An 82,152-nucleotide genomic window follows, 5' to 3' on the forward strand; every position below is an offset into this window, starting at 1 on the left:
GGCGGCGGGGGCGTGGACGCCCGGGCCGAAGGCCGTGTGGGCCAGGGTCAGGAGGCCGGGCGGGAGGACCGAGGGGTCCACTGTGCCGCGCGGGATGACGACCGCCTCGGGGCGGACGACGTAGGAGACGCTCGCGGCGATGTTGTCCTTCACCGTCGACTCGCTGGTGCTGTCGTGCGGGACGCCCCCGAAGGGGTGGTTGCCGGCCGTGAGGAGCTGGTAAATGAGCACCGCCAGCGCGAAGTTGTCGCTCTCCGGGGTGGCCGCCGCGCCCGACTGGCGTTCCGGCGACGAGTAGTCGGTGGTGTGCATCAGGCACGGGAAGTGCTCGCCGGTGACCGGGTCGGTGAAGGCGATGGAGTCGCAGTCGAGGAACGTGACGAAGCCGTTGGCGTCGACGACGACGTTGCTCGACGAGAAGTCGCCGATGACGAGGTTGTCGTAGTGCATGCGGGCCGTCATGAAGGCGAGGTTCCAGGCGACGCCGAGCAGGAAGCGCCAGTCCGCGCGGTCGCCGAACAGGCGCAGACGCTGGGCGCGGGTGAACAGGCCGACCAGCTGGACGTGTCGGGGTTCGCCGAAGCGGCGCATGGCGTAGCCGAGGAAGGTGTCGTCGGGGCCGCGGGCGATGGCGGTGGGCCAGGCGAGTTCGGGGGGCTGGTTGGCGTCGGTGGGGCGCGCGGCCAGCGGGGACATGGTCAGCATGCGGGCCAGGCGGCGCTCCAGGTCGGGTCCTGGGCGGTCGCGGTAGAGCTTGACGACGATCGTGTCGTCGCCCTCGACGGGGAAGACGGCCGCCTGGCCGCCGCCCTTGAGCGGGAGTTCGGCGAGGGTGACCTGCTTGCCGTCCAGGTGGACGGTGCGGCCGGTCACGGTGCCACCGCGCGCACGGCCCGCAGCAGGGTCTTGTCGTCGCCGTTGAGGCTGGTCAGCCGGTCGGAGCGCAGCAGCGCGGCGATGTTCTCGCTCGCGCTGTCGGTCACCGGCCCCGGGGTGTCCAGGGAGCGCAACACGGCTTCCACGAAAGAGGTGTTGGGTTGCGGCGGGCCGCCGCCGGGGGTGGAGAGCGCGGCCTGGGCGAGGCCGTCGGTGGACAGCAGCACGCCGTCGACGCGCGGGTCCGCCACGCAGTCGGTGCGCAGTCGGCGGGGCGCGTCGGGTGAGGTGAGGAAGACGGTCTCGTTGCTGTACTCGCTGACGGCGGGCGGCTGCGGGAGCAGGTGGAACTGCCGTTGGCCGTCCTCGGTTCCGGCGCGTACGACGACGAAGCCGTCGCCGACGCTGAGATGGCCGAGCCAGCCGGGGGTGAGGACGACGACGGTGAGGGTGGTGGCGTAGTCGGGGGCGGTGGCGCCGTAGGTGTCGAGGAAGATCTTGGCCACGTCGTGGAAGGCGTCGGCGAGCAGGTCGTGGACCTCGGTGCCGGGCGGGCAGCCGGACGCGGCGGCGGCCCGGCGGCGGAAGTGTTCGGCCGCCAACTCGACGGCGTGCAGGGCCCCTTGGTCGGAGTGCGGGCGGCTGCCCGCGCCGTCCGCGACGGCGAGCACGGTCACCGGCGCGGACGCCACATAGGTGCAGGCGTCCTGGCAGGGGGTGCCGGTGCGGCGGTGGCGGTAGCCCTCGACGCTCAGGCCGTGGATGCGCCAGGGCGACGCGGCCACCGCTCAGCTCTCCCAGGCCGGGCGCTGGGTCTTGAACTGGCTGAAGATCTTCTCGAAGACCTCGTCGCCCGCGCCCTTCTGCTCGGCGTTGGCGCTGGCCGACATCATCTGGAGCAGCTCGCGGAACGGGAAACCCTGGATGCGGGCGTTGAACTTCGGCGCGAACGCCTGCAACACCTGCTCCCCTCGATCCGTGATGCCGCCGACGCCGATCGCGTAGAGCCGGAAGCGGCGGGCCTGTTGCTCCTCGGCGAGGACAGGCAGCAGGCGGTGCCAGGAGTCGGTCATATGCCCGGTGCCGTCGGTGGGAAGACCGTCGGTGACCAGGCAGATCTGCGGGCGGTAGTACTGGAGTCCGGAGGCGCGCAGCTCCGCCTTGCGGGCCGCGACGACATGCATCGCCAGCTCCAGCGCCTCCGTCATCAGCGTCACGCCGGACGCGGTGAACCGGGGTGCCTGGAAGGCGTGCGCGGGCACGAAGGGGCTCACCGGGGTTCGCGGGTCGAGGAGTTGGGGTCCGCGCCAGGCGCCGACGCCCCGGCCGCCGAAGGTGATGACGGCGACCTCGACGCTGTAGCTGAGGGAGACGTCGTCGTGGAGTTCGCGGGTCCACTCGGCGAGCGCGTCGTTGAGGGACTGGATCGGCGCGCCCGCCATGGAACTCGACGTGTCCAGGCACAGCACCAGCGGCAGCCGTTGGGCGTTGTTCTCGAACTCGATGTCGGCGTACTCCGCCGGCAGCGTGGGCGGGTATTCGCTGTGCATGGGATCTCCTGGTCGACCGGGCGGTGGTACGAGGTTCACGAGCCGCCGCGGGCGTGGTGCCGGGCCGCGGGTGGGAAGGCGTACAGGACGTCGGAGTCGGGTTCGCGGGCGTCGGTGACCTCGACCTGCGCGCCGGGCTCGGGCGGGGTGCGGTCGGGTTCGGCCCACACCGCGCGGTAGAGGACGTGGTCGAGTTCGACGTAGCCCTGCGGGTGAAGTGCCGTACGGACGACGGCTGTTCGGGACGGGCCGGTGCGGGGGCCGACCCGGCGGCCGGGGGACGGCGGCGGTGCCGGCGCGGGCGGGACGGGGCGGAGTCTGGCGGTGGTCTCGGCGGTGGTCTCCTCGGAGTGGACCGCCGGTGCGCCCGCGACGGCCGGGGTGCGGGAGCGGCGGACGGCGAGGAAGAGTCCGAGGAGCAGGAGGAGGAGCACGGCGGTCAGGGCGTAGAGCAGGAGTCGCGTCCGGTCCGTGGACTTGTGCCCGCCGAGTTCGGTGACGCCCAGCTTCTTGTCGATCAGTTGGCCGCCGGTGAGTGAGGACTGCTTGAGTGCCACGCACAAGTCGCTTGTGCAGGGGCCGAGTTCGGCCAGCGTCCTCGTGTCCAGCCGGTCGATCCGGGCGTCCCGGTCGACGAGTGCGTGGCCGGCCAGGAGGAGCAGCGCGGTGCCGCCCTGGCCGGTGTGGACGTCGGCCGGTACCTGTACCCGCAGGTTCTTGAAGTCCCGGCGGAGGCCGGTCTGGTCGACCTTGCCGCCGGCGTCGACGGCCAGGGGCTTGGTCAGCGTGACCGTGACCTCGGCGCCGTCGTCGAGCGCGTCCTGCCAACAGCCCAGGCGCGTCGGAAAGTTCTTGCCGCAGTCCGCGCCGGCGGCGGCCGCCGGTCCTGCGGGAATCCATGCGATCAACAGGCCGAAGAGCAAGGCAGTGAACAACGTACGTCTCATGACGACCCCCCGTTGGCGCCCATAGTGGAGGCAACAGGGCCGTGGCCGAAAGGGGTTGACTGAGAATGCTCAATTCATTTCTACAGCTGGAAAACCTGATGGCAACGGGTGAACATCTGTCGCGCCCGTTCCACCCAATCACTGGCCAGAACATCGAAGTCGTCCTGCGAGATCCGGCAGGTCAGCGGGAGGTCGCAGACTCCGGCGAGGCAGGGTCCGGGTCCGCGCACGTCCCACACCGACAGCATGGGATTCAGCTGTTCGGTGTTCCACGCGTTCGACGCGGCGGCGGCGATCGCCAATTGATCCTTGCGCAGAGAATGACCGTCGGTGACAAAAGCGACGAGAAGTCTTTTCGTGGTCATGAAACGCACGGTGAGCGTGCGCCCCGACTCCTCTAGATCGAATTGCAGGGAGAGGGAATCGACATCGCTCTCGACGTGGTAATTCCGGCGGGCGCCCCAGGTGTGCGTCAACTGCCGCCAGGAGGAGGCGATGTCGTAGTCCCGGCCGGGTGGGAGGGAGGAGTCAGGCGTCGCCACGCGCCACCGCCCGCGTGACCATGTCGTCGGTGAGGCCGGCGTCCAGCAGGGCCTGCGCGTGCAGCAGCAGACAGGACGGCACCGGCAGGCTCGTACCGCCGCCGCGCCGGGCCGCCAGCTCGCCGCGGCGGACCTCGATGGTGCGGGCCACGGCGGGCGGCGGCCAGACCGCGGTGCGCGGCGGTGCCAGCAACTCGCCCAGCAGGACCCCCAGTCGGGGCCGGTCCGCGGGCCGCTTGGCGAGACACCGCGCGAGCAGCGGCCGTAGCCCCGCCGGTACGTCGTCCAGGTCGGGTGCGTGGTGCACCACGCGCAGGCTCACCGCCTCGCCCGTGCCGAACGGCGGGCGGCCGGTCAGCGCGTAGACGAGGACGCCGCCGAGGGAGAACACGTCGGTGGGCGGGCCGAGCGGTGCGGCCGTCATCTGCTCCGGCGACATGAACGGCGGGGTGCCGACGACGATTCCGGCCTGTGTGAGGCTCGGGGCGCCCTCGACGCGGGAGATGCCGAAGTCGATGACGCGGGGGCCGTCGGAGGCGAGCAGTACGTTGGCCGGTTTGAGGTCGCGGTGGACCAGGTTGGCCGCGTGGATCGCCTGCAGGGCCTCGACGAGGAACGCGCCGAGCCTGCGGACCTGCGGTTCGGGCAGCGGTCCGTCGGTGCGGACGGCCTCGGCGAGGGAGGGTCCTGGCACGTACATCGTCGCCAGCCAAGGGAGTTCGGCCTCGGTGTCCGCGTCGACGACGGCCGCCGTGTAGGCGCCGCTGACCAGGCGGGCGGCGGCGACCTCGCGGGCGAAGCGCTCGCGGAACTCCTGCTCGGCGGCGAGTTCGGGCCGTACGACCTTCACCGCCACCTCGCGGCCGGCCGGTGAACGGCCGAGATACACCCAGCCCATACCGCCGGAGCCGAGCCGCCCGGCGATCCGGTACGGCCCCACGCTCAGCGGATCGCTGACCGGAGTACGCACCCCGCTCACCTCACTTCGGGGTTCGGGTTCGTTGCGAGTTGTCCCGAGTGTCCCCCGAAATGCCGGTCCGGGCAGAGGTGATGGCAGAAATGAAGGCCAACGGGTAAGGGCCCGCACGCCGTTGTGCGGGCCCTCACGATTGCGCTACCGGTTTCAGCCGAGGCGCTGCACCAGCGCCCGGTACTCGTCCCACAGTTCCTTCGGGGTGTGGTCGCCGAAGGTGTTGAGGTGGTCGGGGACCAGGGCCGCCTCCTCGCGCCACACGTCCTTGTCGACGGTGAGCAGGAAGTCGAGGTCGGCCTCGGACAGGTCGAGGCCCTTGGTGTCGAGGGCGCCCTTGGCCGGCAGCACGCCGATCGGGGTCTCGACGCCCTCGGCGCGGCCGTCGAGGCGGTCGACGATCCATTTCAGGACACGGCTGTTCTCGCCGAAGCCCGGCCACACGAACTTGCCCGCCTCGTTCTTGCGGAACCAGTTCACGTAGTAGATCTTCGGCAGCTTCGCCTGGTCCTTGCCCTTGGCCACGTCGATCCAGTGACCCATGTAGTCGCCCATGTTGTAGCCGCAGAACGGCAGCATGGCGAAGGGGTCGCGGCGCAGCTCGCCGACCTTGCCCTCGGCGGCGGCGGTCTTCTCGGAGGCCACGTTGGCGCCGAGGAAGACACCGTGGTTCCAGTCGAAGGACTCCGTCACCAGCGGTACGGCCGAGGCGCGCCGGCCGCCGAAGAGGATCGCCGAGATCGGCACGCCCTTGGGGTCCTCCCACTCGGGCGCGATGATCGGGCACTGCGAAGCGGGCACGGTGAAGCGGGCGTTGGGGTGGGCGGCGGGCGAACCGGACTCCGGTGTCCAGGAGTTGCCCTTCCAGTCCGTGAGGTGGGCCGGAGTCTCCTCCGTCATGCCCTCCCACCAGATGTCGTTGTCGTCGGTCAGCGCCACGTTGGTGAAGACGGAGTTGCCCCACAGCGTCTTCATCGCGTTGGCGTTGGTGTGCTCGCCGGTGCCGGGCGCGACGCCGAAGAAACCGGCCTCGGGGTTGATCGCGTAGAGCCGGCCGTCCTCGCCGAACCGCATCCAGGCGATGTCGTCACCGATGGTCTCCACGGTCCAGCCGGAGACGGTGGGCTCCAGCATGGCGAGGTTGGTCTTGCCGCAGGCGCTCGGGAAGGCGGCGGCCACGTACTTCGACTCGCCCTGCGGGGGCGTCAGTTTGAGGATCAGCATGTGCTCGGCGAGCCAGCCCTCGTCCCGCGCCATCACGGAGGCGATGCGCAGGGCGTAGCACTTCTTGCCCAGCAGCGCGTTGCCGCCGTAGCCGGAGCCGTAGGACCAGATCTCGCGGCTCTCGGGGAAGTGCGAGATGTACTTGGTGGAGTTGCACGGCCACGGCACGTCCGCCTCGCCCTCGGCCAGCGGTGCTCCGAGCGTGTGCACAGCACGCACGAAGAATCCGTCGGTACCGAGTTCGTCGAGGACGGGCTGTCCCATGCGCGTCATCGTGCGCATGGAGACGGCGACGTAGGCGGAGTCGGTGATCTCGACGCCGATCGCGGAGAGGTCCGAACCGAGGGGGCCCATGCAGAACGGGACGACGTACATCGTCCGGCCCTTCATGGAGCCGCGGAAGATGCCCTTTTCTCCCGCGAAGATCTCCCGCATCTCGGCGGGAGCCTTCCAGTGGTTGGTGGGACCCGCGTCCTGCTCCTGCTCGGAGCAGATGAACGTCCTGTCCTCGACCCGGGCGACATCGGTCGGGTCGGAGGCGGCGTAGTAGGAGTTGGGGCGCTTGATCGGGTCGAGCTTCTGGAAGGTGCCCTTTCGGACGAGCTCCTCGCTCAGCCGCTCGTACTCGGCTTCTGATCCGTCACACCAGACCACGCTGTCCGGCTGGGTCAGTTCTGCGATCTCGTTCACCCACGAGACCAGTTCCTTGTGTTCGGTTGGGATGACGGGGGGAGCCGCGATGTCGCGCGCCACGATTGCTCCTATGGTGAGGGATTTTGTCCTTGTTGCCCCGTGGGGGCCGCGACCCGGATGCTTCAGATGGTCGATCTTGGCGCTCATCCGGTGCCGACCGCACTCATTTGATCATCCGACTCGCCCGCCCATATGTCCAGAGGGCCTCACAGACGAGCGACGTGAGGATCGCCACGTATCGAGATGTTTTCCGTGCGTCACCGTCGCTTCACCCCGGGTACCCGCACGTCGAGTAGCCATGAGAGAGTGGCCACTTCTGGACCCCCATCTCGCCGCACTGACACGTAACTTACGGTTCCGTAGGTACGCTTGCGCGTATGACTGCGTCCGTCCCCGACGCGCCCACGGACACGCCGATCGCCGGCCATGGTCCCTCCGCGCTCTCCCTCCCCGACCATGTGAAGCCGAAGCTGCGCGGCTGGCTGCACCTCGGCATGTTCCCGGCCGTTCTCGTCTCCGGCCTGGTGCTCACCGCTCTCGCCGACTCGGCCCGGGGCCGTATCGCCTGCGGGATCTTCGCCCTGACGGCCTGCCTGCTCTTCGGGGTCAGCGCGCTGTACCACCGGGGCAACTGGAGCCCGCGCATGGACGGCATCCTGCGTAGACTCGACCACGCCAACATCTTCCTGATCATCGCGGGCACGTACACGCCCCTGACGATGCTGCTGCTCCCGGGCGCCAAGGGTCAGTGGCTGCTGTGGGGCATCTGGGGCGCGGCACTGGCCGGCATCGCCTTCCGGGTCTTCTGGGTCGGCGCCCCGCGCTGGCTCTACACCCCCTGCTACATCGCGATGGGCTGGGCGGCCGTCTTCTTCCTGCCGGACTTCATGCGCACGGGCGGCATCGCCGTCCTGGTCCTGGTGATCGTCGGCGGACTGCTCTACAGCGCGGGCGGCGTGATCTACGGCATAAAGCGGCCGAACCCGTCACCGCGCTGGTTCGGTTTCCACGAGGTCTTCCACTCCCTGACGGTGGCGGCCTTCCTCGTGCACTACGTGGGGATCTCCCTGGTGGCCTACCAGCACGGGTAGCACCTGAGACACCTCCTGTTCATGGCCACGGCTCTCGAGCCGTGGCCATTTTTCATGCGCTGAAAGTCGATCCCCATTGACATCGACCACCTTTTGACAGCTACTCTCATTTCATGGCTACTGTCACTCAATCCCAAGAGGTGCGACGCGATCCGCGCCGCTGGTGGGCCCTCGGGGCCCTGGTCGCGAGCATGCTCACGCTCGGCTTCGACACGACGATCCTCAACGTCGCCCTGCCCACGATGGCCGGCGACCTCGGCGCCACCACCGGCCAGCAGCAGTGGATGGCGGACTCCTACGTCATCGTCTTCGCGGCCCTGATGCTCCCGGCCGGACTCCTCGGCGACCGCTTCGGACGCCGCCGCATGCTGGTCGTCGGCCTCGGCATCTTCCTCGCCGGCTCCGTGGCCGGCGTCATGGCCGACGACGTGAACTGGGTCATCGCCGCCCGCACGGTGATGGGCGTGGGCGCGGCCCTGATCACCCCGCTCGCCCTCTCCGTGCTGCCCTCGCTCTTCGGCCCCGACGAGCGCACCAAGGCCGTCGGCATCATCTCCGCGGCCTCCTCGCTCGGCCTGCCGCTCGGCCCGATCATCGGCGGCTGGCTGCTCAACCACTTCTGGTGGGGCTCGGTCTTCCTGGTCAACATCCCGATGGCCGCGATCGGCATCGCCGCCTGCGTCTTCCTGCTCCCCGAGACCAGCGACCCCGCCTCCCCCAAGGTCGACGCCCTCTCCACCGCGTTCACCGCGGCCGGCCTCGGCGCCCTCATCTACGCCATCATCGAGGCGCCCAGCCGCGGTTGGGGCGACCCGCTGATCGTGGGCATGCTCATCGGCTCCGCGATCTTGATCGCCGCCCTGGTGCTGCGCGAGCGCCGCATGGAACGCCCGATGCTGGATATGGAACTGCTCGCCCACCGCGGCTTCCTCTTCAACACCATGGCCGCGACCCTCGTGATGTTCGTCCTGTCCGGCCTGCTGTTCGTGCTCCCGCAGTACCTCCAGGCGGTCCTCGGCAACGACGCGCTGGGCACCGGCGTCCGCCTGCTGCCCATGATGGGCGGCCTGATCGTCGCGGCCCGCGCCGCGCAACCGCTCGTCGCCAAGTTCGGCTCCCGTGCCGTCGTCACCGCGGGCCTGGTGGTCCTCGCCTTCGCCGCCGTCCTCGGCAGCCGTACGACGGTCGACTCCGGCTACGGCTTCACCGCGCTGTGGCTGTCCGTCACCGGCTTCGGTTTCGGCTTCTCGATCGTCCCCGCGATGGACGGCGCCCTCGGCGCGCTTCCCCGCGACCGGGCCGGCAGCGGCGCCGGGCTCCTGATGACCATGCGCCAGGTCGGCGCCGCGATCGGCATCGCCCTGCTGGGCAGCCTGCTCGCCAGCACCTTCCGGGACCGCCTGGACGTGACCGGCCTGCCCGCGAAGGCGGCCGACACGGCGGGCGAGTCCGTCGTAGCGGCACACATCGTCGGCCAGAAGACCGGCTCGGCCGACCTCATCGCCTCCGCGAACAGCGCGTACGTCCACGGCATGGGCCTGGTCCTGCTGGTGTGCGGCGCCGCGGCCCTCGTCACCGCGCTGCTGGCGGCGGCGTTCCTGCCGAACACTCCGGCCGCGCCCGCGGTGCAGGAGCAGGAGGAGGAAGACCCCGCCACAGCCGTGGCCGTCGCCCTGGCGGATGCCGGACAATGAACACCATGACGGCCGCACCCTCCCCCTTCAGCCCCGCCGACCGCCCTCAACTGGGCCTCCGCGAGCGCAAGAAGATCAAGACCCGCGAGGCGATCCGCACCGCGACGTACGCACTGGTCAAGGAGCAGGGCTACGACGCGACCACGATCGAGCAGATCGCCGAGCGCGCCGAGGTGTCGCCGTCGACCGTCTTCCGCTACTTCCCGACCAAGGAAGACATCGTCATCACGGACGAGTTCGACCCGATCATCATGGACGAACTCCGGGCCCGCCCGGCCGACGAACCGTGGATGGTCACCCTCCGGTACGTGATCCAGCGGGCCATCAAGTACGGCCTGAAGGAGGACGAGGAGACCTCCCGCCTCCGCACCCACCTCATGGTCCAGGTCCCGGCGGTGCGCTCCCGCATGATGGAGAGCATGTCGGTCACCGGCAGCATGCTCTGCGAGGCCATCGCCACCCGCACCGGCCGCGACCCCGAGAGCCTGGAGGTCCGCGTCTACGCCATGTCCCTCGTCGGCGGCCTGATGGAAACGTCCCTGTACTGGGCGGAGAACGGCCACCAGGACGACTTCGCGGGACTGGTGGACCGCACGATGGACGTACTGGAGCACGGGCTTTCCGAGTGAACCCCGGTGAGTGTCCAGCACCTTCGTGACCTGAGCGAGCCGCCGATCGAGAAGGAGGTCGTCGACATCGACGAGTACGGGCGCCTGCGTGAACTTGAAGAGCAGGCAGAGGATGCCTGGCTGAACGGCCTGGCGGACAAGGCGGAAGCCGAGGGGCGCGACGGCTCCGTCTCGCTTGAGGAGATGGCCGCCGCGCTCCGTTCCCACAGCACCTGATTCCGACGGGGTACGTCGCCCGGTGCGCACCGCACGTCGGGCGGAACCCGCTCAAGATTCCCCGGCCCGACGCCCTGCGCATCCTCCAGGGGCACAACGCCCGCTGGCGCCTGCGCGTCGGGGACTTCCGCGTCGTGTACACCGTCGAGGACGGCCAACTGGTCGTGTGGGTACTGGCTGCCGGCAATCGCCGCGACGTCTACCGCAATCTGTGAGTTCGGTGAGGGCACGCTCCCAACAGGGGTGCTCCCTCACCGAGTTCACGCGTCAGCGCCTTTTCACATCCCCCTTCCCGCAAGCCACCCCGTCCCTGTTCGGGTCGAGGTGGAGCGGGTCGTCCTTGCCGTTGACCTTCAGGCGGCCGTAGTCGTTCTGCCGGAGCCATGAACAGCGGGCCGCGGTCGTCGACTTGATCTCGGTCGGGAAGACCGTGGGGACGCAGACGTTGATCGTGCCGTAGTGGCGGTCGCAGCCGGAGATGGTCGCGGAGACCTTCTGCGAGGTCCGCTTCCTGCCGGGCTCGGTGACCTTGCCGGTCAGGGAGTCGGCGAAGGAGTGGACGTGGGCCGAGGCCGTGTCCGTCGTCATGGCCGAAGGGCCTTGCAGGTGGACCCACTTGGCGACCGAGGGGACTCCGTTGGCGTCGACCGCGAAGAGCATGTACCAGCCGGGCGGCGCCAGGTTGGGGTTGCTCGTCACGTTCAGGTCGACCGTGTTGCCGTTCACCGAGAGCGGCAGGTCCACGAAACGCTGGTTCGGGTCCGAGGAGTGCGTGACCGCCGCCGGGCGGATCAACTCCGCCTTGGCGATGGGCCGGTCGACGGTGATCGTCTGGGTGTCGCCGTACTCCCACTCGTTGTCGATCACCGAAGTGATCGTCGGGCGTGTGCCCTTGAGGAGATACGGCGGGGTGTAGATCGACACGTTGTGGTTCCAGGTGCCGTTGCCCGGGTTGTCACCGGTCGACATCACCCGGCCGTCCGGCAGCAGGAACGAGGACGAGTGGTAGCCGCGCGCCTCCGGGTCCGCGGCCACCGGGTCGAACGTCGTCGTCGCCGGGTCGAAGATCGACGCCTCGTACACCGGGTTCGCCCGGTTGTGCAGCGCGCCGCCCGTCTCCAGCACCGTGCCGTCCGGGAGGATGACCGCCGACACGTACATCTTGCCCTGCGCGCCGGTCTCGGCCACCGGACCGTTCCCCAAGTCGACCGTCCCCTGCGGGATTTGGGGGCCGACCGTGTACGTCGGGTTGGCCGCCTTGAGGTCGATGATGTCCGTCAGCCGGTTGGCGTCCGGGTTGGAGTCGATGTTGCCGCCGCCGATGGTGAGCACCTTCTGGTCCTGCGCCGGAGGCAGCAACACGCTTGCGGACTGGTCGCGTTGGTCCTTGTTCTGGAGCCCGGAGACCGACGTGATCGTGTTCGCGGAGTAGTCGTAGATCGCCGAGCCCGTGCCCGGGATGTTGTTCCCGAAGACATGGCTGCCCGTGTAGAAGAGCCGGCCGTCCTGCATCAGGACCATCGACGGGTACAGCCCCCAGTACGACCAGGTCTGGTTGACCTGCGACAACGGCAGCCACTTCTGCTGCGCGTCCGACCAGTACTCGGCCGTCACCGACCCCGTCGAGTCCTCCCGCAGCCCGCCGAAGGAGACGACGTCACCGTTGCCCAGCTCGGTCGCCGACGGGTACCAGTGGCCGTCGTTGAGGTCGTTCGTCTTGCTGTACGTCTCGGTCACCGGGTCGAAGATGTACGAGTCCTTGTACCCCTCGTACCCGTGCGAACCGTCCGCCGCCGGGAACGCCTTGTTGCCGCTCAGCACCAGCACCCGGCCGTCCTGCAACTGGATGTGCCCCGAGCAGAACATGTCCTTCGGCGTCGGGATCACCTTGTACGTCCCGGCGACCGGGTCGTACACCGCACTCGTGAACGTCCCCGCGTCGAACTGCTCCTGGCTGTTCCCGGAGCCCGCGATCAGCAGCACCTTGCCGTTGTTGAGGACGACGGAGTGCATCGAGCGGACGGGGTTCTGCGTCGGGAGCACGTCCCAACGCCCGTTCGCACACTGCTCGGCCGTGGCCGTGCAGGTCGCGGGCGGGAGCGTGTCCGGGACCTGGTCCATCGTGTAGTCGTCGGTGGTCGCGGACCCGGTGCCGTAGACCGAGACGCCCCAGGTGATCCGGTCGGTACCGGCCGGGACCTCGGGCGTACGGACGCTCGCCTGGGTCCAACTGCCCTGCATGTCCAGGGTCTTGAGGTCGGTCCAGTACTGCCAGCCGGCGGTGGTGTCGTGCCGGAACAGCGTGATGTTCGCGTCCGGCGTGGTCGTCTTGTACCAGAGCCCGAGGTCGTACTGCTTGCCCGCCGTCACCACCGGCGCGCAGCTCGTGGACTCGGTGATCAGCGCCTTGCGGTCACCGTCGACGCGCCGCGTGACGGTGACCTTCATGGCCTTGGAACCCGAGTGCGCGTCCGAAGTCGTCGTGAAGTCGAAGTCGTTGTCGCCCCAGCCGGACTTCTCCCAGCAGTACGGCATCCCGTCGCCGCCGTCCGTCTCGAAGCCCGGGTTGAGGACGAGGTTCGCGGCCTCGGCGGACTGCGGCGAGGTCAGCAGCAGTCCGGCGGTCAGCGTCCCCACCCCGACGAACGCGGTTCTTCTGCGGTACTTGTTCACGCGGCTCTCCTCGGTTCCGTACAACTCCCTTTGCGGCGCGGGAGATAGACCAGTGCTTCGGTGCCGACGAAGCGCAGGACGAACGTCGTGACCAGTGCGAGCGCGGTCGCCGACACGGCGCCCATGCCGAACCGGTGCACGAACAGAGCGATCAGCGGGATCCGCAGCACCAGGTCGGCGTTGGCGAGCAGCGCGAACCGGCCCGCCCGGTCCCACCAGTTGCGGTGCATCCGGCGGTCGCGGAACAGGAGGTGCTCGATGAGATAGAAGTTCCAGGCCACGCCGAGCTGGTTGGCGAGGATCTCGGCGGGGACGTAGTGCATGCCCGCCCGGGTGAGCGCCCACAGACCGACCAGGTTCGGCAGGAATCCGGTGGCACCGATCAGGCCGAAGATCACCATGCGCGCGACCGGCGAGACGGTGCGCAGCCCGAGCAGATGGCGCAGGAAGCGAAACCCTTCCCGCGCCGTCGACTTGGACTCGCCGGCGAAGCGGTCCTGGAAGACGAACGGCACCTCGGTGACCGTGTGCGGACGGCTGCGGACGGCGAGTTCGAGCAGGATCTTGTAGCCGAGCGGCTTGAGCGCCTCCGCCGTCACCGCGCTGCGCCGGATCGCGAAGAAGCCGCTCATCGGGTCGCTGATGCCCCGCAGCCGGCGCGGGAAGAGACCTTTGGTCAGCCAGGTCGCCCCACGGGAAACGGCGATGCGGTAGCCGCCGGCCAAGCCCTCGCGGCTGCCGCCCTTGATGTACCGGGAGGCGACGACGAGTCCGGCGTGCGCCCGCTCCCCCGTGCCCACCAACTCCGGTACCAGGGACGGTGGATGCTGCAGATCGCCGTCCATGACGACGATCCAGTCCGACGTCGCCGCCCTGATCCCCTCGACGACCGCGCCGCCGAGCCCGCCGACCGGTTCCGCCCGGTGCAGCACGGTCACCGGGAACGGGCAGTCCCGCGCGGCCTCGGAGATCACCTCGGGCGTGTCGTCGGTGGAGTCGTCGACGAAGACGACCTCGCAGGGCAGCCGGGTCGGCACGGACTCGGTGATCCGGTGCAGCAACTCCCGTACGTTTTCGGACTCGTTGAAGGTCGGTACGACGATGGTGACGGCACCGGGCTCGGCCAACTCCGCGCCCTGTAGGGCCGGTTCACCCAACTCCCCGGGAACTGTGGACTCTTGGCTCATCGCTGGGCTCCCACGGTCTCGGACCGGACCTGCCGGATCTCGATGCGGTCGTCGCCGGTGCCGAAGGTGGCGACGGGTGTGGAGTGCTCGATCGCCGCCTTGACATTGGGCAGGTCGACCGCGTCGCGCCGTACCGTCGGGGAGGCCACCACGTAGTCGATGTCCCGCCAGCCGTGGGGCAGTGTCTTGGTGACGGCGGGGTCGAGGTCGGCCTTGTAGAACCAGATGACCCCGAGCCCGGGCCGGTACCCGGCGTGCACCAGGTCGAGCCAGAGCGCGTCGTCGACGAGGACCCGGGTGTCCTTCGGGTCCCGCACCTCGGTGGACAGCCACTTGGAGGCTGCCCGGTAGGGGGCGTTGGCATCCGCGGTCACGGCGGTGCGGTCGCCGTCGTACCACTGCGGTACGACATAGGCGCCGGCGGCGAGGGCGAGGACCGCCGCGAGCGCGTACCGGCCCCCCGTGACGTACCGTTTCTCCCCCTCGCGCCGCCGTCTGCGCAGTACCGCGTGAGCCACGGACGCGGTGCCTCCGGCGAGCACGAGCGCGAGGAAGGGCAACGCGCCGATGACGTACATCGCGGGCAGATAGCCGCCCGGACGGAGGGCTACGGCGGCGAGGATCGCCACGGTGAGCGCCGGTCCGGCGAGCGAGCGGGCGGTGACCGACCAGCGCCAGGTGACCAGGAGCAGGAGCGCCCCGGCGAGGCCGCCCAGGGGCAGGACACGGTCGTAGTAGAGCCAGGAGTGGAGGACGCCGTAGGAGCCCGACCCCTTGTCGAGGATGAAGCCCGAACCCGGCCTGGTCATCTGGTACTTGAGGCCGTCCCAGAGGGAGACATGGCCGCTGCCGGGTAGCAACTCGCCCTTGAGCAGGGCGAAGAGGGGGTAGGCACAGCCGATCAGGACGCAGGCCGTGATGGCTCCGGTGAGCGCGAACTTCCTGGTGTCACGGTGTCCGTGCCGCCACATGGTGACCACCAGCGCGGGCAGGACGACGACCATCGTCTCCTTGGTGAGGACCGAGGCGGCGGCCGCGAGTCCGGCTCCGAAGTGGTGCCAGAGGTGGCGACTTGGGGACGCCGCCAGGCAGAACGCGAGCAGCATCCACATCACGGCGATGTTGTCGAGGAAGATCTCCCGCTGAAGGATCACCGACAGCGGGGACAGCCCGAAGAGCACCATCGCGAGTCCCGCCGCCCAGCGCGGCAGGGAGAGCCGACGCGCGAGGACGTAGACGAGGACCGCGCTGATCGCGCTGATCACCAGCATCGCGAGGCGCATGGTGCCGACGGTCATCGAGTCGGGGCTGAAGTGCGCGGGGATCCAGGTGAGCAGCGCGATCTGGATCCAGCCGAGCGGCGGATGGTCGTACCAGTAGGTGTAGTGGGCGAGGCCGGTGCCCTGCTGGACGGCCCAGGCCTGGGCGAGGTAGGTGCCCTCGTCGTCGCTGAGGGTCGGGTAGTCGGCGATGTTCCAGCCCTGCACGACGAGGATCGCGGTGAGGAGCAGACCGCAGAGGAGGAGGTCGGGGCGGGAGGAACGCAGCCTCGACGGTGGCGTTGTCCGACCGGCCGAACCGGTTTCAGGCGCAGGCTGCCGCTGCGCGGGGACCGTGGTGGTCGCCGCGGGAAGGGTGGAGGTCACGCAGGAACGTCCTCTCGGATCACTGCGGGTTCGGTGAGGTGCGCGCCGACATGGGAGGTCAACTCCCAGTCGTTTCGGCCACGTTGCTCACGCCACACTGCGCGGATCGCGGCTCCGGCCAGGAGGACCTGGTAGAAGGGGCCGCCCACGACGAGCTTCAGATAGTGGACGGCGCGGACGCGGAGTCCGTACTGCTTGCCGAAGTCGTGCAGTCCGACGACCTCGAAGACGAAGGTGACGGCGGCGGTGACCAGCGGCAGGAAGGTGAGGAAGGCGATGCCGACCGGCACGTCCAGGAAGAGCGCGACCGCCGCGTTGAGCGGGATGATGACCCCGGAGAAGGCCTGGAGGAAGGGTGTCATCAGCGTGTAGCGGGCGAGCAACCGCTGCCCGAATCCCGGGAGTTGCTTCCAGTCCTTCTTCCGGTAGACCTGAAGGAAGCCCTGGTTCCAGCGAGTTCGCTGCTTGAGCAGCGACATCAGGGATCCCGGGGTCTCCTCCCGGGTCACCATGTCGGAGTCGTAGGCGACGACGACCTTTTTGCCGACACTGGACAGCCGGACGCCCAAGTCGCAGTCCTCGGCGAGGCAGTTGGGGTCCCAGCCGTCGGCCTCCCGCAGGGTGTCGGTCCGTACGAAGACGGTGTTGCCGCCCAGCGGGATGAACCCCTTCTGCGCGTGCAGATGCAGCCGGGAGCGGAACCAGAAGAAGTACTCCAGGCAGTTGCGCAGGCTGTACCAGCTGGAGTGGAAGTTGATGAGCTGGACGCCCCCTTGGACGACGTCCGCTCCCGTCGTCCGGAACGCGTGGTCGACATGGGCGAGCAGCTCCGGATGGACCTGGTCCTCGGCGTCGAAGACCCCGACGACATCGCCGCGGCAGTGCGGCAGCGCCGTGTTCATAGCCTTCGGTTTGTTCTTCTTCTCGTGCGTGTCGACGACGACGCGGACGCGCGGGTCGCGCTCGGCGGCACTGTGGGCCACCGCCGCGGTCTCGGGGTCGTCGTGCCCCACGATCACGATGATCTCGAAGTCGGTGTGCGTGGACTCCAGCAGGCGCTGGATGGTGTGGTCCAGCACGGCCTGTTCGTGCCGGGCCGGCAGCAGCAACGAGAACGAGACGTGCTCGTCCCCGTCCGGACTGCTGAACCGGGTGGAGGCCAGCACCTCGGGCGTACGCCACGCGTGCATCTGCCACCACAGGGTGAAGGCGGCCATCCAGAACAGGGCAAGCGAAACAGCAGCGACGAATACGGACGTCAGCACAGCAGATCCCCCCAGATCCCAATCCCCCCGGCGCGACGGTGAGTTACCTCCGTCGCGTCACGGGGCCGAGACTATGGGCGGTCTGTGAAGCGGACAGGTGATTTCAGTGAAGAGCGTGTTTCCTCACAATGCGACCCGCGAATGAGCATTTCGCTCACTGGTCGCGTTTGGGATGGTTACGACTCTGTCGTTTCACCTGCTCAGCGCGGTGCGCAACTGTTCGAGGTCGGTCGTCGGCGCGTCACAGGTGAAGTTACGGCAGACATACGCGGCCGGTTCACCACCCACCAGTGGCCGGTTCGCGAGCAACGGCAGCTCCTCACTCTCCGCGACCCCGAAGGCGACCACCGCACCGGGCGCGGTCCCCAGAAGCGCCGTACGGTGCAGGGCCTTTGCCCCTTCGTCGTCGAACGAGGTCGCTACGACGGCGACCTCGCGCGGCCCGTCGAGATACGCCTCGGCGACCGCGAGCCCCCACCCGATGAAGCGGGGAACGCGCGGCCCGAGCGCCTTCACGACCCCCAACGCCCGCTCGGCGGCGCCGCGATGCGGCTCGGCGCCGGTCTGGGCCGCATAGCTCAGCAGCGCACCGGCGGCTGCGGTCCAGCCGGACGGGGTGGCGTTGTCGGTCGGATCCTGCGGCCGGCGGATGAGCCGCTCGGCGTCGGCGGCGGTGTCGTAGAGCGCCCCCGACTCGTCCACGAACCCGGCGAGCACATGGTCGAGCAGGAACCCGGCGAACTCCAGCCACACCCCCTCCCCCGTGACCGACGCCAGCGCGAGGAAGCCCTCCGCGACATCGGCGTAGTCCTCCAACACCCCCGCGTTCGCGCCGACTTGCCCGTCCTTGCTGGTGCGGGCCAGCTTGGCGTGCTCGTCGAGATGCAGCCGTACGAGGAGATCGGCGGCGGAGACGGCCGCCTCGACCAGGTCGGGCCGGTCGAAGTAGGCCCCGGTCTCGGCGAGCGCGGCGACGGCGAGACCGTTCCAGGCGGCGACGACCTTGTCGTCACGGCCGGGGGCGGGACGCCGCGAACGGGCCGCGAGGAGACGGCTCTTGACCGACTCGATCCTCTCGGCGTCGAAGACCCCTTCGCTCTGGGGCAGTTGGAGAACGGACTGCCCCTCCTCGAACGTCCCCTCGTCCGTCACACCGAAGTACTGCGCGGCGAGCTCCGCGTCCGCCTCGCCGAGCACGTCGACGAGCTGCTCGGGCGTCCAGACGTAGTAGGCGCCCTCGACGTGCTTGCCGCTCCCGGTCCCGTCGTCACTGTCGGCGTCGAGCGCGGAGGCGAACCCGCCCTCGTCGGTGCGGAGTTCACGCACCATGAAGTCGGCGGTCTCCACGGCGACCCGGCGGGCCAGCTCGGACCCGGTGCTGCGCCACAGGTGCGCGTACACGCGACAGAGCAGGGCGTTGTCGTAGAGCATCTTCTCGAAGTGCGGCACCACCCACTCCCGGTCCACGGAATACCGCGCGAACCCGCCCCCGAGCTGGTCGTAGATGCCGCCGCGAGCCATCCGCTCACAGGTGTCCTGCGCCATCTCCAGGGCGCCCTCGGATCCGGTGCGGGCGTGATGCCGCAGCAGGAACTCAATGACCATGGACGGCGGGAACTTGGGCGCACCGCCGAATCCGCCGCGCTGCGGGTCGTACTCACGGGTGAGCCCCAGCAGCGCCTGGGACAGCTCCTCCTTGCCGGGGGCCTCGGTGCCGCCGTAGTCGATCTGCCGCTGGGACAGATCCCGCGTGATCTTCCCGGCGACCTCGGCGACCTCGTCCCGCCGGTCGGTCCAGGCGCTGCGCACCCCTTCGAGCACCTGCCGGAAGGAGGGCATGCCGTGGCGGGGCGCGGGCGGGAAGTAGGTGCCGAAGTAGAAGGGTTCGGCGTCCGGGGTGAGAAACACGGTCATGGGCCAGCCGCCCTGACCGGTGGCCGCCTGCACGGCTTCCATGTAGACGGCGTCGACGTCGGGGCGCTCTTCGCGGTCGACCTTGATGCTGACGAAGTGCGCGTTGAGGTAGTCGGCGGTGGGGTGGTCCTCGAAGGACTCGTGGGCCATGACGTGGCACCAGTGGCAACTGCTGTAACCGACACTCAGCAGAACCGGTTTGTTCGCCCTCCTGGCCTCGTCGAACGCCTCTTCCGACCAGGGCCACCAGTCGACGGGGTTGTCGGCGTGCTGAAGCAGATAGGGGGAGGTCTCATGGGCCAGTCGGTTCGGCATGGACCCATCGTGCCCGACCGGCGGCACAGGTCGTAGGACGGCCCGCAGCTTCCGCGCAGCGAACGGGTGATCGTCGCCCTCTCGCGCTCTCGCCTCCCCCGAAGGACACTCATAGGCCAGGGAGTTGCCGTCGGAGGGGGACGCGACATGCGGGACAGCCATCGGAGCGATGCCGAGAGGCTGTTGGCTCGGGCCGTGGAGGAGGAGGTGCGGCGTTCCGGCGGGCGCGTCGAGGGGCCGGTGCTGCTGGCGCGGTCCCGGGCCGCGCTGGACGCCATGGCGGAGACGGCGGCCGAGGAGTACGCGGCCTATACGGGCGCGCTCGACGAGGCGGCGGCCGGGCAGCTCACCTTCGGGCAGCGGTACGCCAGGGAGGGTGGCGGAACTCCCTTGCTGGTGGCGGGCGTTGCCGCCGTCGCGGCTGTCGTGGTCGACCTGACCCTCGGTACCGGCGCCGGTACCGCGCTCGGCGCCGGTGTGACCGTCGGTGTCGTCGGCGCGACGGCGACCGTCGTGAAGGTGACCGCCTCGCATCTGCCGGCCGCGCATCACCGGGCCGGTGCCGCCAACCAGCCCGGCGGGCCCGAGCAGTTGCGGTTGCAGTGGCTGACCGCGCTGGAGGTGCGGGGCATCCGGCCGTTCCTGGACCAGCAGCGGGTGCTGGCCGCCTCCACCGGGCCGACGAAGAAGCCGGGGCCGCAACTGCGCGGTACGGACAAGAGCGCGGCGGCCCGCAGACGGAGTGTGCTGGAGCAGTCGTTCGGTCAACTCCCGGAACCGGTGGGGGCGTTCGCCGGGCGCCGGGCGGAACTGGCCCGGATCCGGCAGCTGGTGCAGGCGGCCCGCGCGAGCACGGAGACCCGGCCGACGGTGGTCGTCCTGCACGGCGCGCCCGGCTCGGGCCGCACCACCCTCGCGGTGCGCGCCGCGCACGATCTGCGCGACCAGTTCCGCGGTGCGTGCGTGGTGGATCTGCGCGGCGACAGCCCGGGCGAGTCCCCACTGCCCACCCGTGACGCCCTGCTGCATCTGCTGAACCGGCTCGGCGCGCCCCGCGAGCAACTCCTCTTCCGTGAACGCTCCTCCCCCGACCAACAGGTCAAGCGACTGGGCGAGTTGTACCACCAGCACCTGACCGGGCTCCCGGTGACGATCGTCCTGGACGACGCCTCCGATCCCGGGCAGGTGGCCACGCTGGTCCCCGAGCGGTCCGACAGCCTGGTCGTGGTGACCGCCCGCAAGCCGCTCGATCTACCCGCCGAACTGGCCGCCTGGGTGCACCAGTTGCCGGTGGACGCGCTCGACGCGGCGGGCGCGGAGGAACTGCTCGGCGCCGTGGCGCAGGACGGTTCGGGGCCCTACGACGCCGAATCGGACGAGCGGATCAGGGAGTTGTGCGGCGGGCTGCCGCTGGCGCTGCGGATCGCGGGCTCGTCGCTCGGCCCGCGCTCGCCCCGCCAACTGGCCACGGACCTCGGCGCGTACGGCCCGGTCGAGCCGGTCGAACGGTCTCTGTGGCTGCGCTACACGGACCAGTCCGACCCGGCCCGCACCCTGCTGCGCCGGCTGGCCCTCGCCGGCCGGGCCTCGCTCGGCGCCGCCGCGGCCGCCGCCCTGCTGGCCACGGACGAGACGGAGGCCACCCGCCATCTGGTGGCCCTGTCCCGCGCGGGCCTCATCGACCATGTCCGCGGCACCCGTTACCGACTGCACGACCTGGTCCGTGCCTTCGCCCAGGCCCGCCTCCTCGACGAGGAGGAGTCCTCGGAACGAACGGCGGCGCAGGAACGGCTGATCGTGAACTACGCCGAACTCGCCGACTCCGTACTGCGGTTGGTCGACGGCAACATGTCGACGCGCTCGGACCGCTTCGGCCCGCACGGCTTCACCTCGCTCGACGAGGCACTGCGCTGGCTGGACGACGAGTCCAGCTTCATCACCTCGACGCTGCGGCACGCGGAGGGCGTCGACCAGGGCGCCGTACTCAATCTGCTCGGCGCGCTGTGCGACTACTGCCTGCTGCGCGGCGACCTCTACCGGCTGGGCGAGATCAGCGAGTTGGCGCAGGCCGTCGACCAGGGGCTGCTCGTCCGCTCCGTGCAGTGGCGCACCGGCATCGCGGCCCGGCAGCTCGGCGAACTCGACAAGGCGCGCACCACCCTCACCTCCGTCGTCGACCTCTACATGGAGGCCCACCACGACGCGGGCGCCGCGCGCGCCCTCTGCTCCCTCGGCATCACCCTCCACCACCAGGGCAACCTCACCGAGGCGGCGACGCGACTGCGCGAGGCCCTCGACCTCCAGGCCGCCCCACAACTGGCCACCGACCGCGCCTGGACCATGCACGCCCTGGCCGCCGTCGAGCGCGACCGCGCCCGACTCCCCGAAGCCATGAGGCTGTTGACCGATTCCCTGGTCCTGCACCGCGCAGGCGAGTCCGTGCACGGCGAGGCCTGGGCCCACTTCCAGCTCGGCCAACTCGGCCTGCGCATGGGCGACATCCCCCGCGCCGAGCACGAACTGACCACCGCCCTCGGCCTCTACGGCCGTACCCGCGACGCCCGCGGCGAGGCCTGGGCGCTGACCCAGCTGGCCCGCGCCCGGCTGGTGGCCGGCGATCCCTCCCCGGCGGTGGACGGCCTGCGCACGGCGGCCTCCCGGCACCGCGACAACGAGGACGCCCGCGGCGAGGCCTGGACGGTCTACTACCTCGGCCAGGCCCTGGAGGAGACCGGCAACCTGAACCTGGCGGTACGCGAGCTGGAACGCTCCCGCACCATGTTCTCCCGTATGCGGGACGTCTACGGCCTGGCCTGCGCCCGGCACCACTCGGCCCGCGTCACCCGCGACCAGCGCGCCGCCCAGACGGGTTCGCTGCGCAACTCCGGCTTCGCCCGCCAGCTCCTCGTCGACGCCCGCGCCGACTTCCAGCGCATCGGCGTCGCCCACGGCGAGGCGTGGACCTGCCTGGAACTCGCGGTGGTCGACGCGGGCAACGCCCGTACCGCCCAGGCACTGACCCTGTGCGACGAGGCGCTCGGCCTGTTCACCTCGTACGGCGACCACCGCGGCGAGGACTGGGCCCGCTTCCTGCGCTCCACGCTCCTGCCGTACGCGGCCCCCGGCGGCGTCGAGGTCGGCACGGCGGTCGCCCAGGAGGAACTGGCGCAGCTCGCCCGCACCCGCCACCCCTACCGCGACGAGAAACTCGACGACTACGTGGAGGCGTACCAGCTGCTGCTGGAGCGGGGCGTGAACCTGGAGGCGGGCTGGCAGGCGTGGCGGCTGGGCATGGTGCCGAGCCGACACGCCCGTGAGGTGATGGGGGTGGCGGTGCCGGAACGGCCCTGAGCACCCCCGCGCGGGCCCGCCCGGTCAGCCCTGCTTGGCCTTGGGCTCGGCCGGGACGGCCTCGGACTCCGCCTTCGGGTCCGGGGCCTCCTTGAAGTCGACCTTGTTCATCTGCTTGCTCATGGACTTCATCAGTCCCCATACGGCCAGGGCCATCACCGCGAAGACGATGAAACCGAGGACGCCGGGGGTGACCTTGTTCTCGTCGACCTCGGCGAGGGGGACCAGGTGCGTCATTGCCAGGGCTGCGCTTGAGCTCATATCAGGCATTGTCGCGGATGCCCGCAAAGAGGTCGTCCTCGGGGAGGGAGGTATCGACCAGAGACTTCGCGAGCTCGTACTCCTCGGTCGGCCAGACCTCCTTCTGGATCTCCATCGGGACCCGGAACCAGCCGCCGTCGGGGTCGATCTGCGTGGCGTGCGCGAGCAGCGCCTTGTCGCGGATCTCGAAGAACTCGGCGCACGGGATGTGCGTGGTGAGCGTGCGGTCCCGCATCTGGCCGGACTCGTCCCAGCGCTTGAGCCAGTCCCCGTACGGCGACTCCAGGCCCCGGTCGAGCAGCGCCTTGTGCAGTGCCTCGGTGCGCTGCCGGTTGAAGCCCTGGTTGTAGTACAGCTTCCGCGGCTGGTACGCCGGGCCGTACTCCGACTCCGGGTACTTCTCGGTGTCCGCCGCGCCCTCGAACGCCACCATCGAGATCTTGTGGGTCATGATGTGGTCGGGGTGCGGGTAGCCGCCGTTCTCGTCGTAGGTGGTGATCACCTGCGGACGGAAGGTGCGGATCTGCTTCACCAGCTCGCCGGCCGCCTTGTCGACGTCCTCCAGCGCGAAGCAGCCCTCGGGCAGCGGGGGCAGCGGGTCGCCCTCGGGCAGCCCCGAGTCGACGAAGCCGAGCCACTCCTGCTTGATGCCGAGGATGTCGCGGGCCTCGTCCATCTCCTTCTTGCGTACCTCGTGGATGTGCTCCTCGATGTACTTGTCGCCCTGGAGCTTCGGATTGAGGATGGAGCCGCGCTCCCCGCCCGTGCAGGTCACGACCAGCACGTCCACCCCCTCGGACACGTACTTCGCCATGGTGGCCGCGCCCTTGCTCGACTCGTCGTCGGGGTGCGCGTGGACGGCCATCAGTCGCAGCTGGTCAGTCAAGACTCAATCCTCAGTAAGTCGGCGCCCCGGTGTCCTGGGGTGCAATCGGCGCTTCTATAGTGACCGAATCCGGGGGCGAATAATTCCGGGGGCTGGTTTCGGGGCCCTTGAACCATCGAGCCCTTGAGCCCCTTGCCGGGAGGACGATCATGAGTACGGCGAGTACGCGACTGCCCGAGGGCCGCTACGGCAACTCGTCGGACGAGCGTGCCGACCACAAGCTCAAGATCGCCGGTGCCGTCCTCGCGGCGGCCCTGCTCGTCCTCGTCGGGTACTTCGCCTACCACTATGTCGTCGAGGCCAAGATCAGCGCCGAAGTGATCACCTTCCAGGCCTCGGGCAACGAGGTCAAGGTGCATCTGGAGGTCCACAAGGACTCGGGCACCAGCGGCTACTGCACCCTGCGCTCGCAGGCCGCCGACCAGTCCGAGGTGGGCCGGGCCGACTTCCACTTCGGCGGCTCCGCGACCCGCATCGACAAGGTCGTCACCCTGCGCACGACGGCCCGGGGCACCACGGCCGAGCTGCTGGGCTGCCACTCCGACTGACGTCACCCTCGTTGTGTAGGCGTTGACCTGCGTTGACGTATTTCTGACGGCTTATGTCCTCCCCTTGGCGCCGTTGAATTGTTAGGCTCGTGGTTTCGCCCTTCCATGAAGGAACATTCTTCTGGGTAGGGCGATGCTTTGTATTCCCAGTACCTACGAGGAGCACCTGTGACCCAGACCAGCGAAGACGTCACCTGGCTTACGCAGGAGGCGTACACCAAGCTCAAGGAAGAGCTGGCGTACCTGTCTGGTCCCGCGCGCGAGGAAGTCACCGCGAAGATCGCGGCTGCTCGCGAGGAGGGCGACCTGCGCGAGAACGGCGGGTACCACGCGGCCAAGGAGGAGCAGGGCAAGCAGGAGCTCCGCATCCGCCAGCTGGTCCAGCTCCTGGAGAAGGCCAAGGTCGGCGAGGCCCCGGCGTCGGCGGACGGCGCGGTCGCGCCCGGCATGGTCGTCACGATCGCGTTCGACGGCGACGAGGACGACACGATGACCTTCCTGCTCGCTTCGCGCGAGTACGCGAGCGCCGACATCGAGACCTACTCGCCGCAGTCCCCGCTGGGCTCCGGCGTGCTCGGCCACAAGGTCGGCCAGGAAGCGCGGTACGAGCTGCCCAACGGCAAGAAGGCCTCGGTGACGATCCTCAAGGCCGAGCCGTACAACGGCTGACCGACCTGCGGGACTCCGAGGTTTCGCCTTCGACGAGCCCCCGGCTGCCTTGCGGCGCCGGGGGTTTCGTCGTCCCGGTCTCTCCTCAGGCCGTCGCCGAACGGTACTTCCGCACCGCCAGCGTCCGGAATATGAGGATGATCAGGAGCGAGTAGATCAGTGAGGCCCACACCGGGTGCACCATGGGCCAGGCGTCCGAGGGCGACTGTCCCGGGTTGGCGAAGAGCACCCGGCACGCCTGCACGGTGGCGCTGAACGGATTCCACTCGGCGATGTGGCGCAGCCACGGGGTCATGTTGCCGGTGTCCACGAACGCGTTCGAGATGAACGTCACCGGGAAGAGCCAGATCAGTCCGCCGGAGGTGGCCGCCTCGGGCGTGCGGACGGTGAGCCCGATCAGAGCGCCGATCCAGGTGAACGCGTACCCCAGCAGGAGCAGCAGGCCGAACGCGCCGAGGACCTTGCCGGCGTTGGTGCCCCCGTCCGAGCCGACCCGCCAGCCGACCAGCAGGGCGACTATCGCGAGGACCAGGAGGGTCAGGGCGGTCTGTACGAGGTCGGCGAGCGTCCGCCCGGTCAGCACCGCGCCGCGCGCCATGGGCAGCGAGCGGAAGCGGTCGATGAGGCCCTTGTGCATGTCGTCGGCGATGCCCGCGCCGGAGCTGGCGGTGGCGAACGTGACGGTCTGCGCGAAGATGCCCGCCATCAGGAAGTTCTTGTAGTCGGTGGCGCTGGTGCTGCCGCCGATCTGCATGGAACCGCCGAAGACGTAGGTGAACAGCACCACGAACATGATGGGCTGGATCAGCCCGAAGATCACCATCTCGGGAATCCGGCTCATGCGGATCAGATTCCGTTTGGCGACGACCAGGGAGTCGTGGACGGACTGGCCCAGCGCGCTGCTCGGTGCCGCGACCGGCACGGCGTCGGTGACGGCACTCACTTCGCGGCCTCCTTCTTGTGCTTGCGGTCCTTGGTGTCCGGGGTGGTGTCCGCGCCGTTGTCCTCGGTCTTCTCCTCGGCCAGGTGGCCGGTCAGAGAGAGGAACACGTCGTCGAGGGTGGGGCGGCGCAGGCCGATGTCGTCGATCTCGATACCGCGGATGTCGAGTTCGCGGATGACCTCGGCGAGGAGCTTCGCGCCGCCGGTGACGGGCACGGTGAGCTTGCGGGTGTGCTCCTCGACGGTGGTGTCGCCCTTGCCGAAGCCGCGCAACACCTCGGAGGCGACCTCGATGTGGTCGCGCTCGTGCACGACGACCTCGACGCGCTCGCCGCCGGTGCGGGCCTTGAGCTGGTCGGAGGTGCCGCGGGCGATGACCTTGCCGTGGTCGACGACCGCGATGTCGTGCGCGAGGTGGTCGGCCTCTTCCAGGTACTGCGTGGTCAGCAGCAGTGTCGTACCGCCGGAGACGAGCCGTTTGATGACCTCCCACAGCATCTGGCGGTTGCGCGGGTCGAGGCCGGTGGTCGGCTCGTCCATGAACATCACGGGCGGGGAGACGACCAGGGCCGCCGCGAGGTCGAGCCTGCGGCGCATGCCTCCGGAGTAGGTCTTGGCCGTACGGTCGGCGGCATCGGCGAGGTTGAACTGGTCGAGCAGTTCGTCGGCCCGGGCCTTCGCGGCCTTGGCCTTCATCTGGTAGAGCTGGCCGACCATCTGCAGGTTCTCCCTGCCGGTCAGGTACTCGTCGACCGCGGCGAACTGGCCGGAGAGGCCGATGGAGCGCCGCACCTCGTTGGGCTGCTTGAGCACGTCGAGGCCGGCCACGGTCAACTTGCCGCTGTCGGGGCGCAGCAGGGTGGTCAGACAGCGGACGGCGGTCGTCTTGCCCGCGCCGTTGGGCCCGAGCAGACCCAGCACGGTGCCCTCGGGGACATCGAGGTCGACGCCGTCCAGAGCTTTCACATCGCCGAAGGTTTTCACCAGGCCTTCGGCATAGATGGCGCCTGGCATATCAGTCTCCACGTCGTCGGGGATTCTTCGAAAAGCCTAGGTTTGTGCGGGATGCTCCGCCTCCGGTTTTTCACAGGAACGGCGAAGTGAGACACACCATAACGCGATGTATCGCGTCTCTCAACAGATTTTCTCGAACGAGTGACGGAACAGGTGACGAACGGGCCCTGACCTCGGTCGATGGACCTCAGTCGATGACCGTGTACCCCGCGTCGCGCAGGGCCTGGCCGACCTCGGCGCAGTGCACCGGCCCCTTCGTCTCCAGGTGCAGCTCGACCTCCACCTCGGTGAGCCCGAGCCGTGGGTCGGTCCGGACATGGCTCACGTCGAGCACGTTAGCGTCGACCACTGACAACACCCCGAGAAGCGTCGCGAGCGCCCCCGGCCGGTCCGTCAGCCGCAGCGTCACGGCCAGGTAGCGGCCCTGCGCGGACATGCCGTGGCGCAGGATGCGCTGGAGCAGCAGCGGGTCGACGTTCCCGCCGGACAGGAGCGCGACGACCGGTCCCTCGAAGCTCCGCGGATCGCTCAGCAGCGCCGCGACCGGGCTGGCACCGGCCGGCTCGACCACCAGCTTGGCCCGCTCAAGGCACAGCAGCAGCGCGGTGGACAGTTCGTTCTCGGTGACCGTGCGGACCTCGTCCACCAGATCGGCGACGATCCCGAACGGCACGTCGCCGGGCCTGCCGACCTTGATGCCGTCGGCCATCGTCGCCGGGTGCTGGATCGACACCGGGCGTCCGGCCGCCAGCGAGGGCGGAAACGCGGCGGCGCCCGCCGCCTGCACGCCCACGATCCGCACGTCGGGCCGCAGCGCCTTCACGGCGACCGCGACACCGGCCGCGAGTCCGCCGCCGCCGATCCCTACGACGATCGTGCGCACCTCGGGGCACTGGTCGAGGATCTCCAGGCCCACCGTGCCCTGGCCCGCGATGATGTCCGGGTGGTCGAAGGGGTGGATGAACACCGCGCCCGTCTCGTGGGCGTACTCCTGCGCGGCGGCCAGCGTCTCGTCGACCACGTGGCCGTGCAGGCGCACCTCGGCGCCGTACTCCTTGGTGGCGCTGATCTTCGGCAGGGGCGCGCCCTTGGGCATGAACACCGTGGAGCGCACGCCGAGGAGTGCGGAGGCGAGGGCGACGCCCTGGGCGTGGTTGCCGGCGCTCGCGGCGACGACCCCGGCGGCGCGCTCCTCCGGGAGCAGTCCGGCGATACGGACGTAAGCGCCGCGCAGTTTGAAGGAGCCCGTGCGCTGGAGGTTCTCGCACTTGAAGTGCACCGGTGAGCCGACGAGCTGGGTGAGGTGCCTGCTGCCTTCCATCGCGGTCACCCGCGCCACGCCCGCGAGCATCTTCTGGGCGCCGCGCACATCGTCGAGAGTGACGGGTCGCAAGGAGTCAGCCGTGCTGTAGCTCATGACTCAAGCATCGCAGTTCACAGGCGCCCGCCACGGTTGTGACCAAGCTCCGAGACTGGTTTGCGCAGCGCCGGTACGGGCCGCGTTCCATCCGCGTACCCTGTCCCCCAACCCAGCACCCCCTTCATGAAGCGAGCCCCCGGCCATGCCCACAACACCTGAAATGTCGATGGACATGACGACCGTCGGTGAACCCGGTCTCCTCGACACGCTGCAGCACGAGGTGGCGGTCTTCGCGCGCCGTGCCGAACAGACCCGGCTCGGCGGAGTCGGACAGGTGCGCAACTCCATGGACCGCGCCGCGTATCTGCTGCTCAACCGCCTGGACAAGGAAGGTCCGATGGGCGTCAAGGCGCTCGCCGCGAGCATGGGGATCGACTCCTCGACGGTCACCCGGCAGGTGGCCCCGCTCGTCGACACCGGGCTCGTCAAGCGCACCTCGCACCCCGAGGACGGCCGCGCGGTGGTGCTGCAGCTGTCCCCGCGCGGGCAGTCGCGGCTGGAGGAAGTCCGGTCGTCCAGGCGTCAGTTGATGGACGAGTTGACACACGACTGGGCGCCGGAGGAGCGCGAGGCGTTCTGCACGCTCCTCACACGCTTCAACAGCGCCCTCTCCGCGCGGATGGCGATGCCGGGCAACGAGCCGTCGTCCGCTTCCTGATCCCCCTGCGCGTCGGGCACGCGCGCGTGGTGCCCGACTCCCGCCCCTTCGTACCGAACTCTTGACCTCACGACGGCCCTGGCCTCAGATGAGATCGAGTCCATCAGGGGGGAGGGCGTGGTGCGCGAACGGCAGGTGTCCCAAGGCGCCCGCCGTGCCCGTGAGTTCGAGGCGTTCGTCGCGGGCGCGGCAGGGCGGCTTCTGCACGCCGCCACCCTGCTCACCGCGGAGGCCGCGGACGACAACCCTCGCGCGCAACGCCTGCTGGCGCTGTCGCTGGCCCACACGTACGCGTGCTGGGACCGGCTGCGCGGCGAGGACCCGTACGACCGTGCCCGGCAGTATCTGGCCAGCCGCTTCGCCCGCGCGGCCTGGCACCAGTACGGCGGCCTCGGCCGGGGCCGCGCGCACCCCGACAGCCCGTTGGGCGCTCTGGCGCCCCAGGAGCGGCTGATCGTGGTCCTCAGGTTGTACGAGGGGGTCGCCGAGGAACAGGCCGCCGCACTGCTCGGGCTGCCCACGGAACGGGTCCGGACGATCTGCGAGCGGGCGACGGCGCGGCTGCTGCATCCGCCGCGCTCCCCGGTGCCGAAGGTGGCGAAGGCCGAGGTGGCGCCGTCATGAGGTCGCGGAACGGAGGCACGCGCGCGTGAACAGGCCCGAGCGGGAGGCGGCCGTACGGCGGATCATGGATCGGACTCCGCCGCAGGTGCCGCCGGAGCTGTACGCGGACGTGGTGCGCCGCGGCGGCCGGATGCTGCGCCGCCGGACGGCCGCCCGGCGGATGATGTGGCTGCTGCTGTGCGCGGCGGTCGTGGCGTTCACCGTGTGGGCGCTGATGGTCCATCCCTGGGTGGAGCCGCCGTCGGAGACGACTCCACCGCTGACGGGCTGGTGAGAGCGGGTTCTAGCCGAGCGCCTGCTGCAGGTCCTCCAGGAGGTCCTGCACGTTCTCGATGCCCACGGAGAGGCGTACGAGGTCGCCGGGGACCTCCAGGGCCGAACCGGCGACGGACGCGTGCGTCATGCGGCCCGGGTGCTCGATCAGGGACTCGACGCCGCCCAGGGACTCGCCGAGCGTGAACACCTTGGCGCGGTTGCAGACCTCGACGGCCGCCTCCTCGCCGCCCTCCACCTGGAAGGAGACCATGCCGCCGAAGGACCGCATCTGCTTGGCGGCGACCTCGTGGCCGGGGTGCTCCGGGAGGCCCGGGTAGAGAACACGCGTCACGCGCGCGTGCCGGGTGAGCATGTCGGCGACCTTGGTGGCGTTCTCGCTGTGCCGGTCCATGCGGACCGACAGCGTCTTGGCGCCGCGCAGCACCAGCCAGGAGTCGAAGGGCCCGGCGACCGCGCCCATCGCGTTCTGGTGGTACGCCAGTTCCTCGCCGAGCGCCTCGTCGGCCGCGATCAGCGCACCGCCGACCACGTCCGAGTGGCCGCCCATGTACTTGGTCAGGGAGTGCACGACGACGTCCGCGCCGAGGGCCAGCGGCTGCTGGAGGTAGGGCGTGGCGAAGGTGTTGTCGACGACGAGGCGCGCGCCCGCGTCCCGGGCGATCTGCGCGACGACCGCGATGTCGGTGATGCCGAGCAGCGGGTTGGAGGGGGTCTCCACCCAGACGACCTTGGTCTTCGGGGTGATGGCGGCCCGTACCGACGCCGGGTCGCTGGTGTCGGCGACCGACCACTCGACGCCCCACCGGGAGACGACCTTCGCGAACAGCCGGAACGTGCCGCCGTACGCGTCGTTCGGGATGACGACGTGGTCGCCGGGGCTGAGCAGCGTACGCAACAGGCAGTCCTCGGCCGCCAGTCCGGACGCGAACGCGAGACCTCGGCGACCGCCCTCCAGGGCGGCGAGGTTCTCTTCCAGGGCGGTCCTGGTGGGGTTGGCGCTACGGCTGTACTCGTAGCCGCCGCGCAGACCGCCGACGCCGTCCTGCTTGTAGGTCGAGACCTGGTAGATCGGCGGGACGACCGCGCCGGTGAGGGGATCGGCGGTGTTGCCCGCGTGGATCGCGAGGGTCTCGAAGTGCTGACTGATGTGCCTGTCGCTCATGGGGCCGAGCGTAATGCGCTCGCGGGGTGTACGACGATCCGGAGGTTTTCCACAGGGCGACGGGGCGGAGCGGTGGTGGTTTTCCACAGGGCGGTCAGCAGGGTTGGCGGTCGTTTTCCACAGGGCGGCGGACCGGGTTGGCCAATTGTCGGACGCGTCTGGTTCGCTTGAGGCATGGAGATTCTCTGGGTCCTGATGGCGCTGCTCATGATGGGCTTCGTGCTGATCCCGTTCCTGCGGCGCAGGCGCGGGATGATCGAGCAGGTCTCGCCGGGCCATCCGGACGCCGCGGACCCGGCGACCTACGGCTTCGTGCGCGAGGAGGAGCTGGACATCCGTATGCCCGGCCCCGACCAGGACCTGCTGGACGTCCTCGACCTGGTGCAGCGCACGCAGGACTACCGCGCGGCGATGCAGTTGCTGGCCGGCACCGAGATCACGGGCGAGCTGCGCTGGCAGCGGGTGCAGGCCTTCGCGGGCGCCGCCTCGCTGGAGCTGCAGCAGCGGCCCGGCGGGGTCAGTGAGACGCCCGGCGGGCAGTGGCTGCGGGTGTGGCGGGCCGAGCATCCGAAGGACGCGGGCGGCGCGGCCGTACACGCGGAGTTCCTGGTGCAGCAGGCATGGCGTACGTCGACGCGGGGGACGGACGAGTTCCGGATCATCATGGAGGAGGCGCGGGACGCCTGCGGGCAGGCGGCGCTGCTCTCCCCCGGTGACCCGGTCCCGTACATCGTCGAGTTGTCGGTGGCTCGTGGACTGGCGTATCCGCAGCCGGAGTTCGAGCAGCTGTGGCTGAAGATCCTGGACCGTGCGCCGGCCCACATGGGGGCGCATCTGGCGGCCCTGCACTACTGGTGCGAGAAGTGGCACGGCTCCCGCGAGCTGGCGAACTCGTTCGCGGAGTCGGCCGCCGCGCGGGCCCCGCAGGGTTCCCTCCTCGCCGCGATGCCGCTCTTCGCGGTCTTCGAGCACCTCCCCGAGGTGAACCTGGTCAGCAGCTTCTACCAGAGCGAGGTCGTGGAGAAGGCGATCCACGGCGCGCTGTTCGCCGTGCACGCGGCCCGCCCCGACGACCCGATGCTGGCGCACGTCCGCCATCTGCTGGTCTTCTTCCTGGTCCGCGCGGAGCGCTGGTCCGAGGCGATGAACCAGCTCATACACATCGACGGCCATGTCGGGGCCCTCCCCTGGACGCTGTCGCCCGATCCGGCGGCGGAGTTCGCGGTGTACCGGGCGCTGGCGGTGGCGGGTTACGAGGCGAACGGCGGGAGTCCGGCGAGCCTGCCGCACTGACTGAGCCGGAATTCTCGAAGGCCCTCGCTCGTTGACGCTCCGGACTCGGAATCACACCGAGGCCCGTTGGGAGAGCGCATGTTCCTGCACAGCCGTACGCCCCAACTACCAACCCCCGAGCAGGCTCTGCAGGGCCGGCCGGAGCCGATGTTCGCGGTCCCCGACCGCCACACCGTCCTCGGCACCCCACTGCTCGGCCCCTACCCCGAGCACCTGGAGATCGCCGACTTCGGGCTGGGCTGCTTCTGGGGTGCCGAGCGCAAGTTCTGGCAGCTCCCGGTGGGTGTGTGGACGACGTTGGTCGGCTATCAGGGCGGCTACACGGAGAACCCGCACTACGAGGAGGTCTGCTCGGGCCTGACCGGCCACACGGAGGCGGTCCGGGTGGTCTACGACCCGGCGCTGATCTCCTACGAGAAGCTGCTGAAGACGTTCTGGGAGTCCCACAACCCGACGCAGGGTTTCCGCCAGGGCAACGACGTGGGCACCCAGTACCGCTCCGCGATCCACCCCCACACCCCCGCACAGTCGGCCGCGGCGGAAGCCTCCCGCACGGCCTACCAACAGGTCCTCACGCGCTCGGGCTTCGGGACGATCACCACGGAGATACTGCCGGCGGAGGGGCGGGTGTTCTATCCGGCCGAGGGATATCACCAGCAGTACTTGGCGAAGAATCCGGCGGGGTACTGCGGGCTCGGCGGGACCGGGGTCTCCTGCCCGGTCGGTGTGGCGCCGGTCGATGGCTGAGCGCTCGGCGGCCACGGCGCAGGAGGCGTTCACCACGTTGATGCGCGCACGGATCGCTCCCGGTCTGCGCGCGCTGGGCTTCAAGGGGTCGGGGCAGACGTACGAGCTGCCCCATCTCGAATCCTGGGCTCTCATCGGCTTCCAGAAGTCCGCGCACAACACCGCGGGGCGGGTCGAGTTCACGCTCAACGTGACCGTCGCCGACAAGCTCGGCTGGGCCCGGGCGCGCAGGGATCAGCCGCACCTGCCCGCCCGCCCCAGCCCGAACACGGTGTACGGCCCCGCTGCCTGGCACCGCCGCATAGGCCAACTCCTCCCCGCGAAGAGCGACACTTGGTGGACCATCTCGGCCACGACCGACCCAGGGCCGGTTGCCCGTGGCGTCATCACCGCGGTGACGGAGTACGCGCTCCCAGCCATCCGGGAGCAACGGCGTTCATGACTGCCGAGACGTGGACGGCCTTTCCGCAAGCTCGTGGCGCTCGTGCGGCGGCGGGGTGGAGGCGTACTGGCGGACCGACCTGACGATGCGGCAGCTGGGGCTTCTGTTCGGGATCTCGAGGTCTGCAGCGGTCCGGGGCATCGGTCACATCGCTCGACTTCTTGCGACCGCCACGACCGCGACGACCGCGACGACCGCCCGTGCCTACCGGGAATCGGGCGTGGACCGTGTCGTGAAGTACGCGCCTGTCCTCGACGAGGACGGCTATCGCGGTACACCCGTCCTCCTCCAGCGGAGATCAGCCCGATCCGCGTGAGGAACAGCTCATCGCGGGGGCGAAGGTGCGTCGCAGGCCAGGCCTGAGAGGCAGGCATTGCGGTAGGAGGACTCGTAGATGCGTTCACCGGCGGCCTTCGCGCAGGTCAGGGCCGCGCAAATGGCGAGGGCCGCGACAAGTTGGGTGACGGCAACCACAGGTACCCGGCGGACTCCGGCTGCAACGGATGCGATCAGGGCGGCTGCCGCCACGAACATGGCCTTGTGCAGGTAGGGACCCGGCGGTGCGCCGTAGTCCTGCGCGTCGAAGGCCGACCAGTAGGACGAAATCCAGGACAACCAGATCAGGCCCAGTGCCAACAGCTCGACAACCGCCAGGCCCACGGATACGGCCACGGCCCGACCAGTACGTTCAGGATCTGTACTCACCCGGCGAGAGTCCATCCGGCGGGCACGCGGTGTCATGAGTATCCGTACCCAGGGCGCCCAAGAAGTCCTTTCCTTTGGTTCGATTGAGGCATGGCGCCTGATTGCTGATCCATCCATCTGGGGTGAACGGAGCGGGGGGAGGTCGTGGACGAGATGCTTGATGCGACTGGGGCGGCATTGTGCTGCGCGGCGGCGATCCGGCTGGGCGGGGCCATGCGCGTGTTGGCTGCGCGGGCCGAGGTGCCCGACCGCTACGACCTGGTCGTGGCGGGAGTGGACAACATCGTGGCCTCTCTCGAGGGCAAGGATCTCGATGAAAGCGTGCTGGGCAAGGCGTTCGGTGAGAACTGGGACCTGGACGTCAGGTACCCGGCCGAGCTGTCGGGCGGGGCCTTCTTCCGGAGGTGGACACAACTGGTGTTTGTGACCATCGTGTTGACCCGGCCGAAGCAGCAACAACTCGTCGCCGTGCAGGGGTTGGACTCGGCCTTGGAGGCGGCAACCGCTTGGCCGTCCGATGTCTCCGTCGACTCCTTCATACGGCTCGCCGACTATGAGCCGGCCTGCCAGCGGGACGCAGAGAAGCGGCTCCGTAAGGGGGGCCTGCCCGCTTTGTGGAAGCTGGCCGAGGAACAGTCCGGGCAGTACCGACGGGCGGCGGAGCTGCTCGTCGGATAGGACCGTGTCCTGCGGGGTGAGTCGGCGGCAGCGGATGAGGGCTGCAGTTGGGCTGCCGAGTGTTGATGCCGTCCTCATCATGACAGCTCGGAGGCCGTTTTCGTAGGACCGATCGCACAGCTCAGCAGCCTTGTCCGGCCTCTGCCCCGGCTCTCAGAATCGCCGTCATGGATCACGCGGACAAGGTCGATCAGGACGCACTACTGCGGGCGCGGACGATGTTGCTCGGATCGGGACGACTGAGCCTCGGCCAACAGGTCGAGGCGTACCGAGTGCTTTCGGTGGTCAGTCCCCTGACCTATCTGCCGAAGCTGGCACAGGCACTGCTCTCGTACGGATACGAGCCGGAGGTCCGGGACCTACCAGAGGTCCGGTTGGCTCGCCATGCCGAGGCGGCTGCCACGGCACGGCGCGTCGACGCCGACGACCCGAAGAGGACCGAACTGCTGGTACGTGCCCTGTCCGCGTACCGGTACGAGCTGTACGCCGTCGGACGACGGGCAGAAGGCTTCGCTGTGTGCGAGGAGATGGCCGAGGCCGGGCGGTGGGGTTTCGCCCTTGGGCAGGTGAACAGTTCCGTGTACGGGCACGGGCCGCTGGCCGCCGTACTGGCCGAGGACGGGCGTCATCAGGAGGCCGCGGAGTTGGGCGGGAAGTTGGTCCGAGCCGCTCGCTCGGAGGGCCCGGCGAAGGTCTCTTTCTGGGTCGCGGTCGCATGGGCGGCCGAACTGGATGCCGTCGGACGTCACGACGCGGCCCTGGAGGCGTTCGCGGAGATCGTTGACGCCGGCCGTACCGAAGCCGATGACGAGGGAAGCTCCCCGCTGGCCATTCCGGTATGGCAGTTGGTCCACCAGGCCGGGATGCTGGACGCCGCCGGGCGCCACGTCGAGGCCCGTGGGGCCCGACAGGACGCCCTGGCCTTCCTCTCCGAGCTGGACAGGACCGGGGAACGCGGAAGCTGGGGCAACATCCTGTCGTGGTGGACCACTCTGTATGCCCTGTCGGGTCGGTCGGCGGAGCCCGTGGGCCGTCCGAGTGCCCCGGCGCCTCCGTTCGGCCGGCCGTTCCTCGACTGGTCACCCGACATCAAGCAGACGTACTTCGACGGCCTGCCCGTCCTCGAAGAACAGGTCGCCGATCTGAGAAAGGCGGCCAGGAGCGACCCCCGCGAACACCTTCCGGCACTGGTGGCCCAGCACCGAAGACTTGCCATCCGTTCGGCCCTGTACTGGAAGAAGCGCAGCGACCGCATCCTGAAGCCGCTCCGCCCGATCTTCAACGAAGGGGTGGCGCTCGCACGCCGGTTGGCCGACGTGGTGGGCGCGGATCAGAGCCGGGAGGCACTGGGACGGGCCCTGACCGACCGTTCCATGTTCCTTGTCGCCGCCAAACAGTACGGCGAGGCATACGACGACTACCTTGAGGTCCTCGACTTGCCGGGCTGACGAGTCAGGTGACCAGAGGTCTGTGAACGCGACTTGGCATGGATCAAGCCGTCGTTCCTCTGGATGATGTACCGCTGCGGCTGGGGTGCGAAGGAAGGGCAGGAGACCGTCCTGGCCGTCGAGATCGGCCGGGACGGCTTCGAGTGGGCGCCGCGTAACGCGTGTCTGTCGAGTTACGTCCGCGGGGTGCACCCCGACCGAGCCGCCTGACAACGGCAGTTGAAGCGTGCGCCCACCCGCGTTCAGTGGGACCCGAGCATTACGCGGACGAGTGGACGGTCGCCAGCCGTGACGTGACCCCGCTCGTCCACGAGGTCCACGCGCTCGTCAGCCGTGGGGAGTTGGACTCCGCCGCGCGGCTGTTGCCCCAGGAACTCCCCTATCCGGCAGTCGGCGTCTCACAGGCTGACGCCGTAGGCCCCAGCGGCGTAGGTCACCGCGGCGGCGGTGCCGTCGGCGAGGACTCCGGTGATCCGGAAGTACGTCGTGTCGCCGCGGACCAACGGCACGTAGGCCTTGTAAAGGGGGCCTGCGGAGCTCGCGACCGTCTTGACTCGTTCGTAGGTGTGGGTGGACGGGTTCCACTTGTCCAGGTGGTATTCGGTGATGCCGCCGCAGAGGGTCTCGTCGTCGCAGGTCCACTGGACGTATCCGAGGTCGCCCACCTTGGCGGGGTTGACGACGGTCAGCGGGCCGGTGTTCGCGCCGCGGGCGTCGTCGGGCCTGTTGTCGGGTTCGGTGACGGTGACCGTCGGGGCGTCGGCCCAGGCGATGTGGTTGTCCCATCGGTCGAGCGCCGCGACGAAGTAGGTCACCGTTTCGCCGTCCGGGGGACCTTCGCACAGCAGCGCGTTCGGTACGTCCCGGTCCGGAAACGTCGTTCCGGCGTCGACGCACCCGGTGGAGTCGTAGTGGATGGTGCCGTCGGACCGCCGGACGACGCGGGCGGCGACGTAGCGCAGGCCGCTCTCGGCGGGGGCGTCCCAGCTCAGCACGGTGCCGTCCGCGCGTGGAGTCGCGGTGAGGCCGGTGAGCGCGGGCGGGGGAACGCTGTCGGGGCTCACCGTGACCGGCTCCGACATCGGGGACACGTTGCCGGCGGCGTCGGTGACCACGGCGGCGTAGGTGTAGGTGGTGCCGTCGAACGCGGGCAGTGCGTCCGTGTAGCTGTCGAGCGACGGCGAGGCCGCCGTCACCGTGGCGAGGAGTCCGGGGTCGTCGCCGAGGGTGTCGCCGGTGGAGCGGTAGAGCTTGAGGGTGCCGCCGGTGCGCAGTTCGTTCGGGGTGCGGTCGTTGGGCAGGTACCAGCTGATGTCGAGGGAGCTCGCCGTCCCCGTCTTGTGGGACACGACGAGGGCGGGTGCCGCCGGAATGACGGTGTCGGGCGGGGTGACCGTCAGGACGGGGGACCGCTCGGACACGTTGCCCAGACGGTCGGTGGCCTCGACGGCGTACTGACGGGGCCTGCCGTCGGTTGTCACGTCGGGGTCGGTCCAGGTGGTCCTGTCGGTCGGCCCCATGGAGATCCAGCCGCCGTCGGCGATCTGCCGGTAGACCCGGTAGGGATAGGCGGCGAGGTCCATCTCCTTGTTGGGCGCCCAGGTGACGGTGGCGGTTCCGGCGGCCTGGTCGTACGCCACCTTCGCCCCGGTCGGCGCGAGCGGGGCGACGTTGTCCGGGCCGGGTGCGCCGGGTGTGTAGGCGAACTTGACGGCGGCGGAGCCGGTCCAGTTGACGTAGTCGACGCGGAGGGTGTGCGTGCCCTTGGGGACGGTCAGGGCGACCGTCTTGGAGACGGTGGCGGTGCCGTTCTTCCAGAGGTCGATCTTGCGGGTGCCGTCGAGATAGACGCGGATGCCGTCCTGGCCGGAGGCGGTGAACGTGAAGGGGCCGCCGGAGCCGAAGTCGCGGGTGATCTGCCAGCGGACGCCGAAGTTGTCCTTGGCGACGCCCGCGACCCCCGGCGAGTTCGTGCCCCAGTTCTCGCTGATCGCGGAGTCGGTGTCGGTGCGCTTGGGGGTGCCGGTGAAAGCGGTGCCGGCGAAGTACTGGCGCAGGAAGGTCGGGTTGCCGGTGACCGAGACGTCGGCCGTTCCCTCCGAGGTGTTGCCCGATGTGTCGATCGCGCGGACCTCGTAGAGGTCGGTGGTCGTGCCGGCGGTGGTGTCGGTGAAGGTCGTGCCGGTGACCGTGGCGACAGGGCTGCCGAAGGTGGCCCGGTCGGGGGTTCGGCGGTAGACGCGGTAACCGGCCACGTCCATCTCCTTGTTCGCCGACCAGCGCAGGAAGTTCCGTCCGGTGCCGGCGTCGCGCGCGATCGACGGCCCGGTCGGCGCGAGAGGGGCGACACGGTCCACGCCGGCTCCGGTGCGCGGGGTGTAGCCGAACTTGACGGCGGCGGCACCGTTCCAGTTGACGTAGTCGACGCGGAGGGTGTGGGTGCCCTTGGGGACGGTCAGGTTGACGGTCTTGGAGACCGTGCCGGTGCCGTTCTTCCACAGGTCGATCTCGCGGGTGCCGTCGAGATAGACGCGGATGCCGTCCTGCCCGGACGCGGTGAACGCGAAAGGCCCGCCGGAACCGAAGTCCCGGGTCACGGTCCAGCGAACGCCGAAGTTGTCCTTGGCGACGCCCGCGACCCCCGGCGAGTTCGCGCCCCAGTTCTCGCTCACCGCCGTGTCGCAGTCCGTGCGCTTCGGCGCACCCGAGAAACCGGTGTTCGCGAAGAACTGCCGGGTGTACGTGTTCGTCGTGCAGTCCGCCGCCGACGCCGGCGAGATGACCACCGCGGCAAGACCGCCCGTCAGCACGGTCACCACCGCGGTCGCGGCGGCGAGACGGGATCTTCCGACACTGCTCACTGAGTCCCCTTTTGGACGCATGGCTGCCCCGAAGGCAGTCCTACCGGATAGGGGATTCATGAGAACGGCCAGTGGTTGTACGGCCGAACGGTTTCAACCGTCATTCAAGAGAACGTAATTTGACCGATTAGGATGAAAAGACGCCAAAGCCCACCACCGAGATGCCGATCACCTTACGGTCCCGATATCTCGGCATGTTTCTGCCGATAAACGACGGAGGAGGCACGGTGGCTCACTCAGCGGTTCAAGTCCGGGTGAACGAGGGCGTTTTATGGGTGGCGGGTGAGGCCTACCCCTTGCGCAACATCTCCCACGTGGGACAACGCAAGCTGGCAGTCGACAAGAAGGCGGCCTGGAAGCAGTTCATCGTGCGGACGGTCATCTGCCTGTTCTTCGGCAGTTTCCTGGCGGCCGGCGCAGGAACCGTCGGTGTGCTGATCCTGTTCGCCGTGGAGGCCCTGCTGATCTGGCGGCTCGTCACCACACTCGGCAAACCGGACCTGTTCGGCCTGGTCCTCAACACCTCGGGCACCCAGCGCGACGCCGTGTGGTCCACGGACAGCGGCGAGATCCACTATCTCGTGGGCGAGATCACCAAGGCGATCGGCCACCCGGACATCGCCCAGGTGATCTACAACGTGCAGCACGCCGTGCAGGGGGACCTCATCAACCAGTACGGGGCCGGGAGCATCGGCAAGGCCACCCACAGCGGCTCCGGCAACATCACGGCCTCATGAGCGGCGACAGCTTCCACCAGTACGGAGCCGGGAGCATCGGCAAAGCCACCCACAGCGGCTCCGGTGACATCGTGACCGGCGGCAAGCACGGGCCGGGACAGGAGGCGGACCCCTCGGCAATCTCCGGTCTGCTCAAGGAGATCGAGGAGTTGCGGCGGCACCTGGATGCGAGCGACCGGGCGGAGGTCGACGCGACGGTCGAGGAGATCCGTTCGAATCCTTCCGAGGAACGATTCGGCAGGCTGCTGCGCAGGATCGCCGGCATCGCCGCCGTCATCGGGGAGGCGGGGGTCCCGGTGATCGCCACCGTCAAGGCGCTGCTCGGCTCGTCGTAGCGCGAAGGGGCGGTCCCCCGGTGGGCGAGGAGGACGGCGGCCGTGGCACCGGCAACTCACGCGGTGCTACGGCCAGTTCGCCGCTACCGCCGGCCAGCCCGTGAAGCGGACGTCACACTCGGCACCGTCCCGGCCCTCTTGTCGGCAGAACCGACTTGAAGAGGGGAGACCCCGTGAACATCGTCATCTTCGGGGCGAACGGAACGACAGGGCGGCTGGCCGCCGAACAGGCCGGAGCCGCAGGCCACACCGTCACCGCTGTCACGCGCCGTCCCGAGGACTTTCCGGTACGCGGTCCACGACTGCGGGTGCTGAAGGCGGACGTGCTCGACCCCGCCGCGGTCGAACGCGCCGTGGCCGGGCAGGACGCCGTGATCTCGACGCTCGGCGTCCCCTACGGCCGAAGGCCGGTGACCGTGTATTCCGTCGGCATCCGTCACATCACGCGGGCCATGGCCGAGCACGGCGTCCGACGCGTCGTCGGCGTGACCTCGACCGTGCTCTTCGGGACGGCGGCGCCCGGCGAGGGACTTCTGTTCCGCAAGGTGCTGGAGCCGTCCGTCGTACGTTTCATGGGGCGCACCGTGTACGACGACATGCGGCGCATGGAGGAGATCCTCCGCGAGACCGATCTCGACTGGACGGTCATCCGCCCCGGCGGCCTGTTCGACAACGACTCGGTGAGCGACTACCAGGTGGGCAGGGAGCGCCTGCCCGGCCGGTACACCGCGCGGGCCGACCTCGCGCACGAGTTGCTGCGGCAGGCCGTCGAGGACCGACATGCGCGCGACTTCATCGACGTACGGACCACGCAGAACACCCCGAGCTTCCTCGACCTCATCCGCAACGAGGCGTTCGGCGGCAAGGGCGGGCGGAGCGGGGACACCAAGGAGCGCGTCCATGGCTGACGAACGGTTCGTCCTGCTGGCGCCGGGTGCCGCCCGGCCGGGTCGGATCCCGCTGCCGCCCGCGTTCCGCGTCAAGGCGACGACCGCGGACACCGATGGACGGTTCTCGCTGCTGGAGGTGGTCCTGGAAAGGGACATCCCGCGCCACACCCACCACCGTGCGGACGAGGGCGTCTACGTCCTCGACGGGGTCCTGGAGATCGAGTTCGACGACGCGGTCCACCTGGCACCGAGGGGCTCGTTCGTGCTGCTCCCCCACGGCGTCCCGCACGCGCTCCGCCGCGCCTCCGACCCACCGCCGCGGGTCCTGCAGATCTCCGCACCCGGTGGCTGGGAGCTCTACCTGGAGGACCTGTTCGAGGCGGGGCCCACCGTGCTCACCGACGGGCGGCTGGATCCCGCGAAGATCAATCCGATCGCGGCGCCTTACGCCATCGTCTACGAGGAGACACCACAGGACGAACAGACACCAGAGGACGAGCCAGCAGACACCACGGGTGACGCGAGCGCGGCCCGGCCGCGGAGCCTCGGCCGGTCGGCCTTGGCTCCCGCCGGGCCGGCTCGGGGTCAGCCCTCCGTGCGGGCCGGCAGGCGCCAGCCCGGGCGGGGGAAGTGGCAGGTGTAGCCGTCCGGGTAACGCTGCAGGTAGTCCTGGTGCTCGGGCTCGGCCTCCCAGAAGGGGCCGACCGGCTCCACCTCGGTGACGACCTTGCCGGGCCACAGGCCGGAGGCGTCCACGTCCGCGATCGTGTCCTCGGCGATCCGCTTCTGCTCGTCGTCGACGTAGTAGATCGCCGAGCGGTAGCTGAGGCCGATGTCGTTGCCCTGGCGGTTCTTGGTGCTCGGGTCGTGGATCTGGAAGAAGAACTCCAGAAGCGCGCGGTAGTCGGTCTTCTCGGGGTCGTAGAGGATCTCTAGGGCCTCCGCGTGCGTGCCGTGGTTGCGGTAGGTCGCGTTCTCCACGTCACCGCCGGTGTATCCGACGCGGGTCGCCGTCACGCCCGGGAGGCGGCGGACCAGCTCCTCCATACCCCAGAAACATCCGCCCGCCAGTACGGCCCTCTGCGTCTGCGCAGCCATCGCGATCCCTCCACTTTCTGTCGGCTCGGTCACCCACAGTCCACAACGTTCGGGGACGCCCTACGATTCCGTACCCGGCCGCAGGAAGTACCTCTCGATCTGCTCGGCGACCGAGAAGTCCTCCGCACAGTCCGGGCAGGTCGTGCGGCCGAAGAGGCGGGTCAGATGGTCGGCGGCCACGGGCTGGCCCGCGGCGACGGCCATGCCGTGGAGGCGGGACGCGAGCGGGGGCAGTTCGGCCGGTGCCACCGGAGCGACCCCGGTCAGGGTCGGGCCCCTGTGGTTGAGCCGAATGATCCGTCGCTGCGGGTCGCGACGGCGCGTGCCCGAAACGTCGCCGTGCACGTCGATCTCCAGGCTCTGCGAGCAGGACGGACATTCCACGTCGTGAGAGGCGGGCAGCAGACGGTTGCTCCACGTCCGCTCCCCCTCGAAGGCGAGCAGGCACTCCAGTGGATAGAGGCAGGTGTGGTCGTCGGCCTCGAAGGCGTCGGCCGTCAAGCGGTGGAGGGTCGACGCGCGCAGCTCGTCCAACTGGGCGGCGTAGTGCGCCCGGACGTACCCCCGCTCGTGCAGTTGCTCCTCCTGGGCGACGATGGCGCCGGCCAGCGCGATCGCGTGCCGGTGACGGCCCGGCCTGCGCCCCGCGGCGATGTCCGTCAGAGCGGGCAGGGCGGCGAAGCTGGCCGGGTACACCGTGCCCTGGTGGTAGAGGCTGGACCACAGCTCCTCCCATGCCCAGTCGGCCGACTCCGGATCGCCCACCGACTCGAAGAACTCCGGAAGGTCGGCCGCGGAACCATAGGCGTGGGTCAGACGTGACCAGTCCATGTCCATGCGCGCCATGATTCCAGCCGCGCCGGACCGGTCCGCCGCTACGTCACCTCCCCACCCGCTCCGCCAGGAACTCCTCCCACGTCACCTTCCCGGTCTCCGCGCCCTCCAGCGTCAGATTCGCCCCCTCCCGGTAGGCCCGCCCCACCCTGCCGGGGATCCGGACCGGCAGCTTCGGGCGTGGGCGCCTGCCGCGCAGTTTCAGGTACGGGGCGGCGAGCGCGGCGATGTCGTGGACGTCGGGGCCTGCCAGGTCCGGCACCGGGCCCGCCGGGGTGCCCAGGGTCAACTCGGCCAGCCGGGCGGCCACTTCACGCACGTCCACGGGTTGGAGACGGAGGCCGCCGGGGACCGGGAGCCTCGTCATCTTCTCGACCATCGTCAGCGCGAGGTCGTGGAACTGGGCCGCACGCAGGGTCGTCCACGGGATGCCCGAATCGGCGACCGCCCGCTCGGCGTCTAGCTTGGTGCGCAGCCACGCGAGCGGGACGCGGTCCGCGCCGATGACCGAGATGTAGACGAGGTGGCGGACTCCGGCATCCGACGCGGCCCGCAACAGGTTGCGGGTCGCCACGTCGTCGCCCTTCTGACCGCCCGCCAGGTGCAGCACGGTCTCCGTGCCGGCGACCGCCGCCACCACGCCCTCGTCCTTCAGCAGGTCGCCGGTGACGTACTCGACGCCGTCCGCGGCGGGGCGCCCGTGCCGGCTCAGGACGCGTACGTCGTGGCCGGCCGCGCGCAGCAGCGGTACGACCTGACTGCCCAGGGTGCCCGTGCCACCGGTGACCAGGATCGGTGTCCCCATCATGTCTCTCCTCAGTCCGGGCCGGCCTCGTGCGGCGGCCTCACCGGTATGACTCCGGGCGGCGAAAGAGTGTGACGAGCTCGTACGGTCCGATGGAGCCGGCGAGCCGTTCTTCACCCGCTGAACCCACTGAACCGGCTGAACCCGCTGAACCCGTCGAACCCCCTGGCCGACCCGCCACGACGGCAAGATAAGGTAAGCCTTACCTGGCCAGTTTTCAGCGGAGAGTCGGAGTGACAGTGACAGTGCGTGCGTTCAAGAGGAAGGCTGTCACGGCGGTGGCCGCCGTGACCGTCGTCGGAGGGTTGCTGGCCGGGTGCTCGTCCTCCTCCGCCGACAACGATGCCGAGAAGACGACCGAGGGCTCGCAGAACAAGGTGATCGGCGCCTCGGAGGGCCCGTCCGCCGCACCGAGCACCCTCGCGACCGGCATGGGCGCGGACACCGACACCGACGGGACCTTCCCCCGGACCGTCACCCACTTCGAGGGCAAGACGACGATCAAGTCGAAGCCCACGAAGATCGCCGTACTGAGCACCGGGCAGCTCGACGACCTACTCTCCCTGGGCACCGTCCCGGCGGTCACGACCCGCGCCGAGAACGCCGGGCTCGTCCCCGACTACCTCGCGAAGGCCTTCCCCTCGGACAAGTCGAAGCTCGCGGCGATGACGGACGCGGGCACCCGCACCGCGCCCAACCTGGAGACGCTGGCCGCCGCGAAGCCCGACCTGATCCTCGCCAACGACTCGCTCGGCGACCTCTACCCCAAGCTGTCGAAGATCGCGCCGACCGTCATCACGGCCGGCAACGGCATCAACTGGAAGCGCGACCTGCTGCTCGTCGGCGACGCGATCGGCAAGGGGCAGCAGGCGCAGGAGCTGCTCGACGGGATCGTCGAGGACGCGCACGAGAAGGGCGAGGCGCTGTCGAAGACCTCCGTGTCGATGCTGCGGTTCACGCCCGGCAGGACCCGGATGTTCGGTGTCTCGTCCTTCACCGGTTCGATCGCCGTGGACATGGGCCTGGACCGGCCCAAGTCGCAGCAGTTCAAAGCGATTTCGCAGGACATCGGCGCGGAGAGCATCGACTCGGCCGACGGTGACTGGATCTTCTACTCGGTGCAGGGCGACGCGGGCAAGACCGACGCGGCGAGCGTCCTCGCCGGACCGCTGTGGAAGTCGATGAAGGCGGTCGAGGCCGGGCACGCGGTGAAGGTCGACGACGACCCCTGGTACCTCAACGCGGGCCCCACCGCCGCGCGCCTCGTCGTCCTCCAACTCGCCGAGGACATCAGCAAGTAGTGAGTTCCACAAGGTCATGAAGGTCATGAGCCTCAAACGCCTCGCCTGGCCGGCGGCCACCCTCGCGGTGGCCGCCGCCGTGCTGCTCAGCCTCGCCGTCGGCACCCGCCAGATCCCCCCGTCCGCCGTGCTCAACGCCCTTCTCCATGGCGGGAGTTCACCGGACGCGCTCGTCGTACGGTCGCTGCGGCTGCCCCGCACCGAGATCGGACTGACGGCGGGCGCGGCGCTCGGCGTGGCGGGCGCGGCGCTCCAGGCCGTCACCCGCAACCCGCTCGCCGACCCGGGCATCCTCGGCCTCAGCCAGGGCGCGGCGGCCGGTGTCGTCCTCGCCATCGCGACCGGCCTCGCGAGCGGCTTCGAGGGCTACGTCTGGTACGCCTTCGCCGGTGCCGTCCTCGCCGCCTGCCTGGTCTACGGCATCGCCGCGCGCGGCCGGGGCGGCGCGTCCCCGGTCAAACTCGCCCTGGCCGGTACGGCGTTGTCCGCGATGACCGCCGGTGGTACGACCGTCGTCCTGACCTCCAGTTCGGCCACGCTCGACCAGTTCCGGTTCTGGCAGGTCGGCTCGCTGAGCGGGCGGGACGCCGACACCGTCGTACGGATGCTGCCGTTCCTGGCGGCGGGCGCGGTGCTGGTGCTGGCCTGTGCGCGTGGGTTGGACGCGCTGGCGCTCGGGGACGAGACGGCGCGGGCGCTGGGGCATCGGGTGGGGGTCGTACGGGTGTGTGCGGCGCTCGGGGCGACTCTGCTGGTGGCGTCGGCGGTGGCGGCGGCCGGTCCGATCGCGTTCGTCGGCCTGGCCGTCCCGCACCTGGCCCGGCGCCTCACCTCCGGCGGACACCGCGCCCTGCTGCCCCTGTCGGCGCTGCTCGGTGCGGCGCTGCTGGTCGCGGCGGACGCGGCGGGCCGGGTGGTGCGGGCGCCGGCGGAGGTACCGGCCGGGGTGATGACGGCGCTGGTGGGGGTACCGGTGCTGGTGGTGCTGGTACGGCGCCGGGGAACCGCCCTATGAACACCACCGGCGTCACGGTCCTCCGCCCCCGCCCCTCCATCTCCCTTGTCCTGCACCGCCGTTCGGCCGCCGTGGCCGTAACCCTCGTACTGCTGCTGGCCGTTGCGATGAGCGCCGCCGCCTGCCTCGGCCAGACCTACATCCCGCCCGCCGAGGTGTGGCACACGCTGCGTACCGGTTCGGGGCCCTACGACCTTGTCGTCAACGAGTTGCGGGTGCCGCGGATCGTGCTGGGGGCGCTGGTCGGGGTGGCGCTGGGGCTCGCGGGGGCGCTGGTGCAGACCGTCACGCGGAATCCGCTGGCCAGCCCGGACGTGATCGGGGTCGGGCACGGTGCCGCCGCCGCGACCGTGCTCGCGCTGTCCACCGGTCTTGTCGCCTCGCCCGGTGCGATGCCCGTCGTCTCCGTGGTGGGGGGACTCGCCGCCGCCGCGCTCGTGTACGTGCTGGCGTGGCGCCACGGGATGCAGCCAAGTCGGTTCGTCCTGACCGGTGTTGGCATCGGGGTCGCGCTGTCGGCCGTCGTGCAGCTGTATCTCGCCGACAGTGAGCTGGAGGCCGCCGAGCAGGTGAAGCTGTGGCTGACCGGCTCGCTCAACGGGCGCGGCTGGGAGCAGGCGGGGCCGCTGGCCGTCGTACTGCTGGTGTGTCTGCCCGCGCTGGTGTGGGCGAGCCGGGCCGTACGGCCGCTCGGGCTCGACGCCGACACCGCTGCCTCGCTCGGGGTGCGGGTGGACCGGACGCGGCTCGCCCTGACGGTCCTCGGGGTGGTGCTGGCCGCGACGGCGACGGGGGCGGCCGGGCCGATCGGGTTCGTCGCGCTGACCGCGCCGCAGCTGGCCCGCCGGCTCACGCGTACGCCTCAACTGCCTTTGCTGTGCTCGGCGTTGACGGGTGCGGTGATTCTGGTGACGGCGGATCTCGCTGCGCGGACGATCCTGCCTCCACTGGAGGTGCCGGTCGGCGCGCTGACCTCGCTGGTCGGGGGGCCGTATCTGCTGTGGCTGCTGGGGCGGAACAGGGTGAGAGGCTGAGCTGCGTCGGCGGGCTGCGGGCCGGTGGGGGCTGGCCGCGCAGTTCCCCGCGCCCCTTCAGGTGGGACCAGCACAGCTGCCTTTAGGGGCGCGGTGCGCTGTCGAGTGCGTCGAAAAACACCGGTCGCCCTGCGTCCTTGTCTTTTAGGGGCGCGGGGAACTGCGCGGCCAGCCCCCACGCACCCGCACCCGACAACACACCACGCCCCGCACCCCTAAAAGCGCCTGTGCTGATCCGACCTTCAGGGGCGCGGGGAACTGCGCGACCAGCCCCCACGCACCCGCACTCGACAACGCCCCGCACCCCGCGCCCCACCTAAAAGCGACGCAGTCAGATCGTCGCCGTGTCGATCACGAAGCGGTAGCGGACGTCACTGGCCAGCACCCGCTCGTACGCCTCGTTGATCTGGTCCGCCGAGATCAGTTCGATCTCGGCGCCGAAGCCGTGCTCGGCGCAGAAGTCCAGCATCTCCTGGGTCTCCCGGATGCCGCCGATGCCGGAACCGGCGAGGGTCTTGCGGCCGCCGATCACGGAGAACAGGTTGAGGGAGACGGGCTCCTCGGGGGCGCCCACGTTGACCAGCGCGCCGTCCGTCCTCAGCAGTGAGAGGTACGCGCCGAGGTTCAGCGGAGCGGACACCGTGGAGATGATCAGGTCGAGGGTGCCGCGCAGTTCCTCGAAGGTCTTCGGGTCGCTGGTCGCGTAGTAGTGGTCGGCGCCGAGCTTGAGGCCGTCCTCCTTCTTGCTCAGGGTCTGCGAGAGGACCGTGACCTCCGCGCCGAGCGCGTGCGCGATCTTGACGCCCATGTGGCCGAGGCCGCCCATGCCGATGATGGCGACCTTCTTGCCGGGGCCGGCGTTCCAGTGCTTCAGCGGCGAGTAGGTGGTGATGCCGGCGCAGAGCAGCGGGGCGGCCACGTCGAGGGAGATGCCTTCGGGGATGCCGAGGACGTAGTTCTCGTCGACGACGATCTTCTCGGCGTAGCCGCCGTAGGTGGGCTCGCCGTTCTTGTCGAGCGCGTTGTACGTGCCGACGTTGCCGCCGGTGCAGTACTGCTCCAGGCCGGCCTTGCAGTTGTCGCACTCGCGGCAGGAGTCGACCATGCAGCCGACGCCCACCCGGTCCCCGACCCGGAACTTGGTGACACCGGGGCCGACCTCGGAGACGATGCCGGCGATCTCGTGGCCGGGCACCATCGGGAAGATGGCCTCGCCCCAGCCCTCGCGGGCCTGGTGGATGTCCGAGTGGCAGATGCCGGCGAACTTGATGTCGATCAGGACGTCGAACTCGCGGACCGCCCGGCGCTCGATCGTGGTGCGCTCCAGGGGAGCCTTGGCGGCGGGGGCTGCGTATGCGGCGACTGTGGTGGTCATGCCGGAACACTCTCCTAGGGGGATGTGCGCCCGGCTGCCTTCCGGCCGGGCACGCTGAACAGCCTGCCCGAAAGGCCGAGGGCTACCCAGGCCACGGTTCTGCGTACGTCCGCTGTGCCTACCACCAGCGAGGTCAGGCTCATGGACGTACGACCGGGAATACTGGAGCACATGGACGAACAGCCCGAATCCGCCACCGAGCCCCTGGACCCCGGCAGGCCGCTGGACCGGCGCGCCGAACTCAGCGAGTTCCTGCGCACCCGGCGGGCCCGGCTGAAGCCGGAGGACGTCGGGCTGCCGGACTTCGGGCGGCACCGCAGGGTGCCCGGGCTGCGGCGCGAGGAGCTGGCGCAGCTGGCCGGCGTGTCGGTGGCGTACTACACGCGCCTGGAACAGGGCAACGGGCGGAACGTGTCGGCGGAGGTCCTCGACGCGATCGCCCGCGCGCTGCGCCTGACGGACGCCGAGTCCTCGCACCTCACCCACCTGGCGAAGCCGAAGCAGCACAAGAAGAAGTCGTCGGCCCCGGCCCAGCACGTGCGCGGGCCGCTACGGCAGCTGCTCGACTCGATCGACACGGTCCCGGCGTACATCACGGGCCGCCGCACGGACATCCTGGTGTGGAACCGGATGGCCGCGGCTGTCTTCGGCGACTGGTCGGAGCTGCCGCCGCAGGAGCGGAACTGGGCGCGGCTGGTGTTCCTGCGGCCCGAGTACCGGGACCTGTTCGTGGAGTGGGAGCAGAAGGCGGCGGACATCGTCAGCATGCTGCGGATGGACGCGGGCTACTGCCCGGACGACCCGCGGCTGTCCGCGCTGGTGGGCGAACTCTCCGTGAAGAGCGAGGAGTTCAGGCGGCTGTGGGCGACCCACGACGTCAAGGAGAAGACCTACGGCGTCAAGCGCCTGCACCATCCGCTGGTCGGTGACCTCACTCTGCACTTCGAGGGTTTCCGGCTGTCGGACGGCACCGACCAGGCCCTGATCACCTATCACGCGGAGCCCGGCTCCCCGTCCGCCGACGCCCTTCGCCTGCTGGCGAGTTGGGGCACGGACGCGACCCGCGCGGGAGCGTCGGCCGACCGCCCCGGGCTCACTCCGTGACACCGAGGTCGGCCCGCATCAGCTGCCGCATCGCCGACAGCCGGGGCACGACCTCCGTCAGGTCGAGCATGGCCTGCTCGGCGCTCTCGCCGTCCCGGGCCAGCCCTCGATCGAGCCGTTTGACGACGGCGTCGATGTCCGCGAGGACCGCGTTCACCGCACGCGACGCGTCCAGGACGCGCTCGGGCACGACCATCTGCGCCTCGGCGTAGCGGTCCCGGTATTCGCGGCGCGCCTCCTCCAGCTGGTCGCGCTCCAACTCGGTGTAGACGCCGTCACGGACGCGATGCAGGGCGTCCTTGAGCAGCTCGTGGAACTGCCGCGAGGAACGGTTCATGGCCGTGTACGCGTCCCGGCGCTCCTCGAACAGCCGCCTGCGTTCGGTGACTTGGGCGTCCTCGGCACGCTGCCGGGCGGTGAGGCGCTGACTGAGGACGGGCGCGAAGAGCGTACCGAGCACACCGACGACAGCGGTGATCATGGCGGTGACGGCGGCGGTCATGATCCCAGGGAAACACGGACGGCCCGCCGGAAGGTGTGCTTCCGGCGGGCCGTCCGCTTCAACTCTGCCGGCTTCCTTGCCTACTTGGCGTAGTAGGCGTTGTAGATCGAGACCGTCGACTTGTTGCCCTGCTTGTCGGCGATCTTGGCGTGGAAGGAGATGGCCTTGCCCTTGGCCGGGTTGGTGACGGTGATCTTGCCGTTGACCACGGTCAGCTTCTTCCAGGTCTGGCCGTAGTCGTACGACACCCACACGCCGAGCGACTTGAGGTTGCGGCCGGCCGCCGCGCCCTCGACGGTGACCGGGAAGGTCACCTTCTTTCCGGCCTCGACGCGGCTGTCCGGGCCGGTGACCGCGTGGAAACGGGCGGTGGAGACGGGGAGTTGGGCGAAGCCGGAACCGGACGGCTTCTTCGAGGAGAAGGTCCAGCTCGCGTCTATCCGGGTGGAGGCGGCGGCGACCTTGACGCTGCGGATGACCGAAGTGGTCAGCCTGTAGGCGGCGTTGGCGGCCGGGACCTTGAACGTGGCATCGCCGAACAGCGGGTCCTTGTTGGAGCCGACCTTGGTGCCGTTGCGGTACAGGGTCGTGTTGACCGAGGTGAACGTCGACGAGCCCGGGTTGCCCTGGGAGTCGGCGAACAGGGGCAGCAGCCCGGCGATCTCGTTGCCGTTGCGGAACACGCCGTAGTCGGCGGTGAGACGGGGGCCGAAGACCGCGGTGTTGAAGGTCCGCGAATAGGTCCGACCGGCCTTGAAGGTCTGGAGGTCGTTCAGTGAGTAGAAGGCCTCCGGGATCGGGTCGCCGTTCGCGTCGGGCGCGCCGTCCTGCTCGAGGCCCAGCTCCCACTGCACCCCGTTGATGGTGGAGACGTGCAGGGTGCGGGTGCCGGGCAGCTTCTGCGAGACGGCGGAGGAGCCGATGACGACGACGCCGTCGGGCAGGACGCCGAAGGCGGACACCACGCCGGTCTTGCCGCTCGCCGGGGCACCCAAGTGGGTCTTCACCGTGGCGAGTTCACTCGCCTTGTAGTGCTTGGTGTAGCCGGTGGCGAGCTGCTTGACCTTGGCGACGGTGGTGGTGTCGTACTGCTCGTCGGTGCCCTTGGCGAAGTGCGCGTCCCACTGCTCGGACAGCGAACCGTCGGTGATCCGCGGACCGAGGTGTGCGGTGCGGAAGTTGTCGTACGTCGGCAGGAAGCTGGTGAAGCCGGCACCGGCCCCGTCCGGCGTCGTGACCGCGTAGGCCGGTGCCGCGAAGACCGTTGTGGCGCCGGCGTCCGGGACCGTGATGTCGACAGGCTTGGCCGTGCGGGCGTCGACGGTCACCGAGGTGTTCTTGGAGATGTCCAGCTTGGGCTGGGCGATCCAGTCGACGCCCTTGGTGAGGTCGTCCGGGTCCACGTAGGTCGAGGTGTCGAGGATGTAACCGCCCTTGGGCACACGGACCTTGACGGTGCCCGAGGCGTCGTAGGGAGTGAAGTAGCCGCCGTTGCCCAGGCCGGAGATGCCCACCACCGTGGCGTCGTAGTAGGGGGCCGGGGCGCCGTCACGGCCGATGAACTTCAGCGTGAGGTCGTACGACTGCACCTCGCGCACCACGGCCGCGGCCGTACGGACGCTCTGGCCGTCGCCCGTCGCCGTCACATAGGCGGAGTAGGCGCCGTCGAGCGTGCCGCCCAGCTTGGTGTTGACGGTGAGGCCGACCGAGGCCCTGCCGCCGGCCGGGACGGTCACCTTGGTGGCGCCGAGCTTGTAGAAGCCCGAGGGAGCCGTGCGGCCCTTGGGGTCGGTGGCCGCTACCGTGAGGTTGAGGGTCACGTCCTTGGTGCCGAGGTTGCGGTAGGTGAGCTGCTGGGTGACCGGGGTGTCGTCGGTGTGCGGCCACTGCTGGATGCCGAAGCTCGCCGAGACCGGGTCGGCGATCACGGTCTGCTTGATGGCCCTGTCGACGGCGATACGGCCCGAACCCTGCTGGAACGGCGTGTAGTTGCCGCCCTTCGCGGACCCGGTCAGCGCGCCCTTCAGCTCGGCGTAGCCCCACGTGGGGTGCTCCTGCTTGAGGAGGGCGGCGGCGCCCGCGACATGCGGGGTCGCCATCGACGTGCCCGAGAGGGTCAGGTAGCCGGGCGGGTTCTCGCCGACCTCCTGGTCGATGAGGCTGCCGGGGGCGGCGGCCGCCGTGATGTCGACGCCGGGCGCGGTGACGTCCGGTTTGACGGCGCCGTCGCCGAGGCGCGGGCCGGTGGAGGAGAACTCGGCGAGCTTGTCGTTGCGGTCGACCGCGCCGACCGTGATGGCCGCGTCCGCGCTGCCGGGCGAACCGATCGACTCCGAGCCGTCGTTGCCCGCCGCGACGGCGAACAGGATGCCCTTCTCGGCGGAGAGCTTGTCGACCTCCGCCTCCAACGGGTCGATTCCCGGGGTGTCTTGACCGCCGAGGCTCAAGTTGACGATGTCGGCGCCCTGTTGGGCCGCCCACTCCATCCCGGCGAGGATGCCGGAGTCGTCACCCAGGCCGTTGTCGTCGAGGACCTTGCCGCTGAGGATCTTCGCGCCGGGTGCGACGCCCTTGTACTTGCCGTGCGACAGCGCGCCGGTGCCCGCCGCGATGGACGCGACATGCGTGCCGTGCCCGACGCGGTCCTTCGTGTCGGCGGCGGTGGAGAAGTTCTTGGCCTCGACGACCTGGTTCTTGAGGTCCGGGTGGTCGGCGTCGACTCCGGTGTCCAGTACGGCGATCTTGACGCCCTTGCCGGTGTAGCCGGCCGCCCATGCCTTGGGGGCGCCGATCTGCGGCACCGATGTGTCGAGGGCGGTCCTGCGGACGCTGTCGAGCCAGATGTGCGCGATGCCGGAGGCCGTCCTGTCGCCGTTGGTGACGGCGTCCCACAGCTCGTGGGCGTCCCGCTGCGGGGTCTGGACGGCATCGGCGTTCAGGGTCGTCAGGGACCGGCGCAGGGTGCCCGCGTCGCGGACGTCGGCCTTGGTGGCGGTGGCGGCGCCCCGGTAGCCGACGATGACCTTCAACCCGGCCTTCTGGGAGGCGCGTTCGGCGGACTTGTCGAGTTCGGTGATGTCGAAGAGCCGCTGGTCGAGCCTGCCGGTCGCGACCAGACGGCCCACGTCGGCGGGGACGACCAGCGTGTGCCCGGCGATCCTCCGCACCTGAACCGGTATGTGCTGACGGCCCTTCGCCGGCTGGAGGCCCACGACCCGGCCCTTGGCGTCGACGGTGACGCGGTCGCCGGTGATCAGGGTGAGGTGGTGTTCGCCGGCCAGCCGGGCCCGCGCGGCACCGGCCGTACGCAGCGCGGAGCCGGTCGCGCTCCGCTCGCCCTGTTCGGGCTTCGCCGATGCCGGGCTGGTCAGGCCGGCGGTGAGGGCGACGGCGGCGGCCGTGGCGACACCGGCCGCGCACGCTCTCTTCACTTGTCTGCGCACAACTCCCCCAGGAGTCCAGGTAGCGGGCGGATTTCCCCATCCGCCCGGCCGGGGGAAAGCTCGCACACCTGTGCGTACACCCCCCGGAACACGCAGTATGCCGAGGGGTGATCAACCGCTCAAGAGATGAGAGGAGGGTGAGAAAGCACGGCCGCGGAATGTTACCCGCCCGCGTGGACTCCGTTACCCAGTCGCCGGGTGCACTCCGCGGAAACTCCGCTACGAGACCATCGCGCCCGCCGAACTCCCTTGCACAGCACCGGAGTTGCTTGGACCGTTGCTTTGACGGTTACTTGGACGCCGCGTTCTCCTTCACCGTGATCTTGCCCTTGCGGATGGTGGCGAGACGCGGCGCCTTCTTCGCGATGGCGGAGTCGTGGGTGACCATGATGAAGGTCAGCCCGTGCTCCTTCCACATGCGCTCCAGTACGTCCATGATCTCGTCGCGCATCGACTCGTCGAGGTTGCCGGTCGGCTCGTCCGCGAGCAGCACCTTGGGCTGCTTGACGAGCGCGCGGGCGATGGCGACACGCTGCTGCTGTCCTCCGGACATCTCGCCGGGGAGGTGGCCGAGGCGCTCGGCGAGCCCGACCGACGCCAGCGCGTCGGCGGCGCGCTGGCGCCGCTCCTTCGTCTTCACGCCCAGCGGTACGAGGGCGGTCTCGACGTTCTCCTGCGCGGTGAGCGTCGGGATCAGGTTGAAGGACTGGAACACGAAGCCGATGTTCTCGCTGCGGACCTTGGTGAGCTTGGCCTCCGACAGCTTCGCCAAGTCGATGCCGTCCAGCACGATTTCACCTGCGGTGGGCCTGTCGAGGGCGCCGATCATCTGGAGGAGCGTCGACTTGCCGCCGCCGGTGGGGCCCTGGATGACGAGGCGGTCGCCGTCGCCGATGGTGAGGTCGATGCCGTCCAGGGCGTGGACGGTCTCCTTGCCTCGTGAGTAGAGCTTGGTGACGCCTCTTAGTTCGTACATCGTGCAACTCCTGGGGAAGTAAAGGGGGTTGGGGCCCGTCGTGGGACGGGCCCCATTGCGCCGTCGTTCGTCTGCGGCTGCGTCGTGGCTGGTCGCGCAGTTCCCCGCGCCCCTTTGGGGCGCGGCAGTTACCGCTACTCGACTCTGCGGAGGGCGTCCGCGGGGCGGAGTCGCGACGCGCGCCAGCCGCCGAAGGCGCCGGCGATCAGGCCGCCGGCTACGGCGAGGCCGACCGCGAGCACGATGGTGGTGGCGTTGACGGGCGCGGTGAGCGCGACGTCGAGCGTCTTGGCCGCGGCCTGCCGGCCGCCGCCGAAGCCGCCGCCACCGCCGGGGCCGCCACCGCCCGGACGGGCGGCGCCGCCGGCCGAGTTGCCGAGGGAGGCGGACAGGGTGGGACTGATCGCGGTCACGACGTACGCGCCCGCCAGGCCGAGCGCGATACCGAGGGCGCCGCCGACCAGTCCGTTGACGATGGCCTCGCCGACCACCTGCCGGGTCACCCGGCCCGACTTCCAGCCGAGCGCCTTCAGCGTGCCGAACTCACGCACCCGGCGGGACACCGCCGAGGAGGTGAGCAGACCGGCGACCAGGAACGCGGCGATCAGGACCGCGATCGACAGCCACTTGCCGACGCTGGTGGCGAGGGAGGAGGCGGTGGACAGCGAACCGGAGACCGTGTCGGCCAGGTCGGCGGAGGTGGTGACCGTCGTACCCGAGACATTGCTCGTGATGGTCTTCTTGACGGCCGAGATCTGCTTGGAATCGGTCGCCTTGACGTAGATCGTGGTGACCTTGTTCTTGTCACCGCTCAGGGTCTGCGCCTGCGTCAGCGGGATGTACAGGTTGGCCGCCGCGTCACCGCTGGTGGCGGTGGCGATCCCGATGACCTTGTACTTGACGCTCTTGATCGTGACCGTGGACCCGACCTTGAGCTTCTTCTCCTTGGCGTACGCCGAGTCGGCGACGACGACCTTGGAGTTGGCCTCGGCGGTGGTGAAGGTACGGCCGCTGGTGATCTTCGAGGAGGTCAGCGGGCCGAGCGCGGGCTTGGTGACGTCCGTGCCGTAGACGGTGTACGCGTTGATGTTGAAGTTGGCGCCACCACCGGTGACTTCGCCCTGCGGCGCGCCGGTGCCGCCGCCCTGCCGGTTGCCGCCTCCGGTGCCGCTGCCCTGGTCCTGCTGGAACTGGCCGCGGGTGAACTGGCCGTCGACCTTGACGACGTTGAGGCTGAGCCCGCCGACGGCGTCGGAAACACCCTTCTGGCCCGCGACCTTGGTGACGGTGGTGGAGGCCAGCGTCGTGAAGCCCTGGACCATGACGCGGTCACTGCTCTGCGTCTTGCTGTCGTCGTTGTTGTTGGCGTCGAACTGGAACCGCGGCTGCTGCGAGCTGCTCGCGCTGGCCGTGGCGGCCTTGGTGACGGTCATGTCCGTGCCGAGTCCGTACAGCGACTGGAGGACCTTGTCCTGCGCCTTCCCCATGCCGGAGGACACGGAGTTGACCACGATGACCAGCGCAATGCCCAGTGCGAGGCCGGAGGCGACGACGAGGGCCGCTTTTCTGCGGCGGCGCAACTCGCGCCTCAGGTAGGTGAAGAACATGGCCCGCAAGCTAGGTACAGCGCGTGATGATGCCATAAGGCCGACATAAGAGAACGATGAGAAGGCTGTCCGTGGGCAAAGAATGAACCTCTGCGGGGCTGTCAACAGGGGCCCTGGATGTTCCGTTCCGCGATATTTTCGGAGGCGCGGGACACGGCGCACCGATAGATTCCCGGAATGACACGAAGTCCCAGCTCAAGAGGCCCGGAACTCGACCTCGACGGGATCGAGGAGCTGTGCTCGGCCGCCACGCCGGGTCCGTGGTTCGTCAGGAGTCTCGACGACGACTACGCCATGAGCCTGGTCGCCGTCAGTACGGCCGAGGACACCGGACTGGGCGAGCGGTGGCCCGAGTTCGACCACGGCGAGCTGATCGCGGCGACGCTGGTTCAGCAGCCGCGGTACGTGGACTGCGCCGACGGGCGCTGGGACGAGAACGCGGCGTTCATCGCCATGACCAGGCAGGCCGTCCCTCAACTGGTCGCAGAGATCAGGCGTCTTCGGGCTCTCCTCGACTCCTCCGTCAACCGCCCCTCGCCCAGGACCACTTGAGACGGGCAGCGAAAAGGCGGCCACCCCCAGCAAGGGGCAACCGCCTTCAAGCGAACCGGAGTTGGCAGGTCGGGTCGGGTCGGGTCAGACCGCCGAACCCGCCTTCCACTGGGCCCAGTCCATGTTCCAGCCGTTGAGGCCGTTGTCCGGAGCCACCGTCTTGTCACCCGTGTTGGAGATGACCACGACATCTCCGACGATCGAGTTGTTGTAGAACCACGCCGCCGGCATGTTCTTGTCGCCCGCGCCCTTCACGTCCTGGAGACCCACGCAGCCGTGGCTGGTGTTGACGCTGCCGAAGACCGACGGCGAGCCCCAGTAGTTGCCGTGGATGAACGTGCCGGAGCTGGTGAGGCGGATGGCGTGCGGGACGTCCTTGATGTCGTACTCGCCCTTGCCGTCATCGTCGGTGAAACCGACCGTCGCACCGTTCATCCGGGTCTGCACGAACTTCTCGGACATCACCATCTGGCCGTTGTACGTGGTGTGTTCGGGCGAACCGGCCGAGATCGGGATGGTCTTGACGACCTTGCCGTCCTGCTCGACCTTCATCGTCTTCGACTTCGCGTCCACGTACGAGACCTGGTTGCGGCCGATGTGGAAGGTGACCGTCTTCTGCTGCACGCCGTAGACCCCGGAGGCGCCCTCGACGCCGTCGAGCGCGAGCTTCAGCGTGACGGTGGAGTTCTCCTTCCAGTAGTCCTCGGGACGGCAGTCCATCCGCTGGGTGTTGAACCAGTGGCAGACGACCTCCTGGCCGCTGCTGGACGTGACGGTGACGCCCTTCTGGACGGCGGCCTTGTTGGTGATCGCCTTGTTGAAGTTGATCGAGACCGGCATGCCGACGCCGACCGTGGAACCGTCCTCGGGAGTGAAGTTCCCTATGAAGCTGTTGGCCGGGGAGACCGTGGTGAAGGAGGCGTTCTCGTGGGCGGCGAGACCGGCGGAGTCCTTTGCCGTCGCCGCGACCTTGTACGTCGTGGAGCGCTCCAGCTGGGCGCTGGGCTTCCAGCTGAGCTTGTCGGCGGAGATGGCGCCCGCGACGGCCGTACCGTCCGCGGTCGTCATCGTCACGGCCGTGAGCGTGCCCTTGCTGACCGTGACGGCGGCCGAGTTGTTGATGGAGGCGTTGTCCGAACCGTCCGCCGGTGTGATCTTGATCTGGGCCTCGGACGACTTCTTCGCCGCCGCCTCGTCGGCCTTCGACTGTGAACTCTGGCTCGAATCGCTGCCGGACGACTTGTCGTCGCTGCCGGAACACGCCGTGAGCACGAGCACACCGCCGAGCAGTGCGGACGCGGCCACAAGACCCCTGCGCCGCTTACTGTCCGTCATCACACGCTTCTCCATCGTTGCCAATCGCCGAAAACCCGAGCGCCCCGTTAAACAGTTCTTAAGAATCCAACGCTACGACTGGTGCATCCCGTTCCGCTTACCCACTATCTGTGGGGCACACCACGTCCACTGTGACGCCCGGAACCGTTGAGACGACGAAACCCCGGACAGCGGTTGCCGCCCGGGGTCACTCGGTCCCGTGCACGGCTCAGCCGACCACTGCCGTCCCGTCTGCTTCCTCATCGCCGTCGACATCATCCTCGTCGAGGTCCCAATCCGGCGAATCCGGGTCGTAGTCGATCTCCTCACTGCTCCATGAGGCCTGGGCCAGTTCGACCCCGGGCATCTCGCCGACCAGGTCGAACGGGTCCACGAGATAGGCGAGAGCCTCGGCGGTGTCTTCCGTCACAGCGCTCTCGGCGTGCACCCGTTCGTCACCGGGCAGTTCCGGATCGTCGGCGATCTTGGCCAGCGCGGCCTTGGTCACGGCGTCCTCGTTCTCGACTTCAAGAACGAGTTCGACACGAAGGCGTACAAAACGTGATGTCTCTGGAGTGCTCATGCCGGGAGCGTACGGCCCACAGCCACCGTGACTTTCCCGCGACCCGCACTGTTCATTAGCATCGCTCCACACGGCCAATTCGCCAGCGCCACAAGGGGATCGATATTCCGTGTCAACCGCTCGCCGAACGATGCTGACCGCCACCGCCGCGGGCACCCTGCTGGGCGCCCTGTGGTTCGTCCCCTCCGCCAACGCGACGGTGACCGACCAGGTGAGAGTGGAGACTTCGGCGACGCCAACCTCCCAGGTCACCCAGCAGGCAAGGGTGACCTCGACAGCCGTCACCACCTTCTCGGACGACACCCACCTCGCCGACACCGGAAGCCCGGACACCACGCCGTACATCGTCGGCGGCACGGTGTTCCTCGGTCTCGGCGCCGGTTTCGTGGCGTATTCGGTGCGACGGGAGCGACTCGGGTTTTAACTTGCTTGACGATTACTTGACTCAAGCTTCATAGTCCGCTCATGAAGAGATCATCGGGCATACGGCTGTGCGTCACCGTCGCGGTGGGCGCACTGTCGCTGGCCCTCATCACCGGCTGCTCCGACGGCGGTTCGGACGACGCGAAGAGCGCCGACGCCAAGAGCACCACCGAAGGCACCACCAAGAACTCCTCGAAGGCGCTCACCGCCGCCGAGTTGCAGAAGCTGGCCCTCGCGAAGGGCGATGTCACCGGCTACGAGGTCGGATCGGTCGGCAAGACCTTCCCCGCGACCAAGAGCGCCGTCACCGTCGACAAGGCGCAGTGCCGCCCGCTGGCCTGGGCGATGGCCGGGCAGGCGCCGGGTGACGCGGCCGCGGCCACGAACAAGATGGTCACCGAGGCGAAGAAGACCTCCGCCACCCCGTCCAAGTCCGTGGAGGACATGAGCGAGGAGGAGTTCGAGGACGCGTTCGGTTCCGCACTGGACCGCACGACCACGGTCGTCGGTCTGTCCTCGTACGACGGCGACGGCGCCGAGAAGACGTTCAAGACCATCTCCGACGCGGTCAAGACCTGCGCCGGCGGCTTCACCCTCGTCCCCGGCTCCGACGGCACGAAGTACACCGGGGTCACGGCCGAGAAGGCCTCGGACACCGGCGACGAGTCGGTGGCGTTCGGCGCGACCGCCGTGATGGAGGACTCCGGCGGCGAGACGGGCACCGTGCACACCGAGGTGGTGCGGCACGGCAACACCCTGGTCACGTACTACACGGTCAACCTCGGCGCCCTGATGTCGCAGAAGGCCTACACCATCCCGGCCGCGGTGATCACCGCCCAGTCCGCCAAGCTGAAGTGACGTACGGGGCCCGGCAGTTGCCACAGCCGGGCCCCAACTCCCCTACAGCAGCGGCCCGGTGACCTTCTCCACGGCCTCCACCACGAACCCGTCACGCACGAACGCCTCTGCCGCCGCCAGGTCGGGAGACAGGAACCGATCGGGCCCCGGCCCCTCGACTCCCGCCGCCCGTACGGCATCGATAACAGCGCGAGACGCAGGCGCCGGAGCCAGCCCCTCACGCAACTCCACCGCACGCGTGGCCGCATACAGCTCCACCGCAAGGATCCGAGTGAGGTTGCCGACAGCAGTGCGCAACTTACGCGCGGCCGACCACCCCATGGAGACATGGTCCTCCTGCATGGCGGAGGACGGAATCGAGTCGACGGAGGCAGGCACGGCCAGCCGCTTCATCTCACTCACCAGCGCGGCCTGCGTGTACTGGGCGATCATCAGCCCTGAGTCGACACCGGCGTCGTCCGCGAGGAACGGCGGCAGCCCGTGCGACCGGTTCTTGTCCAGCAGCCGGTCGGTACGCCGCTCGGCGATAGAACCGAGATCGGCAGCGGCGATGGCAAGAAAGTCAAGAACGTAAGCCACGGGCGCACCATGGAAGTTGCCGTTGGACTCCACCCGACCATCAGGCAGCACAACGGGATTGTCGACGGCCGACGCCAACTCCCTTTCCGCAACCACCCGGGCATACGCGATCGTGTCCCGCCCCGCACCGGCGACCTGCGGAGCACACCGCACCGAGTACGCGTCCTGAACCCGCGGCGCGCCGTCCTGGTGATGCCCCGTGAGCTCCGAACCGGCAAGCACGGCAAGCATGTTGGCGGCACTGGCACCCTGCCCCGGATGCGGCCGAATGGCGTGCAGCTCGGGCGCGAGCACCTTGTCGGTACCGAGCAGCGCCTCCAAACTCAACGCTGCCGTAACGTCGGCGGACTTGTAGAGCATGTCCAGATCGGCGAGCGCCATGACCAGCATGCCAAGCATCCCGTCGGTGCCGTTGAGAAGGGCAAGCCCCTCCTTCTCCCGCAGCTCGACAGGCACGATCCCGGCTTCGGCCAACAACTCACCGGCGGGCCGCACGACACCATCCGGACCCTCCGCATCGCCCTCGCCCATGAGCGTGAGGGCGCAGTGGGAGAGCGGGGCGAGGTCGCCGGAGCACCCAAGCGAACCGTACTCATGGACGACGGGCGTGATCCCGGCGTTGAGCACATCGGCCATGGTCTGCGCGACCTCGGGCCGCACACCGGTGTGCCCCGAGCACACGGTCTTGAGCCGCAGGAACATCAAGGCCCGCACGACCTCCCGCTCCACCCGAGGCCCCATCCCGGCGGCATGCGAGCGAACGATGTTGCGCTGCAACTGAGCCCTCAACTCCGGGCTGATGTGCCGCGACGCCAACGCCCCGAACCCGGTGCTGACGCCGTACACGGGCTCCGGCTTGGCGGCCAGCGCGTCCACGATCTCCCGCGCAGCGGCGAGCGCCGAGACGGCCTCACCCGAAAGCTCGATCCGGGCGCCCCCACGCGCCACGGCAAGAACGTCGGACGCGGTGACTCCGGACGTCCCCACCACCACAGTGTGCATATCCATATTCAGGAGCGTACGCATTGAATGCGACAGTGTCACTACCGGGTACCCACTTAGACCCTTACAGATAGGTCACTGGCCCGGCACGGCCGCCACCCGCGTACGGCGCGAAGGTGACGTGTCGGGGGGTGTCCGCCCGCAGCGGTTGGCGCGTCAACACGGCTGCGATCTTGAGAGACCGATTCCGCGCCGTTCCGAGGACGGATACCCCCCGACGCGGCACCGACCCACCACGAACCGGGGGCGAACCACCCCTCACGCCCGCCGCCCCCGGAACCGCCGCCGCTCCGCCGGCATCTCCGGGGTAGGCGAGTCCGCAAGCCGCACCACCGGATCATCCGGACCATCCCGCCCTGCCACGACAGGCCGATCCGCACGCAGCGCCTTCGCACGGTACTGAGCCGCGTCAGCCAGCCTGAACAGCCGACGGCCGGACCGCACCGCCCCGATCGGATCCTCGGTCGAGGCAACCCCACACGCGACACCCTCGCCCAGCTCCAACTCGGCGGCCCTGCGGCACAGTTCGGTCGCCGCGTCGACCACTTCATCGGCGGGCGGCCCGACCGCGAGCAGACAGAACTCGTCCCCACCGAGCCGCGCGGCAAGCGCGCCCGGCAGCATCGCCCCGCACAACGACAGCACCGACCCGAACCGTTCGAGCAGCCGATCCCCGACCGCATGCCCCCGGGTGTCGTTGACCCGCTTGAGCCCATTGAGGTCGCACACCACCAGGCTGACCACGACCCCGTCCCGCCGATGCCGCTCGACCGCCTCGTCGAGCCGCACATCCACGGCCCGCCGGTTGGCGAGCCCGGTCAGCGCGTCCGTGAAGGCCAGCCGCCGCGCCTCCTCCAGCCGCTCGGTCTGCGCGAGCCCGGCCGCGACCACGGAAGCCAGCACGGTCGCGAAATCCGCGTCGGCCCGCCCGAACACCGGCGCCCCGACCGCCCGCGCCACATACAACTCACCCCACGCCCGCCCGTGCAGCACGATCGGCGCGACCACACAACACCCGCGCCTACGACGCCGTAGCGCCGCCACCCGCTGATGGCAGTACCCGGGACGGCCCGCGGCCAGCCCCTCCGCGGTCTCGACCCAGGCGTTGGGCTCGCCACCCCCGGCCCACCGCTCGTGCAGGAACTCGGTGATCTCGGGGAACTGGTGCACCGGATAGGTCTCACCGTCCGGGAACTCCTCCTCGCCCGCCGCCCGCTCCCCCACGTTGACGAGAACCCGCAGCCGCCCCAGCTCCCGCTCCCACACCGACAACGCGGCGAAACTCCCCGCCAGCGCCCGGCACGCCCCGGTCGCCGCCGCCCGCCAGGACTCGCGCGGGGTGTGCGCCGCCGCCATCCCCTGCGCCAGCTCCACCACGGCGGCCAGCCGCCTGTCCTCTCCCATCGTTCCAGGCTAGGGAGTTTTAGGACATACCGGGACATTGATGCGGCGAACAGGTGTCTACGCGCCGTAAGAGCCGCTACTCACCGGGCCACTGCGGCTTCCGCTTCTCGTTGAACGCCGCCACGCCCTCCGCCCGGTCCCCCGAGAACGCCACCGACCGCCACGCCGCGTCCTCGACCTCGAGTCCGGCCCGCAGATCCAACCCGTGCCCGAGCCGCAGCGCCCGCTTGGCCGCCCGCAGCCCGACCGGCGAGTTCGCGGCGATGCGCGCACCCAGAGCGAGCGCCTCCTCGCGATCCCGCCCCGCCTCCACCAGGACGTCCACGAGCCCCAGTTCCGCCGCCTCGGCCGCCTCCAACCGCCGCGCTGTGAAGATGAGTTCGGCCGCCCGAGCCGCCCCCACCCGCCGAGGCAGCAACTGCGTACCGCCGCCCCCCGGAATGACACCCACGGACACCTCCGGCAGCCCCACCACGGCAGTGCCGTCGGCCACGATCAGGTCGCACGACAAGGCCAGTTCGAAGCCACCGCCCAGCGCGAACCCGTGCACGGCGGCGATCGTCGGCATCGGGAGTTCCAGGACACCGGTGTACGCGCCCCGGGCGACCGGCCGCTGTCGTACCAGCTCCGCATCCGTGAGGGAATTGCGCTCCTTGAGGTCCGCGCCGACACAGAACGCCCGCTCGTGCGAGGAGGTCACCACGGTGACCCGGACGTCCCGGTCCGCCGCCAGCGCCGTACAGGCCGCGGCGATGGACCCGGCCATCGCGGTGGACACGGCGTTCATGGCCTTGGGCCGGTCCAGGACGAGCTCGGCGACGTACTCCCGCCGCCGCACCAGCACGAACTCCCCGAACCGTTCCTCGCCCATGACGCCCTCCTGGTTAACGTGGGTTAACAGAACTCGCCCCGATCATCGCACGGCCCTTCCCCGTTCGGGTGACATGGCGCCCAACTCCCGCCGCACCGCCCGGAGAAGCGCATAACGTGCGTCCGCCACACGACAGGGGAGGGTTCGTGACGACGACCACGAAGGCGGAGCCGGCCGAGGCCACCGCGGACATGGAGCCACCCCTTCCCCGGACCCCGCGCGGCCGGCACCGCCGACCCCGGCCCCGCAAGGTCCTGCTGGCCTTCGGCGGGCTCGCCGTGGCCGCCGGGGTGCTGAGCCTCGTACGGCTGACGCCCGAGTCGGGAGTCGGCGGAGTGGGCACGGCGGAGGCGGAACCGAGCCCGGACGTGGACGCGGAGCAGAGCGGCGCCGGGCACCCGGCCAACGCCGCCGCCACGATCAGCGCCGACCCCACATCGCTCCCCACGGCGCTCCCCACCGCGATCCCCTCCGCGACCTCGGTGATGGGCGGCGCGAGCCCGACCCCGACCACGGCCTCCGGCGTCGTACCGACTCCGTACGCGACGGCGGCCCCCACGACCGCTCCACAGCCGACGACGGCACCCGGCACCGCCCCACAGCCCCACGCCCCGGTCACCGCGCCGAGCGCCCAGGCACCCGCGACGAGCGCGGCGCCGAACCCGGAGCCGACACCCACGCCGCCGACACCCAGCCGGGCCGCCAACTCCCCTGCCCCGGCGGCGAGTCGGCCGAGTCTGTGCGTGCCGATCATCGGCCTCTGCGTGGACCCGCTGGTCCACCGAAACTGACCACAGGGCGCCCCGTTTGTGCCGGTTTATGGACAGCGCGAGACTGAAGACATGAGCACCTCAGAGACCACCCTCACCCAGAACAAGGACCTGGTGCACGCGTTCATCGACGCGCTGTTCACCAAAGGCGACCTCGGCGCGGTCGACGAGTACCTCGCCGAGGACTTCGTCGACCACGACCCCCCGTTCAACGGCCCCGGCGACCGCGAAGGCTTCCGCACCGCCGGCGCGCTGTTCCGGGAGGCCTGTCCCGACTGGCACAGCGAACCGGACCTGATGATCGCCGAGGACGACCTGGTCGTCGAGCACTTCACCGCGAGCGGGACGCAACGCGGTGAACTGCTCGGAGTACCGGCACCGGCCGGGGGCCGCCCCCTGACCCTGCACGGAACCAACATCTTCAGGGTCCGCGACGGCCACATCGTGGAGCGCTGGAACCGCCCCGACGAACTCGGCATCCTGCGCCAGCTCGGGCTCGCGCCCTAGGAGAACTAAGCCGGGGCCGAGTCCCGGCGGGTCAGCAGCCAGGGCTCCACCACGCCCAGGCCGCGCACCGGCCGTTGCCACATCGGCTGGAGCGCGAAGCGGTACGTCGGAGGCTCCTCGCCCTCCTTCTCGGCGGTCGCCGCGGCCTCGGCCGCCTCCGCCTCGGACGCGGGCGCCTCGCCGCTGCGGATGAGCTCCTCGGCGAAGGCGCTGTCGACGAGGACGGCGTCACGGGGGGCTATCGAGGTGAGCCGCGAGGCGAGGTTCACGGTCGTGCCGAAGACGTCGCCCATGCGGGTCGTGACCGTGCCAAAAGCGATGCCCACGCGGAGTTCGGGCATGGTCTCGTCGTGGGCCATGGTCTCGATCAGGCGCAGCGAGATCTCGGCGGCGACCCCGGCGTCGTCCGCGGAGAACAGCACCTCGTCGCCCAGGGTCTTGATGAGCCGGCCGCCGCGCGCGGCCACGAGGTCGGCGGCGGTGGTCTCGAACGCCTCGACCAGCTCGCCGAGTTCCTCTTCCTCCATACGACGGGTCAGCCGCGTGAAGCCCACCAGGTCGGCGAAGCCCACCGCGAGCCGCCGGTCGACCATCTCCTCGTCGTCACTGGCCTGGACGACCCGGCCGGCCGAGGCGGCGAGCTGGCGCCGCCACACGTAGACGAGGAACTCCTCCAGCTCGGGCAGCAGCAGCTCGATGATCGGGTACGTCACCTCGGTGCGGGACATGCCGGGCTCGGGCGGCTCGGTCAGGCCCTCCAGGAACGAGTCCATCTGCCAGCCGGCCAGCCGCGCGGTGGTCTGCCCGGTGGAACGGGCCACCTGCACGGCCATCGCCTCGCTCAGCAGCCCCGCCTCGACCAGACCGGCCAGGCGGCGCAGCGCGAGGACGTCCGCCTCCGTGAACGCCTTGGCCTGGCCCACGTCGGCGAAGCCCATGGCGCGCCAGAAACGGGTGGCCAGCTCCATGGAGACACCGGCGGTACGGGCCGCCTGGAACGGGGTGTAGCGGCGCTCCGCGCCGAGGATGAGCCCTTCGAGGCGCAGCGCGAGGGGGTCTTCGCCGGGATCGGCGGCATAGGGGTCGGCCCGGCCACCGGCGGCATCGGGGTCCACCCGGCCGTCCGCGTCCGCGCCGGAGCCCGTGTCGTCGACGGTCACGCCTGCTGCCCTTCCGATCTGCCACGGTCAGGTATCGACCGGGCCCAATGCTACGGCAGGTGTGGGCCAGCTCACTCCGTGAGTCACGGGGACAAAGCTGTCACAAGAGCGGTCGGGGTCACGCGGGGCGCAGATGCACGATGTCGCCCGCCCCCACGGGCTCCTGCACGCCGTCCTCCGTCGCGAGCACCAGCCGCCCGTCCCCGTCGATGGCCACGGCCTCCCCGGTGATCGACCGGTCCCCGGGCAGCTCGGCCCGTACGGTCCGGCCGAGCGTGGCGCAACCGGCCGCGTAGGTCTCCTGGAGGCCGCTCTCCACCGGGTCCCCGCCCGCCGCTCGCCACTTGTCGTACCAGTGCTCCAGGGACCGCAGGACCGCCCGCAGCAGGGGGTCGCGGTCCGTGGTGACGGCACCGGCCAGGGCCAGGGAGGCGGCCTGCGGCACGGGCAGCTCGTCCTCGCGGAGGGTGACGTTGATGCCGACGCCGATGACCACCGCGTCGTCCCCGGCGCGCTCGGCGAGGATGCCGCCGGCCTTGCGTTCCTCGCCACCGACAGTCACCAGCAGGTCGTTGGGCCACTTGAGTGCCGTGTCGACGCCGGCCGCCCGGGACAGGCCCGTGGCGACGGCGACACCGGTGAGCAGCGGGAGCCAGCCCCAGCGGGAGACGGGGACCTCGCCCGGCTTCAGGAGGACGGAGAAGAAGAGCCCGGAGCGGGCCGGTGCCGTCCACTGCCGGTCGAGGCGCCCGCGCCCGGCGGTCTGCTCCTCGGCGACGAGCACCGCACCCTCGTCGGCGTCCCCCGCGACCGCGCGGGCGACGAGGTCGGCGTTGGTGGACCCGGTGCGCTGCACGACCTCGATGTCGCAGTAGAGGCCCGCGTGGCCGCCGTCCCGCACCAGGCCCTTGCGCAGCGCGGCGCCGTTGAGCGGTGGACGGTCCAGATCGGACCAACGACTGCTGTTCTCGTCTGAGGCATCTCGCGGCGTCATGCAAGCCACCCTAGGTGTGTTGTACGCCGCACTGCCGATCGGTAGGCCCGCCACTACTCTACGAATGAGTAACCGTCCCCCCTTTTGAGCAGGCAGGGAGCCGTAATCCCGATGTCCGAGCCGGAAGCGCCTCAAGAGATCGACATCCACACCACCGCCGGGAAGATCGCGGATCTTCGGCGCCGCACCCAGGAGGCGACGCACGCGGGCTCGGAACGAGCGGTCGAAAAGCAGCACGCCAAGGGCAAGTTGACGGCCCGTGAGCGGATCGAGCTGCTCCTCGACGAGGACTCCTTCGTCGAGTTCGACGAGTTCACCCGGCACCGGTCCACGGACTTCGGCCTGGAGAAGAACCGCCCCTACGGCGACGGTGTCGTCTCCGGCTACGGCACGGTCGACGGCCGCCCCATCGCCGTGTTCTCCCAGGACTTCACGGTCTTCGGCGGCGCCCTGGGCGAGGTCTACGGCCAGAAGATCGTCAAGGTGATGGACTTCGCGCTGAAGACCGGCTGCCCGGTCATCGGCATCAACGACTCCGGCGGCGCCCGCATCCAGGAGGGCGTGGCCTCGCTCGGGGCGTACGGCGAGATCTTCCGCCGCAACACCCACGCGAGCGGCGTGATCCCGCAGATCAGCCTGGTCGTCGGCCCGTGCGCGGGCGGAGCGGTGTACTCCCCCGCGATCACCGACTTCACGGTGATGGTCGACCAGACCTCGCACATGTTCATCACAGGACCGGACGTCATCAAGACGGTCACCGGCGAGGACGTGGGCTTCGAGGAGCTGGGCGGCGCGCGCACCCACAACTCCGTGTCCGGCGTGGCCCATCACATGGCGGGCGACGAGAAGGACGCGATCGAGTACGTCAAGCAGCTGCTGTCGTACCTCCCGTCCAACAACCTCAGCGAACCCCCCGCGTTCCCGGAGGAGGCGGACCTCGCCGTCACGGACGAGGACCGCGAGCTGGACACCCTGGTCCCGGACAGCGCGAACCAGCCGTACGACATGCACACGGTGATCGAACACGTCCTGGACGACGCCGAGTTCTTCGAGACGCAGGCCCTGTTCGCACCGAACATCCTCACCGGTTTCGGCCGGGTCGAGGGCCGCCCGGTGGGCATCGTCGCCAACCAGCCCATGCAGTTCGCGGGTTGCCTGGACATCGACGCGTCCGAGAAGGCGGCGCGCTTCGTCCGCACCTGCGACGCGTTCAACGTCCCGGTCATCACCTTCGTGGACGTCCCCGGCTTCCTCCCGGGCGTCGACCAGGAGCACTACGGCATCATCCGCAGGGGCGCGAAGCTGATCTACGCGTACGCGGAGGCGACGGTCCCGCTCATCACGGTGATCACCCGCAAGGCCTTCGGCGGCGCCTACGACGTCATGGGCTCCAAGCACCTGGGCGCCGACCTCAACCTCGCCTGGCCGACCGCCCAGATCGCCGTCATGGGCGCCCAGGGCGCGGTCAACATCCTGCACCGCCGCACGCTCGCCGAGGCCGAGGCGGCCGGCGAGGACCTGGACGCGGTCCGCGCCCGCCTCATCCAGGAGTACGAGGACACCCTCCTCAACCCCTACATCGCGGCCGAGCGCGGCTACATCGACGCGGTCGTCCTCCCCTCCGACACCCGCCGCCACGTGGTCCGGGGCCTGCGCCAACTCCGCACCAAGCGCGAGTCGTTGCCCCCGAAGAAGCACGGCAACATCCCCCTGTAGAGGAGCGGCCTCCATGAACATCAAAGTCGTAAGAGGCAACCCGACCCCGGAGGAACTGGCCGCCGCCCTGGCGGTGGTCAGGGCCCGCGCCGCGGCGGCGACGACCACACCGCCGGGCGCGCCGAGGCAGCGCGACGCGTGGTCGGACCCGTCGAGGATCGCGACGGCGAGGCTCCCGATCCCGGGCCCGAGTGCATGGACCCGCACTTTCTGGCCCGGCTGAGCGGTCATTTTTCAGGGGCGCGGGGCTGTGTCGATTTGCGGCTCCGCCGCGTGGGCGCACAGAGGAACAATCCCGGGCAAGAATTTAAGTACCCGTACTCAGGCGCCGCGCCCCTGCCAACCCGCACGCTGGTGCCATGTTGTGGTCCGACCCCGATGACGAGCCTCCCGAGGAACTACGGGAGATGCAGGTCATGTTGCGGCGGCTCGGCATACTCATGGCACTGGCGATGGTCCTGGCGATGATCGTGCTCGGACTGGCGTAGGCGGCCGCGGCGCCGCCGATACCCTGGTCGTATGACAGATCAGCCGCGCCGCCGCCTCGTGCTCGCCTCCCAGTCCCCCGCCCGGCTGGGCCTCCTGCGCCAGGCGGGACTGGACCCCGAGGTGATCGTGAGCGGGGTGGACGAGGACGCGGTCTCAGCCTCCACCCCGGCCGACCTCGCCCTCGCACTCGCCGAGGCAAAAGCGTCCGTGGTGGCCGCCCGACCGGAGGTGCACGGCGCCCTGGTGATCGGCTGCGACTCGGTGCTGGACCTCGACGGCGAAGCCCTCGGCAAGCCCGCCGACGCCGAGGAGGCCACCGCCCGCTGGAAGTCGATGCGCGGCCGGGCCGGCACACTCCAGACCGGGCACTGCGTCTACGACACGACGAGCGGCCGGTACGTGTCGGCGACCGCGTCGACCGTCGTCCGCTTCGGCGAGCCGACCGACGCCGAGGTCGCCGCGTACGTCGCCTCGGGCGAACCCCTTTACGTGGCAGGGGCGTTCACGCTCGACGGCCGTTCGGCGCCGTTCATCGAGGGCATCGACGGCGACCACGGCAACGTGATCGGCATCAGCCTGCCGCTCGTTCGCCGCCTGCTGGGTCAACTGGGCGTCGGCATCACGGAGTTGTGGACGCCCCGGGACAAGTAGCGATCAGGAGGGGCTGGGGGCAGGCGGCGGGACGATCGGCGCCGGGTCCTTGTCGGGCTGCTCGGGGTCCTTGGGGCCGTCCGAGCCGTGTGGGCCGTCCGATGCCGGTGCCGCGTCCGAGGGCCCCTCCAGACGGTCGTAGGTCATCAGGAGCAGGACGACGAGGCCGAGCACCACGACCAGGAACACGAACCCGGTCTTGCCCTCCACCATGGCCCACGCGAACGCGGCCAGCAGTCCGTGCACCACGGCCACGCTGATCAGCAGGATGCGGCCGAGGCCGGCCGGGGCCCGGTCGCGGACCGCGACCAGCAGGGCGACCACGGCGCACAGCAGGAAGTAGAGGCCGAAGACGACTCCGCCGATCTTCGAGCTGACGGACATCGCGTCCGGGTCGATGCCGGCCAGGGACATGTTCTGGCGGTCGGCGACGATCCCCAGGAACCAGTTCAGCGCGGCCACTCCGAAGGCCTCCACGAAGAGGACCACCGTCAAGATCCATGCCACCGGTCTGCGCACCACCGGCCCCCACCCACTTCCGTTCGAGACATCCCGAACGCTACTAACGGGTAAACCTCGGGACAAGGGTTGTGTCAGGGGCAAAGAATCATTGGGCCATTCGTAGGGACTCCACAAAGAAACGGCGTGGCGCGCGGCACGCTCTCACAGAGACCTTGACCACACCGGAGGGCTAGGGTTTCTCCGAGGAGTCCTGCGTACCGAGGTGCGACAAGGGATTTCGCGGGTCGAGCGGGCCTCGTATCACGCTCCGTGTGGGCAAGCTCACCACAGGGGACGGGTCGATGCGCCGTGTCGGCAGTCCCTAAACTCGGCTTGTTTCAAGGAGGGAGCCTCAATCGTGCGCAAGGTGCTCATCGCCAATCGTGGCGAAATCGCTGTCCGCGTTGCCCGGGCCTGCCGGGATGCCGGGATCGCGAGCGTGGCCGTATACGCCGACCCGGACCGGGACGCTCTGCATGTCCGCGCCGCGGATGAGGCGTTCGCCCTGGGCGGTGACACACCGGCGAGCAGCTACCTGGACATCGAGAAGGTCCTGAACGCGGCCCGTGAGTCCGGTGCCGACGCCGTCCACCCCGGCTACGGCTTCCTGTCCGAGAACGCCGAGTTCGCGCAGGCGGTGCTCGACGCCGACCTGATCTGGATCGGCCCGCCGCCGCAGGCGATCCGGGACCTCGGTGACAAGGTCGCCGCCCGGCACATCGCGCAGCGTGCCGGTGCCCCGCTGGTGGCCGGTACGCCGGACCCGGTGTCGGGCTCGGACGAGGTCGTCGCGTTCGCCGAGCAGCACGGGCTGCCCATCGCGATCAAGGCCGCCTTCGGTGGCGGCGGTCGCGGTCTGAAGGTGGCCCGCACGCTCGAAGAGGTTCCCGAGCTGTACGACTCCGCGGTCCGCGAGGCCGTCGCCGCCTTCGGGCGCGGCGAGTGCTTCGTCGAGCGCTACCTCGACAAGCCCCGGCACGTGGAGACCCAGTGCCTCGCCGACACCCACGGCAACGTGGTCGTCGTGTCGACGCGTGACTGCTCGCTCCAGCGCCGGCACCAGAAGCTGGTCGAGGAGGCGCCCGCGCCCTTCCTCTCCGAGGCGCAGGTCGCCGAGCTGTACTCGTCGTCCAAGGCGATCCTGAAGGAGGCCGGCTACGTCGGCGCCGGGACCGTCGAGTTCCTCGTCGGGCAGGACGGCACGATCTCCTTCCTCGAGGTCAACACCCGCCTTCAGGTGGAGCACCCGGTCACCGAGGAGGTCGCCGGCATCGACCTCGTCCGCGAGATGTTCCGTGTCGCGGACGGCGAGGAACTCGGTTACGGCGATCCCGAACTGCGCGGCCACTCCTTCGAGTTCCGCATCAACGGCGAGGACCCGGGCCGCGGCTTCCTGCCCGCGCCCGGCACCGTCACGACGTTCGACGCGCCGTCCGGGCCGGGTGTCCGGCTGGACGCGGGTGTCGAGTCGGGTTCGGTGATCGGTCCGGCGTGGGACTCGCTGCTCGCCAAGCTGATCGTCACCGGCGCGACCCGCGAGCAGGCTCTGCAGCGTGCCGCGCGGGCGCTGGAGGAGTTCCGGGTCGAGGGCATGGCCACGGCGATCCCCTTCCACCGCGCGGTGGTGAAGGACCCGGCGTTCGCCCCCGAACTCACCGGCTCCGCCGAGCCGTTCACGGTCCACACCCGGTGGATCGAGACCGAGTTCGTCAACGACATCAAGCCCTTCGCGGCTCCCACGGACGCCGAGGCGGACGAGGACGCCGACCGCGAGACGATCGTCGTCGAGGTCGGCGGCAAGCGCCTTGAGGTCTCCCTGCCGGTCTCGCTCGGCATGTCGCTGGCCCGCACCGGTCTCGCGGCGGGGGCCAAGCCGAAGCGCCGGGCGGCCAAGAAGTCCGGGCCCGTCGCCTCCGGTGACACCCTCGCCTCGCCGATGCAGGGCACGATCGTCAAGGTCGCGGTCGAGGAGGGCCAGGAGGTCAAGGAGGGCGACCTCATCGTCGTACTCGAAGCGATGAAGATGGAACAGCCGCTGAACGCGCACAAGTCCGGCACGATCAAGGGCCTTGGCGCGGAGGTCGGTGCGTCCATCACGTCCGGCGCCGCGATCTGCGAGATCAAGGACTGATCCGGCGGTACGTCCAGAGGTGCCCGGCCGACAGGAACAGCCTGTCCGCCGGGCACCTCTGTAATGTGACGGGACAGCGCCGTATCTCGCTGTATCGCGCCTTGTCGCGCCGAGGAGGGCAGGTGGGACCCGTGGCTGACACGGCCAGGCCGCCGGCGGGGCTGCGTGCCGACGCCCGCCGCAACTATGAGCGGCTGCTCGCCGAGGCCCGGGTGTCCTTCGCCGCGCACGGCACGGACGCGTCCCTGGAGGACGTGGCCCGGCGTGCGGGCGTCGGCATCGGCACGCTGTATCGGCACTTCCCGAACCGGCAGTCCCTGATGAGCGCGGTCTTCGAGGACGCGGTGGGTGAACTCCTCGCGCGTTCACGGGAGTTGCAGTCCGCTCCGCAGCCGTGTGTGGCTCTGGTGAGCTGGTTGCGGGAGATGGTGGCGCATGCGAGTGAGTACCGGGGGCTTTCACGGGCGTTGATGGCCGTGGCCGACGACGACACGTCGGCGCTGGGCCGGTGCAGCGCGCCTATCCGGGAGGCCGGGGGTGCGCTGCTCTCGCGGGCGCAGGACGGCGGTGACGTGCGTGGTGACGTCGAGATCGGTGATCTGCTTCAGCTGACGCATGCGATTGCGCTCGCCGCTGAGGGCAACCCGGGGGACCCTGAACTGGCGGACAGATTGCTGACGTTGACGTTGCGCGGGTTGAAGCCGTAGTGCTTCGTCTGCCGCGCCGTCGTGGCTGGTCGCGCAGTTCCCCGCGCCCCTAAATGCAGGCCGTTTTTAGGGGCTCGGGGAACTGCGCGGCCAGCCCTGACCGGCCCGCAGTCGACAACCGCGCCCGGTCAACGCCTGCGCAGATCCGCCACCCTCGCGGCGCGTTCCCGTTCCGGGGACTCCCCCGTCAGTACGCCCGCCGAGCGCAGCCCCGGTACTTGACCCCGTCGCGGTGCCGGAAGGGGTACGTCCCGGCGGCGTTGTTCCCGCGTCGGGGTCTGATCACCCCCCTGGCCTCCGGCCGCGCCGGCCACGGCGATCTGCACCCCCTGATCGGCAAGGGCCTGCAACTCCGTGGCGGCGCGGTCGTCGTGGCCCGGGGGCTCGTCGGTGACGAGGCGGGTGATCACGTCCGTGGGCACGGTCTGGAACATGGTGTCCGTACCGAGCTTGGTGTGGTCGGCGAGGACGACGACCTCGGCCGCCGCCTGCACGAGGGCCCGGTCGACGGACGCCGACAGCATGTTGGACGTGGACAGGCCGCGCTCGGCGGTGAGCCCGCTTCCGGAGAGGAAGGCCCGGGAGACACGCAGCCCCTGGAGGGACTGCTCGGCCCCGCTGCCCACCAGCGCGTAGTTGGAACCGCGCAGGGTGCCCCCGGTCATCACGACCTCCACGCGGTTGGCGTGGGCCAACGCCTGGGCGACAAGGAGGGAGTTGGTGACTACGGTCAGTCCGGGGACCCGGGCGAGCCGGCGGGCCAGCTCCTGTGTGGTGGTACCCGCCCCTACCACGATCGCTTCGCCTTCTTCGACGAAGCTCGCGGCGAGATCGGCGATGGCCGTCTTCTCGGCGGTCGCGAGATGCGATTTCTGCGGAAAGCCGGACTCCCGCGTGAACCCGCCCGGCAATACCGCACCGCCGTGCCGGCGGTCGAGGAGTCCTTCTGCCTCCAGTGCGCGCACGTCCCGCCGTACGGTCACTTCGGAGGTCTGGACGACGCGGGCGAGCTCACGGAGCGATACAGCCCCATTCGCTCGCACCATTTCGAGGATCAATTGGCGACGTTCTGCAGCGAACACGAAACTGACAGTAACCCCAACGACCGTCTGCTTTCAGCTGTTTGCGGTGAATAGCAGAAGTTGTTCGCACAGGAGGGCGAGAAGTGGTATAGGGGGTAGTCCCGGCGCCTATGCCGAGCGAATGGGCGGCAACTCCCCGTGACCAGCGGGGAGTCGGTCCGGCCTCAGACTTCGCCCGTCGCCTTGCGGGTGTGCAGCTGTCGGGCCACCTCGGCGATCGAGCCCGAAAGGGACGGGTAGACGGTGAAGGCGTTCGCGATCTGTTCGACCGTCAGATTGTTGTCGACGGCGATCGAGATGGGGTGGATCAGTTCCGAGGCGCGGGGGGCTACGACCACGCCGCCGACGATGATCCCGGTGCCCGGGCGGCAGAAGATCTTGACGAAGCCGTCGCGGATGCCCTGCATCTTCGCTCGCGGGTTGCGGAGGAGGGGGAGCTTGACTACGCGTGCGTCGATCTTGCCTGCGTCTACGTCTGCTTGGGAGTAGCCGACCGTGGCGATCTCCGGGTCGGTGAAGACGTTCGAAGACACCGTCTTCAGGTTGAGCGGGGCCACCGCGTCGCCGAGGAAGTGGTACATCGCGATACGGCCCTGCATCGCGGCCACCGAGGCGAGCGCGAAGATGCCGGTCACGTCACCGGCCGCGTAGACGCCCGGGGCGGTCGTCCGGGACACCTTGTCGGTCCAGATGTGGCCCGAGTCGCGCAGTCTGACGCCCGCCTCCTCCAGGCCCATGCCCGCGGAGTTCGGGATGGCGCCTACCGCCATCAGGCAGTGGGAGCCGGTGATCACGCGGCCGTCGGCGAGGACCACTTCGACCTTGTCGCCGACGCGCTTGGCGGACTGGGCGCGGGAGCGGGCCATCACGTTCATGCCGCGGCGGCGGAAGACGTCCTCGAGTACGGCGGCCGCGTCCGGGTCCTCGCCGGGGAGGACCCGGTCGCGGGAGGAGACGAGGGTGACCTTGGAGCCGAGGGCCTGGTAGGCGCCGGCGAACTCGGCACCGGTGACACCGGAGCCGACCACGATCAGCTCTTCGGGGAGTTCGGTGAGGTCGTAGACCTGGGTCCAGTTCAGGATGCGCTCGCCGTCGGGGCGGGCGTCGTCCAGTTCGCGGGGGTGGCCGCCGGTCGCGATAAGGACGGCGTCGGCCACGAGGGTCTCCTCTGTGCCGTCCGCCGCCTTGACGATCACCTTGCGGGAACCGTCGATCGCCTGCATGCCGTCGAGCCTGCCCCGGCCGCGCATGACACGGGCGCCGGCTCGGGTCACGGAGGCTGTGATGTCGTGCGACTGGGCGAGCGCGAGGCGCTTCACACGGCGGTTCACCTTGCCTAGATCCACGCCGACGACCCGGGCTGCTTGTTCCAGCGGTGGAGTGTCGTCGGCGACGATGATGCCCAGTTCCTCGTACGACGAGTCGAAGGTGGTCATCACCTCGGCCGTCGCGATAAGGGTCTTCGACGGCACGCAGTCGGTCAGCACCGACGCCCCGCCCAGACCGTCGCAGTCGACGACGGTCACCTCCGCGCCGAGCTGCGCTGCCACCAGCGCCGCTTCATAGCCGCCGGGTCCGCCACCGATGATCACGATCCGAGTCACGTACCCCATTGTCCCGCACGCTTCAAGATGCTTCCGCCCGGGGGCGGCGGGGGTGCGTGGTGCGCCTACGGTTTGGTGTGGGTCGCCTGCGGTTCGTTGTGGGTCGGTGCCGCGCCGGGGGGTGTCCGTCCTCGGAACGGCGCGGAATCGGTCTCGCAAGATTTTCGGGGTGTTGACGCGCCAACCGCTGCGGGCGGACACCCCCCGACACGTCACCTTCGCGCCGTACGCGGGTGGCCTGAGTACCCCCGGTTACGGGAGTGGCGGGTGGGTTCGCTGCCGTACTCTCGGAGCATGTCGCTCTACGCCGCGTACGCCGGCAATCTCGACGCGCGGCTGATGACCCGCCGCGCCCCGCACTCGCCGTTGCGCGCCACGGGCTGGCTGAACGGATGGCGGCTGACCTTCGGCGGTGAGCACATGGGCTGGGAGGGCGCGCTCGCGACCATCGTGGAGGCGCCGCGCTCCCAGGTCTTCGTCGCGCTGTACGAGATCGCGCCGCCCGACGAGGACTCCATGGACCGGTGGGAGGGCGTCGGGCTCGACGTCTACCGGCGGATGCGGGTGCGGGTGCACACCCTGGACGGCGAGGAACCCGCCTGGGTGTATGTGCTCAACGGGTATGAGGGGGGACTGCCGTCGGCTCGTTATCTTGGCGAGCTGGCCGATGCCGCCGAGTCTGCCGGGGCACCCCATGACTATGTGATGGAGCTGCGGAAGCGGCCCTGCTGAGCGCTTTCACGGGGTGGGCTGAGGGGTTCCCACACACTGCGTTGGTCGCGGGGCTCGTTGGAAACGACAAGACAACGATCGCAATCCCGTGAGCTCTGTCATCTACGCGCGTAGGCCCAGACCAGCTACCCTCAACCGCGTGAACGCATCTCTTCTTCCGGACGACATCCAGGGCGACCCCCACGCCGCCGCTGACGCCGCCGCCACGCGCCTGCGCGAACTGACGGGCGCCGAGACCCACGACGTCGCTCTTGTGATGGGCTCCGGCTGGGGGCCGGCCGTCGACGCGCTCGGTGTGCCCGAGGCCGACTTCCCCGTCACCGAGCTGCCCGGATTCCCGCCGCCGGCCGTCGAGGGGCATGGTGGGCGGGTCCGCTCGTACGCCATCGGCGACAAGCGCGCGCTGGTCTTTCTCGGCCGTACCCACTACTACGAGGGGCGCGGTGTCGCCGCCGTCGCGCACGGGGTCCGTACCGCCGTCGCCGCCGGCTGCAAGACCATCGTGCTGACCAACGGCTGCGGGGGGCTGCGGGAAGGCATGCGGCCTGGACAGCCTGTGCTGATCAGCGACCACATCAACCTCACGGCCGCCTCCCCGATCATCGGTGCGAACTTCGTCGACCTGACGGATCTGTATTCGCCGCGGCTGCGGGCGCTGTGCAAGGAGATCGACGCTGGTCTGGAGGAGGGTGTCTACGTCCAGTTCCCCGGGCCGCACTACGAGACTCCGGCGGAGATCCGGATGGCTCGGGTGATCGGGGCGGACCTGGTGGGGATGTCCACGGTGCTGGAGGCCATCGCCGCGAGGGAGGCCGGTGCGGAGGTGCTGGGTATTTCCCTGGTGACCAACCTTGCCGCGGGGATGACGGGGGAACCGTTGAACCACGAGGAGGTTCTTCAGGCGGGGCGGGACTCCGCTACGCAGATGGGCTCACTGTTGGCCCAGGTGCTGGGCCGACTGTAGGCACGGTTCAGAAATTTGCCCACCCGCCCGCCCGTCTCGGTCAGTCGAGAAGCCGACGTACACCAACACCACGAGAGGTTGACCTGACGTGCACGACGACGATCTCATCGCGCGGGCCAAGACCTGGCTCGCCGAGGACCCCGACGCGGACACCCGCGAGGAGCTGGGCAAGCTCATCGACGCCGGGGACGTCACGGAACTCGCGGAGCGCTTCCGCGGCACCCTCCAGTTCGGCACCGCCGGCCTCCGCGGCGAACTCGGTGCCGGACCCATGCGGATGAACCGCGCAGTCGTCATCCGTGCCGCCGCCGGCCTCGCCGCGTACCTCAAGCAGCAGGGTCACACCGACGGCGTCGTCGTCATCGGCTACGACGCCCGGCACAAGTCCGCGGACTTCGCCCGCGACACCGCCGCCGTGATGACCGGTGCGGGGCTCCGGGCCGCCGTGCTGCCCCGGCCGCTCCCCACCCCCGTACTCGCCTTCGCCATAAGGCACTTGGGCGCGATCGCGGGCGTGGAGGTCACCGCAAGCCACAACCCGCCCCGGGACAACGGCTACAAGGTCTACCTCGGCGACGGCTCCCAGATCGTGCCCCCTGCCGACGCGGAGATCGCCGCCCAGATCGAGGCGATCGGCTCCCTGCACGATGTGCCCCGCCGGGAGGACGGGTGGGAGATCCTCGACGACGCCGTCCTGGACGCCTATCTCGCCCGTACCGACGCCGTTCTCTCCCCCGGCTCCCCCCGCACCGCCCGTACCGTCTACACGGCGATGCACGGCGTCGGCAAGGACGTCCTGCTGGCCGCGTTCGCCCGCGCCGGGTTCCCGGCACCTGTGCTCGTCGCCGAACAGGCCGAGCCCGACCCGGACTTCCCGACCGTCGCCTTCCCCAACCCGGAGGAGCCGGGCGCGATGGACCTCGCCTTCGCGCGCGCCCGGGCCACGGACCCCGACCTGATCATCGCCAACGACCCCGACGCCGACCGCTGCGCCGTAGCGGTGAAGGCCGAGGGCGACTGGCGCATGCTCCGCGGTGACGAGGTCGGCTCGCTGCTCGCCGCGCACCTCGTACGGCGCGGCGCCCGGGGCACCTTCGCCGAGTCGATCGTCTCCTCGTCCCTGCTCGGCCGCATCGCCGAGAAGGCGGGCCTGCCCTACGAGGAGACCCTCACCGGCTTCAAGTGGATCGCCCGGGTGGAAGGGCTTCGCTACGGCTATGAGGAGGCCCTCGGCTACTGCGTCGACCCGGACGGTGTGCGCGACAAGGACGGCATCACCGCCGCCCTGCTGATCACCGAACTGGCCTCCGAGTTGAAGGAGGAGGGCCGCGATCTGCTGGACCTTCTCGACGATCTCGCCGTCGAACACGGTCTGCACGCCACCGATCAACTGTCGGTGCGCGTCGAGGACTTGACCGTCATCGCTGACGCCATGCGGCGACTGCGCGAGCAGCCGCCGACCGAGTTGGCCGGGCTCGCCGTCACCAAGGCCGAGGATCTGACCGAGGGCACTGAGCTGCTCCCGCCCACGGACGGGCTGCGCTACACGCTCGACGGTGCCCGTGTCATCGTCCGGCCCAGCGGTACCGAGCCCAAACTGAAGTGCTACCTGGAGGTCGTGGTCCCCGTGGCCGCGCACGCCGACCTCCCGGCGGCCCGTGCGCGGGCCGCCGAGACCCTCGCCACCATCAAGCGGGACCTGTCGGCGGCGGCCGGTATCTGAGCGGTCCGTCGCCAACTCCCTTGCCCCCGGTACGGGGTTCAGTTCCGTACCAGGTAGCTGAACCCCGTGTCCGGTCCCACGCAGGACTGGAGGGTGAGGTCGCCCCAGTAGAGGCCGGCGGCGGGGACGCCCCGGCCGGGGGTGACGCGTTCCGGCGGGCATCGACCGGTCAGTACAGCCACCGCGTGACGAGCACCGCGATCCAGGCGATACCGAGGACCGCGGCGAACGGCCACAGCGGGCGCCCGCGCTCCTCCTCCCCGCTCTCGCCGGTGGGCCGCAGGGCGGGGTCGGCGATCATCGCGGAGAGTTCGGCGGCGATGGCGTCGTAGGGGTGGATCACACCGCGTCTGCGCTGCAGCCGGGCCGAGTGCGGGGCGGCGACCACCCACGTGTCGCCGCCGCGCCAGCGGAGCTTCAGGTCGAACCCCTCGCGGCGGGCCGAGCGGAGGTCCTTCCAGGGGATGTGCCGCGGCCGGCGCAGACCGTTCAGCCAGATGCCGGTGCGGTCGGCGGTGATGCGCCAGGACAGCTTCACGGGGATCCGGGTGGCTCCCCCCACGCTCACGAAGATCAGCAGGACGTGATGCCAGAGGCTCTCGTCGATCGCGACCCAGTACAGCCAGACGCCGCACTGCGCCAGGAGGAAGGTCGCCAGCCAGTCCACCGGGCCCGCCCGCCAGCGCCGTACCGGCACGATGTCGATGCTCTGCGCCCGCACGGCCGCGACCAGTTCCGCGTGCCGCGCGTCGCTCCGGGCCGCCCGGACCGCCGCCCGCTTCGCCCGCACGAGCCGCCGCCGCACCTCGGGCTCCGACAACGGCCGCACGGGCCCGGTCGACCACTGCGATCGCGGCGCCCCGCCCGGCTTCGAGGGGGCGCTGACGAGGAGGATCTCGGCGCCGTCGTAGGGGGTGCCGTAGAGGACGGCTTCGCGGAGGGGGCCGGAACGCTCGACGGGGACACCGCCGCCGCCGAGGACGTCGTCGAGAACGTCGTCGACGACGTCGTCGAGGGCGGTGGGGAGGTCGTCGGCGTCCTCAGGGTTCTTCGGGTCTTCAGGGTCCTTCGGGTCCTCAGGGTTCTCCGCGTCCTTCTCGGCGGGGTCGACGGTGTGGACGCCAGCGGCCGTCCTGTCCGGATCCGAGACGGCGATCCGGAACAGGGGCCGCAGCGCGGCCGGGTCGTCGGCGGCGAGCACCTCCGTGTCGGCGTGCGCGGTGTCCCGGACGAGCACACGCAGGACGGGTGCCGGAGCCTGCCGCAGCGCGCGGGCCCGCCGTCGGCCCAGCACACCGGACAGCAGGACCGTGAAGCCGAGTCCCATCGCACAGCAGCCGGTCATCGCGGCGGTCCGTTGGTTCTCGGCACCGGGGAAGAGGGGTGCCAGGGCGGTCAGTACGGCGCCGGGTACGAGCAGGAACGTTCCGGCACCGATGAGGAAGCCGCCGCGCCGGACCGGCCTGCCCGCATCGGGGAGGAGCGCGGTGACGCCGCCGGACGCGGCCAGGGCCGCCTCCCGTTGCCGCCGACCCGCGCGGGTGCGGATCTCGGCGAGGGCGACCGAGCCCGCCAGCAGCGGAGCGGCGAGGGCGAACACCCACCAGGTCACCGGCGCGAACGACTCCTGCACGACCAGGGCGGTGAACAGGGCCGACGCCGTGTACCACATCGCCTCGGGCCGCCACAGCAGCCAGACCGCCTGGAGCGGCAGCACGGCCGCGAGATACGGGGAGAGGTGGGCGGAGTACATCAGCCCGTACCCGGCGAGCCAGGCGCACAGCACCACGAGCTTGAGGTACCGCAGCCGCAGCCGTACCGATGTCCGGCGCGGCGGCAGCGCCTCCGTCCACCGTCGCACCGGCTCGCCGCGCCAGCGGAGGGCGCCGTCGGGTATCGCGGAGGCGGGCAGCCGCAGCGGCTCCCGGACGTTCGTGTCCATGACTTCCCAGAGACTCGGACCACGGGCGTGGTCGGCGTGGCTCGGCTTCGCCTCCGGGTGGGGGGGACCGCCGTCGCGGCCGAGTTCGGGTCGAATGATGACCCGGAAAACTGTGAACGGGGAGGGACGGGTGCCGATGCGGTCAGGTCAACCGGTCACCGAGTCACCAAGTCACCCCGGGTCACCGGCAGGCGCGGCTCTCGGCTCCGGTCAGCCCGTCGCCAGCAGGATCGCCAGGACCACGGCGCCGGCGAGCGCCGGGGCGATCACCTCGTACGCCCAGCGCACCGTGACCTCGCCCTGCGCCGACTCCGCCTGCTCCCGGTTCTCCAGCAGTTCCCGCAGGTCGCTCATGATCTGGTCGGACTCCGCCCGCGTGGGCTCACCGGCCGCGGACCCGCCGCCCAGGCCCCCGCCGAG

78 protein-coding genes and 3 pseudogenes are annotated in these 82,152 nt (G+C 69.9%); 40 read left to right on the forward strand and 41 right to left on the reverse strand.

The features are described from left to right. The 7 genes from JHN45_RS19765 to JHN45_RS19795 form a co-directional block, all read right to left on the reverse strand. Nucleotides 1–873, reverse strand: an 873-nt coding sequence (locus tag JHN45_RS19765) for a hypothetical protein (RefSeq protein WP_201049874.1), incomplete at its 3' end; no start/stop codon positions are given. Beyond that, on the reverse strand, nucleotides 870–1,661 hold the full coding sequence (locus JHN45_RS19770; protein WP_200717560.1) for a PP2C family serine/threonine-protein phosphatase: 792 nt from the start codon (nucleotides 1,659–1,661) through the stop codon (nucleotides 870–872). The genes JHN45_RS19770 and JHN45_RS19765, both read right to left, overlap by 4 nt. A gap of 3 nt (nucleotides 1,662–1,664) precedes the next feature. Beyond that, nucleotides 1,665–2,426, reverse strand: a complete 762-nt coding sequence (locus JHN45_RS19775) for a VWA domain-containing protein (protein ID WP_200717559.1) — start codon at nucleotides 2,424–2,426, stop codon at nucleotides 1,665–1,667. A 35-nt stretch (nucleotides 2,427–2,461) separates the two neighbouring features. Further along, nucleotides 2,462–3,373: a hypothetical protein gene (locus JHN45_RS19780; protein WP_236583832.1), complete on the reverse strand. Its 912-nt coding sequence runs from the start codon at nucleotides 3,371–3,373 to the stop codon at nucleotides 2,462–2,464. 80 nt (nucleotides 3,374–3,453) lie between these two features. Then, a complete protein-coding gene (locus tag JHN45_RS19785; RefSeq protein WP_200712195.1) occupies nucleotides 3,454–3,915 on the reverse strand; it encodes a hypothetical protein in 462 nt (153 codons plus the stop codon). Beyond that, complete coding sequence (locus JHN45_RS19790; RefSeq protein WP_201049875.1) at nucleotides 3,902–4,885, reverse strand: serine/threonine-protein kinase; 984 nt, start codon at nucleotides 4,883–4,885, stop codon at nucleotides 3,902–3,904. Before JHN45_RS19790 ends, JHN45_RS19785 begins: the two co-directional genes overlap by 14 nt. A 153-nt stretch (nucleotides 4,886–5,038) precedes the next feature. Then, entirely contained in the window at nucleotides 5,039–6,862 is a 1,824-nt protein-coding gene (locus JHN45_RS19795; RefSeq protein ID WP_019072808.1) for a phosphoenolpyruvate carboxykinase (GTP), read from the reverse strand. A gap of 317 nt (nucleotides 6,863–7,179) precedes the next feature. On the opposite strand from JHN45_RS19795, the gene JHN45_RS19800 reads away from it, so the two are divergent. From JHN45_RS19800 to JHN45_RS53025, 5 genes are all read left to right on the forward strand, one after another. Then, nucleotides 7,180–7,893: a hemolysin III family protein gene (locus tag JHN45_RS19800; RefSeq protein WP_200712192.1), complete on the forward strand. Its 714-nt coding sequence runs from the start codon at nucleotides 7,180–7,182 to the stop codon at nucleotides 7,891–7,893. A 113-nt stretch (nucleotides 7,894–8,006) separates the two neighbouring features. Further along, nucleotides 8,007–9,587: a DHA2 family efflux MFS transporter permease subunit gene (locus JHN45_RS19805; RefSeq protein ID WP_201049876.1), complete on the forward strand. Its 1,581-nt coding sequence runs from the start codon at nucleotides 8,007–8,009 to the stop codon at nucleotides 9,585–9,587. Then, a complete protein-coding gene (locus JHN45_RS19810) occupies nucleotides 9,584–10,216 on the forward strand; it encodes a TetR/AcrR family transcriptional regulator (protein WP_200712190.1) in 633 nt (210 codons plus the stop codon). The genes JHN45_RS19805 and JHN45_RS19810 overlap by 4 nt, the downstream gene beginning before the upstream one ends. Before the next feature lie 6 nt (nucleotides 10,217–10,222). Continuing rightward, complete coding sequence (locus tag JHN45_RS19815; RefSeq protein ID WP_307783138.1) at nucleotides 10,223–10,432, forward strand: hypothetical protein; 210 nt, start codon at nucleotides 10,223–10,225, stop codon at nucleotides 10,430–10,432. An 80-nt stretch (nucleotides 10,433–10,512) separates the two neighbouring features. Continuing rightward, on the forward strand, nucleotides 10,513–10,647 hold the full coding sequence (locus JHN45_RS53025; protein ID WP_307783143.1) for a type II toxin-antitoxin system RelE/ParE family toxin: 135 nt from the start codon (nucleotides 10,513–10,515) through the stop codon (nucleotides 10,645–10,647). Nucleotides 10,648–10,699: 52 nt separating this feature from the next. On the opposite strand, the gene JHN45_RS19825 is transcribed toward JHN45_RS53025, so the two are convergent. The 5 genes from JHN45_RS19825 to JHN45_RS19845 all read right to left on the reverse strand — a co-directional run bounded on the left by JHN45_RS19825 (nucleotide 10,700) and on the right by JHN45_RS19845 (nucleotide 19,432). Further along, nucleotides 10,700–13,105: a galactose oxidase-like domain-containing protein gene (locus JHN45_RS19825; RefSeq protein WP_201049877.1), complete on the reverse strand. Its 2,406-nt coding sequence runs from the start codon at nucleotides 13,103–13,105 to the stop codon at nucleotides 10,700–10,702. Beyond that, the gene (locus tag JHN45_RS19830) at nucleotides 13,102–14,292 is read right to left on the reverse strand and encodes a glycosyltransferase family 2 protein (protein ID WP_201049878.1); all 1,191 of its coding nucleotides are present in this window, start codon (nucleotides 14,290–14,292) and stop codon (nucleotides 13,102–13,104) included. The genes JHN45_RS19825 and JHN45_RS19830 overlap by 4 nt, the downstream gene beginning before the upstream one ends. Then, the gene (locus JHN45_RS19835) at nucleotides 14,289–15,938 is read right to left on the reverse strand and encodes a glycosyltransferase family 39 protein (RefSeq protein WP_201049879.1); all 1,650 of its coding nucleotides are present in this window, start codon (nucleotides 15,936–15,938) and stop codon (nucleotides 14,289–14,291) included. Before JHN45_RS19835 ends, JHN45_RS19830 begins: the two co-directional genes overlap by 4 nt. Continuing rightward, on the reverse strand, nucleotides 15,935–17,203 hold the full coding sequence (locus tag JHN45_RS19840) for a glycosyltransferase (RefSeq protein WP_200712186.1): 1,269 nt from the start codon (nucleotides 17,201–17,203) through the stop codon (nucleotides 15,935–15,937). The genes JHN45_RS19835 and JHN45_RS19840 overlap by 4 nt, the downstream gene beginning before the upstream one ends. A 192-nt stretch (nucleotides 17,204–17,395) precedes the next feature. Then, on the reverse strand, nucleotides 17,396–19,432 hold the full coding sequence (locus JHN45_RS19845) for a thioredoxin domain-containing protein (RefSeq protein ID WP_201049880.1): 2,037 nt from the start codon (nucleotides 19,430–19,432) through the stop codon (nucleotides 17,396–17,398). 147 nt (nucleotides 19,433–19,579) lie between these two features. Between JHN45_RS19845 and JHN45_RS19850 the strand changes: the two genes are divergently transcribed. Continuing rightward, entirely contained in the window at nucleotides 19,580–22,783 is a 3,204-nt protein-coding gene (locus JHN45_RS19850; RefSeq protein WP_201049881.1) for a tetratricopeptide repeat protein, read from the forward strand. A gap of 24 nt (nucleotides 22,784–22,807) precedes the next feature. Here JHN45_RS19850 and JHN45_RS19855 read toward each other — a convergent pair whose 3' ends face one another. Together JHN45_RS19855 and mca are read right to left on the reverse strand one after the other, a co-directional pair. Then, nucleotides 22,808–23,053: a hypothetical protein gene (locus JHN45_RS19855; RefSeq protein ID WP_200712183.1), complete on the reverse strand. Its 246-nt coding sequence runs from the start codon at nucleotides 23,051–23,053 to the stop codon at nucleotides 22,808–22,810. Further along, nucleotides 23,046–23,909 carry a mycothiol conjugate amidase Mca gene (gene mca, locus JHN45_RS19860; RefSeq protein WP_200712202.1) on the reverse strand — a complete coding sequence of 288 codons (864 nt, stop codon included), beginning with the start codon at nucleotides 23,907–23,909 and terminating at the stop codon, nucleotides 23,046–23,048. The genes JHN45_RS19855 and mca overlap by 8 nt, the downstream gene beginning before the upstream one ends. Before the next feature lie 170 nt (nucleotides 23,910–24,079). Between mca and JHN45_RS19865 the strand changes: the two genes are divergently transcribed. Together JHN45_RS19865 and greA are read left to right on the forward strand one after the other, a co-directional pair. Then, nucleotides 24,080–24,478, forward strand: coding sequence for a DUF4307 domain-containing protein (locus tag JHN45_RS19865; RefSeq protein WP_200712182.1), 399 nt, complete (start codon nucleotides 24,080–24,082; stop codon nucleotides 24,476–24,478). A gap of 168 nt (nucleotides 24,479–24,646) precedes the next feature. After that, nucleotides 24,647–25,147 carry a transcription elongation factor GreA gene (gene greA / locus JHN45_RS19870; protein WP_200712181.1) on the forward strand — a complete coding sequence of 167 codons (501 nt, stop codon included), beginning with the start codon at nucleotides 24,647–24,649 and terminating at the stop codon, nucleotides 25,145–25,147. Between the two features lie 85 nt (nucleotides 25,148–25,232). Here greA and JHN45_RS19875 read toward each other — a convergent pair whose 3' ends face one another. The 3 genes from JHN45_RS19875 to ilvA all read right to left on the reverse strand — a co-directional run bounded on the left by JHN45_RS19875 (nucleotide 25,233) and on the right by ilvA (nucleotide 28,520). Continuing rightward, a complete protein-coding gene (locus tag JHN45_RS19875) occupies nucleotides 25,233–26,090 on the reverse strand; it encodes an ABC transporter permease (RefSeq protein WP_200712180.1) in 858 nt (285 codons plus the stop codon). Beyond that, nucleotides 26,087–27,103 (reverse strand): ATP-binding cassette domain-containing protein, encoded by a 1,017-nt coding sequence (locus JHN45_RS19880; RefSeq protein WP_201049882.1) that lies wholly within the window; start codon nucleotides 27,101–27,103, stop codon nucleotides 26,087–26,089. The genes JHN45_RS19875 and JHN45_RS19880 overlap by 4 nt, the downstream gene beginning before the upstream one ends. Nucleotides 27,104–27,290: 187 nt before the next feature. Beyond that, nucleotides 27,291–28,520, reverse strand: coding sequence for a threonine ammonia-lyase (gene ilvA, locus JHN45_RS19885; RefSeq protein ID WP_201049883.1), 1,230 nt, complete (start codon nucleotides 28,518–28,520; stop codon nucleotides 27,291–27,293). A 163-nt stretch (nucleotides 28,521–28,683) separates the two neighbouring features. Between ilvA and JHN45_RS19890 the strand changes: the two genes are divergently transcribed. From JHN45_RS19890 to JHN45_RS19900, 3 genes are all read left to right on the forward strand, one after another. Then, nucleotides 28,684–29,181: a MarR family winged helix-turn-helix transcriptional regulator gene (locus JHN45_RS19890; protein ID WP_201049884.1), complete on the forward strand. Its 498-nt coding sequence runs from the start codon at nucleotides 28,684–28,686 to the stop codon at nucleotides 29,179–29,181. 120 nt (nucleotides 29,182–29,301) lie between these two features. Then, the gene (locus JHN45_RS19895) at nucleotides 29,302–29,805 is read left to right on the forward strand and encodes a sigma factor-like helix-turn-helix DNA-binding protein (protein ID WP_201049885.1); all 504 of its coding nucleotides are present in this window, start codon (nucleotides 29,302–29,304) and stop codon (nucleotides 29,803–29,805) included. Between the two features lie 25 nt (nucleotides 29,806–29,830). Next, nucleotides 29,831–30,079: a hypothetical protein gene (locus JHN45_RS19900; protein WP_200712175.1), complete on the forward strand. Its 249-nt coding sequence runs from the start codon at nucleotides 29,831–29,833 to the stop codon at nucleotides 30,077–30,079. A 9-nt stretch (nucleotides 30,080–30,088) separates the two neighbouring features. On the opposite strand, the gene JHN45_RS19905 is transcribed toward JHN45_RS19900, so the two are convergent. Continuing rightward, entirely contained in the window at nucleotides 30,089–31,243 is a 1,155-nt protein-coding gene (locus tag JHN45_RS19905) for a cystathionine gamma-synthase (protein WP_200712174.1), read from the reverse strand. A 174-nt stretch (nucleotides 31,244–31,417) separates the two neighbouring features. Here JHN45_RS19905 and JHN45_RS19910 point away from each other — a divergent pair, with 174 nt between their 5' ends. From JHN45_RS19910 to JHN45_RS19925, 4 genes and pseudogenes are all read left to right on the forward strand, one after another. Continuing rightward, the gene (locus tag JHN45_RS19910) at nucleotides 31,418–32,536 is read left to right on the forward strand and encodes a hypothetical protein (protein ID WP_201049886.1); all 1,119 of its coding nucleotides are present in this window, start codon (nucleotides 31,418–31,420) and stop codon (nucleotides 32,534–32,536) included. A gap of 78 nt (nucleotides 32,537–32,614) precedes the next feature. Further along, nucleotides 32,615–33,283, forward strand: coding sequence for a peptide-methionine (S)-S-oxide reductase MsrA (gene msrA, locus JHN45_RS19915; RefSeq protein WP_201049887.1), 669 nt, complete (start codon nucleotides 32,615–32,617; stop codon nucleotides 33,281–33,283). After that, the gene (locus tag JHN45_RS19920; protein WP_201049888.1) at nucleotides 33,276–33,725 is read left to right on the forward strand and encodes a DUF4304 domain-containing protein; all 450 of its coding nucleotides are present in this window, start codon (nucleotides 33,276–33,278) and stop codon (nucleotides 33,723–33,725) included. The genes msrA (JHN45_RS19915) and JHN45_RS19920 overlap by 8 nt, the downstream gene beginning before the upstream one ends. Before the next feature lie 55 nt (nucleotides 33,726–33,780). Continuing rightward, nucleotides 33,781–33,891, forward strand: a pseudogene (locus JHN45_RS19925) (transposase family protein); the annotation flags it as partial. Nucleotides 33,892–34,049: 158 nt separating this feature from the next. On the opposite strand, the gene JHN45_RS19930 reads toward JHN45_RS19925, so the two are convergent. Beyond that, nucleotides 34,050–34,547 carry a DUF6234 family protein gene (locus JHN45_RS19930; RefSeq protein ID WP_307783139.1) on the reverse strand — a complete coding sequence of 166 codons (498 nt, stop codon included), beginning with the start codon at nucleotides 34,545–34,547 and terminating at the stop codon, nucleotides 34,050–34,052. Nucleotides 34,548–34,574: 27 nt separating this feature from the next. On the opposite strand from JHN45_RS19930, the gene JHN45_RS19935 reads away from it, so the two are divergent. From JHN45_RS19935 to JHN45_RS19945, 3 genes and pseudogenes are all read left to right on the forward strand, one after another. Further along, nucleotides 34,575–35,108 carry a hypothetical protein gene (locus JHN45_RS19935; protein ID WP_201049890.1) on the forward strand — a complete coding sequence of 178 codons (534 nt, stop codon included), beginning with the start codon at nucleotides 34,575–34,577 and terminating at the stop codon, nucleotides 35,106–35,108. A 167-nt stretch (nucleotides 35,109–35,275) separates the two neighbouring features. Next, nucleotides 35,276–36,556, forward strand: coding sequence for a hypothetical protein (locus JHN45_RS19940; RefSeq protein WP_201049891.1), 1,281 nt, complete (start codon nucleotides 35,276–35,278; stop codon nucleotides 36,554–36,556). Nucleotides 36,557–36,568: 12 nt separating this feature from the next. After that, nucleotides 36,569–36,945 (forward strand): annotated as a pseudogene (locus tag JHN45_RS19945) (DUF4291 family protein); the annotation flags it as partial. 9 nt (nucleotides 36,946–36,954) lie between these two features. On the opposite strand, the gene JHN45_RS19950 reads toward JHN45_RS19945, so the two are convergent. Then, nucleotides 36,955–39,417 carry a PA14 domain-containing protein gene (locus JHN45_RS19950; protein ID WP_307783140.1) on the reverse strand — a complete coding sequence of 821 codons (2,463 nt, stop codon included), beginning with the start codon at nucleotides 39,415–39,417 and terminating at the stop codon, nucleotides 36,955–36,957. Between the two features lie 194 nt (nucleotides 39,418–39,611). On the opposite strand from JHN45_RS19950, the gene JHN45_RS19955 reads away from it, so the two are divergent. The 4 genes from JHN45_RS19955 (at nucleotide 39,612) to JHN45_RS19970 (ending at nucleotide 42,022) form a co-directional block, all read left to right on the forward strand. Then, a complete protein-coding gene (locus tag JHN45_RS19955) occupies nucleotides 39,612–40,154 on the forward strand; it encodes a DUF6232 family protein (RefSeq protein ID WP_234468408.1) in 543 nt (180 codons plus the stop codon). Continuing rightward, on the forward strand, nucleotides 40,151–40,489 hold the full coding sequence (locus JHN45_RS19960) for a hypothetical protein (protein ID WP_200712159.1): 339 nt from the start codon (nucleotides 40,151–40,153) through the stop codon (nucleotides 40,487–40,489). The genes JHN45_RS19955 and JHN45_RS19960 overlap by 4 nt, the downstream gene beginning before the upstream one ends. Nucleotides 40,490–40,662: 173 nt before the next feature. Beyond that, complete coding sequence (locus tag JHN45_RS19965; RefSeq protein WP_201049893.1) at nucleotides 40,663–41,397, forward strand: NAD(P)-dependent oxidoreductase; 735 nt, start codon at nucleotides 40,663–40,665, stop codon at nucleotides 41,395–41,397. After that, on the forward strand, nucleotides 41,390–42,022 hold the full coding sequence (locus JHN45_RS19970; protein ID WP_201049894.1) for a cupin domain-containing protein: 633 nt from the start codon (nucleotides 41,390–41,392) through the stop codon (nucleotides 42,020–42,022). Before JHN45_RS19965 ends, JHN45_RS19970 begins: the two co-directional genes overlap by 8 nt. On the opposite strand, the gene msrA (JHN45_RS19975) is transcribed toward JHN45_RS19970, so the two are convergent. The 3 genes from msrA (JHN45_RS19975) to JHN45_RS19985 are packed head-to-tail and all read right to left on the reverse strand — an operon-like array spanning nucleotide 41,965 to nucleotide 44,116. After that, a complete protein-coding gene (msrA, locus tag JHN45_RS19975) occupies nucleotides 41,965–42,477 on the reverse strand; it encodes a peptide-methionine (S)-S-oxide reductase MsrA (protein ID WP_200712157.1) in 513 nt (170 codons plus the stop codon). The genes JHN45_RS19970 and msrA (JHN45_RS19975) overlap by 58 nt on opposite strands. A gap of 60 nt (nucleotides 42,478–42,537) precedes the next feature. Beyond that, nucleotides 42,538–43,314 carry a hypothetical protein gene (locus JHN45_RS19980; protein ID WP_201049895.1) on the reverse strand — a complete coding sequence of 259 codons (777 nt, stop codon included), beginning with the start codon at nucleotides 43,312–43,314 and terminating at the stop codon, nucleotides 42,538–42,540. Nucleotides 43,315–43,357: 43 nt separating this feature from the next. Then, nucleotides 43,358–44,116, reverse strand: a complete 759-nt coding sequence (locus tag JHN45_RS19985; RefSeq protein WP_201049910.1) for an SDR family oxidoreductase — start codon at nucleotides 44,114–44,116, stop codon at nucleotides 43,358–43,360. 278 nt (nucleotides 44,117–44,394) lie between these two features. Between JHN45_RS19985 and JHN45_RS19990 the strand changes: the two genes are divergently transcribed. The 3 genes from JHN45_RS19990 to JHN45_RS20000 are packed head-to-tail and all read left to right on the forward strand — an operon-like array spanning nucleotide 44,395 to nucleotide 47,466. Further along, a complete protein-coding gene (locus JHN45_RS19990; RefSeq protein ID WP_307783144.1) occupies nucleotides 44,395–45,417 on the forward strand; it encodes an iron-siderophore ABC transporter substrate-binding protein in 1,023 nt (340 codons plus the stop codon). Nucleotides 45,418–45,442: 25 nt separating this feature from the next. Next, nucleotides 45,443–46,432, forward strand: coding sequence for an iron ABC transporter permease (locus JHN45_RS19995; protein ID WP_201049896.1), 990 nt, complete (start codon nucleotides 45,443–45,445; stop codon nucleotides 46,430–46,432). After that, nucleotides 46,429–47,466 carry an iron chelate uptake ABC transporter family permease subunit gene (locus tag JHN45_RS20000; protein WP_201049897.1) on the forward strand — a complete coding sequence of 346 codons (1,038 nt, stop codon included), beginning with the start codon at nucleotides 46,429–46,431 and terminating at the stop codon, nucleotides 47,464–47,466. The genes JHN45_RS19995 and JHN45_RS20000 overlap by 4 nt, the downstream gene beginning before the upstream one ends. A gap of 331 nt (nucleotides 47,467–47,797) precedes the next feature. Here the strand turns inward: JHN45_RS20000 and JHN45_RS20005 are convergent, their stop codons facing one another. Then, nucleotides 47,798–48,841, reverse strand: a complete 1,044-nt coding sequence (locus tag JHN45_RS20005; RefSeq protein ID WP_201049898.1) for an NAD(P)-dependent alcohol dehydrogenase — start codon at nucleotides 48,839–48,841, stop codon at nucleotides 47,798–47,800. 171 nt (nucleotides 48,842–49,012) lie between these two features. Here JHN45_RS20005 and JHN45_RS20010 point away from each other — a divergent pair, with 171 nt between their 5' ends. Further along, entirely contained in the window at nucleotides 49,013–49,945 is a 933-nt protein-coding gene (locus JHN45_RS20010; RefSeq protein ID WP_200712199.1) for a helix-turn-helix domain-containing protein, read from the forward strand. Here the strand turns inward: JHN45_RS20010 and JHN45_RS20015 are convergent. The 4 genes from JHN45_RS20015 to JHN45_RS20030 all read right to left on the reverse strand — a co-directional run bounded on the left by JHN45_RS20015 (nucleotide 49,935) and on the right by JHN45_RS20030 (nucleotide 56,473). Then, nucleotides 49,935–50,447, reverse strand: coding sequence for a hypothetical protein (locus tag JHN45_RS20015; protein WP_201049899.1), 513 nt, complete (start codon nucleotides 50,445–50,447; stop codon nucleotides 49,935–49,937). The genes JHN45_RS20010 and JHN45_RS20015 overlap by 11 nt on opposite strands. A gap of 80 nt (nucleotides 50,448–50,527) precedes the next feature. Further along, nucleotides 50,528–53,878, reverse strand: coding sequence for a S8 family peptidase (locus tag JHN45_RS20020; protein WP_201049912.1), 3,351 nt, complete (start codon nucleotides 53,876–53,878; stop codon nucleotides 50,528–50,530). 301 nt (nucleotides 53,879–54,179) lie between these two features. Then, a complete protein-coding gene (locus JHN45_RS20025; RefSeq protein ID WP_200712150.1) occupies nucleotides 54,180–54,866 on the reverse strand; it encodes an ABC transporter ATP-binding protein in 687 nt (228 codons plus the stop codon). Nucleotides 54,867–55,000: 134 nt separating this feature from the next. Continuing rightward, entirely contained in the window at nucleotides 55,001–56,473 is a 1,473-nt protein-coding gene (locus tag JHN45_RS20030; protein ID WP_200712149.1) for an ABC transporter permease, read from the reverse strand. A 177-nt stretch (nucleotides 56,474–56,650) separates the two neighbouring features. On the opposite strand from JHN45_RS20030, the gene JHN45_RS20035 reads away from it, so the two are divergent. Further along, nucleotides 56,651–57,025 carry a hypothetical protein gene (locus JHN45_RS20035; protein WP_201049900.1) on the forward strand — a complete coding sequence of 125 codons (375 nt, stop codon included), beginning with the start codon at nucleotides 56,651–56,653 and terminating at the stop codon, nucleotides 57,023–57,025. Between the two features lie 84 nt (nucleotides 57,026–57,109). On the opposite strand, the gene JHN45_RS20040 is transcribed toward JHN45_RS20035, so the two are convergent. Both JHN45_RS20040 and JHN45_RS20045 read right to left on the reverse strand, forming a co-directional pair. Then, the gene (locus JHN45_RS20040) at nucleotides 57,110–58,360 is read right to left on the reverse strand and encodes an Ig-like domain-containing protein (protein ID WP_236583834.1); all 1,251 of its coding nucleotides are present in this window, start codon (nucleotides 58,358–58,360) and stop codon (nucleotides 57,110–57,112) included. 208 nt (nucleotides 58,361–58,568) lie between these two features. Continuing rightward, on the reverse strand, nucleotides 58,569–58,922 hold the full coding sequence (locus JHN45_RS20045) for a hypothetical protein (protein WP_200712146.1): 354 nt from the start codon (nucleotides 58,920–58,922) through the stop codon (nucleotides 58,569–58,571). Nucleotides 58,923–59,052: 130 nt separating this feature from the next. On the opposite strand from JHN45_RS20045, the gene JHN45_RS20050 reads away from it, so the two are divergent. Together JHN45_RS20050 and JHN45_RS20055 are read left to right on the forward strand one after the other, a co-directional pair. Further along, nucleotides 59,053–59,346: an LAETG motif-containing sortase-dependent surface protein gene (locus JHN45_RS20050; RefSeq protein WP_200712198.1), complete on the forward strand. Its 294-nt coding sequence runs from the start codon at nucleotides 59,053–59,055 to the stop codon at nucleotides 59,344–59,346. Between the two features lie 41 nt (nucleotides 59,347–59,387). After that, entirely contained in the window at nucleotides 59,388–60,203 is an 816-nt protein-coding gene (locus tag JHN45_RS20055; protein WP_200712145.1) for a hypothetical protein, read from the forward strand. Nucleotides 60,204–60,245: 42 nt separating this feature from the next. On the opposite strand, the gene hutH is transcribed toward JHN45_RS20055, so the two are convergent. The 3 genes from hutH to JHN45_RS20070 all read right to left on the reverse strand — a co-directional run bounded on the left by hutH (nucleotide 60,246) and on the right by JHN45_RS20070 (nucleotide 64,059). Continuing rightward, nucleotides 60,246–61,784 carry a histidine ammonia-lyase gene (hutH, locus tag JHN45_RS20060; protein ID WP_200712197.1) on the reverse strand — a complete coding sequence of 513 codons (1,539 nt, stop codon included), beginning with the start codon at nucleotides 61,782–61,784 and terminating at the stop codon, nucleotides 60,246–60,248. A 258-nt stretch (nucleotides 61,785–62,042) separates the two neighbouring features. Continuing rightward, nucleotides 62,043–63,188 (reverse strand): sensor domain-containing diguanylate cyclase, encoded by a 1,146-nt coding sequence (locus tag JHN45_RS20065; protein ID WP_201049902.1) that lies wholly within the window; start codon nucleotides 63,186–63,188, stop codon nucleotides 62,043–62,045. 76 nt (nucleotides 63,189–63,264) lie between these two features. Then, nucleotides 63,265–64,059, reverse strand: a complete 795-nt coding sequence (locus JHN45_RS20070; protein WP_201049903.1) for an enoyl-CoA hydratase/isomerase family protein — start codon at nucleotides 64,057–64,059, stop codon at nucleotides 63,265–63,267. Between the two features lie 146 nt (nucleotides 64,060–64,205). On the opposite strand from JHN45_RS20070, the gene JHN45_RS20075 reads away from it, so the two are divergent. Both JHN45_RS20075 and JHN45_RS20080 read left to right on the forward strand, forming a co-directional pair. Beyond that, the gene (locus tag JHN45_RS20075; RefSeq protein WP_307783141.1) at nucleotides 64,206–64,850 is read left to right on the forward strand and encodes a hypothetical protein; all 645 of its coding nucleotides are present in this window, start codon (nucleotides 64,206–64,208) and stop codon (nucleotides 64,848–64,850) included. Nucleotides 64,851–64,901: 51 nt separating this feature from the next. Then, a complete protein-coding gene (locus tag JHN45_RS20080) occupies nucleotides 64,902–65,336 on the forward strand; it encodes an ester cyclase (RefSeq protein WP_200711668.1) in 435 nt (144 codons plus the stop codon). 5 nt (nucleotides 65,337–65,341) lie between these two features. Here JHN45_RS20080 and JHN45_RS20085 read toward each other — a convergent pair whose 3' ends face one another. Continuing rightward, nucleotides 65,342–66,496, reverse strand: a complete 1,155-nt coding sequence (locus JHN45_RS20085; RefSeq protein WP_200711667.1) for an adenylate/guanylate cyclase domain-containing protein — start codon at nucleotides 66,494–66,496, stop codon at nucleotides 65,342–65,344. A 118-nt stretch (nucleotides 66,497–66,614) separates the two neighbouring features. Beyond that, nucleotides 66,615–67,490, reverse strand: coding sequence for a biotin--[acetyl-CoA-carboxylase] ligase (locus tag JHN45_RS20090; RefSeq protein WP_201049904.1), 876 nt, complete (start codon nucleotides 67,488–67,490; stop codon nucleotides 66,615–66,617). 111 nt (nucleotides 67,491–67,601) lie between these two features. Here JHN45_RS20090 and JHN45_RS20095 point away from each other — a divergent pair, with 111 nt between their 5' ends. From JHN45_RS20095 to JHN45_RS20105, 4 genes are all read left to right on the forward strand, one after another. Next, a complete protein-coding gene (locus tag JHN45_RS20095; protein ID WP_200711665.1) occupies nucleotides 67,602–69,206 on the forward strand; it encodes an acyl-CoA carboxylase subunit beta in 1,605 nt (534 codons plus the stop codon). A 13-nt stretch (nucleotides 69,207–69,219) separates the two neighbouring features. Beyond that, nucleotides 69,220–69,429 (forward strand): acyl-CoA carboxylase subunit epsilon, encoded by a 210-nt coding sequence (locus JHN45_RS20100; RefSeq protein WP_093628832.1) that lies wholly within the window; start codon nucleotides 69,220–69,222, stop codon nucleotides 69,427–69,429. A 136-nt stretch (nucleotides 69,430–69,565) separates the two neighbouring features. Further along, nucleotides 69,566–69,694, forward strand: coding sequence for a morphogenic membrane protein MmpB (gene mmpB / locus JHN45_RS54060; protein ID WP_267930155.1), 129 nt, complete (start codon nucleotides 69,566–69,568; stop codon nucleotides 69,692–69,694). A gap of 31 nt (nucleotides 69,695–69,725) precedes the next feature. Further along, the gene (locus JHN45_RS20105; protein WP_200711664.1) at nucleotides 69,726–70,346 is read left to right on the forward strand and encodes a nucleoside triphosphate pyrophosphatase; all 621 of its coding nucleotides are present in this window, start codon (nucleotides 69,726–69,728) and stop codon (nucleotides 70,344–70,346) included. A 3-nt stretch (nucleotides 70,347–70,349) separates the two neighbouring features. Here JHN45_RS20105 and JHN45_RS20110 read toward each other — a convergent pair whose 3' ends face one another. Continuing rightward, the gene (locus JHN45_RS20110) at nucleotides 70,350–70,853 is read right to left on the reverse strand and encodes a hypothetical protein (protein ID WP_201049905.1); all 504 of its coding nucleotides are present in this window, start codon (nucleotides 70,851–70,853) and stop codon (nucleotides 70,350–70,352) included. Nucleotides 70,854–71,205: 352 nt separating this feature from the next. On the opposite strand from JHN45_RS20110, the gene JHN45_RS20115 reads away from it, so the two are divergent. Further along, a complete protein-coding gene (locus tag JHN45_RS20115) occupies nucleotides 71,206–72,978 on the forward strand; it encodes a biotin carboxylase N-terminal domain-containing protein (RefSeq protein WP_200711662.1) in 1,773 nt (590 codons plus the stop codon). A 131-nt stretch (nucleotides 72,979–73,109) separates the two neighbouring features. After that, nucleotides 73,110–73,685, forward strand: a complete 576-nt coding sequence (locus JHN45_RS20120) for a helix-turn-helix domain-containing protein (RefSeq protein ID WP_307783142.1) — start codon at nucleotides 73,110–73,112, stop codon at nucleotides 73,683–73,685. A 128-nt stretch (nucleotides 73,686–73,813) separates the two neighbouring features. Here JHN45_RS20120 and JHN45_RS20125 read toward each other — a convergent pair whose 3' ends face one another. After that, complete coding sequence (locus tag JHN45_RS20125) at nucleotides 73,814–74,767, reverse strand: DeoR/GlpR family DNA-binding transcription regulator (protein WP_200711661.1); 954 nt, start codon at nucleotides 74,765–74,767, stop codon at nucleotides 73,814–73,816. A 164-nt stretch (nucleotides 74,768–74,931) separates the two neighbouring features. Beyond that, nucleotides 74,932–76,380: an NAD(P)H-quinone dehydrogenase gene (locus tag JHN45_RS20130; RefSeq protein ID WP_019072870.1), complete on the reverse strand. Its 1,449-nt coding sequence runs from the start codon at nucleotides 76,378–76,380 to the stop codon at nucleotides 74,932–74,934. 285 nt (nucleotides 76,381–76,665) lie between these two features. On the opposite strand from JHN45_RS20130, the gene JHN45_RS20135 reads away from it, so the two are divergent. The 3 genes from JHN45_RS20135 (at nucleotide 76,666) to JHN45_RS20145 (ending at nucleotide 79,790) form a co-directional block, all read left to right on the forward strand. Then, nucleotides 76,666–77,103 (forward strand): gamma-glutamylcyclotransferase, encoded by a 438-nt coding sequence (locus tag JHN45_RS20135; protein ID WP_019066947.1) that lies wholly within the window; start codon nucleotides 76,666–76,668, stop codon nucleotides 77,101–77,103. A gap of 139 nt (nucleotides 77,104–77,242) precedes the next feature. Continuing rightward, nucleotides 77,243–78,067, forward strand: coding sequence for a purine-nucleoside phosphorylase (locus tag JHN45_RS20140; RefSeq protein WP_201049906.1), 825 nt, complete (start codon nucleotides 77,243–77,245; stop codon nucleotides 78,065–78,067). A gap of 88 nt (nucleotides 78,068–78,155) precedes the next feature. Continuing rightward, nucleotides 78,156–79,790: a phospho-sugar mutase gene (locus JHN45_RS20145; protein WP_200717629.1), complete on the forward strand. Its 1,635-nt coding sequence runs from the start codon at nucleotides 78,156–78,158 to the stop codon at nucleotides 79,788–79,790. 38 nt (nucleotides 79,791–79,828) lie between these two features. On the opposite strand, the gene JHN45_RS20150 is transcribed toward JHN45_RS20145, so the two are convergent. The 3 genes and pseudogenes from JHN45_RS20150 to JHN45_RS20160 form a co-directional block, all read right to left on the reverse strand. Next, entirely contained in the window at nucleotides 79,829–79,972 is a 144-nt protein-coding gene (locus JHN45_RS20150; protein ID WP_201049907.1) for a hypothetical protein, read from the reverse strand. Further along, the gene (locus JHN45_RS20155; protein WP_201049908.1) at nucleotides 79,960–81,732 is read right to left on the reverse strand and encodes a hypothetical protein; all 1,773 of its coding nucleotides are present in this window, start codon (nucleotides 81,730–81,732) and stop codon (nucleotides 79,960–79,962) included. Before JHN45_RS20155 ends, JHN45_RS20150 begins: the two co-directional genes overlap by 13 nt. Nucleotides 81,733–81,942: 210 nt before the next feature. Beyond that, a pseudogene (locus JHN45_RS20160) lies at nucleotides 81,943–82,152 on the reverse strand (PH domain-containing protein); the annotation flags it as partial.

The sequence above is a fragment of the Streptomyces sp. MBT53 genome (assembly GCF_016654115.1).
Lineage (GTDB): Bacteria > Actinomycetota > Actinomycetes > Streptomycetales > Streptomycetaceae > Streptomyces.

Bases quoted from the DNA above. Each gene is read 5' to 3' on its own strand.
- JHN45_RS19775 (WP_200717559.1), bottom strand. From the start codon at position 2,426: ATGCACAGCGAATACCCGCCCACGCTGCCGGCGGAGTACGCCGACATC.
- JHN45_RS19780 (WP_236583832.1), bottom strand. From the start codon at position 3,373: ATGAGACGTACGTTGTTCACTGCCTTGCTCTTCGGCCTGTTGATCGCA.
- JHN45_RS19800 (WP_200712192.1), top strand. From the start codon at position 7,180: ATGACTGCGTCCGTCCCCGACGCGCCCACGGACACGCCGATCGCCGGC.
- JHN45_RS19805 (WP_201049876.1), top strand. From the start codon at position 8,007: ATGGCTACTGTCACTCAATCCCAAGAGGTGCGACGCGATCCGCGCCGC.
- JHN45_RS19810 (WP_200712190.1), top strand. From the start codon at position 9,584: ATGAACACCATGACGGCCGCACCCTCCCCCTTCAGCCCCGCCGACCGC.
- JHN45_RS19830 (WP_201049878.1), bottom strand. From the start codon at position 14,292: ATGAGCCAAGAGTCCACAGTTCCCGGGGAGTTGGGTGAACCGGCCCTA.
- JHN45_RS19845 (WP_201049880.1), bottom strand. From the start codon at position 19,432: ATGCCGAACCGACTGGCCCATGAGACCTCCCCCTATCTGCTTCAGCAC.
- JHN45_RS19850 (WP_201049881.1), top strand. From the start codon at position 19,580: ATGCGGGACAGCCATCGGAGCGATGCCGAGAGGCTGTTGGCTCGGGCC.
- JHN45_RS19855 (WP_200712183.1), bottom strand. From the start codon at position 23,053: ATGCCTGATATGAGCTCAAGCGCAGCCCTGGCAATGACGCACCTGGTC.
- mca (WP_200712202.1), bottom strand. From the start codon at position 23,909: ATGGCCGTCCACGCGCACCCCGACGACGAGTCGAGCAAGGGCGCGGCC.
- JHN45_RS19865 (WP_200712182.1), top strand. From the start codon at position 24,080: ATGAGTACGGCGAGTACGCGACTGCCCGAGGGCCGCTACGGCAACTCG.
- JHN45_RS19880 (WP_201049882.1), bottom strand. From the start codon at position 27,103: ATGCCAGGCGCCATCTATGCCGAAGGCCTGGTGAAAACCTTCGGCGAT.
- ilvA (WP_201049883.1), bottom strand. From the start codon at position 28,520: ATGAGCTACAGCACGGCTGACTCCTTGCGACCCGTCACTCTCGACGAT.
- JHN45_RS19890 (WP_201049884.1), top strand. From the start codon at position 28,684: ATGTCGATGGACATGACGACCGTCGGTGAACCCGGTCTCCTCGACACG.
- JHN45_RS19905 (WP_200712174.1), bottom strand. From the start codon at position 31,243: ATGAGCGACAGGCACATCAGTCAGCACTTCGAGACCCTCGCGATCCAC.
- JHN45_RS19910 (WP_201049886.1), top strand. From the start codon at position 31,418: ATGGAGATTCTCTGGGTCCTGATGGCGCTGCTCATGATGGGCTTCGTG.
- msrA (WP_201049887.1), top strand. From the start codon at position 32,615: ATGTTCCTGCACAGCCGTACGCCCCAACTACCAACCCCCGAGCAGGCT.
- JHN45_RS19920 (WP_201049888.1), top strand. From the start codon at position 33,276: ATGGCTGAGCGCTCGGCGGCCACGGCGCAGGAGGCGTTCACCACGTTG.
- JHN45_RS19930 (WP_307783139.1), bottom strand. From the start codon at position 34,547: ATGGATGGATCAGCAATCAGGCGCCATGCCTCAATCGAACCAAAGGAA.
- JHN45_RS19940 (WP_201049891.1), top strand. From the start codon at position 35,276: ATGGATCACGCGGACAAGGTCGATCAGGACGCACTACTGCGGGCGCGG.
- JHN45_RS19955 (WP_234468408.1), top strand. From the start codon at position 39,612: ATGTTTCTGCCGATAAACGACGGAGGAGGCACGGTGGCTCACTCAGCG.
- JHN45_RS19960 (WP_200712159.1), top strand. From the start codon at position 40,151: ATGAGCGGCGACAGCTTCCACCAGTACGGAGCCGGGAGCATCGGCAAA.
- JHN45_RS19970 (WP_201049894.1), top strand. From the start codon at position 41,390: ATGGCTGACGAACGGTTCGTCCTGCTGGCGCCGGGTGCCGCCCGGCCG.
- msrA (WP_200712157.1), bottom strand. From the start codon at position 42,477: ATGGCTGCGCAGACGCAGAGGGCCGTACTGGCGGGCGGATGTTTCTGG.
- JHN45_RS19980 (WP_201049895.1), bottom strand. From the start codon at position 43,314: ATGGACATGGACTGGTCACGTCTGACCCACGCCTATGGTTCCGCGGCC.
- JHN45_RS19985 (WP_201049910.1), bottom strand. From the start codon at position 44,116: ATGGGGACACCGATCCTGGTCACCGGTGGCACGGGCACCCTGGGCAGT.
- JHN45_RS19995 (WP_201049896.1), top strand. From the start codon at position 45,443: ATGAGCCTCAAACGCCTCGCCTGGCCGGCGGCCACCCTCGCGGTGGCC.
- JHN45_RS20000 (WP_201049897.1), top strand. From the start codon at position 46,429: ATGAACACCACCGGCGTCACGGTCCTCCGCCCCCGCCCCTCCATCTCC.
- JHN45_RS20005 (WP_201049898.1), bottom strand. From the start codon at position 48,841: ATGACCACCACAGTCGCCGCATACGCAGCCCCCGCCGCCAAGGCTCCC.
- JHN45_RS20010 (WP_200712199.1), top strand. From the start codon at position 49,013: ATGGACGAACAGCCCGAATCCGCCACCGAGCCCCTGGACCCCGGCAGG.
- JHN45_RS20015 (WP_201049899.1), bottom strand. From the start codon at position 50,447: ATGACCGCCGCCGTCACCGCCATGATCACCGCTGTCGTCGGTGTGCTC.
- JHN45_RS20025 (WP_200712150.1), bottom strand. From the start codon at position 54,866: ATGTACGAACTAAGAGGCGTCACCAAGCTCTACTCACGAGGCAAGGAG.
- JHN45_RS20030 (WP_200712149.1), bottom strand. From the start codon at position 56,473: ATGTTCTTCACCTACCTGAGGCGCGAGTTGCGCCGCCGCAGAAAAGCG.
- JHN45_RS20035 (WP_201049900.1), top strand. From the start codon at position 56,651: ATGACACGAAGTCCCAGCTCAAGAGGCCCGGAACTCGACCTCGACGGG.
- JHN45_RS20040 (WP_236583834.1), bottom strand. From the start codon at position 58,360: ATGACGGACAGTAAGCGGCGCAGGGGTCTTGTGGCCGCGTCCGCACTG.
- JHN45_RS20045 (WP_200712146.1), bottom strand. From the start codon at position 58,922: ATGAGCACTCCAGAGACATCACGTTTTGTACGCCTTCGTGTCGAACTC.
- JHN45_RS20050 (WP_200712198.1), top strand. From the start codon at position 59,053: ATGCTGACCGCCACCGCCGCGGGCACCCTGCTGGGCGCCCTGTGGTTC.
- JHN45_RS20055 (WP_200712145.1), top strand. From the start codon at position 59,388: ATGAAGAGATCATCGGGCATACGGCTGTGCGTCACCGTCGCGGTGGGC.
- hutH (WP_200712197.1), bottom strand. From the start codon at position 61,784: ATGCACACTGTGGTGGTGGGGACGTCCGGAGTCACCGCGTCCGACGTT.
- JHN45_RS20065 (WP_201049902.1), bottom strand. From the start codon at position 63,188: ATGGGAGAGGACAGGCGGCTGGCCGCCGTGGTGGAGCTGGCGCAGGGG.
- JHN45_RS20070 (WP_201049903.1), bottom strand. From the start codon at position 64,059: ATGGGCGAGGAACGGTTCGGGGAGTTCGTGCTGGTGCGGCGGCGGGAG.
- JHN45_RS20080 (WP_200711668.1), top strand. From the start codon at position 64,902: ATGAGCACCTCAGAGACCACCCTCACCCAGAACAAGGACCTGGTGCAC.
- JHN45_RS20090 (WP_201049904.1), bottom strand. From the start codon at position 67,490: ATGACGCCGCGAGATGCCTCAGACGAGAACAGCAGTCGTTGGTCCGAT.
- JHN45_RS20095 (WP_200711665.1), top strand. From the start codon at position 67,602: ATGTCCGAGCCGGAAGCGCCTCAAGAGATCGACATCCACACCACCGCC.
- JHN45_RS20100 (WP_093628832.1), top strand. From the start codon at position 69,220: ATGAACATCAAAGTCGTAAGAGGCAACCCGACCCCGGAGGAACTGGCC.
- mmpB (WP_267930155.1), top strand. From the start codon at position 69,566: ATGTTGTGGTCCGACCCCGATGACGAGCCTCCCGAGGAACTACGGGAG.
- JHN45_RS20105 (WP_200711664.1), top strand. From the start codon at position 69,726: ATGACAGATCAGCCGCGCCGCCGCCTCGTGCTCGCCTCCCAGTCCCCC.
- JHN45_RS20130 (WP_019072870.1), bottom strand. From the start codon at position 76,380: ATGGGGTACGTGACTCGGATCGTGATCATCGGTGGCGGACCCGGCGGC.
- JHN45_RS20135 (WP_019066947.1), top strand. From the start codon at position 76,666: ATGTCGCTCTACGCCGCGTACGCCGGCAATCTCGACGCGCGGCTGATG.
- JHN45_RS20155 (WP_201049908.1), bottom strand. From the start codon at position 81,732: ATGGACACGAACGTCCGGGAGCCGCTGCGGCTGCCCGCCTCCGCGATA.